Here is a 114235-nt window from a genome sequence, read left to right on the forward strand (position 1 = left end):
CGCACCACCTCGGGGAGTACGCGGGTCGGGTCCGCGTGCTGCTCGCCGACGACCCGGCGCAACTCCTCGACCAGCACGGCGATCCGCTCGTGCTCGACACGCAGCCGGTCCAGGACCGGGGTGAGGTCGGGGCGGCGGTCGGCGAGCGCGCGGAAGAGGCCGAGGTCCTCGCCGGCGTGATGCCGGTGCAAGCCCTGGCAGAGGGTGAGGCAGTTGACCCGGAGCTGGGCGCCGAGGGAACTGCCCGAGGAGGCGAACTCCTCGCGGATGATCGCGAGTTCGCGCCGGAAGCCGTCGTGGACGAGCCTCAGCGCCTCGCCCATCGAGCCCGCCTCGATGTGCGGCGGACCGTCCTGCGGGATCTCGTGGAGCGCGACGACAGGGATCACACGGTCCGTCTTCGCCTGGTACTCCGCCCATCCCTGATCGGCTTCCACCGCCCGCGCGAAGAGCCGGTCGCGCTCGACGCCCTCGAGGACGACGGCCTGCGCGTCGTACGTGAAGACGCCGCTCTCCACCCGCACGCGCGGGTGGGCGACGAGGTTGCGGTACCAGTCCGGGTGCTCGGGCGCGCCCCCGGCCGAGGCGATCACGATGACCCGGTCGCCGCCGTCGGGGTAGTAGCCGACGGGGGTGGTGTGCGGGGTTTTGGTACGGGCGCCGGTGGTGGTGAGGAGAAGGAGCCGGGCTCCCTCGAAATATCCGCCGACTTTCCCGTGGTGGGCACGGAACTCGTCGATGACTTGCTGGTTGAAGGGGTTGGGCATGCGTTGCTTTCTTTTGTTTTCGGGCAGGGTGAATTGCCGCGGCGCGTTTTGGGGCGCGGCGCGGTGAGGGGATGCTGGAGAGCGCGCGGAATTCCGGAAGAAGCGGACGCGCGGTGACGTGAAGACGCGCGGTGGGGTGAAGGCGCGTGGTGGGGTGAAGAAGGGGGTGGTCGGGGTGGGCGGGGCTCTACCCCGCCTCGGCCTCACTCGGAGGCCGGGCAACCAACTCGCTCACGGCGCAAGGCCGACCCGGCAGTCATGGGCGCAACGGTAATGCCGTACGTGTGTCGAGGCAATCCCGTATGAAGGGAAATACGGGATTGCCTCGACGGATTTCCTGGCCCTCAGTTGTCGAGAACGGCGATTTCGAGTCCGCCCAGTCGTTCCGGCTCCGCGATCACATCGATTTCGGTGACCAGACCGTCCGCGATCGTGAAAGCGAGCACCACGGAGAGGCGGCCGCGCGGGGCCATCGCCAGCCCGACCGTCCCGTCGATGAGCGCGACCCCGGTGAACGCGGCGCGTCCGGTCGCGGCCATCGCGCCCTTGGCCACGGTGTGGGCCCCGCGGACCACGACCGGTTCGGGGGTGGGGATGACGGCCTTGTCGGCGCGCAGGACCACGTCGGGGTGGAGGAGGGCGACGAGCGCGTCGAAGTTCCCGCCCCGGGCGGCGGCGAGGAACGCGTCGACGACCCGGTGGCGCCGGGCCAGATCGGCTTCGGGCAGCGGTGAGGCGCCCTTGACCCGGCGGCGGGCCCGGCTGGCGAGCTGGCGCACGGCGGCCGGGGACCGTTCGAGCATCGGGCCGATCTCGTCGAACGGCACGGCGAACATGTCGTGCAGCACGAAGGAGAGCCGCTCGGCGGGCGCCAGCGTGTCGAGTACGACGAGCAGGGCCACGCCCACGGAGTCGGCGAGCACCGCCTCCTCCTCGGGGTCCCGGCCGTCCGCAGGGCCGACGACGGCGTCGGCGACCCGTGCGTCCACGTGGACGTCGAGGGACTCCTCGCGCTGTCGCACGCGGGTGCGGAGCAGATTCAGACAGACCCGGGCCACGACCGTGGTCAGCCATCCGGCGAGGTTCTCGACCCCGCTCGTGTCGGCGCGGCTGACGCGCAGCCACGCTTCCTGGAGGGCGTCGTCGGCCTCGCTCAGCGAGCCGAGCATGCGGTAGGCCACCGCGCGCAGATGGGACCGGTGTTCCTCAAAACGTTCCGCCGCCAACACGCTTTCCCCCACCGTGTCACGTTCCTTTCTCGCCGGGTGTCAGAGCAGTAGACCATCGAGATTGGAGAGGCCATGACGACTTCTACGACACCCATCCTGGTCACCGGCGGCACGGGCACCCTCGGGGGTCATGTCGTCCCGCTGTTGCGGGCGGCCGGTCACGAGGTGCGGATCCTCAGCCGCCACAGCCGTGCGTCCGTGTCGGACCCCGGCATCGAGTACGTCGCCGTCGACCTGCTCACGGGCGCGGGGATCGAGCCCGCGCTGGCAGGCGTGGACACGGTCCTGCATCTCGCGGGCGCCAACAAGGGCGACGACAGGGCGACGCGGAATCTGGTGCGGGCCGCGAAGCGGGCCGGTGTACGGCACCTCGTGCACATCTCGGTCATCGGCGCGGACACGATGCCGCTCGGTTGGTTCAGGACCCAGCTGGCGGCCGAGCGGGAGGTCACGGAGTCCGGCATCGCGTGGACGATGCTGCGCGCGGCCCAGTTCCACGACCTCGTCCTGACAATGGTGGAGAAGATGGCGAAGCTGCCGGTCGTCCCGGTCCCGGGCGGTCTGCGGTTCCAGCCGGTGGACTCGCGCGAGGTGGCGGCCCGGCTGGTCGAGCTGGCGCTCGGCGACCCGGCCGGTCTCGTGCCCGACCTGGCCGGTCCGACGGTGTACGGCCTCGGCGACCTTGTTCGCGGCTACCTGAAGGCCGTCGGCAAGCGCCGCCCGCAGCTCCCGCTGCCGATGCCCGGAAAGACCGGCCGCGCCTACCGGGCCGGCGACAACCTCTCCCTCGACAGCGCCGACACCGGCAAGCGCACATGGGAGCAGTTCCTCGCGGAGCGGGTGGGCGGATCGGGGTCATGGGGGTAACGGCCTTGCTGGTCGCCCTTGTTGGTCGGCCTTGTCGGTCGTCCTTGTTGGTGGTCGGGCAGGAACGGACCCCGTCGTGGCACAGGTCGGCTGCAGCCGGTGCTGTTCACGGTCGCCCACGAGATGCTCGGGTCGGCGGCCGGCGCGGAGGACGTGCCGCAGGAGTCCTGGCCGCGGTGGGCCGACGTCGACCGCCCGCAGGCGCGTGACCCGCGGGCGTACCTCGTCCGGGTCGTCACCCGGCAAGCGCTCAACCGCCTGCGGACGCTGTCTTGTCGCGCAGCGCTGCGTGCAGGCGCTGACGCCCAACGGGTCCTTGCGCTCAAGTTCGCGGAGAGCCGGACAGGCGAGACAGGGCGCCGAAAGGGTGGGCCGCGAGCGTGGCGCAGCGCACTTTTGCAAGCAGGTGCTTGCAATTGTTAGCGGAGGTGGGGCAAGGTGGAGGCATGGCATCGCTCAACGTCGGCAATCTCGGTGAGTACCTGCGCGAGCAGCGGCGCAACGCGCAGCTGTCGCTGCGGCAGCTCGCCGACGCCGCCGGGGTGTCCAACCCGTATCTGAGCCAGATCGAACGCGGGCTGCGCAAGCCGAGCGCGGAGGTGTTGCAGCAGGTCGCGAAGGCGCTGCGGATCTCCGCCGAGACGCTGTACGTGCGAGCCGGCATCCTCGACGCCGAGCGGGACCGGGACGAGGTGGAGACACGTGCCGTCATCCTCGCCGATCCCACGCTGAACGAGCGGCAGAAGCAGGTGCTGCTCCAGATCTACGAGTCCTTCCGCAAGGAGAACGGGTTCGAGATCACGCCGGACCTGGCTCAGGGCATGGCCCAGGACATGGCACAGGACGAGGCGCAGGGCGTGGCAGAGAACATATCGGGCACCCAGCAAGCGCCGGACACCGCCGTCCGGGGCCCCCGCACGGCCGACGGCAGCGATGCCGATCCGCAGCAGAGCGCCAGTTGACGAGAACGACGGGCAACACCGCCGGGCCCCACGCGGGCCGGCCGGTCTCGCCGCGGAACACCAAAACCCTCAGCTGAAAGCGACCGGAGGACCATCACCATGGCCATCACCGACGACATCCGCAAGGCCGCCACGGACCCCACCCCGCTGTACTTCCTGGCCGGCACCGCCGACCTGGCCGTCCAGCAGGCCAAGAAGGTCCCCGGCCTCGTGGAGCAGATCCGCACCGAGGCCCCGGCGCGGATCGAGACCGTGAAGAACATCGACCCGAACGCCGTCCAGGAGAAGGCCACCATCCGCGCGAAGGAAGCGCAGGAGACCATCCAGACGAAGGTGACGGAGTTCATCAGCATCCTCGACACCGACCTGAAGAAGCTCGGTGAGTCCGCTCAGGACCTCGCCCTGCGCGGTGTCGGCGTGGCCGCCGAGTACGCCGTGAAGGCCAAGGAGACGTACGAGAAGGTCGCCGAGCACGGCGAGCAGACCGTGAAGACCTGGCGCGGCGAGGCCGCCGAGGAGATCGAGGAACTGGCCATCGCCGTCGAGCCGAAGGCCGAGCCGGTCGAGGTCAGGAGCGAGGAGAAGCCGACCGCTGCTGCCGCCGCCGAGTCGGCTTCGGCCAAGAAGCCCGTGGCCAAGAAGGTGCCGGCCCGCAAGGTCACCGCCAAGAAGGCGACGCCGCCCGCGAAGTAGGGAACAGCGAGACGCTTTCTCGCACGACTTCTCTCACGACGACGGGCCGGGCACTCTCAGAGTTCCCGGCCCGTTCTGCGGGTACGGTGGCCGTAGAGATGATTCGACTCGGGCGGTGGGCATAGTGCTGATGACGGCATTCGGCGGCTTCATGTCGCTGATCTTCCTTGCCATGCTGGTGCTCGCCGTGGTGGCACTGGTGATGGCCGCGGTGGCCCGCGAGGACGCGTACCGCGCGGCCGACAAGCAGAACAAGATGTTCTGGCTGATCATCCTGGGCATCACGGTGGCCGTGAATCTGCTGGTCCCGATCATCTTCCTGCAGATCGCGGGGCTGGTCGCCACGATCGTCTTCTTCGTGGACGTACGCCCCGCACTCCGTCAGGTCTCCGGCGGTGGCCGGGGCCGCCGCGGCGGAAGCAGCAGCGACGGCCCGTACGGCCCCTACAACGGCGGCCGCTGACCAGCGGACAGGTCCTACGGGCCCGAGACGGTGACGCGGGCCTGACTGTCACGCGCGTCCTGGCCGTCACGCGTGGCTGACGATTACGCGGGTCCAGCCGTCACGTGTGCCCGACCGTCACGCGGTCGTACGGCGGTTACGCGGCCGTACGGCGGTCACGGCGTCCGGTCCAGCAGGAGTACCGCCACGTCGTCCGTCAGCTCTCCGCCGTTGAGGTCCCTGACCTCGTTCACCGTCGCCCGCAGCAGCTCCTCGCCCGCCAGGCCCTGCGCGAGCCGACGGCGCACCAGGTCCACCATGCCGTCCTGGCCCAGCCGCTCCTTGCCCTCGCCGATGTGACCCTCGATCAGGCCGTCGGTGTAGAGCATCAGACTCCACTCGCCGCCCAGCTCCACCTGCTGGCGCGGCCAGCGGGCACCGGGCAGCAGGCCGAGCGCCGGGCCGCCGTTCTCATACGGCAGCAGTTCGACGGTGGGGGGCGCCCCTGTCCGAGCGGAGCCGGGACCCTGCGGGAGGCCGGGGCGGGAGAGCAGCGGGGAGGGGTGGCCGGCCAGGCAGAGCCCGGCGCGGCGGCCGTCCGGTGCGATGTCCACCGTGCACAGCGTCGCGAAGATCTCGTCGTTCTCGCGCTCGTGCTCCAGGACCAGCTGGAGGGTGGACAGGAGTTCGTCGCCGCACAGGCCCGCGAACGTCAGCGCCCGCCAGGCGATGCGCAGCTCCACACCGAGCGCGGCCTCGTCGGGGCCGTGCCCGCAGACGTCGCCGATCATGGCGTGCACGGTGCCGTCGGGCGTACGGACCGTGTCGTAGAAGTCGCCGCCGAGCAGGGCACGGGAGCGCCCCGGGCGGTAGCGCGCGGCGAAGCGGAGCGAGGAGCCCTCCAGGAGAGGGGTCGGCAGCAGGCCGCGCTCCAGGCGTGCGTTCTCCTGGGCGCGCAGCCTGGACTCGGTGAGTCGGCGCTCGGCCTTGTCGGAACGTTTCCGCTCCACCGCGTACCGGATCGCGCGGCTCAGCAGCCGACCGTCCAGCTCGTCGCGGAACAGGTAGTCCTGGGCGCCGACGCGCACCGCCTCCGCGCCGCGCTCGGCGTCACCGGAGGCGGTGAGGGCGAGGACGGCGTGCCGGGGCGCGAGTCGCAGTACGTGCTTGAGCGTGGTGAGCTCGCCGTCGCTCTCGGCGGCCGCCCGGCCGGGGGCGGGCAGCGCGAGGTCGAGCAGGATGCAGTGGACGTCGTCGGTGAGCAGCCGCTCGGCCTCGGTGAGGTTGCGGGCGGTGCGGATGCGGATGGGTTTTCCGGCCGCGTCGAGCATCTCGGGCACGCTGAGCGAACCCGCCGGGTCGTCCTCGATGACCAGCAGGGTCAGGTTGGTGGTGCTGTCGACCGGGGTCGTGGCGGCATGGGGCGCCGGTACTGCCCCGGCCGGGCCGCCGGTCGCGTCTCCGGATGGGCCGCCGGGTGAGAACGCGCCTTGAGCCTGACCGCTCTCCACGGCCGGGATCGCTCTCTGCCGCGGTATGGGTACGGGCATCGTCTGGGTTCCTTCCCTCCCCCCGAGGGCGTGGTGGGGCGAAGGTCCTCGACCCACCGACGGGGACCATAGCGGTAGCGGACGCCGCAACGGAATGGTGTGCGTCGCGGCATCCGGCAGGCGGCCACCGTCATATGCCGCATCCTGTACCGCACTTGGACAGGATGCGGTTCCGTCCGGAATGACGAACGTCACGTCGGCGGGGTTGAGAGGGATGTACAACCGTGGGTCGGGTCACATGGGGTGCGTCACGGCGGGGCGGGCGATTTATCGGGCTTGATGACGTTTTGGCCGCCGAGGCCGATCGGCCGACCCACACCACCAGGACCCGCCGCACGCCGTCACACGTCCGGCCGTTTGTACGCCGTCACGCGTCCGGCCGTGCGCACACTGTCACGCGTCCGGCCGGACGACCCCCAGTATCGGCATCGACCCCGCCCCCGCGATCGTCACCGTCCGGCCCGGCCGCGGGGCGTGCACGATCGCGCCGTCGCCGATGTACATCGCGACATGGCTGGCGTCGTCGAAGTAGATGATCAGGTCGCCGGGGCGCATGTCCTTGACGTCGACATGGGGGAGCTGCTTCCACTGTTCCTGCGAGGTGCGCGGAATGCCATGGCCGGCAAAGGCCCACGCCTGTGAGGTCAGCCCCGAGCAGTCGTACGACCCCGGGCCCTCGGCGCCCCACACGTACGGCTTGCCGATCTGGTCGGTGGCGAACTTCACCGCCTTCTTGCCCTGCTCGGACGCCTTGCCGCTGATCTCGGCGAGGACGCCGGAGCTCAGCCAGGCCGTCTGCGCCTTGTACGCGGCCTCTTCCTCGAGCTTCGCCAGCCGCTCCTTCTCCTTCTTCTTGAGCTGGGACTCCAGCTTCTCGGCGGCGGCGATCTGCTTCTTGATCTCCTTCTGCGCCGTGGCCTTGGCCTGGCGGTTGGCCTCCAGCTTCTGCCACTGCGCGGAGGCGTCCTTCGCGTACTGCCGCAAGTCCTGCTGCGTACGGGTCATCTCGGCGAGCAGCCCCTTGGTCGCGCGCTCGCCCTGGAGCACCCGGCCCGCGCCGTCCAGGTACTGCTGGGGGTTGTCGCTCAGCCACAGCCGCATCTCGGGCGGCAGCCCGCCGCCCCGGTACTGCGCCCGGGCCGCGGCGCCCGCGCGGTCCTTCAACTCCTCCAGCCTCTCCTGGCCCTTCACGATCTCGCGGGCCAGGTCGACGATCTCGGCCGACTGCTGCTTGGCCTTCTCCTCGGCGGCGTTGTACGCGTCCGTGGCGACCGCCGCGTCGTGGTACAGATCGTCCAGTTTCTTCCGGATCGCCTCAAGGTCCTTGCCGACCGGAGAGGTTGTCGGAGTCGGTGTCGGTGTGCGCGTGGGTGTCGGCGTCGGTGTCGGGCTCGCATACGCCACACCCGGCGCTGACAACACCGCGCAGGCGCAGGCCAGAACCATGGCCGCCGTGGTCAGGCTCCGCTTGCCGGATCCCATTGCTCCGCCCCCAAACTGATTTACCGTCAGTAACTTACGGACGCCTGGGGGATCGTGCCATGTCGGCGCGCAATGCGACAGAGGTGGGCAAGAACTCCCTTCCCCCCGGCGCGCCTCCGTAAGACGATCTCCCGGCCTGTGTGACGAACCAGTCACGAAGTTCGTTCCGTGCAGCTCACGGGCGTGCGATGGCCGCGCGCCGGACACCCATACGTCATCCAGGTGTCGCACGCCTGCCGGGCACCTCCGTGTCCGCCGGCATCCCCGCGCCTGTCCGGCGCCTCCGTGCCCGTGCGGCCCCCGCGCCTCGTGCCTACGCGTCCTTCTTGTGCGCGGCGCTCACGCGAACGGGCCGCGGGGTGCCAACGCCTCCCAGCGCACCGTGACTTCACCCTGGCGCCAGCGGGGTATGCCGTCCGTCACCGGCCAGTCGGCCCTCAGGTCGTGGACTGTGCGTATCCAGCGCTGCCGCGCGCCGTACGAGGCGTAGGGCGCGGCGGCCGCCCAGGCGCGGTCGAAGTCGCGGAGGAACGCGTGCACGGGCTCGCCCGGGATGTTGCGGTGGATCAGGGCTTTGGGCAGGCGCTCGGCGAGGTCGGACGGGCGGTCGAGGGAGCCCAGGCGGGTGGCGAAGGTGACCGTGCGCGGGCCCTCGGGGCCGAGGGCGACCCAGACGTGCCGACGGCCGATCTCGTCGCAGGTGCCCTCGACGAGCAGCCCGCCCCGGGAGCCGGGGCCCGCCGGTGCGAGGCGGGCGCACAGGCGCTGCCAGACGTCGGCGACCTGCTCCTCGTCGTACTGGCGCAGCACGTTCGCCGCGCGGATGAGTGAGGGGCTGCCCTGCACCGGGACCTCGAAGCCGCCGTGCCGGAAGGCGAGCCCCTCGCGCTCGTACGGCCGGGCCGCCGCGACCCTCGCCGGGTCGATCTCCACGCCCACCACGCGGGTGCGGGGAGCGGCCGTGCGCAGGCGGGTCAGCAGCTCTACCGGGGTCCAGGGAGCCGCCCCGTATCCGAGGTCGACCGCCACCGGGTTCGTGCTTCTGCGCAGCTCGGCGCCGTGAGTGGCCGCGATCCAGCGGTCCATGCGGCGCAGTCGGTTGGGGTTGGTGGTCCCGCGCGTCACCGTACCCACGGGGCGGGACGCGGCGCGGGTTGTCATGCGTACGAGAGTAGGCGGCCGGGAGGAAGCCCGTGCGGGCCTGTGGATAACCTGCGCCGTCCTCCGTCGCCCTGTGGAAAAGACGGGGGAGCGAGCTGTGCACGCAACTCGCCATCGAACGGTTGAGCGACAGCCGGTAATGATTCGGCAAAGGGGCGAGGAAGGGAACGCGGAAGGGAAATGGAGCGGCCTGCTCCGGCGTTGCCGCTCTTTGGAGGGTGCCGTGCGTCCTCCGCCCGGCATGCCCGCAGCAAGGAGGACCGCCACGTGAGCCAGTACGTCAGCAGGCTCGGGCGACGCTCCCCGGCGACGTCCTCACGGCTCAGGCTGCACCGCAGGCCCCGTCGCGTGGCGATGCTCTCCGTCCACACCTCGCCGCTCCACCAGCCCGGCACCGGCGACGCCGGCGGCATGAACGTCTACATCGTGGAGCTCGCCCAGCGCCTCGCCGCGATCAACATCGAGGTCGAGATCTTCACCCGGGCCACCACGGCCGCCCTCCCGCCGACCGTCGAACTCGCCCCGGGCGTTCTCGTCCGGCATGTCGACGCGGGTCCGTACGAGGGCCTCGCCAAGGAGGACCTGCCCGCCCAGCTGTGCGCCTTCACACACGGCGTCATGCAGGCCTGGGCCGGGCACCGCCCCGGTTACTACGACCTCGTGCACTCGCACTACTGGCTCTCCGGCCATGTCGGCTGGCTCGCCGCCGAGCGCTGGGGCGCGCCCCTGGTGCACGCGATGCACACCATGGCCAAGGTGAAGAACGCCGCGCTCGCCGAGGGCGACACCCCCGAGCCCGCCGCCCGCGTCATCGGCGAGACCCAGATCGTGCGCGCCGCCGACCGTCTCATCGCCAACACCTCCGAGGAGGCCGACGAGCTGGTCCGCCACTACGAGGCCGAACCCGGCAAGGTCGCCGTCGTCCACCCGGGCGTCAACCTCGACCGCTTCCGCCCGGCCGACGGCCGCGCCGCCGCCCGCGCCCGCCTCGGACTCCCGCAGGACGCGCTGATCCCGCTCTTCGCGGGCCGCATACAGCCCCTGAAGGCCCCCGACGTGCTGCTGCGCGCGGTCGCCGTCCTCCTGGACGAGCGCCCCGAGCTGCGCGGCAACATCGTCGTCCCCGTGGTGGGCGGTCCCAGCGGTACCGGTCTCGCCAAGCCCGAGGGGCTGCAGAAGCTCGCCGCCCGGCTCGGGATCGCCGATGTCGTGCGCTTCAGGCCGCCCGTCGGCCAGGAGCAGCTCGCGGACTGGTTCCGGGCCGCGTCGGTGCTGGTCATGCCCTCCTACAGCGAGTCCTTCGGGCTGGTCGCCATCGAGGCGCAGGCGGCCGGCACACCGGTGCTGGCGGCCGAGGTCGGCGGCCTGCCCGTCGCCGTGCGCCACCGGGAGACCGGATTCCTGATCCCGGGGCACGATCCCGTCGCCTACGCGCGCGTGCTGCGCGATTTCGCCGACGACCAGGCGCTGTCCGCCCGGATGGGCGAGGCCGCCGCCCGGCACGCACAGCGTTTCGGCTGGGACACCGCGGCCGCGACCACGGCGGACGTGTACACGGCGGCCGTCCAGGACCACCGCCGCAAGGTGCGCGCCCACCAGGGCTGACGCGTCCGCCAAGGCTGACGCGTCCGCCAAGGCTGACCCGCGCACCAGGGCCGGCGCGCCCGCCAGGCCGACGCGCACACCGCCCGCGGGCCGGTCCGCCGGACGTCTGACGTACGCTCCCTCCATGGCTGACGCAGCGTCGATCATCGAGCAGGTCCTCACCGAGGCCGAGCTGGAGTGGGAGAGCCCCAAGGCGGGCTCGTACGTCGTGAAACTGCCCGGCACCCGCAAGCTCTCGACGACCGTCTCGCTGATCGTCGGCAAGCATTCCCTGTCGCTGAACGCCTTCGTGATCCGCCACCCCGACGAGAACCAGGAAGGCGTCCACCGCTGGCTCCTGGAGCGCAACCTCAAGCTCTATGGCGTGAGTTACGCGGTCGACCCCCTGGGGGACGTGTATCTGGTCGGCAAACTGCCGCTCGTCGCGGTCACGCCGGACGAGGTCGACCGGCTGCTCGGCTCGGTCCTGGAGGCCGCCGACGGCGCTTTCAACACCCTCCTTGAGCTCGGTTTCGCCTCCGCGATCCGCAGGGAGTACGCCTGGCGGACGTCCCGCGGTGAATCGACCCGCAATCTGGACGCGTTCACTCATCTGACTCAGCGTCCCGCCGACTGAATTGCTGGTCCAGTCCAACTAAGTGGTGCACGACCCCTTCCCGGCCAGGGGTCTCAGTGGCATGCTCACCGCCGACGCAGATCTGAACGTCGTTCACATCCATGGAATTCAATGGACTGCGATGGAAGGCGGGCGGGTATGAGCAAGGAGCACGTGAGGATCAGCAGACGAGGTCTGCTCGGAAGTGCCATAGCCGTGGCGGCCGTCGCCGTGACCGGAGGACCGGCGACGGCCGCCGCGCCACTGCGGACAGGTGCCGCGCGACCGGACGGCGGGGGTCAAGTCTCGGCCGTCTGGCGGGAGTTCACCCGCGCTCCCTTCACCCACCCGCAGATCCCGTACGTCGGCAGGGCCGGCCACCGGGGCGGGGCGGCGCGCTTCCCCCGCCGCCCCGTCGTGGCCGACGTCCGCGCCTACGGAGCGGTCGCGGACGACGGCACCACGGACTGCGCCCCCGCGATCAACCGTGCCATCGCCGCTGCCGGGAGGGCCGGCGGTGGCACGGTGCTCATCCCGCCCGGCACCTTCCGCATCGACGACCTCATCCGCATCGGCCACTCGAACGTCGTGCTGCGCGGCGCCGGCAGCGACCGTACGAAGCTGTACGCGACCAAGAACCTCACCGAGCTGATCGGCGTCTACGGTTCCCGCTACGGCGGCGACAAGTCGTCCTGGTCCTGGGCGGGCGGCCTCATCTGGCTCGCCCCCACGGCCCGTTGGGACTCCCTGGTCGCCGCCGTCAAGGCCAAGGCCTGGCCCTTCGAGGGCTGGACCGGAAACAAGCGCGACGAGTGGGAGACCCTGACGACCGTCGCCCCCGCCACCCGCGGCTCCTGGTCGGTGACGGTCGCCGATCCCCGCCCGCTCAAGCCGGGCCGGCTCGTCCTCCTGCGACTCGCGGACGACGCCGGCCACACCCTCCTGGAGCACATGTCGGGCGGCGGTCCGGGCCCCGAGTCGTACTACTGGGACGACAAGACCAAGCTCACGAGTTACGTCCCCTACGAGTGGCCCGTACGCATCGCGCGCGTGCGGGGCAGAAAGGTCACCCTGGAGCGTCCGCTTCCCCTCGACCTACGCCCCGAGTGGGACCCGCGGCTGACCACCCACGTCGAGCCGCTGACCGGCTCCGGTGTCGAAGGCCTCACCCTGGAGGCCATCGAGACGCCCCAGTCCCCGCACCTCCTCGACAAGGGCTACAACGGGGTCGTCTTCCAGTGCGCGTACGACTGCTGGGTCGACGACGTGACGGTCCGCCACGTCGACAACGGCTTCGGCCTGGTCGCCGCCTCCGCCTGCACCCTGCGCCGCACCCGCGTGGCGGGCCGGGGCTCCCACCACCCCTACTTCTGCCGCGAGGGCTCGCACGACAACCTCGTCGAGGACTTCACCATCGAGCAGCGCACGGTCCCGGCCCCGCCGAACACCCAGCTCCACGGCATCAACGTGGAAGGCCTCTCCTCCTACAACGTCTGGTCGCGCGGCGACCTCCGGATGGGCACGTTCGACAGCCACCGCGGTCTGCCCTTCGCCAACGTCCGCACCGACATCACCGTCAACAACGACGGCCGCCACGGCGGCGACGCGAGCGCGGGTCCGCTCTTCGGCGCCCGCTTCACCCACTGGAACATACGGGTCACGAACGGCCGCGCGGGGCTGATGAAGATCGACGGTCTGGCGCCCTACTCCGCCACCGTCGGCCTCAACGAGGTGACCGAGTTCGACCAGATCGACGTCCCCGACTTCACCGGCGACCTGCACTCCCGTCTGGAGCTGTACGGGACCACGGACGTCGTACGCCCACGCAACCTCCACGAGGCCCAGCGGGACCTCTGACCCGCCCGGGCGATCCGGCCGGGACTCACCCGAGCCTGTCGTATCCGACGAAGGTGAACATCCGCTCCCCGGACGGCAGCGGCCGAGGCTCACCGGCGTACCGGTGGGCCCCGACGCCGAATCCGAGTGCGGGGTCGGAGACCCACAGCCGCTCGAAACCGCGCTCCTCCAGCCAGCCGCAGACACGCGGCACGAGGTCCGGTGCCTTGCGGTGCCGGGTCCACACGAGCGTGCCGCCCGGCCGGCACAGCGGCGCGCAGAAGTCGGCGGTGCGCTCGACGTCCTCGTCGGTGAGATTGCCGAGGACACCGCAGACGAGGACGAGGTCGGCCGGGGCGAGGTCCCGGTAGTGGTCGGTCGACGCGGCGTCCCCGACGACGACCTCGACCCCCGACAGCCCCGCGGCCCCGGCGGCGCGCGCCGCCACCTCGGCGTTGCGGCCGTCCAACTCGACGAGCCGCGCGCGGACATCGCCCCGGCGGGGGTGATCGGCGAGCACGCCGATCAGGTCGCGCCCCTGCCCGGCGCAGACGCTGACGGCCGTGAGCGGCCCGGGAGGCGCCTCGTCGAGGGCGAGCCGGACGCGGCTTTGGACGAGTGCGAGGCGGCGTCCGAGGTAGGAGTCGGGAGTGTCGTAGGCGTCGTGCCACTCATGCCAGTCCATGGGGGGAGCGTACGGCGCTCAATCCCGGCGCCCCGTTCGCGCGTACTGTCCCGGCGGCACCCCCACCAACCGCTTGAAATGGCGTGTCAGATGGGACTGGTCGTAGAAGCCGGTCGTCGTGGCCACCTCGGACGGTCTGCCGCCCTCCAGGAGCAGACGGCGGGCCCGGTCGACGCGGCGGGACATCAGGTACTGGTGCGGTGCGATCCCGAACGCACCGCCGAACGCCCGTACGAGATGGGCGGGATGGGCGTGCAGGAGCCGGGCCGCCTCGTCGAGCGAGATCCCGTCCACGAGCCGCGCGTCGAGGAGTTCGCGCAGCCGGTGCGCGAGTGTGCGGTCGGGACGCGTCTCCTCGACGAGCCGCGGGCGCAGCCGGCCGCGCAACCGCTCGGCCACCAGCGTCAGCCTGCTCTCGGCCTCGAACTCGTCGCCGGGTTCGGCGAGGGCGGTGTGGAGCTGCCCGACACGCAGCCGCAGCAGGGGATCACGCAGATCCGGGCCGTCCACCGCGGGCCCGATGAGGCTCTCGTCGAGGCGGCTCAGGTCGAGATAGAGGACACGCTTGCGGAAGCCGTGCTCGGTGACCGGCGAACCGTTGTGGGGGACGTACGGCGGCAGTAGCGACACCGTGTCGTGCGGGGTCCCGTGCTCGTGCCGGTCGAGGTCGTACCGTACGGCGCCGTCGTCGACGATCAGGAGCGTCCACGCCTCGTGTACGTGCATGGGGTACGCGTACTCGGTGTAGTGCGCGTGGAACACCTCCACGACACCCGGAACGCGCGGGCGCCATGCGGAGATCTCCCGCCGGGCCACCATGCAAACAACGTACAAGACGAGGCCGTACGGGGGTCGGCAGTCTCAGTGCATGAGCAGCGAGAACCTTCCGGCCGCCGGCCCCGTCCGTTTCGACACCAAGATCGCCGTCCTGCTGAGGGACGACCTGGAGCCCTGGCAACGACTCAATGTGACCGCGTTTCTGGTCAGCGGGCTCGGGACGGTGGTGCCCGAGGTCGTCGGGGAACCCTACGCCGACGCGGACGACGTCCCGTATCTGCCGATGTTCCGCCAGCCCGTACTGATCTTCGAGGGCGGCAAGGAGACGCTGACCGCGGCGCACGGGCGCGCGCTGTCCCGGGTGCTCCCGCGGGCGATCTTCACGTCCGACCTCTTCGCCACCGGCAACGACCGTGACAACCGCGCGGCCGTACGGGCCGTGCCGTCGGGGGAGCTGGACCTCGTGGGGCTCGCGGTGTACGGGCCGCGGAACGCGGTGGACAAGGTGGTGAAGGGCGCGCGGATGCATCCCTGAACCACGGCCGCCGGGCTCCGCTCGCCTCTCACGCGGCGCTGACCTCGGGCTTCGCCGCCGCCGGGCTCGCCTCCACCGCCGGTTCCTCCGTGGGCAGCCGCCGCATGAGCAGCCCGTACCCGAGCCCGGCCACCGTACCGACCAGCGCGCACAGCCCCCACAGCCACTCGGCCCCGAACCGGTCGATGACCACGCCGGACATCAGGGGGGCGATCAGCGCGGCCAGTGACCAGGAGAGGGTGTACATGCCCTGGTAGCGGCCCCGGCCGTGGGTCGGGGAGAGCAGGACGACCAGGCCCGTCTGGGTGGGCGCGTTGACGATCTCGGCCAGGGTCCACACGCACACGGTGAGCGCGAAGACGCCCACCGACCCGGCGAAGGCGGTGAGCCCGAAGCCGTACCCGGCGAGAACCGAGGAGATCACGAGCAGCCGCCGCGGATCCCGGTGCTGGATGAAACGGGTGACCGGGATCTGCAGCGCGACGATGAGGACGCCGTTGACGGCGATCGCCATGCCGTAGTCGGCGGGGGTGAAGCCCGCCCTGCCCATCGCGACGGGGAGTCCCACGGAGCCCTGCTGGAAGACCAGGGCGACGAGGAAGGACAGCCCGACGACGCTCATGAAGCGCCGGTCGCGCAGCACGGTCCCGAGGCCGACGTCCTCCGTGGCCTCCTTGGCCGACCGGACCGGCCGGGACTCCGGCAGCTTCGCGAAGACGACCAGCGCGCAGACGAGCGTCATGCCGGCCTCGATGAGGAAGCCCGCGAGGTAGCTGAACTCGGCGATGAAACCGGCGGCCATCGAGGAGACCGCGAAGCCGAGGTTGATCGCCCAGTAGTTGAGGGAGAACGCGCGGACGCGGTCCTCGGGCCGCACGATGTCGGCCATCATCGCCTGGACGGCGGGCCGGGAGGCGTTGCTGGCCATCCCGACCAGGAAGGCGACCGCGGCGATGGCCACCGGGTCGTGCATGAAGCCGAGCAGCGCGACGGAGGCGGCCGTCGAGGTCTGCGCGACCAGCAGCGTGGGCCGTCGCCCCAGCCGGTCGGCCATCACGCCCGCACCGAGCGAGGAGACGACACCGCCGAGGCCGTGCAGGGACGCGACGAGACCCGCGTACGAGGCGGAGTAGCCGCGGTCGAGCGTCAGGTACAGAGCCATGAAAGTGGCGACAAAAGCCCCGAGCCGGTTGACCAGGGTGCTGGTCCACAGCCACCAGAACTCGCGGGGGAGCCCCGAGACGGTCTCTCGGGCGGCGCGTCGCATGACGGCGAGTGGCATCGGTCGTCCCCCATGGATGTAAGCGGCTCAGGTGCTGATGGCAACTTACGAGTGGGAGGTCTCCGGAAGCCACTCAATTAACAGATGCCGTCAACTGTCCGGCTTCCGGGCAGGTGCGCGAGGGGACGAAGGCTTCCATTACGCTCGGACGCATGGCCGACGCACCGTACAAGCTGATCCTCCTCCGCCACGGCGAGAGCGAATGGAACGCGAAGAACCTGTTCACCGGATGGGTGGACGTCAATCTCAACGAGAAGGGCGAGAAGGAGGCAGTCCGCGGCGGTGAGCTGCTGAAGGACGCCGGCCTGCTGCCCGACGTCGTGCACACCTCGCTCCAGAAGCGCGCGATCCGCACTGCCCAGCTCGCGCTGGAGGCCGCCGACCGCCACTGGATCCCCGTCCACCGCTCCTGGCGTCTGAACGAGCGCCACTACGGCGCCCTCCAGGGCAAGGACAAGGCCCAGACCCTTGCCGAGTTCGGCGAGGAGCAGTTCATGCTGTGGCGCCGTTCCTACGACACCCCGCCGCCGCCCCTCGCCGACGACAGCGAGTTCTCCCAGGCGAACGACCCGCGCTACGCGTCGATCCCGCCGGAGCTCCGCCCCCGCACGGAGTGCCTGAAGGACGTCGTCATCCGCATGCTGCCGTACTGGTACGACGGCATCGTCCCCGATCTCCTCACCGGCCGCACGGTCCTGGTCGCCGCCCACGGCAACTCGCTGCGCGCCCTCGTCAAGCACCTCGACGGCATCTCCGACGCCGACATCGCGGGCCTGAACATCCCGACCGGCATCCCGCTCGCCTACGAGCTCGACGCCGACTTCAAGCCGCTCAACCCCGGCGGCACGTACCTCGACCCGGAGGCGGCCGCGGCCGCGATCGAGGCGGTCAAGAACCAGGGCAAGAAGAAGTAGGTTCCGTGATCACGCCCCCGACCTGCGCATACGGCGCGGATCGGGGGCGTTTTCACGGCCCGGGCCCTCTGCGGGACCTCAGCGCGGCGGCTCTCGCGGCGGTCGGAGTGCCTGATGGATGCCGCCGGTCCTTTGGTGCCGGAACAAGTACGGCCACCTGCAGTACGGTTCGTGGGGGCCGCGGGCCGGAGCGGGGGTGGGTGTGGTGCGTGAGAGGGAAGAGCGGTCGGCTTCCGGGCCGCGGGCGATGGCCGGGCCGTTCGCCCCTTCGAACCCGCGGGCATGGCTCGCCGGATGCGCTGTGGCGGCGTCAGTGGTCCTGCTCACCTCGTGCACGTCCGGTAGCGGTGACGGTGAGGCCTCCCCGCATCCCCCGTCGCCTGCCGCGAGTGGGCCGCAGGCGGCGACAGTGCCGTCCCAGAAGGAACTCACCGAGCAGGCTCAAGCGGCCCTGGCCGCCGTCCACAGCGGGAGGATGGTCGAGGCCGGCGCGGAGCGGGTGACCGACGGCATCCACACCGAGCCGAGTCTGAGCGAGGGCAGGACATACAGGCTCGACCTGGTCTGCGTCGGCAACGGCAGTGCGCGGTTGACCTTCACACCGGCGAACACCGGCACGGAGACCAAGGTGCCGTGCGATCAGTCAGTGGTCCAGCAGCGGATCACCGTGCACAAGCCGGTACGCATCGATGTCGACGGCACCAAGGGGGCAACCGGCGTGATCGCCTGGCGGATCGACGCCATCTGACCCGGGCAGGGGCGTCCCCAGCGCAACGGCCCCTGACCGATTTACCTGGTCAGGGGCCGTCGATCCGCGTCAGCAGGACGCGGGCGGGATGCTCTGCTCGTACTGGAAGACGTTGTGGGGGTCGTACTTCGCCTTGATCTTGCGCAGTCGGTCGAAGTTGGATCCCCAGTAGGCGGTCTCCCAGTCCTGCATTCCGATGTTCGGCACGTTGACGTAGGCGCCGTTCACATAGGGCCGCATTGCCTGGCTGAATTCGGCGATCCAGGCCTGGGCCTGCGGGGTGAGCGGGTCGCAGACGCCTGGTCGTCCTGTACGCGGCCCCCAGCCGGCGCCGGGCTCGGAATAGAACAGCGCGTCGCGGTGCGGGAACGACGTGCCGCCGCGGGGCTTCTTCCTCACCGCCCCGCCGAAGGCCTGGGTGAAGAAGTTGCTGTCGTCCGTGGGGGCGTCTCGCATGAATGAGGCGATCACACTGATCGCCTTCTTCGGGAACGGCTTTCTGGTGAACTGCGAGAAGAATTTCCAGTTCCCGGGCTCGGCCGCGGTCGGAATCTGGAATCCCGCGTATACGTCGCCCCAGTTACCGACCTGTACCGAGACACTGGGACTGCCGACCGAAAGGATCGGGGCCAGCAGCGCCTTCACCTCTTTCTCGGACCCTTCCGCGAGAACCCCGAACAGCAGGATCTGGCCTCTGTGGATCTCGAGCTGGGTTCCGAGGCGGTCGTCGGCGAACAGCGCCGTACGCTGCCATGCGTCGAAGACCCCATGGAGGTCTTCGACGCCTTCCCATGTCGCTTGCAGATAGGCGACGCTCTTCAGCGGAGACGCCTTGTAGGTGAGTGAGGTGACGATGCCGAAGTTGCCGTTTCCCGCTCCACGGAGCGCCCAGAGCAGATCCGAGTGGTTCCTCAGGTCCGTCCTGATCACCTTGGCGCAGTCGGCACCCGACGGGACGACGACCTCGGCCCCGATCAGGCTGTCGCAGGCCATGCCAAGATAGCGGGTGAGGAAGCCGAAGCCGCCGCCGAGCGTCGCACCGGACAGGCCTACGCTGCCCTCCGTTCCGGTCGTCACCGCGAGGTTCTTCTTCGCGAGCGTGGTCACCGCTTCCAGCTGGTTGAGCCCGGCGCCGACGGTCGCGGTACGAGAGGCGGTGTCGATGTGGGCCGACTTCAACTCGCTGACGTCGATCACGAGGCCGTTGTCCACGTTCGACCAGCCCTCAAGGCTGTGGCCGCCGCTCCGTACCCGCAGCGCGACGTCGTTCTGCCGCGCCCACGTGAGGGCGTTGACCACGTCCTGGGTGTTCTGGGCGTAGACGATGACCAGTGGATAGTGAGCGAAGAGCTCGTCCCAGCCGAGGCTCGCATCCGCGTACCCCGGGTCGTTGGGGCGGACGATGCGGCCGGTCAGCTTCGCCGGCTTGCATCTCGCGCTTTCGGCCCCTTCGGTCGTGGCACTCGCGCCCGGGGCTTCCGCGGCCGTAACGCCCGGGAGGACGACCGCGCCGGCGCCGGTGGCCGCCGTGGCCTTCAGTAGTCCACGACGAGAAAAATCCTGCATGGTCCGTATCCTCTCGACCGGGCCACGCCAGTATTCGGCTTGGGCAGATGTATTCCGCCGGCTGGCGCGCGTTCAATCCGTTGTGGATGAATTCTGAGGGCCGCAGAGTAACAGGGGTGAGCAGGGTGATTCGGTCCGACATGCTCATTGACGACGAGGCGGAATTGTTGAAAGAGGATGTATGTGAGTGGGCGTGAATTAGCCCAGCCGGGCTGGGCCTCAGATCGACAGCGGGACCGGGTGGATTTCGTCCGCCTTGTGGCCCGCGCGTTCGTGAACGCGCTGGACCGCTTCGGCCGAGGGGGCGTCGGAGAGGCAGTAGACGATGCCGGAACCCGGGTCCGCCCACGCCCGCTCGAAGTGCACGCCCTCCTCCTTCTCCACGGCGAGGTCCGCCTTGTGGGCCGCCATCAGCTGGTCGGCCGTGATGCCTGACATCCCGTGGTGGACGTCCATGTACTGAGCCATGGCCGCGCACCTCCTTCCGAGTGAGCTCGGCCGCTCCATGCTCTTCCTCCATGCTGCTCCGGTACGGCCATGGAGGCGACCGTGCGCAGAGGGGCCCCGTCGTGATGACGGGGCCCCTCTGGTCGGATCCGCGCGATCAGCCGCACTGGCACGGGTTGCCCGACTGGCACCCGCACCCGCAGCCGGAGCCGCAGCCGCAGGCGCCGAACAGCGGGAGGCTTTTGATGTCGGCGGGCTGCTCGGTGTCGCGGTCCAGGGTCGGGTCGGGCGTGGCGGGAGAATCGGCCATGGTGTCCTCCTCGGTGAGGCCTCAACGAGGCATTGAGGCCGGGTGCCTACGCCTATACGCCTGTACGCCTAGGCGAGGCGCGAGTGCCTACCCTCATTGGATGCCCGCTCCACTGGGCGCATCAACGGCGCACTGAGGCTCGTTCGCGCCCCCGGAGTGAGATGGCGACCCCCGGTACGCCCGGAACGGCAGCCTCCGGTACTCCGGCCTCAGACGCCTTCCGCCCCCGTGACCGGCTGAATGTCCGGCTGGAGCTCGTCCGCGTGCTCACCCGTGACCAGGTACACCACACGCTTGGCCACCGACACCGCGTGGTCGGCGAAGCGCTCGTAGTAACGGCCCAGCAGGGTGACATCGACGGCGGTCTCGATGCCGTGCTTCCAGCGGTCGTCCAGCAGGTGCTGGAAGAGCGTGCGGTGCAGCTGGTCCATCTCGTCGTCGTCCTGCTCCAGCTGGAGCGCCAGGTCGACGTCCTTCGTGATGATCACCTCGGCCGCCTTCGCCATCAGGCGCTGCGCGAGCTGGCCCATCTCCAGGATCGTGGCGTGCAGGTCGTGCGGGATCGCACGCTCGGGGAAGCGCAGCCGGGCGAGCTTCGCCACGTGCTGGGCCAGGTCGCCGGAGCGCTCCAGGTCGGCGGACATGCGGAGCGAGGTGACGACGATGCGCAGGTCCGTCGCCACCGGCTGCTGGCGGGCCAGCAGGGCTATCGCCCGGGCCTCGAGCTCGTGCTGGAGATCGTCGACCTTCTGGTCGGCCGCGATCACGCTCTCGGCCAGCTTCAGATCGGCGTCGAGGATGGCCGTCGTGGCGCGTCCGATCGCCGATCCGACGAGCCGGGCCATGTCGACCAGGCCGTCGCCGATCGAGTCAAGTTCCTCGTGGTACGCGTCACGCATGTGGTTTGTCCCTCTCTTACGTCACCTTGGGGCCCGGGGGCCGGGCTGCCCCGACCGCCGGACGGACCGCCGGACGGGCCCCGTGAACCCCACGCTCCCACGTTCCGGCCCGTACGCGTCCGTTTCCGGCACCCCAAATGAACCATCCCTGGCTCCCGGGTGAACTCTGGGCGACGAGTGTTAGAGGTCGCACTCCGATGGCTGTGGCCTGGCGTGACGGCATGCCTAACCTGGGTGCATGGACGTGAACGCGGCGGTCGCCGCAGCGGCAGCGATCGCCGGAGTGCTCACCGGTGTCATCGCCATGCTGGCGTTCCGCTGGAGCGAGCGCGACCAGAAACGCCCCACCCGTACATCTCTGCACACGGACCCGGTGCTTCCGCCGGGCGTCGACACGGTTCTCTCCGTGCTCCGGTCCTCGGCCGTCGTCCTCGACGAGGCCGACGCCGTCGTCAAGGCCAGCTCCGCCGCGTACGCCCTCGGGCTGGTGCGTGGCGGCAAGCTCGCCGTCGAACCGATGATGCTGATGGCCCGCGACACCCGTCGCGACGGGGAAATACGCCAGGTCGAGCTGGATCTGCCGAGGCGGGGGACCGGACGGGGGGAGGCCCTGGCCGTCTCCGCGCGGGTCGCCCCGCTGGGCTCCCGGCTCGTGCTGCTCCTCGTCGAGGACCTCACCGAGGCCCGGCGGATCGAAGCGGTACGGCGCGACTTCGTCGCGAATGTCAGCCACGAGCTCAAGACGCCCGTCGGCGCGCTCTCCCTCCTCTCCGAGGCCGTCATGGACGCCTCGGACGATCCGGAGGCCGTCGAGCGCTTCGCCGGGCGGATGCAGATAGAGGCCACCCGGCTCACCAACCTCGTCCAGGAGCTCATCGACCTGTCGAGGGTGCAGAACGACGATCCCCTCGAGGACGCGGAGCCCGTCCGGGTGGACGAGCTGGTCGCCGAGGCCATCGACCGGTGCCGCCACCAGGCCGGCACCAAGCAGATCACCATGGCCGCCGGAGGCACCGCCGACCTGAGTATCTGGGGGAACCGGGGCCAGCTGGCCGCCGCCCTCGGCAACCTCGTCGAGAACGCCGTCAACTACTCACCCGCCCGCACCCGGGTGGGCATAGCCGCGCGTCGGGTGACCGCGCCCGGCGGAGACCTCATCGAGATCGCCGTGACCGACCAGGGCATCGGCATCTCGGAGAAGGACCGGGAGCGCGTCTTCGAGCGCTTCTACCGCGTCGACCCGGCCCGCTCCCGCCAGACCGGCGGTACCGGTCTCGGTCTCGCGATCGTCAAACACGTGGCCGCCTCGCACGGCGGGGAGGTCACGGTGTGGAGCTCCGAGGGTCAGGGCTCCACGTTCACCCTGCGGCTGCCTGAGGCGGCCGCGGCCCGCGACCGCGGGATCGACCACGACATGCCCGGACTCGACGATGAGGACGAGAACGGGCAGCCCGACGGGACGACCACCGTCACATCCCCGTACGAACCGCTTCCCGCTCCGGAGGTCCTTCCGTGACCCGTGTGCTCGTCGTCGAGGACGAGGAGTCCTTCTCCGACGCCCTGTCCTACATGCTCCGCAAGGAGGGCTTCGAGGTCGCCATCGCGACCACCGGGCCCGACGGACTCGACGAGTTCGAGCGCAATGGCGCCGACCTCGTCCTCCTCGACCTGATGCTGCCGGGCCTGCCCGGTACGGAGGTCTGCCGCCAGCTGCGCGGCCGCTCCAACGTCCCGGTGATCATGGTCACCGCCAAGGACAGCGAGATCGACAAGGTCGTCGGGCTGGAAATAGGAGCCGACGACTACGTCACCAAGCCCTTCTCCTCTCGCGAGCTGGTCGCCCGTATCCGGGCCGTCCTGCGTCGCCGCGGGGAGCCGGAGGAGGTCACCCCGGCCGCTCTCGAGGCCGGTCCCGTCCGTATGGACGTCGACCGGCACGTGGTGACCGTCTCCGGCTCCAAGGTCGACCTCCCCCTGAAGGAGTTCGACCTCCTGGAGATGCTGCTCAGGAACGCGGGCCGGGTGCTGACCCGTATGCAGCTCATCGACCGGGTGTGGGGCGCCGACTACGTGGGCGACACCAAGACCCTGGACGTCCACGTCAAGCGGCTCCGGGCGAAGATCGAGCCCGACCCGGGCGCGCCGCGGTACCTGGTCACGGTGCGTGGCCTCGGTTATAAGTTCGAGCCGTAAACCGGCCCCTTCATACGGCGGCAGTGCAACGGCACGTACGACGCGACCTCACGTGCGACAAAGGGCGGCACCCCTCGGGGTACCGCCCTTTGTGCGTGGTGGATCAGTGGCCGGCCGTCGCGGTGGCCGTGTCCGTGGCCGTCGCGCTCGCCGAGGCCGCGTCGGTGGGCGTGCCGGTGGCCGTACCCGTGGCGGAGTCGGACGGCGAGGCCTTCGACGACTTCGAGGGGGTCGCGGAGCCGGTGGCCGTCGCGCCGGGCGCCGCGGGGATGTTGGTCGGGCCCCACTTGGAGAAGTAGCTCTCGGCCGGGACGACGAACGCGCGCAGCTTCACGTCACCGGTCTTGCTGAAGGTGAAGGTGATCGGCTGGGCGTTGCCGTCCTTGACGGCCGCGCCGGGGTTGGTCAGGGCCGCGGAGGCGTTGCCCTCGCCGCCCAGGATGACGTGGCCGCCGGCGGGGATGGTCAGCTTGCCGCCACCCTTGGCGGGCGTGATCTGGGCGACGCCGTCGCCGCCGATCTTGACCGAGTCGAGGGTCTGCGGGGTGGTGCCGTTGTTGAAGACGGTCGCGGAGACCACCGCGGGGCCCGTGGACGTCGTGTCGGGCTGGGTGATGACGAGGGCGTTCTGGATCTTGATGTCGCCGACGCTGGTCGCCGCGTTGTCCGGCTTGACCTCCAGCGTCTGTGCGTTGTTGCCGGCGCCGCACGCGGCGAGCGAGGCGAGCGAGAACGCGATGGCGGCGGCGGCGAGGGCGCCGCGTCGAAGGCTGCTGCTCACGGCGGCGGCAACTCCTTGAACGTGGGCGAAGCAGAGCGACTCCGGTGTAAAGCCGCCCTAAGGGTCTGTCAACGGCCTTAGGTTACCGAGCCGTTCCCCCGCCGCCGCACCCGACCCGCCCCTTGGCTCCCTCGAGCCCTGTCGCGCCGCCCGTGCGCCCCGGTCGTCGGGTGGTTCGGGTCCGCCTCAGCAGCTACTTTGGGCTTCCGTTCGTCCGCCATTCACATAAGCGGCTGTGAGAGTTGCCGTGAGAGTAGCGACGAGATCCGCTGGGGATTTTCCGGTAAGGAATCCATGGCGGTCCGGAAAATTGATCATCGGTAGATCGACGGGGCCCGTGATCAATTCCGGATTCGTCTCGTACCCGACTCCGCTCACCGAACGGAGTAGCGGAAGTCGCGCTCCTGGAGTGGGACAAACCGGGATGTTCAGACCCTGGTCAGGAACGTCCGGTGTGTGTAACGTACGCGTTTCTCTTGCCCTGGACAGCCGCTCCCACCTGCGAATACCCTCTTCCGCTCCCCCCTCGCAGCACGTTCCTGTTGCGGTTGTCAAGCCCCGAGATATGCCCTGACCTGCGAAAACGCCATTCAGAAGACGCCGTTTCCGTGTTACCCTGGATAGCCACGGAAGGGGTACCTGTCACATGACGTTCAAGGTTGGCGACACCGTGGTCTATCCCCATCACGGGGCCGCGCTGATCGAGGCCATCGAAACTCGCCAGATCAAAGGCGTGGACAAGACCTACTTGGTGCTGAAGGTCGCCCAGGGCGACCTGACGGTGCGTGTGCCAGCGGACAATGCGGAGTTCGTCGGCGTGCGTGATGTGGTCGGTCAGGATGGACTGGACCGGGTCTTCGAGGTGCTGCGCGCGCCGTACGCCGAGGAGCCCACGAACTGGTCTCGTCGTTACAAGGCAAATCTGGAGAAGCTCGCCTCCGGCGACGTCATCAAGGTCGCGGAAGTCGTGCGTGACCTGTGGCGTCGTGAGCGCGAGCGCGGACTCTCCGCCGGAGAGAAGCGCATGCTCGCCAAGGCCCGCCAGATCCTGGTGAGCGAGCTCGCCCTCGCGGAGAACACCAACGAGGACAAGGCCGAGGCCCTGCTCGACGAGGTCCTCGCGTCCTGACGCAGGCAGTTGTCGAGACGGTGGCCGCTCACCCGGCAATCGTCCTGACGTCCACACAAGCCCGCACAGCTGCGCAGTGAAATGCCGCGGTGCCCGATGACGTAATCGCTGTCGCTCGACGCGATGGCTGTCGCCGGGCGCTGCGGCATGTTCGTACCCGCGTCCTTTCGGAAACGTGTGCCTCGAATGCACCTGCGTCCAGTGCGCCTGTGTTCTCGATACCCGCGTCCCCGATACTTGGCGTGCCGGGCCCGGACAGCTTGCTCGACCGGATGTCACGGAAGGGGTCCGGTCAGGGCTCGCGCCCGGCACTGCCCCGAGCTCTCGGCTTCGCTCGAGCAAGGGGCACGCCCAGGCCATACCCAAGCACGCCGAGTACACAAACCTGACAGGAACCGATGTCTGACGATTCGCGCTCCTCGCTGGCCGGAGGCCGTACAGCGGCCGTGATTCCGGCCGCCGGACGGGGCGTGCGCCTCGGTCCGGGCGCCCCCAAGGCGCTACGCGCGCTGAACGGTACCCCCATGCTCGTCCACGCGGTGCGCGCCATGGCCGCCTCCCGCGCGGTCTCGCTGGTCATCGTCGTGGCCCCGCCCGACGGCGCCGCCGAGGTGAAGGCCCTGCTCGACACGCACGCGCTGCCCGAGCGGACCGACTTCCTCGTCGTCCCCGGCGGGGACAGCCGACAGGAGTCCGTGAAGTACGGGCTCGACGCGCTGCCCCCCGGCATCGACATCGTCCTCGTGCACGACGCGGCCCGCCCGCTCGTGCCCGTGGACACGGTCGACGCGGTCATCGAGGCCGTACGCGACGGCGCGCCCGCCGTCGTACCGGCGCTGCCGCTCGCGGACACCGTCAAGCAGGTCGAGCCGGCGAGCGAGCCGGGTGCGCCGGAGCCCGTCGTCGCCACGCCCGAGCGGGCGCGGCTGCGAGCCGTGCAGACACCGCAGGGATTCGACCGCGCCACGCTCGTGCGGGCCCACGAGACCGTCACCGACAACGTGACCGACGACGCGAGCATGGTCGAGCAGCTCGGGGAGCGGGTGGTGGTCGTGCCAGGGCATGAGGAGGCGTTCAAGGTGACGCGTCCTTTGGACCTCGTCCTCGCGGAGGCGGTCCTCGCGCGCAGGAGGGCCAACGATGGCTTCTGAGTCACCCGCACCGGCCCCCGTGGTGCTGCCGCGGGTCGGCATCGGTACCGACATCCACGCCTTCGAAGAGGGACGGGAGCTGTGGTGCGCCGGACTGCTGTGGGAGGGCGCGGGGCCGGGGCTCGCCGGGCACTCCGACGCGGACGTCGTCGCGCACGCCGCCTGCAACGCGCTGTTCTCGGCGGCGGGGCTCGGTGACCTCGGCGCCCACTTCGGGACCGGGCGGCCCGAGTGGTCCGGCGCGTCCGGGGTCACGCTGCTGACGGAGGCCGCGCGGATCGTCCGCGAGGCGGGCTTCACCATCGGCAATGTCGCCGTTCAGGTCGTGGGACCCCGCCCGAAGATCGGGAAGCGACGGGACGAGGCGCAGAAGATCCTCTCCGCGGCGGTCGGCGCACCGGTGTCGGTCTCCGGCGCCACGACGGACGGCCTCGGCTTCCCGGGCCGCGACGAGGGCCTGATGGCGATCGCCACGGCGCTGGTGGCGCACACGGGCTGACGCCGGCCGCCGCGGCAGGCGTGGTGGAGGCGGGCTGTCGCGGCACCGGCGGTGCGGGAGCGAGTATCGGAAGCCTCTGAGGGGCGGTCGCCGCTCACAGATGTCACGAATAAGTCCTCCTTGCGAGGGAAGGTCGCGGGGCACTCCCCGGGGCCCACTACCCTGGAGTCGTGACTATTCGCCTGTACGACACCAGCGCCCGGCAGATTCGTGACTTCTCCCCGCTCAAGCCGGGTTGTGTCTCGATCTACCTGTGTGGTGCCACCGTGCAGGCCGCACCGCACATCGGGCATATCCGCTCGGGCCTCGACTTCGACATCATGCGCCGCTGGTTCGAGTACCGCGGGTACGACGTCACGTTCATCCGCAACGTGACCGACATCGACGACAAGATCATCACCAAGTCGGCGGACCAGGGCCGCCCTTGGTGGTCGATCGGGTACGAGAACGAGCGCGCGTTCAACGACGGGTACGCCGCGCTCGGTTGCCTCCCGCCCACCTACGAGCCGCGGGCCACCGGGCACATCACCGAGATGGTCGAGATGATGCGCGGGCTCATCGAGCGCGGGCACGCGTACGAGGCGGACGGGAACGTCTACTTCGACGTGCGCTCCTTCGCCGGGTACCTCCAGCTGTCCAACCAGGAGCTGGACAACCTGCTGCAGCCCTCCGGCGAGGGCGAGACCGGCAAGCGGGACCCGCGCGACTTCGCCATGTGGAAGGCCGTGAAGCCGGGCGAGCCGAGCTGGGAGACGCCGTGGGGGCGGGGCCGGCCCGGCTGGCACCTGGAGTGCTCCGCCATGGCCCACAAGTACCTGGGCAGCGCGTTCGACATCCACGGCGGCGGGATCGACCTGATCTTCCCGCACCACGAGAACGAGATCGCGCAGGCCAAGGCCTTCGGCGACGAGTTCGCCATGTACTGGGTGCACAACGCCTGGGTCACCATGAGCGGCGAGAAGATGTCCAAGTCCCTGGGCAACTCCGTGCTCGTCTCCGAGATGGTCAAGCAGTGGCGTCCGATCGTGCTGCGCTACTACCTCGGCACCCCGCACTACCGTTCGATGATCGAGTACAGCGAAGAGGCCCTGCGCGAGGCCGAGTCGGCGTTCGCGCGCATCGAGGGCTTCGTGCAGCGGGTCGTCGAGAAGGCGGGGGGCGTCGTCGAGCCCGCCGCCGAGGTGCCGCCGGCCTTCGCCGAGGCGATGGACGACGACCTGGGCGTGCCGCAGGCGCTCGCCATCGTGCACACGACGGTGCGGCAGGGGAACTCCGCCCTGGCCGCCGACGACAAGGAAGCAGCGGTCGCCCGCCTCGCCGAGGTCCGGGCCATGCTCGGTGTCCTCGGGCTCGACCCGCTCGACGAGCAGTGGGCGGGTGGCGAGGGCGACCGCGGCGAGGATCTGCACGGCGCCGTCGACACCCTCGTCCGGATGGTCCTCGACCAGCGCGAGGCCGCCCGCGCCCGCAAGGACTGGGCCACCGCGGACGCCATCCGCGACCAGCTCAACCAGTCCGGCCTGGTCATCGAGGACAGCCCGCAGGGCCCGCGCTGGACGCTCGGCCCCCGCTGAGCGGGTCCCTCCGGGGCCTCCTCGGCCTTGATCGATTGTGCCGCCCGGGCCTCCGGGCGGCACACTGCATATACGACACTTCAAGTACGTGACTTCGAGTACGTACGCACGCTCGCTTCAACAGACAGGTAGGTCATGGCCGCTAACAACCGCCGCATGTCCGGCAAGAAGGGCGCGCAGGTCGGCAGTGGCGGCCAGCGACGCCGGGGCCTGGAAGGCAAGGGCCCCACTCCGCCCGCCGAGATGCGCAAGGGGCACAAGAAGAACCGCGTCGCCAATGCCAAGGCGAAGCAGAGCGTCCGCCGTCCCGCACCCCGGGGCCGCGGCGGCAAGGGCACGTCCGAGATGGTCGTCGGGCGCAACCCGGTCGTGGAGGCGCTGCGCGAGGGCGTGCCCGCGACGATGCTGTACGTGCAGCAGTTCATCGACAACGACGAGCGGGTGCGCGAGGCGCTCCAGCTCGCCGGTGAGCGCGGCGGCATCCACCTCATGGAGGCCCCGCGCCCCGAGCTCGACCGCATGACCAACGGGCTCAACCACCAGGGTCTCGTCCTCCAGGTCCCGCCGTACGAGTACGCGCACCCCGAGGACCTCGCGGCCGCCGCGTACGACGAGGGCCAGGACCCGCTGATCGTCGCCCTCGACGGCGTGACCGACCCCCGGAACCTGGGTGCCGTCGTCCGTTCCGTCTCCGCCTTCGGCGGCCACGGCGTCGTCGTGCCCGAGCGGCGCGCGGCCGGCATGACCGCCGGCGCCTGGAAGACGTCGGCGGGTGCCGCCGCCCGTACGCCCGTCGCGCGCGCCTCCAACCTGACGCGGGCCCTTGAGGGGTACAAGAAGGCCGGCCTGGTCGTGGTCGGACTCGCCGCGGACGGCGAGGTCGAGGTCGGCGATCTGGAGGCCCTCGGCGGTCCCGTCGTCATCGTCGTCGGCAGCGAGGGCAAGGGCCTGTCCCGACTGGTCGGGGAGACCTGCGACTTCCGGGTGCGGATTCCGATGCCGGGCGGTACCGAGTCGCTGAACGCCGGTGTCGCGGCGGGAGTCGTGCTGTACGAGGCCTCGCGCCGACGCGTCTGAACGGACGTTCTAGCGGATATCTGAACAGACGTTTGAGTGGACGTCTGAGTGAGTGACCCCCGTGGGGCGATCGGGATGTTCGGAATGACCTTGACGCGGTCCGGACAGATCGACGCAGTCAAAGCAGTGTCCTAAACACACGTCACTCGGTTAGATGAGTGTGGACACCAGAACACCCCGCACACCCACGGGGGACCGCTCGTCGGGATTCGACGACGCTCCCGCGCTGAGCATGGTGAAGGTGCCGAGCGATCCGGCGCAGGTCATCGTCAATCATGCGAGCTTCCGCGTGCAGCTAGGCGGCGCGACGCGGAATCAATTCTCGCGCGTCGCACGGCACTTGAGCGCCACCGACGCCGCGCGGATCCCCGGCGCCGGTACGGCGGGCAGAGCGGGCGGCCCGGCCGCGGGAGCCCGCCGCCGTGCGCCCGTCGTCTGGAGCGGAAGGTCCGATCCCGACGACACCGGCGCCCACCGCCTGTTGCAGGCCGTGCGGAGCACCAGCGTGCGCCACGGCGCCGCGGCCCCGGCGGGCGACGCCGGCGCCACCCAGGTCATCCCCCGCGTTGACGAACACCAGGGCTACGCGGACGACTTGACCGTGGAGACGGTCGAGACCCCCCTTGTCGGCAGCCAGCGCGGCCATGACCACGACTCCGTGGGGACCCGGCTGCTGCCCGACATGCGCAGCGTGGACAGCGCGTACGACGAACCGCGTTACACGGGAGGACAGTTCGCGGAGGAGGGCCCCGAGGACTACGGCGGCGGCACACCGAGCAGGCGGCACGCCTCGGACCCGGTCCGGCACGCCTACTACCCCGGGCGCCGGATGAACCTCGGCGTGGTGCTGCTCCCGCTCCGCGTCTTCCTCGGCTTCATCTCCATCTACGCCGGCATGGGCAAGCTCTGCGACCCCGTCTACTTCGACGGCGGCAAGCGCGGCTCCATGGTCAAGTGGCTGAACACGCTGCACCCTTGGGACGTCGCCGAGCCGCTGCGGCAGTTCGCGCTCCAGCACCCTGTCGGCTCCGGGCTCGTCATCGCCTTCCTCCAGGTCATCGTGGGCGTCCTCACGGTGCTCGGGCTGTGGCAGCGGGTCGCCGCCGTGGTCGGTGCGATGCTGTCGGCCGCGCTCATCGTCACCGTCAGCTGGAAGACGGTCCCCGCGTACGACGCGCCGGACATCATCTACCTCGCCGCCTGGTCCCCGCTGATCATCGCGGGCGCCCCCGTCTACTCCGTCGACGGACGCCTCGCGAGCGAGGCCTGGCGCACGCTCGGGCCGCGCGCCGACATCTGGGACCTGCGGCACCGGGTGCTGCGCCGGGGCGCGCTCGTCTCGGCCCTCGTCGTCGGCCTCACGCTGCTCGTCGGCTCGCTCCTCGGCGGTGCCGTCCGTGACGCCGACCGCGTGGTCGTGCCCGGACCGGGCGAGGCCCCGCGCAACGAGCTGCCCGGCTCCCCGCTTCCCGAGGAGCCCGGCACGCCCCGGCACAAGGCCACCACTCCGTCGGCCTCGGCCAAGGCGCCCACCCACGGCAGCTCCTCCTCGCCGTCGGGCGCGGCCACCACGCCGGGTGCCGCGGTCCGCGAGACGGGCGGCACGGTCACCAGCGGCCCCAGCCAGACCCAGGGCACCGGCCAGGCCCCGCCCCAGCAGTCCTCGCCGGTTCACCAGGCCCCGAGCACCAGCGCGGGCCCGACGTCCAGCGGAGGCAGCGGCAGCGGCAGTGGCAGTGGCCGCAGCAGCGGCGGCACCGGCTCGGCCGGCGGCACCTCCTCCGGCGGTTCGAGCGGCGGCGGTGGCGGTGGAGGCGGCACCTCCGGCGGCTCGGACAAGCTGGTCGGCGGTCTCCTCGGGTAACGCCTCTGGCAGTACGAGGACGGGCCCCGCACATCAGATGTGCGGGGCCCGTCCTCGTACTGCCTGGAGGCCCGTCCTCGTGCTCTCTGGAAGGGTCTGGAAGGGGTTCTCAGCGTCCCAGCGCCGCGAGCTCCTTCGCCGCCTCCGTGAGGTCCTTGGCGGTGTCGATGGCACGCCAGTAGGCGCCCTGCGGGAGCGAGAAGCCGGCCAGGCGGCGTTCGCGGGCCAGGTGCGGGAACGTGGTGCGCTCGTGGTCGCCGCGCTCGGGGAGCAGGTCGGCGAACTCGGCGGAGAAGACGTAGACGCCCGCGTTGATCTCGTACGTGGTCGGCGGGGACTCGATGAAGTCCGTGACGCGTCCGAAGCCGTCGGTCTCGACGGCGCCCCACGGGATGCGCGGGCGGGCCAGGGCGAGGGTCGCGACGGCGTCACGCTCGGTGTGGAAGTCCGCCATGTCGCGCAGCGAGAAACGGGTCCAGATGTCGCCGTTCGTCGCGTACCAGGGCCTGTCCGGGTGGGGGAGGTGCGCGGCGGCGTACTTCAGGCCACCGCCCCGGCCGAGGGGCTCCGTCTCGACGACCGTCGTGATGTTGACCGGCAGGTCGGCCGAGTCCAGCCACTTCTGGAGGACCTCGGCGAGGTGGCCGCAGGAGACGACGACGTCGGTGACGCCCTCCTCGGCGAGCCAGGCCAGCTGGTGACCGATGATCGGGGTCCCGGTGCCGGGGATCTCGACCATCGGCTTGGGCCGGTCGTCGGTGTAGGGACGCAGCCGGGAGCCCTGACCACCGGCCAGGACGACGGCTTGAACGGGGCGAGACGCGGCGTTCGGATGGGTCATGCCCGAACTGTACGTCGCGCCCCGCTCGCGGCTTCCGCCGGCAACCGTTCCCTTAAGCAGCTGTTACCTGACAGGGCAGGTGTGGCCGGTGGGGCTCAGATATGCGTGGCCGCGACCCCCGATGCGAAGGACGTGTCGCAGACGGGGCGCGCGAACGCCTGGGCGCGCGTCGGACCGTACGCGCGGACCGCGGCACGGCCGAGGGCGCGGGCGATGGAGACGCAGTGCTTGGCGAGCGACGGACGGCCGTTCACGGCCTCCTGGAGGTGGGTGAGGGCTACGCCGGGGTTCTTCTCCTGGAGCTCCAGCAGGAGCCGGTCGCGCAGCACGTCCTGCGGGGCACGGGAGACGGCACGCGAGGAGACGTCCGAGGAGGAGGCGGTGAGCACCGAGTCCGAGGAGTTCCCCGACCAGTTGACTCGGGTGACCGCGAGGGTCCCGGAGAGCACCAGGACGACAGGCAGAACGAGGGCGAGGGTGCGACCGATCCGGCGCGCGGGGCCACGGCCACGCCGGGTCCGTTGGTTAGTGGTGGAGTGCTTCACGCGAGTGAGGGTAGCGCGGGGTGATGATTTGGCGACATTTAGTAATCAGTTCGGGGGATAGGGGAACGGCTTTCACTGGGCGGCGAGTTGACGTACACGGATCGAAATGACCGGCTTGCCGGGGTATTTGTCGACAACGAAGAGGGCCCCACGGCGTACCGTGGGGCCCTCTTCGTCAGCTTGGGTGAATTCGACCGCGTCGCGGTCTTCGTCCCCCCGACTTGCTTTTCGCGGGGATCAGTCGGAGAGGCGCTCGCCCGTGGAGGTCGAGAACACGTGGGTCTCGCCCGGCCGCGGCACGACGTGCAGCGTGGAGCCCTTGTCCGGGACCGCGCGGCCGCTGACGCGGACGACCAGGTCCTTGACCTCGTCGCCGACCTTGACGCTGCCGTAGACGTAGGCGTCGGCGCCGAGCTCCTCGACGACGTTCACCGTGACGGCGTGGCCGGCCGGGGCGTCCTCGGAGTCCTTCGAGAGCGACTTGGCGGCCTCGCCGTTGTGCTCGACGATGTCGAAGTGCTCCGGGCGGACACCGACCGTGACGGTGCGGTCGCCCTTGTCCGCGGCGGCCTTCAGGGCCTCGCGGTTCACCGGCACCACGGAGTTGCCGAACTTCACGCCGCCGTCCGTGATCGGGACCTCGACGAGGTTCATGGCGGGGGAGCCGATGAACCCGGCGACGAAGAGGTTCGCGGGACGCTCGTACATGTTGCGCGGCGAGTCGATCTGCTGGAGCAGACCGTCCTTGAGCACGGCCACACGGTCGCCCATGGTCATGGCCTCGACCTGGTCGTGGGTGACGTACACGGTGGTGATGCCGAGGCGGCGCTGCAGAGAGGCGATCTGCGTACGGGTCGAGACGCGGAGCTTGGCGTCGAGGTTCGACAGCGGCTCGTCCATGAGGAAGACCTGGGGCTCACGCACGATGGCGCGGCCCATCGCGACACGCTGGCGCTGACCGCCGGAGAGGGCCTTCGGCTTGCGGCCGAGGTACTCGGTGAGGTCGAGGATCTTCGCCGCGTCCTCGACCTTCTGGCGGATCTCGGCCTTCGGGACGCCGGCGATCTTGAGCGCGAAGCCCATGTTGTCGGCGACCGTCATGTGCGGGTAGAGCGCGTAGTTCTGGAACACCATCGCGATGTCCCGGTCCTTGGGCGGCAGGTGCGTGACGTCGCGGTCACCGATGCGGATGGCGCCGGCGTTCACGTCCTCGAGCCCCGCGAGCATGCGGAGCGAGGTGGACTTGCCGCAGCCGGAGGGACCGACGAGGACGAGGAACTCGCCGTCCTCGATGTCGATCTCCAGGGCATCGACGGCGGGCTTCTCGGAACCCGGGTAGATCCGGGTCGCCTTGTCGAACGAGACAGTGGCCATGGTGAGGGGCCCCCTTCACCGGCAGGAACGTGCCGGACGATCCGTTGTAAAGGTGGTGTCCACCGTGAAGCTTTCACGGTGGTGTAGTCCACAAGAGTGAACTGGATCAGGACGGTACCTCGCGTTCACCTGGTCTGTCAGTAGCTGGAGGGCTGTGAACTTCGCGGAAATTTTCGAGAAGGCACGGCTGGGACGTGGGTACACTGCACGGGCACACGCGTGCAGGCCTCCTTAGCTCAGCTGGTCAGAGCGCCGCTCTTGTAAAGCGAAGGTCGTCGGTTCGAATCCGACAGGGGGCTCCATGAACCACCTGGGACAACGCCCTCGCGATCATGGACCGCGAGGGCGTTGACGGCAGTTCTTGACGGCAGTCCCGCTTAGCGGTGCCGTTTGAGCAGGCGATCCCTGTGGCAGACCGGCGGACGCCGCGATCCGCAGGAACGACCGGTACAGATTCCGCGGCTCGATCGGCCGACCACTGCGTGTCGTGAAGACGTGATCACTGTCGTGCCAGTCCGCGCCGATCGCGTCCCGGCGGGCGCCTTGACGCAGCCGCTGCCACCGGAGCGGCGCCACGCACATCAGCGGGATGGGATCACCCTCGCTCGCCGGTTCTTGGTCGTGTCGAGGTACAGCTTCTTGCCGCCATGCCTCGGTGCGCCGGACGCGAGGCCGTTCCAGGCGCAGCGGCAGGAGCCGTTCGGCGAGGCCGGGCCGGATGACTCCCGCGTCGATACCGGTCAGCAGGAGGAGGCGGCGGTAGCGGGCGCGGAACACGTCCCCGTCGGTGAACAGGGCGCGCTTGACGCTCTCGGCTCCGGTGACGATGCAGCACATCGCGTCGGACAGGTCCGGCGTCATGCGGGAGAGGTTGTCCAGGGCCGTGACCCATCCGGTCGCCGCCGCTGCGATCAGGTTCTCCTCATCCTTCGGTGCCCGGCGCAGGTCCCCGCTCAGACCCTCGATGATCCGCACGAGCATGTGCCCACCGGTGGACTTGCCCGCGCCCTGCGGCCCGGTGAGGAACGGCGCGGGAACGGGAACGGACGGCCCGAGGCAGCCGATCAGCCAAGCGATGGCCTGGCATTGCGGCCGGCTTTCACGAAGCCCATATGGTGATGGCGACGTCCGTCAGGATCCACAGCGTGGCGACGGCAAGAATCGAACGTTTGACCAACCGGGATCGTCGCCGCGCCTCGGCGGCGACCTCCTCGGCGCTCCTGCCTTCAGGACGTGGGTGGTACCGCCATCGGCCTGTCGCTCCCCAGATGACCACGAGTGCCATGGCGACCCAGCCGTCCAACCGTCCTAATTGATATCCCAATTGATATGACGTCATCTACGGGCTCCCCCCTCGTCAGTGAAGCAGGGAGTCTAATGCGGTGACGGAACAACACATCGCTCAGGGCGCTCTCTGGCCATCCTCTGGCCAACAGCTCATCCCCATCTCGGCTGTGGGCGAGAAACGTGCCGGTCAGGGTGGGATTGGGCTCGCAAAGCGCAGCGCTCTTGAAAACCGTCGCTCTTAACAGTTCAGAACTACCTCATCAAGACCCATGGCACGGGTGCGCGAAGGAAGTGGGAGACGCCCTCTATGGGTGAGGCGGTCGGGTTGACGGTGGGGTCGCGGCTTCGCAGGTTCGAATCCTGCCGGGGTCACCAGCCGAAAGGCGTCGGACCGATCATGGTCCGGGGTCGTTACCGCTCTTGGGGCCCTGTCGCGCTTGCGATCGGGTAATCAGGACCCGCATACAGGACCCGCATACAGGAGCCGCCGCTATCTGTCGAGCCCCGAGATGAAGGGGCATGACCCGTCTCGTGCGGCAGGGCTTACTTGAGACGTGGGTTCACGCAGAACAGGAACTCACCCACCTCACCGAAGTAACGGGACCGTCCGACACCCCGTTCGCCCTTTCTCAGAAGGAGATTCCCCATGACTCGCACCTCCCGCAAGCAGCGTCTCGCGATGCTTGGCCTCTCAACCGTCCTGGGCGTAGGCGGCGCGCTGCTGCCCGTCAGTGCGTTTGCCGCCCCGGCGGCACCCCACGCCGGCGCCGTAAGCGCAACGACAGCTATTCACGGCGACCGCGACGGCAAGAACGACCGCGACGGAAAGAACGACCGAGACGGAAAGAACGACCGTGGCGGCAAGGGCGAGCGCGACGGCAAGAATAAAAAGAACAAGAAGGGCAACAGGGCTCGGGACATAGAGAACATGCCCGGCTGCAAGTACGTCAGCCACAAGGTGTATTGCGAGTTCAAGCCCGCCGACCCGAAGCCCGCCGACCCGAAGCCTGGGGATCCCAAGCCTGGTGACCCGAAGCCTGGTGACCCGAAGCCCGGCGACCCCAAGCCTGGTGACCCGAAGCCCGGCGACCCCAAGCCCGGCGGGGGCAAGTGAATCCTTACAAGGACCCCGAGACCGGCGCAGACACCCGCGGCAACGCGCCCTCCGACGGCTGACTGTCGTGGACAGCTACGAAGTTCCTTCGGCAGATTCGGGAGCCGAATGAGTGGCTGAGGGGCGGGCATCCGAGCGGATGCCCGCCCCTCGTAATCGGTTGTCCTGCCAGCAAGGGACACCACCTGCCTCAGTGCACAGCTCTTCGCCCACCATGACCGACCACTACCGTCCCTGGCCCCGCGGGGGACTACGGGAGCTTGAGCGAGAACTCGGAGAACGCGCAGGCCGGCGTTCCGCCAGGCCGGACGGCATCGCCCCTGGTCGTTGGGCTGTTGGGGGGAACTTGTAAAGCGAAGGTCGTCGGTTCGAATCCGACAGGGGGCTCCAACAGCGCGAACGACACGGACATCCCGCGGTGATGCCCGTGCTTTTCCCTGCCGTGCCCCGCTTTACGGCCTTACCCTGTTGGGCACCATCAGGGTGCCGCGCCAGCTGTGTGGAGGTAACGGGGTGAGAGGGCGCAGTCCGGATCGGGTCCGCAACGAGCTCATTGTCTCCATCGTGGACGCGTTGCAGGGTTCGGCCACGGTGAGCCAGACGAGCAGCCGCGAGATCTGGCGGGATCTGCTGGCCGGTGAACTGGCCGCGCCCGTGGAACCCTTCGGCGGGGATCGGCTACGGCCCTGGCTGTTACAGGTGGTGAAGGAGTGCACCACCGTCGGTGACGGCCTGGCCTGCCTGGTGCGGTCGCTGGAGTACGTGGAACAGCAGTCGGCGACGGTCGCCGGGCTGTGGCCGCTCGTGGACGAGTGGGAGGCCGTCGACTTCTTCAACAACACCGATCTCGGTCACCTGCGGCCCGTCCTGCTGGCGATGGGCTCCACGGACCTGGCCGTCATGGCGCGCCGCGCGAGCCGGTCCCGCGTCCAGGAGCTTCCCGGGTGGTGCCAGACGGGGTGGCAGGTCTTCCTGCGGCTGGCGGGCGAGAACTCCCCGGCGGGTGAACTCCCGCCCAGCATGGCCTTCCTGGCACTGTCGGCCGACCGGCTGATGGAGGACGGCCAGGCGGACGCCGCCGAGGTGCTGCGCCGCTTCAACCGCACCCAGGCCCTCGCCCTGGGCATGGAGGACCTGCTCTCGGACTGGCAGCACTCGGACTTTCCGCAGCCCGAGCCCTCCCTCGTCCCCGCGTATCTGATGATCCAGTTCGAGCCGGACCGGATCGAGACGGACCGGTACTACCTCTCGCACTGGCGCCAGTCCGACTCCGAGGGCTGGCACCCCGTGCGCGGCGAGACGGTCCACCTGGGCCGGGAGGAGCTCCCGGGCGCGGTGGAGCGGCTGATCGAGGAGGCCGAGGAGAAGTGGGCTGACCTGCGGCAGCCGGTGATCCTGGAGTTCATCCTGCCCTGGGAGCTGCTCAACGAGCCGGTGGAGTGGTGGTCGAAGGAGTCCGGCTCCGAGGCCCCGACGCCGCTGGTCATGGACTATCCGGTGGTGGTGCGCAGCATCGAGCGGCTGCAGCGGGCCGCCTGGCACCGGCCCTGGCACCACAAGTGGCGGCAGTTGCGGGAGCGCCCGGCGGACAGCCACCCGCACTGGAGCAGCCCGGCGAAGGACGAGACGTACTTCTTCCACCTGGAGCGTGAGCTGAAGGAGGACCGGCACGCGGTGTGCCTGGTGCTCAGTCAGCCCCCCGGTGACGACTCGGGCACCGGCCGCCGCGAGATCCTCGCCGGCCTGCGGGCCGGGGTGCCCGCGATGATCTGGCACCGCAGCGACTGCGCGGACCCGAAATTCAGGGACGCCATCGGCGAGATACTGCAGGACCGGGGGCTGGGTAGTTTGGCGGAACGGGTCGGGGAGTGGCGCAAGGACGCGCTGGCCCTCGGCCCCGGTGCCTGGGACGGGCACGTGGGTCGCCATCTGGCCATTCTGCTCGACGACCCCGAGCGCAAGCCGAGTCCGCCCGGACCGGTGTAGGCCGTCATGCCCCGACGGCCCGGGACGGGCCTCCGACCGGCGAGCGGAGGCGGACACCCCATGGTCTTGCACACGCCATCGCCGACTGTCAGGCTATTGACGAGACAGAGCCACCGGCTGTCCACAGGGGGCAAGTACCATCCGGCGATTGACTTTCGGACCCTTCTGCCGTCTCCTGTGGCCTGCCATGTTGCACCGCAAGCAGACCACTGCCAGGCTTGGCACGTGGATGTCACGCATGCCCGCGGACTGCGGGACTCCTCCTCGGTGCTCCCTCCGTCGTCGGGCATGACCGGACGTTCTGAGGGCGCCGCTTATGCAGTGTGACGACGATCCACGACCACCATCGGCACCGGTGTCTGACGATGCGACACCAGGCGTGGTGTCGCTTGCTCTGCGTGGCCTCGGGCAGGGTTCTTCGGCACATCCACCCGAGGTACTGCTCGTGGTCGACGACTACGTGACCATGCGGGTCTGGGACGAGACGGTCACCCGACTGGCGGACGAACTCGCCCGCGAGGAGTCACTGGGTCCCATCACCCGCTTACGGCTGCTGAGTTCGGACGACACCGAGCCGGGCCGGATCCGGCTGGAGCACCTTCCCTCGCCCGTGGGCGAACGCCGGGTGGTGCTGGTGCTGACCGACGGGCTGGCCGCGGGCTGGCGTTCGGACGCGGTGCTGCCGCTGCTGCGCGAACTGGGCCGTTCCGAGCCGCTCGCGGTCCTGCATCTGCTGCCCGGACGGCTGTGGTTCCGTACCGGCTTGGACGTCTACCGCATGCGCCTGGGCTCCGCGCGTCCCTGGGCGCCCAACGAGTCCCTGCGCTGGGAACTGCGCACCTCGCCCCTCGAACCCGTGGACGACGACACGGCGGCACGGGCCGGTGTGGTGCCCGTCCCGGTCCTGGAGCGGACCGGTCACTCCCTCACCGGCTGGGTCGACCTGGTGACGGGCCGGGCCTCGGAAGGCGTCGAGATGTCGGGCGTGCGGGCCCGCGACTGGAAGCGGCGACCGGACGCCGCGCGCGCCGTGCCCTGGGTCGACGACGTGCCCGACCCCGCCAGCGCCGTCCCCCCGTGGGAGCGTGTCTCGGAGTTCCGGGCCGCCGCCTCGCCCACCGCGTTCGCGCTGGCCACCCGCCTCGCGGCGGCTCCTTTGACGCTGCCCGTCATGAGCGCCCTGACGGCCTCGGTGCCGGGTGCCGGACCCGCCCACCTCACCGAGCTGCTGATGAGCGGTCTGGTGCGGCCCGCGGGTGCGGAGGCCGAGCGCGCGGCCGACGTGGTCTTCACCTTCGGCCCGAACATCCGCCAGGAGTTACTGGCGCTGGCCCGCCGCCGGGACACCATCCGCGTACTGCACGACGTATGGGTGCTGACGGCGGACCCGGAGGCCTCCGACCCGTTGCTGCCCGCCCCGGACGAACTCCTCGAGATGCCCGGGGTGCCGCCCGTGACCCCCCGGAACGTCGCGTTCCTGCGCATCGAACTGGCCGCGCTGCGCGCCCTGTCCGGACGCTTCCTGCCCCAGGCCGAGCGTCTCGCGCGGGCGCTGCGCGCGTACGACCTGCAGAACACGGTCAACCTGGGCAAGGTCGCAAGTACCCACAGGCAGCACCCGACCGGCGCCACCCGGTCCGACCGGGATGCCGCACACGCCCCGAGGGGGCACGAGACAACTTCAGAAGGAGCCACGGACATGGCGACCACGCAGCAGCCGACGGTGGAGAGCGCGCGTGCGACGCAGCCGCGCATCTGGGGGAACATTCCCCCGCGCAATCCGAACTTCACCGGCCGCGTGGACCTTCTGGAACGACTGCGGGAGCGCCTTCAGGAAGGCACGACCACTGTGCTTCCCGAGGCCATCCACGGCATGGGCGGTGTCGGCAAGACCCAGATGGCGATCGAGTACGCCTACCGACACCAGTCCGAGTACGACGTCGTCTGGTGGGTCCCCGCCGAGCGCCCCGGCCAGATCGGCCAGTCCCTGGTGGAGCTCGCCCAGCGGCTCGGCCTCGGCACCAGCCCCGAGGCCAACATCGCCGGTCCCGCGGTGCGCGAGGCGCTGCGCGAGGGGCGGCCGTACTCCCGCTGGCTGCTGATCTTCGACAACGCGGACAGTCCCGAACGCGTCCGTGACTACTTCCCCACCGGTGGCAGCGGCACCATCCTCGTCACCTCCCGCAACCGGCGCTGGAGCGTCGTCGGCCCCTCCCTGGAGGTCGACGTCTTCACCCGGGAGGAGAGCAAGGAGCTGTTGCGCCGCTCGGGTTCGCCGGGAAACCTCGACGATGCCGAGGCGGACCGCCTCGCCGAGGCCCTCGGTGACCTCCCGCTCGCCCTGGAACAGGCCGCAGCCTGGCGGGCGGAGACCGGGATGCCGGTGTCGGAGTACCTGCGCCTGTTCGAGGACAAGCGCAGTGAACTCCTTGAGGTCTCCCCACCCCCGGACTACCAGCTTCCGGTCGCGGCCGCGTGGAACGTCTCCCTGGACCACCTGGAGACCCGCAGCCTTACCGCTCTGCGTCTGCTCCAGCTGTGCTCCTACTTCGCACCCGACCCCATCTCGCGCTCGATCTTCTCCGGTCTCGGCGGTTCCAGGATCGACCCCGATCTCGACCGGGCCCTCAACGACCCGATGCGACTCGCCCGCGCCATTCGGGAGATCAACCGCTACTCCCTCGCCCGCATCGACCACCGGACCAACTCGATCGAGATGCACCGCCTGGTCCAGGCCGTGCTGATCAACCGCATGTCCCCCGAGGAACAGAACCGCATGCGCAGCGGGGCCCACACCCTTCTGGCGGCCTCCGACCCCAAGGGACCCAACCAGTCGGTCAACTGGCCGCGCTACGCCGAGCTCTACGGCCATGTCATCGCCTCGGGCGCGGTCGAGTCCGACCAGCCGTGGGTGCGCGATCTCGTGATGAACGTCGCCAAGTACCTGTGGTACTGGGGGGACCACAAGGTCGCGCGCGAGTTCATGGAGCAGGCCTGGCAGACCTGGCGGGAGCTGTTCGGCGAGGAGGACCAGCAGACGCGGCTGATGGCGTGGTGGCTGAGCTTCGTCTATCTCAAGGTGGGCCGTTACGACGATGCCTCACAGCTCGTGGCCCAGCTCAAGGACGTCTATGCCCGCACCGCGCCCGCGGACCGGGAGGACACCCGAGAGGACGCGCTGGAGACCCTGAACCTGGAAGCCGCCGTGCGACGCGTCCAGGGGGACTTCGCCGCCGGGGCCGAACTGGACGAGGCGGCCTACGACCGGGCCCGCCGTGCCTTCGGCGAGGACGATCCCACCACGCTGGACATCGCCCACAACCTCGGGGTGAGCCTGCGGCTGGTCGGTGAGTTCCAGCGCGCGCTGGAACTGGACCAGCACACGCACGCCCTGAAGGCCCGGCTGTTCGGGCGTGACCACCCGCAGTCGCTGATCACCGAGGCGAGCATCGCCGTCGACGTGCGTGAGACCGGCGACTACGTCGGCGCGCGGTCTCTGCAGCAGGCGGTCGTCGACGGTTTCCGCGCGGTCTTCGGGGCCGGCAACCCCTCGACGCTGGGTACCGTGCGTCAGCTCAGCGAGGCGTCCCGCAAGGAGGGCGACCCGGTCACCGCGCTGGCCCTGGCGCGCGAGGCGTTCGACCAGTTCACCCGTCGGTACGGCGACACGCACCCCGAAACCGTGACCGCGTCCCTCGCCCTGTCGGTGGCGCTGCGGCACAACGGTGAGCTGGAGGAGGCCCGCGACCGCGGGGAGAAGGCGCGCGAGCGCTACCGCAGGCTGTTCCAGCCCGACCACCCGCACGTCCTGGCGGCCGACATCGACCTCGCCGTGACGCTGCGACTGTTGGGCCGGGTGCAGGAGGCCAAGCGGCTGGACGAGACGGCGCTGGAGTCGCTGACCGAGCGCCTAGGGGCGGGCCATCCGATCGCGCTGGCCTGTGCCATCAACCTGTCGAGCGACCTGAGCGAGCAGGGACAGTCGGCCGAGGCCCGCCGACTCGGCGAGAAGACGCTGGAGCTGTGCCGGGAGCGACTGGGCGAGGACCACCCCACCACACTGGTGTGCGCGGCCAACGTCTCCCTCGACCTCATCGCCGTCGGCCAGGAATCCGAGGGCGCGGCCCTGCACGCGGCCACGCTGGAACGGATGGAGCGGGTCCTCGACGCGCCCCGGCTGCGCTCCGCCGAGCCCGCCCCGCACCCGGCGACGCTGCAGACCCGTGCGATGAAGCGGGCCAACTGTGACATCGACCCGATGCCGCTGTGAGGTGAGGACCGAGGCCGCGCGACCGCCGCCGGCTACCGCGAACCGCCGGCTACCGCGAACCCGTGGGCGAGGCGAGCCAGGCGGCCAGGCGGACGGGGTCCGGCGCGGCGCCGGTAGCGCGTAACAGGGCTTGGTGGACCGCCCGTGCCCGCTCGGGCCAGTGGCAGAGCAGGTGGGCCGCCGCGGGTTCCGTGCCCGCCGCCTTCAGGGCGTGCCCGAGGCCCGCCCAGGCGCCGGCCCGCTCGGGTTCGACGGCCAGGTGGGCCCGGTAGGCGTGCTGGGCCGCCGTGGCGTCTCCCGCCGCCAGCAGCGCGTCGCCGGGCAGGGCCCCGGTGACGTGGGCCGCGGCCTTCTCGGGGTCTTCGGACGGTGGACGTTCGTCGGGAGTGGTGCTGAGGTGGTGGCGGGAGAGCATGGCCATGCTGTCCAGCCAGCGTGCGGACAGGTCGGGGACGAGGTCGGGCTCGGCCGCCAGGGCGACGGGCGGTCCGCTCGCCCCGGCCAGCCAGGCGCGTACGGCCTCCTCCACCGCGGGCGCGGGGGGCCGCAGGTGGTGGACCCGCCAGCGGGCGACGTGGTCGGCGGCGCACAGCCGCGCCAGCGCCAGTTGCTCCTCGGGAACCGGCTCCTCGAGCCACTGCGCGCAGTGGCCGCGCAGGGTGTCCAGCAGAGCGGCACCGAGCGGTGTGCGACGCGGATGGCGGTGGACCTGTTCCAGCGCCGTGGCCACATGGGTCCGCCACAGTGCGAACTCGAAGTGCGCGATGGCCTTCTGGGCGTCGGTCTTCTCCCGGTGGGCGCGCCAGAAGCGGGCTATTCCCACGAACGCGTAGATGCCCTGGAGCAGCCCGTCGAGAGGCCGGGGGTCGTCGCGCCAGGGCGCGTACCACAGCTCCGTACTCATGTCGGCGCCGTCGGTCAGCAGAGGGGTCAGGTGCAGGAGGCCGCCCAGTTTGGTGTGCTGGAACTCGTGCACGAGGGTGACCGCGAGCTGAACGGCGTCGTCGGGTTCCGAGGCCTCGATGCCGCCGAAGGCGTCCCCCGACGTCACGCTGCGCGGCCGAAATCTTTCCCTCGCCGGGGTAGGAGTCAGCGAGAACACCCCCCGCCGCATGGCCTCGGCCGTCCCGGGCAGTTCCCGCAGCAGCACCCGCCAGGCCCGCTCCAGCTCCTTTCGCCACTGCGCCACCGCCTCCTCGGACAGCGGGCGCGGCTCGGTCGGCTGCGGATACGTGCGATACGGGTCCAGGTCGTCCAGCGCCACGTCGAGCTGTCGCCCGGTGGGGCCGACCGCGAGCCTGCGCACTTCGTGCCACCCCGGTCCGGCCGACCCGGGCCCAGGCGGTACGGCGATCGTGGCGCCGGCCGTCTCCACCACCGTGCGTCCGCCCTCGGCGCGCACGGTGGCCGTCGTCCAGGGCTCGGTCGTCGGCACTACCGCACAGCCGAGGGTCGGCAGCGGCACCCGGCCGTGTCGAACCGGGACCTCGATGCTGAAGTCGAGCTCCGCGCGTAGCGCCGCCACGGCGGCGAGCGCCGAGAAATGGCCGAGCACCACCCACAGCGGCTCGTCCTGCGGAATCGACCCGCGCAGCCGACGTACCGCGGTGGCCAGCCACATTCCCGTCTGTGGATACATCAGCAGCTCGTCGACGACGGAGGGCGAACGTCGCTGCGCCTCGCTGAGAAGATCCCAGGCGGGACCCGGTCCCATGGCGTCGTCGAGCATCCGCAACAGCAGCAGACGGCGGCTGCGTTCGGCTTCGAGCAGGAGGTCCAAGGTGGCCGGACCGCCTTCGCCACGGGCCAACTCGGCCAGCGCGGCGGAGGGCAGGTGATGGTGGGGCGGGGACGGCTCAGCACTCATGGGCGGCCCTGGCGTCGTCAGTCGAAACGCTCCGCGGGGTTGAAGTCGCTGACACTGGCCTGCGGCAGGTCGATGCGTTGCTGCAGCTCCTCCAGCGACGCGGCGAGAACCCGGCGGTCAATGGAGCGCAGCGTTTCAAGAGATACCCCCGCGAGATCGACCAGGCTGGACTCGACGGCGGCCACAGACGGCTCCATGACGGCCAAACCCCTTCCCCCCGGCTGCGTTGTGGATGCGGGCTGCTCACATCCCCCTGATAATGGCCCGCTGTACGGAGGATGAAACCCCGCCCCCGCGGGGCGGCGCGATATCAGGTCAGCGGCTCTCATCGGCTCGGCGGTGGCGCCGGGACAACTCCACCGCCTCTTCGTCCATGCGGGCCACCCCGGCGGAGTCGCCCTCCACCAACCGTATCGCCTCCAGGAGTTGGTCCAAGGTGCCCGGATAGCGCAGGCAGGTCCGCAGGATCCCGAACACGTCCGGTCTCAGCGCCGGCGTCCTTGGACTCATGGCCGCGACGGCCGGGTCGATGCCGGCCAGGACCAGGGCCAGGGTGGTGCGGTCGCTCACCGTGGGCAGTGCCGTCAACGCGCTCACCAGGCCGTCGAGTTCGCGCAGCGGCAGATCGTCGCGGAGCTCCGCCAGACTGACCGGGCCCGCGGCGGCGGTCCGTACGGGCGGGAAGCGGGGCAGCTCGGGAGCCGACGCGGGAAGGCCGGCGCACTCGTGCAGCAGGGTCAGTTCGGACCTGGTCAGCAGCTCGTACCAGCGCTCCACGCGGACGGCGGCGAGGCGGCCGAGGCCGTCCGTGCGGTGGTGCGCGCTGACCAGGCCGACGATCGCGTCGTCGTGCCAGACCGCCGCGCCCGACATGCCCTCCCAGGGCGACCGGTTCGGCTCGGCGTCCGACTCGGGCGCCGTGACGGCGAGTTCGAGCGTGCCCTCGCGGCGGTTGGACAGCACCGAGGTCATGCCCGTCGCGTGGCAGGAGTCGCGGTACTGGGACGGCGAGCCGTCGTCGAGCCGACGCATCCGGTCCTCGCGCAGTTTGAACCGGGGGAAGCCCATGGCGCTGCACGGCAGCACGAGGTCCGCGTCGGCCAGGGCCCCGTACGAGGGGGCTTCGGTCGCCCTCGCGTGGACGCCGCGCGGCGCGGATCCGTCGAGCTCCAGGAGCGCCACGTCGGCGCTGTCGGAGGCCAGTACCACCCGGGCGGCCACGGTCCACTCGTCGGAGAGGTCGGCCTCGAACCGTACTTCGGTGGTTCCCGGTCCCGCGTCACGGACGACATGAGCGGCGGTGAGTACCCACCAGGGACCCACCCGATAGCCGGAACCGCGCCGCCCGGGGCCCCGCCCCGCGGGCGCTCGCACCATCACCTCCGCCACCCGGACCGGATCCAGTCCGCGGCGCGGATCCCGTTCCGCCACGACTCAGCGCTCTCGTTCGGCCTCGGCCCCGCCCACCCAGGGGGCCCGTCCGCCGCCGCTGTGGGTGCGCGGGTCGAGCGTCAGCTTCACCCGGTGCGTGACGCTGTCCGCCACTCGTCCGTCCGCGCCCGCCTCGACCACCCAGAAGCGGATCTTGCCGCCCGCCGTCGCCGACCGCTCCACGACCACGGCCGCCTCCAGCTCCACCGGACCCACCTCGAAGTACAGATCCTCCCCCTGTGCGGCCGTCCGGGCCGCGGTCAGTTCCCTGCGCAACTCCTCGATCAGTTCAGCGAGTTCAATCACACCCGCTCTCTACCCGCACCGCCCGTGCTCCCACCGCCCTTCCGTCACTCGATCCGGGTCGATTCCGTGCTGTGGCCCTGTGTGACGGGGGCGATGCGCTAAAGTCCGTAAGTGGCCTGAAGTAGCCGAAAAGGCAATATTCGTTGAATATGCCATATTCGGGATATCCAGGGCCTGAACGCATCACCTTCACTCTCACAGGGGCGCTGCCATGGAAAAGTCCGGAGTCGAGTCCGAGCTGATCGACCTCAGCGACGTTCCGCTGGACGCGTGGCCCTGTCTGGACCTGCCTTCCGCGCAGACCTCCATGCTTCGACTGCTCAGCCGTATCGACGATCCCGCGAGCAGCCTCGGCGGTTACCAGCCGCAGCGTGACGCGTAGCGGCACGACGAGCACCGCACCGCCGCACCCTCCCCAGCAGCAACGAACAGGCCTCTCCATGCACCAGACGGCCCGACCCCACGCCCTGTCACATGTCCTGCCGTCGCAGTCGTTCGAGGAGCTGCTGGGCGGTGGGGGCGGCCCCGCGACGGTGGACAGCCTGCGCGTGAGCGAGTGGAGCTGGCGGCTGCTCGTCGTCCGGGCGTTGCTGGACTCGGCCGCGACGGCACCGGCCGGTCCCCTGCCCCCCTTGGCGGACGGCTGGACGTTGCTGTCGCGCGCCTGGGCCGTGTCCAAGGAAGCGGTGGAAGACCTGCTGGCGTATCCGGCCGTGGGCGTGTGGGCGGCGCACACACTGCGCCGGCTGCGTGGGACCGCCCAGGACGACGCACCCCTCTGGACGGACACCGGGCACCTCCACGCGATCGCCGCGGCCGCGGCCGTCCGCGTCGGCCTGGAGTTCCGCACCGACGTCCCGGTCCGTCACGGCTGGGTGGTCCTGCCCGCGCTCGGGGCGATGCGGGTGCCCGGCCGGGCGGACTGGGACGTGGCCGAGGTCTCCGCCTGCGCGGGATCGGTGCGCATCGCCGGGCACCGGCTCGGGGGGCCGCACTGGCACGCGCTGACCGAGCTGCGCGCCGACGGCTGCACTCTGCTCCTGGACGACACCGACCCCTACCGCGACCTGCGCAAACCGGCCACGGTGGAACCGGTCGACGCCGCCGCCGAGTGGCAGGAACTGTTCGCCCCCGCCTGGGACATCCTGCGGCGCACCGACACCGAGGTGGCCGGGGCGCTGGCGGGCGGGATGGTGTCGGTGGTGCCCCGGCCGCGCACCGAGAGGTTCCGGCCGCACAGCGCGTCCTCGGGCGACGCCTTCGGTACCGCCCTGGCATCGGCCCCGGACGACGCCGAGCAGTTCGCGTCGACGTTGGTGCACGAGTTCCAGCACAACAAGCTCAGTGCGTTCATGCACCTGTTCACCCTGTACGACGACCAGGGCACCCGCCTGCACTACGCCCCTTGGCGCGACGACCCCCGGCCCCTGGGCGGCCTGCTCCAGGGCGTGTACGCCTTCTTCGGCGTCACCGCGTTCTGGCGGCGGCGCGGCCATGCCCTCGGGCAGTTCGAGTTCGCGCTGTGGCGGAGCCAGACCGCGTACGCGCTGCGCGCCGTCGGCTCGGCGGACGGGCTCAACGACCTGGGGCGGCGGCTGGTGGCCGAGCTCACGCGGCGCATCGAGCCCTGGCTGGACGAACCGGTCGACGCACGGGTCCGGGCCGCCGCCGCTCTGGCGGTCGCCGACCACCGTGCCACCTGGCGCGCCTACCATCTGCGGCCCGCGCAGGGGACCGTCCACGCCCACGCGGCGGCCTGGGCCGACGGAAACCCCCTGCCCAGGGCGACGGACGAGGCCGAGCCCGAGCCCGTGCCCGTCCCGGGCAGTCCGGCGCGCGGCATCGACACCCGGGCGGTGCTGCTGCGATGGCTGCTGGCGGACCCGGAGGGCTTCGCGGCGCTGCGGGACGACCCCGGCGCGGTGGTCGCCGGCGCGCGTCCTGAGGACATCGCCCTGGTGGAGGGCCGCACCGGCGAGGCCCTGGGCGCGTTCCGCGCACGTATCGACCGCGGCGAGGGCGACCCCGAGACCTGGGTGGGGCTCGGCCTTGCGGCACGGGCCGCCGAAGACCCGGCCGGAGACGGCCTGCTGGCCCGCCCGGAACTGGCGATGGCCCTGCACACCGAACTGGACGGACAGGCCGGTCCGCTGGAAGTGGGACGCGCCCTCGCGGACCGCACCTGATCCGAGGGACGGCCCTTGGGCCCAGCGCGGCGCCCCGCGGGGCAAGGCCTTCAGGCCCCGCGCGAAGTACCCCGCAGTCGGCGCGCGATCTCCAGCTGGACCGCCTCCAGCGGGCGGCCGTCCTCGATTTCCCACAGAGTGTTCTGTAGGACACGACCGAGGGTCCAGGCACGGGCCCGCTCGCGATCCAGGCCCATGACGTCGGTCATCGCGTCGAAGCGCCAGCGGATCTCGGCGGGCTCGAAGCGGTTGCCGAGCGCCGGGCAGAGGTCGAAACCGGGGTCGCCCGCGAGCGGCTTGGGGTCGATGGCGACCCAGGGCCCGCGGTCGGCGGAGCGGGCGTCCCCGTCCTGGAGGCCATGGAGGCCATGGAGGTTCGGGAAGCCACGGAGGTTCTGGAGGTCATCGAGGTCCTGTAGGCCCCGCAGGTCCTGGAGGACGTTGTCGTAATGGAGGTCCCAGTGGAGGAGACGGTCACCCGGCTCGGTCGCCACCTCGCGCACCGCCGCCGCGCAGTCCTCGACGAGACGACGCTCGGCCGGGTCCGCGATCCGCTTCAGAGCCCCCGGCACCCGCTCCAGCATGGCCTCCGCGATGTCCCCGAGTCGCCGCATCCCCTCCGGCGCCGGCACGGCCGTCAGCCGGGCCAGCAGCCGCGCGACGACCAGGGCGGCCTCACGCGTGTCGGGGAGGTGCGTCAACATGCGGGTGTGGTCGAGCCGTTCGAGCAGCAGGGTGCAGGTGGCCTCGTCGTGGTCGAGGAGGCGTACGGCCGCGCCGCCGCCCCAGACGCGCAGAGCGGCCGGTTCACCCGCGCTCTCCTTGTCCAGGAGCTGCAGTTTGAGCACGGCCGGGGTGCCGTCGGCCCGCAGCACTGGCAGGACCAGCGCCGTGACCCCGTGCATGGAGGGGCCGTCGAGGCGCAGCTCCCAGCGCTCCAGGAAGTGCGCGGCCCGCTCCGGCAGCCCCGCGACGAAGGCGCGCCCCGCCGCTCCGTTGTACTTGGCTTGCGAGGCGGCCAGTCCCACCGGAACGTCGATCACAGGGCCGAGCCTATGCGCGACGGCGAAGCGCCTCATGCGTGTTAGCCAGGTCCTGAACCGAGCCGGGAGCTACATACGCAGTGCCCCCGGCACCTACGTATGGCTGGCGATCCTCTTCGTCACGACCGTGGCTCTGCACCACATGTCCCCGGATTTCGAAGAGGACTTCCTGCGTCAGCGGTCCACCAACATCCATGAGCTGTCGGACAACCCCGTGCGGGTGCTGATCACCAGTGCGATGTGGATCGACGGCGGTTTCTGGCTGCCCTACGCCGCCCTCTTCACCGTTTTCCACGCCCAGGCGGAGCGCTGGCTGGGCACCCTGCGCTGGCTCGCGGTCGCGGTGGCCGCCCACGTCATGGCGACGCTGATCAGCGAGGGGGCGCTGCTCGGCGCGATCCGGCGCGGGGCGGCACCCCACTCGGCGGTCGACACCCTGGACATCGGGGTGAGCTATGCGCTGGCGGGCGTCATGGGGGTCCTCACGTACCGTGTCGCGGCGCCGTGGCGGTACCTCTATCTGGCGGTGATCCTCGTCGTCTACGGCCTGCCGCTGCTCACCAGCCGCGCCTTCACCGATGTCGGACATTTCATATCGATCCTGGTGGGTCTTGGCTGCTATCCGCTGGTCAGGGGCCGCGGAAAAGCATGGAATCCGAAGGAGACACTGGCCGCCCTCAGGGGTTAACGTCCCGCCCATGAGCAGTGGCACAGGAAGCGGCACGGTCAACGGCGGCATCTCCTTCTGGTACGCGGACGACGGTCTGCCCGAGCCCCGCGAGCCCCTGCCGGGCGACGCGACCGCCGACGTCGTGATCGTCGGCGGCGGCTACACGGGCCTGTGGACCGCGTACTACCTCAAGAAGGCTGCCCCCTTCCTGCGCGTCACCGTCCTGGAGCAGAAGTTCTGCGGATACGGCGCCTCGGGGCGCAACGGCGGCTGGCTCTACAACGGCATCGCGGGCCGCGACCGGTACGCCAAGCTGCACGGCCACGAGGCGGCGGTCCGTCTCCAGAAGGCGATGAACGAGACGGTCGACGAGGTCGTCCGGGTCGCCGCCGAGGAGGGCATCGAGGCGGACGTCCACCAGGGCGGTGTCCTCGAGGTGGCGTACACGCCCGCCCAGCTGGCCCGCCTGAAGGCCTTCCACGAGCACGAGCTGTCGTACGGCGAGAAGGACCGCGAGCTCTACGGCGCGCGGGAGACCGTCGAGCGCGTCCGGGTCGCGGACGCGGTCGGCTCGGCCTGGACCCCGCACGGGGCGCGCCTGCACCCGGTGAAGCTCGTCAAGGGGCTGGCGGCGGCCGCCGAGGCGCTCGGCGTCACCATCCACGAGAAAACGCCGGTCACGGAGATCCGCCCCAAGCACGCGGTCACGCCGTACGGCACCGTCCGCGCCCCCTACGTGCTGCGCTGCACGGAGGGCTTCACGGCCTCCCTGAAGGGCCAGAAGCGCACCTGGCTGCCCATGAACTCCTCCATGATCGCGACCGAGCGGCTGACCCCCGAGCAGTGGGCGACGATCGGCTGGGAGGGCCGCGAGACGCTCGGCGACATGGCGCACGCCTACATGTACGCCCAGCGCACCGCCGACGACCGCATCGCGCTAGGCGGCCGGGGCGTCCCGTACCGCTTCGGCTCGCGCACCGACAACGACGGCCGCACCCAGCAGGCGACCATCGAGGCCCTGCACGAGATCCTGGTGCGCTTCTTCCCCTCGCTGGCCGGTGTACGGGTGGCGCACGCCTGGTCGGGCGTCCTCGGCGTCCCCCGCGACTGGTGCGCCACCGTCACCCTGGACCGCTCCACGGGCCTCGGCTGGGCGGGCGGCTACGTCGGTTCCGGCGTCGCGACGACGAATCTCGCGGCGCGCACCCTGCGGGACCTGATCCAGCAGGACTCGGGCCAGGCGGGTCCGACCGACCTGACGGCTCTCCCGTGGGTCGACCACAAGGTCCGCAAGTGGGAGCCGGAGCCGTTTCGCTGGCTGGGCGTGCAGGGCATGTACGCCACCTACCGCACGGCCGACCGCCGTGAACTCACCACGCACAGTGCGCGGTCCTCGAGGCTCGCACAGATGGCGGACCGGGTGGCGGGCCGCCACTGATCACCGAGCGGCCGGTGAGGAGCGGTCCTTGAGCGGTCTTTCACTCATTCCCCTCCCGGTCCCGGTCCCCCGTCCACCCGCACCCCCAGCGCCGCGGCGAACACGGGCGCCAGATCGAGCAGCTGGCTCGGACTGATCACCGCCCCCGCCAGCCGGTCCACGCCCCGCGCGATGTCCACCTCCGCCGCGTGGCGCAGGTCCACGTCGGTCAGGGTGGCCGCGGTGAGGTCCGCCCCTCTCAGGACGCAGTCCACGAACTCCACGCGCTCCAGCCGGGCGCCCCCGAAATCCGGCTCGACCAGCACGCACCCCTCGAAGACGACGTCCTTGAGCCGGGCCTTGCGCAGGTTCAGGTAGTCGATCTTGCCGCCGCGGATCAGGACCCGCTCCAGTACCGAACCGTGCAACTGCACCCCGCCCAGGCGGGCGTCCACCAACTCGACGTCACGCAGGGTCGACTCGGCGAGATCGGTGCCCACGCCCCGTATGCCCGTCAGAACCGAGTCCAGCACCCGCGCGTGGCGCAGTCGCGTCTCGTCCAGCGCGCACCCCGTCAGGGCGCAGTCCATGAAGGTCGCTCCTGCGCCGTCCTGCCCGACGAAGTCGGCCTCCCGGAACTCCAGCCCGTCGTAGTCCCCGTCCGGCACCAGCCCGGATCCGTCATGGGGCTCCAACGGCGGCAGCCGCACCTCCGGCCGCCGCGCCCCTTGGCCCCGCCCACTCGCCCCGCCCGCCGCTTTCCGCACCATGCCCCCATCCTGCACTCCCCCACTGACAACGCCCCCGACCCGTGCCGCCGACGACGCCCCACACCCGCGCCTTGACCTCAAGCGCGCTTGAGGCTGAACGCTGGCGCCCACCACCGCCGAACACCAAGCGCACCCCGGCACATCCCGATACGCCCCGTCACACCCCGGCACACAGCGAGGGAGCCCGTCATGCACGCCGTCCGCCTGCACACCTTCGGCCCGGCCGAGAACCTCACCTACGAGAAGACCGAGGATCCCCTTCCGGGCCCTGGCCAGGTCCGTATCGCCGTCGCCGCGGCCGGTGTGCACCTCTTGGACGCCGCCCTGCGCGCGGGCGCACAGGGCCCCGCACCCGCGCCCACCCCGCTGCCCACGATCCCCGGCCGTGAGGTCGCCGGCACGGTCGAGGCCCTCGGCGACGGCGTCGCAGGGCACTGGCTGGGCAGGCGCGTCGTCGTCCACCTCGGCTTCGTCCCCGGAGGCTACGCCGAACTGGCCGTCACCGGCGTCGACCGCCTGCACGAGATACCGGAGAACCTGGACTTCGCCCAGGCCGTAGCCATGATCGGAACGGGCCGTACGACGATGGGGATCCTCCAGTTCGCCGGGCTGGGCCCCGACTCCGTGGCCCTGATCCCCGCCGCCGCGGGCGGTATCGGCACCCTCCTCGTGCAGTACGCCCGGCACACGGGTGCCACCGTGATCGGTCTCGCGGGCGGCCCGGAGAAGGCCGCCCACGTCCGCGAGAACGGCGCCGACCTGTCCGTCGACTACAAGGACGGCGACTGGCCGAACCGGGTCCGCGCCCATCTGGACGGGAAGCCGGTCACCGTCGTCTTCGACGGCGTCGGCGGCGACGTCGCCCGCGCCGCCGTCGACCTCCTCGGCCCCGGCGGCAAACACCTCGTCTTCGGCTGGTCCGGCGAAGGCATTCAGAGCGGTGGGCCACTGCTCGTGGAGGGCGTGTCCGAGCAGGTCCTCGGCCCCGTGATGCTGCGCGCGGCGGGCGGTCCCGACCCCGTCCGCACGCTGGAACTGAGGGCCCTCGCCGAGGCCGCCGCGGGCCGCCTCACCCCGGCCGTGACCCGTTTCCCGCTGGCCGACGCGGCCGGGGCCCACCGGGCCCTGGAGACCCGCGCCACCCTGGGAAAAGTGGTCCTGGAGCCTTGACCAGGGGAAGCGTCCGGAAAGATGCGACCTATACCAATTCATGGTCTTCTGGGCAAGTGAGCGCCCCCCATTCAGGTGAGACCGGAGCCCCTGGAAGCCCCGAACGCGCAACCACCCGGCGCTGGTGGGGCCTGGTGATCATCGCCCTCGCACAGCTGATGGTCGTCCTCGACGCGACCATCGTGAACATCGCGCTCCCCTCCGCACAGCGCGCTCTCGGCATGTCCGACGGCAACCGTCAGTGGGTCATCACCGCGTACACGCTGGCCTTCGGCGGCCTTCTCCTGCTCGGCGGCCGGATCGCCGACCTGGTCGGCCGCAAACGCACGTTCGTCTTCGGGCTCATCGGCTTCGCGGTCGCCTCCGCGTTCGGCGGCGCGGCCACCACCCCCGGCATGCTCTTCGGCGCCCGCGCCCTCCAAGGGGCCTTCGCCGCCGTCCTCGCCCCCTCCGCGCTCAGCCTCCTGACCACCACCTTCACCGAGCCGAAGGAGCGCGGAAAGGCCTTCGGCGTCTACAGCGCCCTCGCGGGCAGCGGCTCCGCGATCGGACTCATCGCGGGCGGGCTGCTGACCGAGTACCTGAACTGGCGCTGGTGCCTGTACGTCAACATCCCCATAGCCGCCGTCGGGGTCATCGGCGCGTTCGCGCTGCTGCCCGACCCCCCGGGCAACGCCGGCGCCCGGCTCGACATCCCCGGTGTGCTGCTGGGCTGCGGCGGACTGGTCGCGATCGTCTACGGGGTCAGCGAGGCGGAGCCGCGCGGCTGGACGGACCCGCTGGTGCCGGCCCTCCTCGCGGGCGGAACCGTCCTGCTGACCGCGTTCGCGTTCTGGCAGGCGAAGGCCCCGAGTCCGCTGCTCCCCCTCCACATCATCGGGGACCGCACGCGTGCGGGCTGCTTCCTGACGATGGCCCTCGCCGTCATCGGCATGTTCGGCATGTTCCTGTTCACGACCTACTACCTTCAGGTCATCCTCGGGTACTCGCCCGTGACGACAGGCCTGGCCTTCCTGCCCATGACGGCCGCGATCGTCATCTGCACCACGCAGATCTCGGCGCGGCTGCTGCGCCACGTGGTGCCGCGTGTGCTGATGGTCCCCGGCACGCTTCTCGCGACCTCTGGGCTGCTGTTCTTCACCCACCTCAAGGTCGACACCGACTACGCGGGCCACCTGCTGCCCGGCCTGATCCTGTTGGGCCTCGGCATGGGCCTGATCTTCATGCCGATCTTCGCCACCGCCACCGCCGGGGTCGCTCCGCAGGACTCCGGCGTCACGTCCGCGACCGTCAACACCTCACAGCAGGTGGGCGGCTCGATCGGTACGGCCCTGCTGAACACCATCGCCACCACCAGCGGTGCGGCGTACATCGCCGCGCATCTCACCGGCCCCGCCCAGAAGGCCCTCACCGTCCGCGAGGGCATCGTGCACGGCTACACGGTCGCCATCTGGTGGGCCGGCGGCATCATGCTCCTGGCCGGTCTGGTCGCGGGCCTGATGGTCACCTCGAAAACCCCCATACACGCGACCGCACCGGCCCGCGTGCCCGAGTCAGTCCCCTGAGCCCAGCTCCCGCAGCGCCCCGTCCGTCAGCCGATACACCGTCCACTCGTCCTGCGGACGCGCGCCCAACGCCTCGTAGAAGTCGATGGACGGCCGGTTCCAGTTCAGCGCCCGGGAGGAATCGCATCCCCGTGGCTGCGGTGCGGAGCGCCGCAGTATCACTGTGTCTGCTCGGACGCAGAGCGGCCGGGAGCCTTCTCCGGCGGAGCCGGGGTGGTGCGAACGCAGGGCCGGGTGGGTCGCCCGATGTGGTGAACGGCCCCGAACGTGTGGTGGTGTCTCGTACGGGTGCCTACGATCGGTGATTGTGAAGCTGGTCGTGCAGGTCAAGCTGGAGCCGACACCGAAACAGGCGGCGGCACTCGAGGCGACCCTGCACGCCTGTAACGAGGCCGCAACGTGGGTGAGTGACATCGCCTTCGAGCGTGGGGAGTTCAAGAACTTCGCCTTGCGTAAGCACACCTACGATGCGGTCAAATCCCGCTGGAACCTCGGCGCGCAGGCCGCGCAGCACTCGATCAAGAAAGTATGCGACGCCTACATCACGCTGAAGGCGAACCTGAGGGCCGGGAACCTCGGCAGGCCCGGCTCACGCCGCTACCGCAAAGCCTCCGAGAAGCCGATCGCCTTCCGCCCTCAAGGCGCGCAGCCCTACGACGACCGCATGCTGTCCTGGCAGATCCCGGACCGGACGGTGTCCATCTGGACCACCAGCGGCCGGGTCAAGAACGTGGCCTTCACCGCCTCGGTGGAGCAGCTGGCCACGCTGGCCCTGTACCGCAAGGGCGAGTCGGACCTGCTGGAGCGGGACGGCATGTGGTTTCTCAACGCCACCTGCGAGGTCCTCGATGCGCCGCTCAACACCGATCCGGTGGACTCCTCGGCATCGACCTGGGCATCGTGAACATCGCCACCACCAGTGACGGCGAGATCATGGCCGGACGCGAGCTGAACCGCACCCGCCTGCGCGAACGCGGCCTGCGCACCAAACTGCAGAAGAAGAACACCCCGTCCGCCAAGCGCCGCGCCAAGAAGCGGCGGCGCAAGGAGGCGCGGCGGGCACGGGACATCAACCACAAGATCGCGAAACATGTGGTGGCCGAGGCAGAACGCACCGGTCGCGGAATCGCCCTGGAAGACCTGACAGGGATCCGCGAGCGGGTACGGCTTCGCAAGCCCCAACGGGCCACCCACTCCAGCTGGTCGTTCGCCCAGCTGGGAGCCTTCATCGCATACAAGGCCCGCAAGGCCGGGGTGCCTGTGGTGCACGTCGATCCGGCGTACACCTCCCGCACCTGCGCCGCGTGCGGGCACATCGACAAGGCGAACCGGGTCTCGCAGGCCTGGTTCGCATGCCGGAACTGCGGATTCGTTGATCACGCGGACCGGAACGGCTCCCGCAACATCCGTGCCAGAGCACGGCAGTTGTGGCGACGCGGGGCCCAGTCAACGGCCCCTTTCCCACCCCGAACACCTCGGAGTGGGACTGGACGCAAACGACACATCACCGCCAGTGATGCCCGTTGTGCAAGCCCGTCGCTTTAAGCGACGGGTAGTTGACGAACCACAGCGCGAAGCCGACGGGCTTCCCCGCCGCCTCCGCGATGTGCGCGAACGCGGCCGGCTGCTCCCCGAACAGTGCCTCGAGCAGCTGCTGCCGGGAGGCCTTCGCCTCGTCCGGCACCTTCTCGCACTCGGCCAGTTCACGGACCATCGCGTGGATGACGGGTATGTCGCCGGGGGTCGCGGTGCGAATCATGGGCGCAGTTTCACATGAGTGATCGGGATAGTTACCGAGGGCGGGCGGGGTCCGGGCCCGGAGCCGATCGCGGCCGGGTGGGGGTACGGGGGCTCAGCCCACTCGGGGGAAGCGGGCCTGGAGGGTCCAGATCGCCGGGTTCTCGGCGAGGTCGTCGTGCAGGTCGGTGAGGTCGGCGATCAGGTCGTGCAGGAAGTCGCGGGCCTCGCGGCGGAGTGCCGAGTGGGAGAAGGTCAGCGGCTCCTCGTCGCCCGGCATCCAGTCGGCCTCGATGTCCACCCAGCCGAAGCGCCGCTCGAAGAGCATACGGTCGGTCGACTCGGTGAAGTCGAGCTCCGCGTGCTGGGGGCGCGAGGCCCTGCTGCCACGCGGGTCCCGGTCGAGCTGCTCCACGATGTCGCACAGCGCCCACGCGAAGTCGAGCACCGGTACCCATCCCCAGGCTGTGGACAGCTCCCGGTCCGCCTTGGTGTCGGCGAGGTAGACGTCACCGCAGAACAGGTCGTGCCGCAGCGCGTGGACGTCCGCGCGGCGGTAGTCGGTCTGCGGGGGGTCGGGGAAGCGGTTGGAGAGGGCGTAGCCGATGTCGAGCACGTAGGTGATGGTGTCATGGGCCTGTGGGTGAGGGGCCTCGTAGGATCGCAGGTGTGCCCCGATCTTCCGTCACCGTCCGCTTTGCTCTGGCCCCGGCCCTCGCTCTCGCCCTCAGCGCGTGCGGCGGAGGCGGTGTGCACGGTAAGCCCGGTGCCGCCGGGGTCCGGGATCCGTACTTCCCGAAGTCGGGCAACGGTGGCTACGACGTCACGCACTACGCCCTGACCCTCTCCTACGACCCCAAGGCACGCCATCTCGACGGAACCGCCGAGATCACCGCCCGGGCCACCCAGAACCTCAGCGCCTTCGACCTGGACCTCAAGGGCCTGGACGTCTCCGCCGTCACCGTCGAGGGCAAGGAGGCCCGCTGGAACCGGGCGGGCCAGGAGCTGACCGTGCGCCCGCACACCGACCTCGACGAGGGCGAGACGTTCCGCGCGACGGTCCGCTACTCGGGCACGCCGGAGACGCTCACCGACGCGGACGGCTCGCAGGAGGGCTGGCTGCGCACGGCCGACGGCGCCCTCGCCCTCGGTGAACCCACCGGCTCGATGGCCTGGTTCCCCAGCGACAACCACCCCTCCGACAAGGCGACGTACGACATCGCCGTCACCGTCCCGAAGAACCTGAACGCGGTCTCCAACGGCGAGTTGAAGAGCGAGACGACGACCACCGACGGTCGCAAGACCTTCACCTGGCACACCGCCGAACCGATGGCGAGCTACGTCGCCACGCTCGCGATCGGCCGGTACGACATCACGCGCTCGACGACGAAGAGCGGTCTGCCGGTGTACGTGGCGGTGGACCCGACGCAGACCGCGGCCGCGAAGAAGGTGCTGTCCGAGATCCCCGAGATCATGGACTGGGAGGAGTACAACTTCGGCCCGTACCCCTTCTCCTCGACGGGCGCGATCGTGGACCGCGGCGGCGACTCGGGCTACGCCCTGGAGACCCAGAACCGCCCCGTCTTCCCCGGCGCCCCGGACACCGAGACCCTCGTCCACGAACTGGCCCACCAGTGGTACGGCGACTCGGTCACCCCCAAGTCCTGGCAGGACATGTGGCTCAACGAGGGCTTCGCCACGTACGCGGAGTGGCTGTGGCAGGAGGACCACGGCGGCGACACCGCGGACGAGATCTTCAACTCCCTCTACAGGGGCGACCACTACGACACCGCCGCGAAGAACAAGGCGGTCTGGGCCTTCCCGCCCGCCAGACCCTCCAGCGCGGCCCACATCTCCGACGCGCCCGTCTACGAACGTGGCGCGATGGTCCTGCACAAGATCCGCCGGACCGTCGGCGACGACACGTTCTACGACATCATCCAGGGCTGGGCCGCCGCCCACCGCCACGCCAACGCGTCCACGGCCGACTTCACGGCCTACGTCGAGAAGAAGGCCCCGGACAAGGACTTCAGCGGTATCTGGAAGGACTGGCTGTACGGAGAGGGCAAGCCGCCCCGGGCATGACCGGGCGGACCGGCCCTCCGACATGAGCAGCCGGACAGACCTTGTCCGGACAGGACCTGGCCGGACGGGCCCTAAGAGCTCCGAACCCGGTCCCCGGACCGGCTCCCCGACATGAAGTCGACGATGTCGGGAACCGCCTCCCGCAGGGTGCGGAAGTGACGGTGGACGCCTTCCACGGCGACGGGAGCGTTGACCCCCCACACCGTCATGCCGGCCCGCAGCCCGGACCGGACTCCGGAGGCGGCGTCCTCGATGACCAGACAGTCCCGCGGCCGGGCGCCGAGCCGCTCGGCGGCGAGCAGATAGGGAACCGGTGACGGCTTGCCCTCGTCGACGCAGGCGGCGTCCACGACGACGTCCGGGACGGGCAGGCCGGTCCGCGCGAAGCGCCCGCGCACCCGGTGCTCGTAGTTCGAGGTCACCAGCGCCCACGCCGTCCGGGGCAGCGCGGCCAGCAGCTCAGCCGCGCCGTCGAACGCCGTGTACGTCCCCGACCTGACGTCGTCGTCCTCCAGTTCGTGCAGGGCGGCCAGGCACTCCTGGGGATCCCGGTCGGGGGCGACCTGCGCGAAGGTCTCCATCGGCCTGGTCCGCAGCGCCACTCGGTAGACCTCATCGGGGTCCAGCGCGTAGCGGCCCGCCCACGTTCCCCAGACCCGCCGCTGGTTGGCCACCGCGTCGATCAATGTGCCGTCGACATCGAACAGAACGAACTTCCCGGCTTCGGGCGTCCCGTTCAGCTCCTTGCGCAACACCGCGCACGGGCGGCCCAGTTGGAGATCCTTCCGATGACCGATGGTCTCGTAGCCGAGGGCGGTCCAGAAGGCGAGACCCTGGGGGTTGTTGTCGAGGACGGCGAGGCGGGCGGCGTCTCGGCCGGCGCGGCGGAACCTCGCCTCGACGAGGGCCACGAGCTTACGCCCGTACCCCCGCCGCCGCTCCCGCGCGTCCACGATCAGCAGTCCGATCCACGGATCCGGATCGGTGGGGTCGGGGTGGTGCGCGAGGGTGATCGCGACCCCGACCAGTCGCCCCGCCCTCCGCGCGAGCAGCACCTCCACCCCCGGATGCGCCAACTCCCCGGTGAGCGCCGCCGCGACCTGCTCCGGCCGGATGTCGTAGGCGTCGGGGAAATCCCCGCTCAGGGAGAAGAACTCGTGGTGGGAGGCGTAGAGGGAGGTGAGTTCGCTGAGGACGGCGACGGGGATGTCCTGGTCGGGCGCGAGGGCTTCGAGAATCACTCGGTGCAGGCTAGTCAATGGGACCCGCCTGCCGGGCCCGTGCCCGGTGGTGGCTGGGCACGGGCGGGGAGGGGGGAGGGGGAGGGTCAGGTCCTGTCAGGGGTGGACGGGGGGCGGGGGCCGCCGAAGCCGTGTTCGGAGAGGTCGAACCAGTTGCCCTCCGGGTCCATGGCCCGGTACTCGGCGAAGGGGCGGTCGGTGAAGCGTTCGGCGGGCTTGTCCGCGCCCGCTTCCACCAGGGCCGCCGAGGTGGTCTCCGTATCGGAGATGTGGAAGCCGAAGTGGTTCATGCCGAGCGGGGTGTCGCCGTCGAGTCGGTGCTTGATGAGGGCCAGGGAGAGATACCCGTCGGAGAGGAAGCAACTGCCGTCGGGGTCCCGGTGGAAGAGTTCCATCGAGAAGATCGAGGTGTAGAAGGCGGCCAGTTTCTCCGGGTCCCGGGCGACTATCGCCAGGTGGCGGAGTTTCGGACGGGCCGCGGACTCGCGGGACGTGGCTGTCGTCGCCGTCACGGGGGGCTTCTCGGGCTCGGGGCCTTTCACCGGGCGTGCCTCCTTGGGGGCGGTGGCCGGGATCATGTTGTGGAACGCCGTGATCTGCCAGGCCCCGGTGGCGGTCTGTTCGACCACGGCCAGGGCGTGTGTCGTGGCCAGGGTCGTGCCGTCGGCGGTGCGGATGACGGTGGACTCGGCCTCGACCATGGCCAGGTCGGGGCGCAGCCGGCGGACGGCGATGATCCGGGCGTCCAGGCGTGTGGCCGCGTACAGGGTGCGGAACAGGCCGTCGTGGGCCGCCTCGACGCCCGCGCGGCCCGGCGGCTTGTCCCCGCGTACGGAGGTGAAGTCGCAGTCCGGGGAGAAGTTCGAGGCGAAGAGCGCGGCGTCGGCCGATGCCCAGGCGCGGGCCATCGTTTCCCACAGGGTGTGGATCGAGTGCGTTTCGTCGGTCGTCATGACGTCAGACACCTACCGCGGTGCTCGTACGGACGCGCAAGGGGAGTTCGGTGCAGCCGCTGTCGAGATGCTCGGCCGGTGGCGGGGCCCAGGCCGCGAGCGCGTGGTAGAACGCGTCGGCCCGGCGCTCCAGGTAGCAGATGATGTTGATCGGCCAGGCCGTTCGGCCGAAGACGTGGCGGTCCATGGGGGTGGGGCGCTCACTGAGGACGGCGGCGCGTTCCTGCGGCGGGCCTATGCGGTGCCAGTCGGGGTGCATGTGGATGGAGCCCAGCAGTTCCAGGCCCAGGGCGTCGGCTTCCTTGGAGGCCTTGAGGAGGTCCCGGGAGTCGATCCACCAGGCGCGGTGCTCGTTCTCGTACGCCGGTCCGAAGCGGGGCACGATCGTCTCGCTGAACTCGAGGCGGGCTGCCGGGTCCGTGGTGCGTGCGTTGCGGCCGAAGGCGACGCGCTCGATGTGGAGGGTGCCCCGGCCGGTGTTGCCCAGGAGCAGGGCGAAGCAGGGGAGGGGGGTTCGGGGGGTGATGAGCTGGTACTCGGTGACCGCGGCGGTGAGGAAGTCGTCGAGTGCCTGGTTGTCCATCAGGACGGTGGGGGGAGCGTTGTCGCTCGTACAGTGCTCGTCCGATAAGTCGGACATGGAGTGGGACATGAGGTGGGGGGCTCCGTTTCCCGTGGGGGGTGATGGGGACGCTGGGAGCCTAGAGCTAAGTGCTTGAAGTCTACAGTAACTCGCCCGGAACGTGGGGATATCCCTATGGGGCACAGGTCTGGGGCACAGGTCTGCGGCACGGGGTGAGGGCGGGCGGAACGCGAGGAGCCCCCGGCCCGATGTCCCGGGCCGGGGGCTCCTTCAACCGCCTTGTACGGATCAGACGTTGACGCCGAAGTCCTGGGCGATGCCCACCAGGCCCGAGGCGTAGCCCTGGCCGACCGCGCGGAACTTCCACTCCGCGCCGTTGCGGTAGAGCTCGCCGAAGACCATGGCGGTCTCGGTGGCGGCGTCCTCGCTCAGGTCGTAGCGCGCGATCTCGGTGCCGCCGGCCTGGTTGATGATGCGGATGTAGGCGTTGCGGACCTGGCCGAAGTTCTGCGAGCGGTTCTCCGCGTCGTAGATGGAGACCGGGAAGACGATCTTGTCGACGTCGGCGGGGAGGCCCGCCAGGTTGACGTTGATCGCCTCGTCGTCGCCCGCGCCCTCACCCGTGCGGTTGTCGCCGGTGTGGACGATGGTCTGGTCCGGGGTCTGCTTGTTGTTGAAGAAGACGAAGTGGGCGTCCGAGTAGACCTTGCCCTGGGGGTTGACCGCGATGGCCGAGGCGTCGAGGTCGAAGTCGGTGCCCGTGGTGGTGCGGACGTCCCAGCCGAGGCCCACGGTGACGGCGGTCAGGCCCGGAGCCTCCTTGGTGAGCGAGACGTTGCCACCCTTGGACAGGCTTACAGCCATTGTTGGGAGTCCCTTCCCTCGTTGCGTACGTGCGCTGTGCCCGTACGTATGGGCTTCGTACGGGCACGAAGCTACAGCTACCCCTAAGAACGCCGAGAGGGGCACCGAAGGTTCCTGCCCTCTTTACTTTCTTTACCCTGTTGGCGGACACCGGGCGGCGAAAACGGGGTGACGTGGACCGGACATCCACGCGACCATGGACCCATGCCTGGTCCTTACGTCATCCGCGGCTCCGTCTCCCTTCCCGAGGCCGAGCTCCTGTGGCGTTTCTCCCGCTCCAGCGGACCCGGCGGACAGCACGTCAACACCAGTGACTCGCAGGTCGAGCTGCGGTTCGACCTCGCGAAGACCGAGGCGCTGCCCCCGGTCTGGAAGGAGCGCGCCCTCGCGAAGCTCGCCGGGCGGCTCGTCGACGGTGTCATCAGCGTCCGCGCGTCCGAGCACCGGTCGCAGTGGCGCAACCGGGAGACCGCGGCCGTACGGCTCGCCTCCCTGCTCGCCGAGGCCACCGCGCCACCGCCCAAGCCCCGCCGGGCCACTCGTATCCCCCGGGGGATCAACGAACGGCGGCTGCGCGAGAAGAAGCAGCGCTCCGACACCAAGCGGGGCCGCTCCGGACATGACTGGGGTTAAAAGTCTGTCTGGGTCTTGGGCGGGCGTGTCGGCCGCTGTCGTGGGTATGAGGTGACAGGCCTTTGTGGCGAGTTGTCGCTAATCTCATGGAATGGACGGATACGAGGACAGGGCGCACCTGGAGTGGTGGGCCAATCGATCGACCTGCCTGGCGCGGATCCCCGTCCGGCTGCGGCAGGCCGCCGTGCCCGACGACCGTGTGTGGGACGCCGTCGTCTCCGCGCCGCTGGACAGTGGCGCACGCGAGGACATGCAGTTCCTGATCGAGGCCAGTCCGTACTTCACCCTGCGCTTCGCGGACGATTCCGTGAACGAGGTCGAAGTGGAGCGCTCCGGGGACGGCGGCGGGCTGCGACTGAGCGCCGTGCCGGAGACGTGACGTCACATCAGGGGCCCGCGGTCCGTCAATGCCATGACGGGCGAGTTCGTGCCGGACCGCGGCGGCCACCAGGAGATGTGACATATGAGCGACAGCGAATTTCCCGGAGAGAACGGGAATGACGACAAGAACGTGAAGAGCGTGAACGCGAAGGAGGCCGAAAACGCGAAGGAGAGCGCGAACGCGAACGAATTTCTTGCCGCGCGATTCGAATCCCATCGTGATCACCTCCGCGCCGTCGCCTATCGCATGCTCGGTTCGCTCTCGGAGGCCGATGACGCCGTCCAGGAGGCCTGGCTCAAGCTCAGCCGCGTCGACGCGGACCGCGTCGACAACCTCGGCGGCTGGCTGACGACCGTCGTCGGCCGGGTCTGTCTGGACATGCTGCGCTCCCGCCGGACGCGCGGCGAGGAGCCGCTCGGCCCCCTGGCGGAGGGGCCCGGCGTCCGGATGCCGGAGCCGGTGCTCAGTCCCGTCTCCGGCGTCGACCCCGAACAGGAGGCACTGCTCGCCGACTCGGTGGGCCTCGCCCTGTTGGTCGTACTGGAGACACTGACGCCCGCCGAACGGCTCGCCTTCGTGCTGCACGACCTGTTCGCGGTGCCCTTCGAGCAGATCGCGCCCATCGTGGGCCGTACGCCGACGGCGTCCCGTCAGCTCGCCAGCCGGGCGCGGCGCAGGGTCCAGGGCGGGGCGCCCGCGCCCGATCCCGACCTGGCGCGGCAGCGGGAGGTCGTGGACGCGTTCCTCGCGGCGGCGCGGGAGGGCGACTTCGACGCGCTCGTCGCCGTGCTCGACCCGGACGTGGTGTCGCGGAGCGAGGCCGGAGTGACGGTCGGCGCGATCGCCGTGGCCTCGGGGGCGAGCCGGTTCGCGCACCTGGCCCGGATCGCGCGGCCGGCCCTCGTCAACGGCGCCGCGGGTGTGGTCGTGGTCGCGGAGGGGCGCCCCGTCGGCGTCCTCGCCTTCACGGTCGTACACGGCAGGATCGCCGTCATCGACATCCTCAACGACCCGGAGCGGCTGGCCGGTCTGGACGTCACCGTCCTCGACCGGTAGGGCGTGTCCGGCGGACCCCTGGAGAAAGGGCGTCAGCCCAGCTGCCGGTAGCGCCCCTTGAAGTGCAGCAGCGGTCCGCCGTCCCCGCTCGGCACCGACGCGGTCAGCACCCGCCCGATGGCGAGGGTGTGGTCACCGGCGGCGACCCGCTGCTCGGTGCGGCACTCCAGGGTCGCCAGGGCGCCGCCCACCAGGAGCGCCCCGGACGCCTCGCCGCGGACGTACGGGATGTCCTCGAAGAGCAGACGGTCGCTGATGCGGCCCTTCATGGCGAAGCGGCCCGCGATGTGGCGCTGGCTCTCGGAGAGCACGGAGACGGCCCACACGGGCTGTTCGTCGAGCAGGTCGTCCATGCGGGAGCCCTCGCGCAGGCTGACCAGGACGAGTGGCGGGTCCAGGGAGACGGACAGGAAGGCCGTCGCCGTCATGCCGACGTCCTCGCCGCCGGGGCCTTCCGGGTCTAGCGCGGGCTCGTGCGCGGTCACCAGGACCACACCCGCGGCCAGCCGCGACATGGCGGCGCGGAACTCGTCGTTGCTCACCCCCTCAGCATGCACGGAGGAGGTGAGCGGAGAAGCGGAGGAAGTGTTCAGCACGCCGAAACGCTAGTCTCCGACCCCGGGGAGCCACATCGGGCCTCGGCCCGAGCCTGGTCCTAAGTCCGGTCCTAAGACCGCCCCGGGACCGGCCCTAAGACCGGTCCCGAGACGGACACAACTGCTCACAGTGTCTACACAGCGTCCAAATAAGCGGTCAGTAAACACACGGGGGAAATGCAGAAACCCCACTCAATTGCTCATCTTCCGCTGTGACTTGAGTCACAGGGGCCATATTTTGTTGACCCTGTGTACCGAGTGGGCAGCGCGCTGTGATTCAGTGGCGTGGAAGCTATGCAGGAAGCTACCAAGTAGTACGCGAGAGAACCGTAAGAGAACCAGGTACGCCGAAGACAACCCTGGAGTTGCTGCGAGGTCTCGAGGGGAGGGCGAATGGAGACCGAGTCGGAGCCCTATGTCCGTCTTGCGACCCTGCGGCAGCTGCATCAGGTGATGGCGGACATGAACACCGCGCGGAGCCTGGCGGACACGCTGCAGACCGTCGCCGACGGCGTGGTCACGGGCCTCGGCTACGAGCTGGCGTGTGTCAATCTCGTACGCCCCGACGGCGACCTCGTGGTCGCCGCGCTCGCCGGCAACTCCGCCGCCGAAGCGTTGATCACCGGCCGTGTCGGCTCCCGCGCCTCCTGGGACCGCCGGTTGAACATGGGCGAGGCCTGGGGCGATCTGCGCTTCATACCGCACACCGAGGGCTGGGTCCTCGACGACGACGACGTACCGCAGTGGTACACCGACGGACCCGCGCCCCGCTTCGAGGACGAGTGGCACCCCTCCGACCGCCTCTTCGCGCCCATGTACACCCCGGGAATCTCCGGCGGCAGCACCGGTGAGCTCATCGGCGTCCTGTCCGTGGACCGGCCGCGCAACGGACGGCGCCCCGGCGCGTGGGGGCGCGAAGCGCTCCAGATGTACGCCTTCCAGGCCGCCATCGCCATCAGCAACGCGCGTCTACGAGCCAATATGCAGCGCGCCCTGGTCCGCCTCGAGCGCGAGCAGCAGGCCCTGCGCGCCAGCGAGGAGAGCTTCCGGCAGGCCTTCGAGTACGCCCCCTCCGGCATGGCCATCGCCGAGATGGGCGGCGACCAGCACGGCCGCATCCTGCGCACGAACGACGCTCTGTGCCGTCTGCTCGGCCGTCCCGCCTCCGCGATGCGCCGCTACTCCTTCTCCGACCTCGTGCACCCCGAGGACATCGGCACCCTGCTCCGGACGTCCGCCGAGGGCGGGCGCGCCGAACTCAGACTCGGCCGCCGCGACGGCACGTACGTGTGGGTCTCGCTGCGCAACTCCGTGGTCGCGGACGCCGCCGACGGCCCCCGCTTCCTGCTCACGCACGTCGAGGACATAGAGGAACGCAAGCGCCGCGAGCTCCAGCTCGCCCATCGCGCCTCGCACGACTCGCTCACCGGCCTGCCGAACTCGGCCGAGCTGCGCTCCCGCCTCGGCTCCCGGCTCTGCCGGCGCCCCGAGGCCCTTCAGCCGGGCGCGGTCGAGTCGCTGGACGCCGCGTACGGGCACGGGCCGTACGCGGACCAGGCGGCCGAGCACAACACCTACGACGGGCAGCCCGGCGGCAACGGGAGCGGGCACGGGTTCGACCTCGGGCCGGGTTTCGACGCGTACGACGCCTTCGACCACCATGTGCACACCATCGCGCCCGAGGGTGAGACGGACGACGGCGCCAAGGGGCTCGCGGTGCTCTTCTGCGACCTCGACGGCTTCAAGTCGATCAACGACCGCTTCGGGCACAACGCGGGCGACGCGGTGCTCATCGAGGTCGCCAGACGCCTGACCAACGGTGTCCGGGACGGCGATACAGTGGCCAGACTCGGCGGCGACGAGTTCGTGGTGCTGGCCGACGGGCTCGGCCGGGCGGACGCGGCCGACCTCGCCGTACGACTGCGGAACGCGATCATCCCGCCGATCCGTGTGGACGGCCGGGCCGTCCGGGTGGGCGCCAGCTTCGGCATCGGGTGGGCACACTGTGGCATGACGGCGGACGAGGTCTTGAAGTCCGCTGACGAACGGATGTACGTCGAGAAACGGTCTCGTCCCAAACAGCATCGGCGTGCCGGATAAGTCAGAGGTCAGTGGGTTGATGCGAGGAAGCCCACCCGTTTGGCCCCCTCGGAGCGGGTAGGCTCGCCATTCATCCATGTACCGCATCTGAACCGCACCTGTTGAGGAGACCAAGGGATGACGCCCGGCAACAACGGCGCGAGCACGCCCGAGGATGACGACCCGTTCGGCTATCTGTACGCCGACGGTCAGGCCAACGGCGCCACTCCGCCCAGCGGAGGCGGCGGCTACGGCTACCCCGGCTCGGTCAACCGGGTGCGGGCGGTCGGCGAACGCCAGTACGGACAGCAGCAGGCCGGTTACGGTCAGCAGCCTCCCACCGCGCAGTACGGCCAGCAGGCCGCCCCGACCGCACCGTACGGCCAGGTGCCACAGCAGGGCACCTACGGCCAGCCGAACGCGCACTACGCGGCACCCGAGACGGTCCCCGGCGGGGCCCCGACCGGCCGGCAGTCGTCGGGGGGCGGCGGGCGCGGCCGTGGACCGAACACCAAGGGCCTGCTGATCGGCGCCATCGCCGTGGTCGCCGCCGTCGTCATCGGCATCGGCATCGCCATGATGAACGGCAACTCGAACGACGACAGCAAGGACACGGCGGGCGGCGGCTCGACCCCGACGGCCTCCGAGAGCGCGTCCCCGAGCGCGTCGACCTCGCCGTCGGCGGTCGCCGGTGAGCTCCCGAAGATCGACGCGAAGGCGCTGAGCCTGGGCACGGGTGTCACGACGGCGTCGGACGTCAAGGGCGCGAAGGCGGACGGCGGCGTCTACATCACGGGCTTCAATCAGGTCGGTGCGGCCGTCACCTGGAACGTCAGCGGCATCGCCAAGGCCGGCAAATACACGCTGAACGTCAACTACGGGGTGCCCGGCAAGGATGCCAACGCCACGCTCACGATCAATGGCACGGTCCAGAGCCGCCCGCTCAACCTGAAGAACTTCGCCAAAGCCGCAGAGGGCGACTACGAAAAGGGCTGGACCAACACCTGGGGGGACATCACCCTCAACAAGGGGACCAACACCATCAAGATCTCCTGCGAGCAGGGCAACCAGTGCGACGCGAACTTCGACCAACTCTGGTTGGAAGCAGGGTGGAAGTAGTCCGAGAGGTAAGTGAAGCGTCCCTGCCCGCCTGATGAGGCGGGCAGGGACGCTTCCACGTTTCCCAAGCCGTGGCGTCACGCCGCCGTCGCGTCCCCCGTCACCGCGATCTGGTCGAGCAGGGTCTCGTACGCCAGGTGGTCGAACTCGCCCGCCACCGGTGCCAGTACGGTCGCCGCGGACAGGGCGACGGCCCGGGCCAGGCGCTCCGGCCATGGCAGGTGCTCCACCAGTCCCGACAGCAGGCCCGCGACCGCGGAGTCGCCCGCGCCGGTCGGGTTGCCGTGGACGCGGCGCGGTGGGGTGGCGCGCCAGAGGCCGTCCGGAGTGTGGGCCAGCAGGCCCTGGGCGCCCAGTGAGGCCACGACGGCGTGCGCGCCGCGTCTGCGGGTGTCCCGGGTCGCCTGCAACGGCTCGTGGGAGCCGGTGAGTTCGGCCAGTTCGTCGGCGTTCGGCTTGACGATGTCGGGGCGGGCGGCGACTCCCCGGCGCAGGGGTTCGCCGCTGGTGTCCAGGAGGACCGGGACGGCCGCCGCGCGGGCCGCGCGGATCAGTCCCGCGTACGCGCCCACCGGCACGCCCGGTGGCAGGCTGCCGCACAGGGCCACCGCCGAGGCGGAGCGCAGCAGTACCTCGTACGCCTCCTGGAAGGCCGCCCACTCGGCGGAGGTGATCTGCGGGCCGGGCTCGTTGAGTTGAGTCGTGTCACCCGTCGTCGTGTCGACCACGGCTATGGTGCGGCGGGTCGAGCCCGTCACGGGGATCAGCGCGTCCAGCACCCCGGGGGTGTCCGCGAGTTGGTCCCGCAGGGCGCGGCCCGTCGCGCCGCCCGTGAAACCCGTGACCGTCACGTCGTGGCCGAGGGCGGCCAGCACCCGGGCCACGTTCAGGCCCTTGCCGCCGGGGCGTTCGGTCACCTCGGTCACCCGGTGCGCGGTGTGCGGGCGCAGGGACCGTACGCGGTAGGTGATGTCGAGAGCGGTGTTCAGTGTGACGGTGAGGATCACCTGGGCCGACCTCCCTCGATGCGCTTGGCGACAGTTCCACGGTTCCGGGGGCTCGATCATGCCAAAGACAACGGCGGTCGGCCCAGTCCCCCGGGTCAACCGCCGTTACGCAACAATGGGGTGAATCAGCCCAGTTGGGGATCCAACACCCAGGTTCCCTTGCGCATCACGCCCTTGAGGGTGAAGTCCGCGTCCAGAACCACCAGGTCGGCGTCCTTGCCCGGTTCCAGCGAGCCCACCGTGTCGTACAGGCCGAGCAGGCGGGCCGGGTTGGCGGACAGGGCCGCGACGATGTCCTCGACCGGCAGCCGGTCGACGGTCACCGCCCGCTGGAAGGCGCGGTCGAGGGTGAGCGTGGAGCCCGCGATCGAGCCGCCCTCCACCAGCCGGGCGACACCCTCGCTGACCTCGACCTCCAGCGGACCGAGCAGATAGCGGCCGTCGCCGAAGCCTGCCGCGTCCATGGCGTCCGTGATGAACGCCACCCGGTCCGCGCCCGCGTGATGGAACGCCAGCTGGAGCGCGGCGGGGTGGAGGTGGGTGCCGTCGTTGATCAGCTCGACGGTGATCCGCTCGTCCTCCAGGAGGGCGGCGATCGGGCCGGGCGTGCGGTGTCCGAGCGTGGGCATGGCGTTGAACAGGTGCGTGGCGACGGTCGCGCCCGCGTCGATGGCCTCCACCGTCTGCTCGTACGTCGCGTCCGTGTGTCCGATCGCCGCGATCACCCCGTGCTCGGCCAGCAGGCGTACGGAGTCGATGCCGCCCGGCAGCTCGGTGGCGAGGGTGACCATGCTGGCCCGGCCGCGCGCCGCGTCGATCAGCTTGCGGACGTCGGCCGGGTCCGGGTCGCGCAGCAGCTCCTCGGAGTGCGCGCCCTTGCGGCACGGCGAGATGAACGGGCCCTCGAAGTGGATGCCGGCGATGTCGCCCTGCTCGGCCAGCTCGGAGAGCAGCCCGGCGCGCTGGGCCAGGCCGTCCATGTCGCCGGTCACGGTCGAGGCGACGAGGGTGGTGGTGCCGTGCAGTCGGTGGGTGTGGACGCCCTGGAGGACCTCCTCGACGGTTCCGGAGGTGAAGGAGGCGCCGCCGCCGCCGTGGTTGTGGAGGTCCACGAAGCCGGGGACGAGCCAGTGGCCCGAGAGGTCCAGTGTCGGCGCCGACGAGGGCGCGCTGCCGGCGATGCGCGCGCCGTCGACGATCACGCGGCCGTCGTCCACGACTCCGGTGGGCAGTACCACCCTGGCACCGGCGAGAACCGTTCTAGGGGCCATCAGGTGGTTACCTCCGAAGTCGGTTGGGAAATGGTCGGCTGATTCAGCAGGTCCCAGGCCAGCAGGCCCGCGCCCAGGCAGCCGGCCGTGTCCCCGAGAGCCGCGGGGACGAGGGGCGGCAGTTTCTGGAAGGTGACGCGCCGTTCGACGGCGGCCCGTAGCGGTGTGAACAGGGTTTCCCCGGCCTCGGCGAGGCCGCCGCCGATGATCAGGGTGCGCGGGTCCAGCAGGGTGAGCGCGGTGACGAGTCCGTCGGCGAGCGCGTCGACGGCGTCCTGCCAGACCTTCCGCGCCCGGGGATCCCCGGACTCGACGGCCTTCGCGCAGTCGGCGGCGTCCGCCTCCGGGTCTCCGGAGGCCTCGGCCCAGGCCTGGCTGACGGCGGCGGCGGACGCGTACCGCTCCAGACAGCCGTGCTGCCCGCACGGACACGGGGTCCCGCCGGGGCGTACGACGACATGGCCGATCTCGCCCGCGAAACCGTGCGCGCCCGCCTCGACGCCGCCGTCGATGCCGATCGCGCCCGCGATGCCGGTGCCGAGGGGGACGAACAGGAAGCGGTCGGCCCCCTGCCCCGCGCCGATCCGGCCCTCCGCGAGCCCGCCGGTGCGTACGTCGTGCCCGAGCGCCACCGGCACCCCGCCCAGCCGGTCACCGAGCAGCCGGCGCATCGGGACGTCGCGCCAGCCCAGGTTGGCCGAGTACACCGCCACGCCCTCCTCGGCGTCGACGATGCCGGGGACGGCGACTCCGGCGGCCGCCGCGGACTCGCCGAGGTGGTGCTCGCCGTACGCGCGCAGCTCGACCGCGAAGTCGAGGATCGCGTCGACCACGGCGTCCGGACCGCGCTCGCGGCCGGTGGCGCGGCGGGCCTGGTGGAGGAGCTCGCCCTCCGCTCCGACCAGGGCGGCCTTCATCCCGGTGCCGCCCACATCGAGGGCGATGACATGTCTCACGGGGGACAGTGTCTCCCCTTACCCCAGGAGAGGTCTAGTCCACTCGCGTGGTGTAGACCTTGTATCCGCATTCCGAGACGGATGCAACGGACGCAGAAGCAAAGACGGGCAGCCTCTGGACAGGGGCGGCCAGGGGTTGGGAGAAGCGCGGTGCAGCGGCGTAGGGCAGGGCGTAGGACGGTACTGATCGCGGCGGGGTCCGCCCTGGGCATGACGGCGACCCTCGCGGGCTGCGGCAGCTCGGGCGGTTCCGGGGACGTGACCCTCAGACTCGTGGCCGCCGACTACGGGGACTCCAAGGCCAACAGTTCCCAGAAGTACTGGGACAAGCTCGTCAAGGGGTACGAGGCCGACCACCCCGGGACCAAGGTCGAGGTCAGCGTCTACCCGTGGACCGAGGTCGACCGCAAGGTCAAGGAGATGGTCGAGCAGGGCGACGCCCCCGACATGGCGCAGATCGGCGCGTACGCCGACTACGCCTCCAAGGGCCAGCTGTACAAGGCCGAAGAGGTGCTCTCCATACCCGTCCAGGCCGACTTCGTCGCGCAGCTCACCGACGCGGGGAAGATGAACCGGGTGCAGTACGGCATGCCGTTCGCCGCCTCCACCCGGCTGCTCTTCTACAACAAGAAGCTGTTCTCCGCCGCGGGTCTCAGCGCGCCGACGACGTGGAGCGAGCTGGCCGCCGACGCGCGGGCGCTGAAGGCCCGGGGAGTGAAGATCCCCTACGCGCTGCCCCTCGGTCCCGAGGAGGCCCAGGCCGAGACCATGCAGTGGCTGCTGAGCGGTGGCGACGGCTACACCGACGACGTCGGCACCTACAGCCTGGACTCCGCGCAGAACGTCGCCACCCTCACCTGGCTCAAGGACGATCTGGTCGGCAAGGGCCTCACCGGACCGGTCGCGCCCGCGAAGCTCAATCGTGCCGACGCCTTCGCGGCGTTCGCGCGCGGCGAGGTCGGGATGCTCAACGGACACCCCACGCTGATGAAGATGGCCGCCGACAAGGGTGTGAAGTTCGGGATGGTGCCGATGCCCGGGGCGAGCGGGCGGTCCCGGGCCACGATGGGTGTCGCCGACTGGATGATGGCCTTCAAGAAGAACGGCCACCGCGATCAGATCGGTACGTTCCTCGACTACGTCTACAGCGAGAAGAACGTGCTCGCCTTCTCCCGTGAGTACGACCTGCTGCCGGTCACGGCGTCCGCGTCCGAGACGATGGCGCAGGACAAGAACGACGCGGACCTCGCCCCGTTCCTGGACGAGCTCCCCTCCTCCCAGCTCTATCCGGTCGGCAAGACGTCCTGGGCCGCTGTCAGCGCCGACATCAAGAAGCAGATCGGCAAGGCGGTCTCCCCGGACGGCAACCCGTCCGGCACCCTCGGCTCGCTCCAGCAGACGGCGACCATGACCGACACCGCCGCGGGTGAGTGACGTCGGTCCGACCCGATGTGTGTCGGCAACCGTGAACACTTAAGCGCTTAAGTGTTCACGGTTGCCGAGGAGCGTGTCCCTGCCGGCGGATTCGCCGACAGCATTGTCAGCGGCGGGAGCTACGGTGCGGTCATGGACGAACTGAGCGGGCGGGAGCGGGGGATCCTCGCCATGGAGCGGCGTGGGTTCACCGGGCCGGGCGCGAAGGAACGGGCGATACGCGAGCAACTCGGCCTCGCCCCCGTCCGCTACTACCAACTCCTCAACGCCCTCCTCGACGACCCCCGTGCCCTCGCCCACGACCCGATCACGGTGAACCGCCTCCGCCGCATCCGGGACACCCGCCGCGCGGAACGCTGACACCGGCTTCCTGGGGGCGGGTTCTTCGGCCGCGGTGGGGCGGGCGGGGTGGTGTGACTCGGTGAGCCGTGGGTGCGCCCGGGGCCGCGCGGATAGGGTCGGAGCATGGGCAGCCACTCGGAAACCCCGGAATCCCCGGACGTCACGGAAGCTTTGCCGACACCCGTGACCCCCGCCGGACGCGACGGCCTCGACGCCGTCCTCACCCGGCCCGACCGGGCCGTCATCGCGCTCGACTTCGACGGAACACTCGCCCCCATCGTCGCCGACCCGGAACAGGCCCGCGCCCACCCCGACGCGGTGCCCGCCCTGGCGGCCCTCGCCCCGAAGGTCGCCTCCGTCGCCGTGATCACCGGCCGCCCGGCCGGAGTGGCGGTCCGCCACGGCGGCTTCGCGGGCGTCCCGGGCCTCGACCACCTCGTCGTCCTCGGCCACTACGGCGCCGAACGCTGGGACGCCCGCACCGGCACCGTCAACGCCCCCGCCCCGCACCCCGGCGTCGCCGCCGTCCGTGCCGAGCTGCCCGGGGTCCTCGACAGGGTCGGCGCCTGGCACGGCACCTGGATCGAGGAGAAGGGCCGCGCGGTCGCCGTCCACACCCGCCGCGCGCAGGACCCCCAGGCTGCGTTCGAGGCACTGCGCGAACCTCTCGCCGACCTCGCCACCCGCCACGGCCTGATCGTCGAACCCGGTCGGATGGTCCTCGAACTCCGTCCCCCGGGCATGGACAAGGGCGTCGCCCTGCTGGAGTACGCCCGCGAGGTCCACGCCGAGGCCGTCGTGTACGCCGGCGACGACCTGGGCGACCTCCCCGCCTTCGCCGCCGTCGACAAACTCCGCTCGGACGGCGTCCCGGGCCTCCTGGTGTGCAGCGGCAGCGCGGAAGTCACCGAACTGGCCGAACGCGCGGATCTCGTCGTCGACGGCCCGGCGGGAGTCGTACGCCTGCTGACGGCATTGGCGACTCGCCTGGACGGTTGATCCCCGGGCGGGAGACTCCCGACTCAGCCCTCCAACTCCCGCAACTGCTCCAAAAACCACTGCGCCGGAGGCAACGCCGTCGCGGCGGCGGCCAACCGTTTCGTACGCTCCGCCCGCTCTCCCACCGGCATGGCCAGCGCCGCGTCCAGCGCCCGCGCGGTGCCGACCACGTCGTACGGGTTCACCACCACCGCGTCCTCGCCCAGCTCCTCGTACGCCCCCGCCTCCCGCGAGAGCACCAGCACGCACCCCTCGTCGGAGACGACGGGCACCTCCTTGGCGACAAGGTTCATGCCGTCGCGGATGGGGTTGACGAGGGCGACGTCGGCGAGCCGGTACGCGGCCAGGGAGCGGGCGAAGTCGTCCTTGACGTGGAGGACGACCGGGGTCCAGCCCGGCGTGCCGTACCGGGAGTTGATCTCGGTCGCCACGCGCTGGACCTCGGCCGTGTAGTCGCGGTAGACGGCCAGATCCTGACGGGAGGGGTAGGCGAAGGCCACGTGGACGACGCGCTCGCGCCACTCCGGGTGGTCCTCCAACAGCTGCCGGTACGCCAGCAGGCCCCGCACGATGTTCTTCGACAGCTCGGTCCGGTCGACCCGCACGATGGTCCTGCGGCCCTCGCCGATCTGCTCCCGCAGCGCGGCCATGCGGTCCGCGACGTCCGCCTCGTGCGCGCGCCTGCGCAGGAAGTCCGCGTCCGCGCCGAGCCCGTGCACGCCGATCCGGGTGTCGCCGAGCCCGCCGACGAGCGCGTCGCAGCAGGCGGTGAACGCGTCCGCCCAGCGGTGGGTGAGGAAGCCGAGCCGGTCCGCGCCGAGCATGCCGCGCAGCACCTGTTCGGCGATGTCGTCGGGCAGCATCCGGAAGTAGTCGACCGGGGCCCAGGGGGTGTGCGAGAAGTGGCCGATCCGCAGGTCGGGGCGGAGCGCGCGCAGCATCCCGGGGACGAGGGTCAGGTGGTAGTCCTGGACGATCACCACCGCGCCCTGCGCCGCCTCCGCGGCCAGCGCCTCGGCGAAGGCACGGTTGTACACCTCGTACGACGCCCACCGGCGCCGGAACTCCGCGTCGAAGACCGGCTCCAGCGGGGTCTGGTACAGCATGTGGTGGACGAACCACAGCACGGAGTTCGCGATGCCGTTGTACGCGTCCGCGTGCACGTCGGCGTCGATGTCCAGCATCCGTACGCCGTCCTCGGCGACCCCGCGCCGGACCGCCTCGCGGTCGCCGTCGCCGAGCGCCGAGCACACCCACAGGGCCCCCGCGTCCGGCCCGATCGCGGAGAGACCCGAGACCAGCCCGCCGCCACCGCGCTTGGCGCGCAGCGAGCCGTCCTCGTGGACCTCGTAGGTGACCGGGCCGCGGTTGGACGCGACGAGGATGTGGTGGGCGCCTTGCGTTGAAGCGGGGGAAGCCATGCATCGAAACCTAGCCCGGCGTCGAAACGCTCAAACGTTCCCTTCAGCCGTATGCCGTCACACCTTGCAGGGGCGCTGCTACGCCGCCCTTCGTTTCTGGTACTCGGAGATTTCGACCATCGGCGGACGTTCCTCCGTGTCCACCGAGTATGTGCGCGGCTCGAAACCGTCCCCGCCGCGTTCGAACTGGGTGAGTGCCGGACGGATCAGGTGGCCGCGGGCCAGCCGGAGCTGGGCCGTGCGGTAGATCGCGGCGGACATCCGGCCCAGCGCCTGCCCGTCCTGGTGGCGGTGCTTGCGCACCCCCACGTCGACCTGGGCGAGCGCGTCCAGGCCCACCAGGTGCAGGGCGTCGACGAGCATGCCCAGCTCGATCCCGTACCCGACGGGGAAGGGGAGCTGTTCGAGCAGCGAGCGGCGGGCCGCGTACTCCCCGCCGAGCGGCTGCACGAAGCCGGCCAGCTGCGGCCAGTGCATGTTGAGGAGGGGGCGGGCCATGAGTTCGGTGACCCGGCCGCCCTGACCCGCCGCACCACCGAGCGGACGGTCGTACATCGCCTTGACGAGGTCCACACCGGGCTCGGTGAGCAGCGGCCCCACGATCCCCGAGACGAAGTCCGAGGAGAACTCCTTCAGGTCCGCGTCGATGAAACAGACGATGTCCCCGCTCGTCACGAGGAGGGAACGCCACAGCACCTCGCCCTTGCCGGGCACGGCCGGGATGCGCGGCAGGATCTCGTCCCGGTGCACCACGCGCGCGCCCGCCGCGGCGGCCACCTGCGAGGTGCGGTCGGTCGAGCCCGAGTCGATGACGACGATCTCGTCGACGAGGGGCACCTGCTGCATCAGGTCGTGGCGGATGATGGCGACGATCTCGCCGACCGTCTCCTCCTCGTTCAGCGCGGGCAGCACGACGCTCACCGAGGAGCCGGTGGCCCGTTTGGCGGACATGATCTGGTGGAGCGGGCGATCGGTCACGGACCAGGAGCGATTGCTCAGCCAGCGCTCAACTTCCTTCAGCACAGTCTGCGGCTCCTCACTGTCTGATCACCCGGTGTCTCACGGTGTGATCCATCTCGCGGTTCGGACGACTCTCTCAACTGTCCTGGCCTTCGGTTACAGTCTTGAACAACGCGGATGACCATCGCATGTCGTAGATCATTTGCGGACCACCGCACCACCCGCACGACACAACCGAATACCGCTCATCCAGAGGGGCAGAGGGATACGGCCCGATGAAGCCCCGGCAACCCTCCAGCTGGTTCTTGTCACATTGATGTGGCGAGGCTCCCGGCTTGGGAAGGTGCCAAATCCGTCTCACGGCGAAGTGCGTCGTGAGGAAGATGAGGAGAAAGGGCCTCGCCTCCATGGCTGCGCAGACTGTTGCAAGTTCGACTGTTGCAAGCACCACGAACCCTGTCGCGGGCGACACCACCACCGTAGCCGGTGTGGATCTCGGACCCGCCGCCGCGCTTTCCTGCCGTGAGTGCGGGCACCGCGTGCCGCTCGGCCCGGTTTTCGCCTGCGAGGAGTGTTTCGGCCCGCTGGAGATCGCGTACGACTTCTCGGCGTACGAAACCGAAGAGCTCCGGGCGCGCATCGAAGCGGGCCCCGCGAACATCTGGCGCTACGCGCCGCTGCTCCCCGTCCCGGCCGACGTCGCCGACAAGCCGAACATCAACCCCGGCTGGACCAAGCTCGTCAAGGCCGACAACCTCGCCCGCGAGCTGGGCGTCGAGGCCGGCAAGCTCTTCGTCAAGGACGACTCCGGCAACCCGACGCACTCCTTCAAGGACCGCGTCGTCGCCCAGGCCATCGAGGCCGCCCGCGCGTTCGACTTCACGACCCTCTCCTGCTCCTCCACCGGCAACCTCGCCGGCGCCGTGGGTGCCGCCGCCGCCCGCGCCGGCTTCCGTTCCTGCGTGTTCATCCCGCACGACCTGGAGCAGGGCAAGATCGTCATGGCCGCGATCTACGGCGGCGAGCTCGTCGGCATCGAGGGCAACTACGACGACGTGAACCGCTTCTGCTCCGAGCTGATCGGCGACCCGGCCGGTGAGGGCTGGGGCTTCGTCAACGTCAACCTGCGGCCGTACTACGCGGAGGGGTCCAAGACCCTCGCGTACGAGATCTGCGAGCAGCTGGGCTGGCAGCTCCCCGACCAGCTGGTGATCCCCATCGCCTCCGGCTCCCAGCTCACGAAGATCGACAAGGGGCTGCAGGAGCTGATCAAGCTCGGACTGGTCGAGGACAAGCCGTACAAGATCTTCGGCGCCCAGGCCGAGGGCTGCTCGCCGGTGTCCGTCGCCTACAAGGCCGGCCACGACGTCGTACGACCCCAGAAGCCGAACACCATCGCCAAGTCGCTCGCCATCGGCAACCCGGCCGACGGGCCGTACGTGCTGGACATCGCGCGGCGCACGGGCGGTGCGGTGGAGGACGTCAACGACGAGCAGGTCGTCGACGCGATCAAGCTGCTCGCCCGGACCGAGGGCATCTTCGCGGAGACCGCCGGCGGGGTGACCGTGGGTGTCACCAAGAAGCTGATCGAGAACGGGCTCCTCGACCCGAGCCTGACCACCGTGGTCCTGAACACCGGTGATGGTCTGAAGACGCTGGATGCGGTGGCGGGTACCGGGCTCACCGCGACGATTCGCCCCAGCCTTGAGTCCTTCAGGGAAGCTGGGCTCGCGTAAGCGTCGTTGTTCGTCTGCGGGCCGGTGGGGGCTGGTCGCGCCCACGCGGCGGAGCCGCATATTTAGCAACGCCCCGCGCCCCTGAAAGCCCTTACCTGACCGGAGGTCACAAGAATGAGCGTTTCCGTCCGCATCCCCACCATCCTGCGCACCTACACCGCTGGTCAGGCCGAGGTGACGGCCGAGGGTGGGACCCTCGGCGAGGTCATCGCGGACCTGGAGAAGAACCACACGGGTATCGCCGCGCGCGTCCTGGACGACCAGGGCAAGCTGCGCCGTTTCGTCAACGTGTACGTGAACGACGACGACGTCCGCTTCGAGCAGGGTCTGGAGACGGCGACGCCGGACGGCGCGGGAGTATCGATCATCCCCGCCGTCGCCGGTGGCTGACCATCGGGCGGGGCATTACACAGGGTGAGATCATTACCCTCGGTAATGCCAATCACCGAGAGTTCATCGAATTGCCCCCTCCGTGAGAGAAGCGGAGGGGGCAATTCTGTATGGTTGAGCGCGGTACAGTTGGGGAAGTCGCTCCATTTTGCACGCCGGGTGCATATGAGTTCGCGCCCGAAGTCCGGCAAGAAGTAGCCAAAATGCCCCGCGTTTTTGAGCCTTATATGGCATTTATGGGGCCCGACTTGCCCTGAATCTTCGCGAATTCTCCCTATATTCCCGATCGGGCGCGCCCGGAATTCTCGTCCGATTGACCTGTTGCAGACGGCAGTTGGACAGATACATTCAGCCGCGGTCGACGCGTTCCGGCGCACACCCCCAACCGTTGGGGGGTGGAGGTCTGACCCGGGTCCGCGAAGTGCGGTCCTGTGCAAGGGCCAGTAATAGGGGAGTTAGGCATGGCTCAGGGCACCGTCAAGTGGTTCAACGCGGAGAAGGGGTACGGCTTCATCGCGGTCGACGGTGGTGCGGATGTATTCGTCCACTACAGCGCGATTCAGATGGACGGCTACCGCACCCTGGAAGAGGGTCAGCGGGTCGATTTCGAGATCTCGCAGGGCCAGAAGGGGCCGCAGGCGGACATGGTCCGACTGGCGACCGGCTGAAGCACGCGCCGACTGACTGTTCGACGTGACGAAGGGCTCGTATCCCCCGGGGTACGAGCCCTTCGGTCTGTCCCGCCCGCGGGTGTGGGTCCGCTTGCGCACCGGCGCGACGCGCGGGTCGCGCGCCCCTTCTCACCTGCGGATCAAGGTGAGGCGCTTGCACTCGGCAGGGGCGAGTGCTAATCATTGGCGTTAGCACTCTGAAGGTGAGAGTGATAACGAAGGACCGGGTGGGTGAGGCCCGCAGGCCAGGTGGTGCAAGGAACCACAGGGCAGGCAGGCCGTCCGTCGCGGGCGCCAGCGCGGTCCGGAGCAATCCACCCCAGTCCGGGAGGACCACTTCACATGGCCAAGATCATCGCGTTCGACGAGGAGGCACGGCGCGGTCTCGAGCGCGGGATGAACCAGCTCGCCGACGCCGTCAAGGTCACCCTTGGCCCCAAGGGCCGCAACGTCGTCCTCGAGAAGAAGTGGGGCGCCCCCACGATCACCAACGATGGTGTTTCCATCGCCAAGGAGATCGAGCTCGAGGACCCGTACGAGAAGATCGGCGCCGAGCTGGTCAAGGAAGTCGCCAAGAAGACGGACGACGTCGCCGGTGACGGTACGACCACCGCGACCGTCCTCGCCCAGGCGCTCGTCCGCGAGGGCCTGCGCAACGTAGCCGCCGGCGCCAACCCGATGGCTCTCAAGCGCGGTATCGAGAAGGCCGTCGAGGCCGTCTCCGGTGCCCTCCTTGAGCAGGCCAAGGATGTCGAGACCAAGGAGCAGATCGCTTCCACGGCCTCCATCTCCGCCGCCGACACCCAGATCGGCGAGCTCATCGCCGAGGCGATGGACAAGGTCGGCAAGGAAGGCGTCATCACCGTCGAGGAGTCCCAGACCTTCGGTCTGGAGCTGGAGCTCACCGAGGGTATGCGCTTCGACAAGGGCTACATCTCGGCGTACTTCGCCACCGACATGGAGCGTATGGAGGCCGTCCTCGACGACCCGTACATCCTGATCGCCAACTCCAAGATCTCCAACGTCAAGGACCTGCTCCCGCTCCTGGAGAAGGTCATGCAGTCGGGCAAGCCGCTGCTGATCATCGCCGAGGACGTCGAGGGCGAGGCCCTGTCGACCCTGGTCGTCAACAAGATCCGTGGCACCTTCAAGTCCGTCGCCGTCAAGGCCCCGGGCTTCGGTGACCGCCGCAAGGCCATGCTCGGCGACATCGCCATCCTCACGGGCGGCGAGGTCATCTCCGAGGAGGTCGGCCTCAAGCTGGAGAACGCGGGTCTGGACCTGCTGGGCCGCGCCCGCAAGGTCGTCATCACCAAGGACGAGACCACGATCGTCGACGGCTCCGGCTCCGCCGACCAGGTCGCCGGCCGGGTCAACCAGATCCGCGCCGAGATCGAGAACTCGGACTCGGACTACGACCGCGAGAAGCTCCAGGAGCGCCTGGCGAAGCTGGCCGGCGGCGTGGCCGTCATCAAGGCCGGTGCCGCCACCGAGGTCGAGCTCAAGGAGCGCAAGCACCGCATCGAGGACGCCGTTCGCAACGCGAAGGCGGCCGTCGAGGAGGGCATCGTCGCCGGTGGTGGCGTGGCCCTCATCCAGGCCTCCTCGGTCTTCGAGAAGCTGGAGCTGACGGGTGACGAGGCGACCGGCGCCAACGCCGTGAAGCTCGCCCTGGAGGCCCCGCTCAAGCAGATCGCCGTCAACGGTGGTCTCGAGGGTGGCGTCATCGTCGAGAAGGTGCGCAACCTGCCCGTCGGCCACGGTCTGAACGCCGCGACCGGTGAGTACGTCGACATGATCGCCGAAGGCATCATCGACCCGGCGAAGGTGACCCGCTCTGCCCTGCAGAACGCCGCCTCCATCGCCGCGCTGTTCCTGACCACCGAGGCCGTCATCGCCGACAAGCCGGAGAAGGCCTCCGCGGCCGCTCCGGGCGGCATGCCGGGCGGTGACATGGACTTCTGATCGGCCTCTGGTTGATCACTGTCCTACGTTCCGAGGGCGGTACCCCCACTCCCAGGGGGTGCCGCCCTCGGGCGTGCCCGGGGTCACACGCGGGAGGCCAAGGGCCGTGGAATGCGGCGGCGGAGAGGGCGGTTGAGGCCCAGAGTGCGGTGAATACGCATGCGCACGCACATACATGCCCACTCCCCGCCGGCCGACCTGTCCGACCATCCGCATCGATCATCCGCATCGTTGTCCTTCGACCCCGTTGTCCTTCGCCCTCGATGCCTCCGACTTCGATGTCCTTCGACCCCTCCGAGGAGCCCCCCACGTGACGCTCGACGCCCCCGACTCCCGCGCGGCCGAGATCCTTTCCCGCCCCGTCTCGCTGAACGGCCTGACCGTCCCGAACCGGATCGTGATGGCACCGATGACCCGGCAGTTCTCCCCGGGCGGCGTCCCCGGTGAGGACGTGGCCCGGTACTACGCCCGCCGTGCCGCCGCGGGCGTGGGCCTCATCGTCACCGAGGGCACGTACGTCGGCCACGACTCGGCCGGGGAGAGCGACCGCGTCCCGCGCTTCCACGGCTCGGAGCAGCTCGCGGGCTGGACGGAGGTCGCCGACGCGGTGCACGCGGCCGGCGGCGCGATCGTTCCGCAGCTGTGGCACATCGGAATGGTGCGCAGGGAAGGGCAGCCGCCGTACGCCGACGCCCCCGCGGTCGGCCCCTCGGGCATCCGTCTCAACGGCACCGAGGGCACCGGCAAGGCCATGACCCAGGCCGACCTGGACGAGGTCATCGTCGCGTTCGCCGAGGCCGCCGCCACCGCCGAGCGCATAGGCTTCGACGGCGTCGAACTGCACGGCGCGCACGGATATCTGATCGACCAGTTCCTGTGGGCGGGCACCAACCGGCGTACGGACGCGTACGGCGGCGACCCCGTCGCCCGTACGAAGTTCGCGGCGGAGATCGTCGCCGCGGTCCGTGACTCGGTCTCGGCGGACTTCCCCGTCCTTTTCCGCTACTCGCAGTGGAAGTCGAACAACTACGACGCCCGGCTCGCCGAGACCCCTCAGGAGCTGGAGGCCATCCTGACCCCGCTCGCCGCCGCCGGCATCGACGCCTTCCACGCGTCCACCCGCCGCTACTGGCTCCCCGAGTTCGACGGCTCCGACCTGAACCTCGCGGGCTGGACCAAGAAGATCACCGGCAAGCCCACCATCACCGTCGGCTCGGTCGGCCTCCAGAGCGACTTCATCAAGGCCTTCGCGGGCGAGGGCTCCGCGGTGGCGTCCCTCGACAACCTCCTCGAGCGACTGGAGCGCGACGAGTTCGACCTCGTCGCCGTGGGCCGCGCTCTCCTCCAGGACCCGGAGTGGGCGGCGAAGGTACTGGACGGACGGTTCGAGGAGCTCGGGTCGTACGACGCGAAGGCGATGAGCACCCTCAGCTGAGCCGCGGGCCGACCTGTCCGAAATCACACCCGGGCGATCACCCTCCGCATCCCCGGGGGGTGATCGCCCGGCTGTTTCGTAGCACGCTGTTCCCGCGAGGACCCGTTCCGTTCCACCGCGTACCCAGGGAGCCGTCGTGACGTCAGCAGGAGCGAGCGTGGTGCGCACCCGGGCCGGTGCGGTGCGCGGTCGCCGGGAGGACGGGCTGGTGGTCTTCCGGGGCATTCCGTTCGCGGAACCGCCGGTGGGGGACGCGCGGTTCGCCGCCCCGCGTCCGGCGGCCGCCTGGGACGGCACCCGGGACGCGTTCGCCTTCGGCCCGCCGCCCCCGCAGGAGTCGGGCTTCCAGGGCCGTACCGGGGTGATCGACGGCCCCATGGGCGACGACTGGCTGACCGTCAACGTCTGGACGCCCGACCCGGACCCGGCCGCCCGCCGACCGGTGATGGTCTGGATCTACGGCGGCGCCTACAAGCTCGGCCACTCCGGCAGCCCCGGATACGACGCCCGCCGCATCGCCCGCGACGGCGACCTGATCGTCGTCACCCTCAACTACCGCCTCGGAGTGGAGGGTTTCGCCCGGATCGACGGGGCCCCCGCCAACCGGGGGCTGCTCGACCAGATCGCGGCCCTGGAATGGGTACGGGAGAACATCGCGGCCTTCGGCGGCGACCCCGGCCGGGTCACCGTCTTCGGCGAGTCCGCGGGCGCCGGGTCCATCGCCGCGCTGCTGGCCATGCCGAGCGCGGCCGGGCTGTTCGGGCGGGCGATCGCGCAGAGCGTGCCCGGCCCCTTCTTCTCCGACGAACTCGCCCGGGACATCGCCGCCGCCATCGCCGCCGAGGCGGGGCTGCGCCCGACGGCCGCCGACCTCTCGACGGTGGATCCCCGGCAACTGACCGCCGCGGGCGAGACTTTGGGCGCCAAGATGCGGACGTTCGAGGACAGGTGGGGCACGGTCGCCCACACGCTGACCGCCTTCTCGCCCGTCGTCGACGGGGAACTGCTGCCGTCCGACCCCTGGCAGGCACTGGCGGCCGGCGCGGCACGGGACGTGGAACTGATCGTCGGGCACACCCGGGACGAGTACCGGCTGTTCGCCGCGCTGGGGGGTCGACTCGGGACGATCACCGACGAGCAGGCGACGGCAGCACTGCGCACCTTCGGACCGGCAGCGGTACTCCAATCGCGGTCGGGGTCGGGGTCGCGGTCGGATCCGGGGTCGGAGCCGGAGCCGGGGCTGGGCTCCGGGGCTGACGGCGAGCGGGCCTACCGCACCGCCTTCCCCGACGCCTCGCCCGAGGAGCTCCACGAGTGGGTGCACTCCGACGCGCTGTTCCGTATGCCCTCGCTGCGCCTGGCCGAGGCGCAGACAGCGGGCGGTGGCCGTGCGCACGTCTACGAGCTGGCCTGGGCCGCCCCCGCCTACGGCGGCGCGCTGGGTGCCTGTCACGGCCTGGACGTACCGCTGCTGTTCGGAACGTACGGGGCCGACCTCGGCCTGATGCTGTTCGCCGGGGTCGAGCCCTCCCCGGAGGCCGAGGCCCTGTCGTCCCGCTTCCGCACGGCCTGGACGGCGTTCGCCACGACGGGAGACCCGGGCTGGCCCGCGTACGACATCGAGCGGCGGCCGACCCAGGTCTTCGACACGGACTCCGTGGTCACCCCCTACCCGCACGAGACCTCACGCCGCCTCTGGGAGCACCACGCCTTCGGGGCGCTGCCGTTGACGCGCTGAGGGCTCGGGCACGTCGACTCGCCCCCTTCGGGCGACGCGTTCCGGCCGGACGAGATCGCGCCAAAATTGCTGACAATTTTGTGGGCGATTGGTTCGGTTTGCAGACCGGTAAGACAGGGTGACCGTGGTTTTGGCTGGTCAGGGCGGTGGCCGGTTCCGGTGCTGCCACGGGAGACACAAAGGAGGCGCTTAGGAACGGCTGTTGTCCTGGGGCGCGTTGTTCGAACGAGCCGCTAAGACAGGAGACGGCAGTGAAGCGTAGGACAGTGGTCATGGGGCTCGCCGTGGGTGCCGCGGTGCCGGCGGTCGGGTTCGCCTCCAGTGCGCAGGCGGCGAGCCGAACGTCCGCCGCGTCGTCCGCGGCGTCCACGGACTCCTCCCTGGTCTTCGACCCGGACGCCTACACGGAGTTGACCACCACCATCACGGACACCACCGGCACCGCCCACGAAGTCGTCTACCACTTCTACAAAGTGGCCTCGTACGTGGCCAACCCGGTGGACGCCACCTACCAGTCCCTCAACGTCAGCGTGCCGGTGACGATCGACGGTACGGCCGTGGACGCGACCCGTGCGCCCATCCTCCTCGCCAACCAGATCGGCGGGTACATGCCCTCGTCCGTCGCGAGCGCCACGGGGATCGGCGCGGGCGGCGGGATGGGCCCCGGCGGCCCCGGCGGCCCGGGCGGTCCCGCTCCCGCTGCCGACTCCGCCTCGAGCCGCCAGCAGTTGGCGCTCGCGGCCGGATACGTCGTGGTCGAGCCCGGTGCCCGCGGCCGCACCCTCGTCGACTCCAGCGGCACGTACTACGGCACCGCCCCCGCCGTCATCGTCGACCTCAAGGCCGCGGTCCGGTACGTGAAGTTCAACAAGGGGCGCATCCCGGGCGACGTGAACCGGATCGTCTCCGCGGGAGTCAGCGCCGGCGGCGCGCTGTCCTCGCTGCTCGGCGCGTCCGGCGACAGCCCGCTCTACGACTCCTACCTGAAGGAGCTGGGCGCGGCCGACGCGAGCGACGCCATCTTCGCCACCGGCGCCTGGTGCCCGATCACCGACCTCGAACACGCCGACATGGCGTACGAGTGGAACTGGGGCGCCAACGCCCTGAGCAGCGGCTCGACCGTCGACCAGACCATCTCCAAGGCGCTGACCAGCGCGTACGGCGACTATCTCGCCTCCCTCAGGCTGACGGCGAAGGGCTTCGGCACCCTCACGGCGCGCAACCTCGACGAGTACCTGGTCAAGACCCACCTGGAGCCGTCGGCCACCAAGTACCTCGCGGCACTGTCGGACGCGGACCGAGCGACCTACCTGGCCGCGAACCCGTTCATCACGTGGTCCGCGGGCAGGGCGTCCTTCACCTGGGCCGACTTCCTCACCCACGTGGGGCCCCGCAAGAAGAACACCCCGGCGTTCGACGCCTTCGACCTGTCCGCCCCTGAGAACAACGAGTTCGGTGCGGGGACCACCGCCAACCGGCACTTCACCCTCTACAGCCTGCGCCACGAAGAGGGCGACAGCGCGCGCCTCGACAGCGACATCCCCGCGAAGCTCCATCTGATGAACCCGATGTTCCACCTCGTGGACCAGGCCAACGGGAACCGGTCGAAGCACTGGTGGATCCGTCTCGGCACCAAGGACAGCGACACCGCCCTCACCGTCGCGGGCAACCTCGCCGCCCGTCTGAAGAACCTCGGCGACGACGTCGACACCTCGTACTACTGGGACGCCGGTCACGGCGCGGACGAGGACCCGGGCGACTTCATCGAATGGATCGCCACGGTGACGGGTTACAAGGGCCACAACGGCCACAAGGGCTAGAGCGCCGAGCGCCCACGGGAGCACAACGGCAAGGGGTCCCGGGCGGGCCCCTTGCCGTTGTGGAGCGATTCCCACCGGACCGGCCTAGCCTGGAGAAATGGGCGGTGACCTCGTCACGCTGTTCCTGGCCGGCGATGTGATGCTCGGCCGCGGAGTCGACCAGATCCTTCCGCACCCCGGCGATCCGAGGCTGCGCGAGTCGTACATCAAGGACGCCCGCGCCTATGTGGAGCTGGCCGAGGCGGCGAACGGCACGATTCCCCGGCCGGTCGACTTCTCCTGGCCCTGGGGCGACGCGCTGGACGTGCTCGCCGCGACGGCACCCGACGCCCGGATCCTCAACCTGGAGACGGCCGTCACGCGCAACGACGAGGCCGCGCCCGGCAAAGAGGTCCACTACCGGATGCACCCGGCCAACCTGCCCGGCCTGGCCGCCGCCCGTCCGCACGTCTGCGCCCTGGCCAACAACCATGTGCTGGACTACGGGCGCCGCGGGCTGGCGGAGACCCTCGACGCCCTGGCCGACGCGGGCCTTCGCTCGACAGGAGCGGGGCGGGACGCCGACGCGGCCAGGCGTCCCGCGATCGTCCCCGTCGCGGGCGGCCGGCGTGTCCTGGTCTTCTCCATGGGGACGGCCTCCAGCGGCATCCCCCGCGGTTGGGCCGCCACCGCACAGCGCAGCGGGGTCGACTTCGTCGCCGAGCCGTCACAGGCCGCGGCGGCCGGGTTCGCGGCCCGGCTGCGTCCGGCCGAGCGGCCGGGCGACATCGTGGTCGTCTCGGTCCACTGGGGCTCCAACTGGGGCTATCTCGTCCCGCGCGACCAGGTCCGCTTTCGGCCATGCGCTCATCGACGCCGGCGCGGACGTCGTACACGGGCACTCCTCGCACCATCCGCGGCCGCTGGAGTCGTACCGGGGAAAGCTCATCACCCACGGCTGCGGTGACCTGATCAACGACTACGAGGGCATCGGCGGCTACGAGGAGTACCGGGACGATCTCCGCTTGCTGTACTTCGTCACCGTGGACCCGGACAACGGCAGGTTCCACGACGTGCGCATCGTCCCGATGCGGTCCCGGCGGATGCGGCTGGAGCGCGCGACGGCCAAGGAATCGCGGTGGGTGGGGGACGTTCTGGGCCGGATCAGCCGGGCCTACGGCTCACACGTCGAACGGAACCCGGACGGCACCCTCATCGTCCGCCCGGCGCTGGGAGCCGCGAGTGGCGGCGCTCCATAATGGACTTGTCCGCCCGGCAGCGCGGACCGGACTTCACTCGGGCCCCGAGGACCTCACCTCACCCCGGGAGGCGACCATGTACTTCGCTGATCGAACCGACGCGGGCCGACGGCTCGCCGCTCGGCTGCACCACCTCAAGGGCCAGGACCTCGTGGTCGTGGGACTTCCCCGCGGCGGCGTCCCGGTCGCCGCGCAGGTCGCCGAGGCCCTCGGCGCTCCGCTCGACGTCTGCCTCGTACGCAAGCTGGGGGTGCCCTTCCAGCCGGAGCTGGCCATGGGCGCCATCGGTGAGGAGGGCGTCCGCGTCATCAACGAAGAGGTGGTGCGTGCGACGGGGGTGACGGACCGCGATCTGGCGGCGGTGGAGGAACACGAGCGAGGCGTCCTGGAGCAGCGGGCCCGCCGCTACCGGGGCGAGCAACGGCCGGCCCGGTACGAAGGACGGACGGTCCTGGTGGTGGACGACGGTCTGGCGACCGGCTCCACGGCGCTGGCGGCCTGCCGGATCGCGCGGGCCCGCGGCGCGTCGCGGATCGTGCTGGCGGTTCCCGTGGCGCCGCACGACTGGTCGGCCCGCGTGGGAGGCGCGGCGGACGAAGGCGTCTGTGTGCACACCCCCCGGCTGTTCTACGCGATCGGTCAGTTCTACACGGACTTCGAGCAGACGAGCGACGAGGAGGTCATCGCCTGCCTGGAGCACAACCGCGCGGCGCACGCCACGTCCGACGCGCCGCCGGCTGCGGGCGGCGCCTCCCCCGGGCGCGCTTCTCCGCCTTACGACAGGGCGGTCCGGATACCGGCCACGGGCGCCGCGCTCGACGGGCGGCTGACGCTGCCCCGCGGCGCGCCCGGGGTCGTCCTCTTCGCCCACGGCAGCGGCAGCAGCAGGAAGAGCCCACGCAACCGCTTCGTCGCCGCCGGGCTGAACCGCGCAGGTCTCGGCACCCTTCTGTTCGATCTGCTCACCGAGGCCGAGGCGGCGAACCGGGACAACGTGTTCGACACGGCGCTGCTCGCCCGCCGGCTGACCCAGGCGACCGAATGGCTGCGTGAGCAGCCCGGCACGCAGGGTATGGAGTTCGGCTACTTCGGTGCCAGCACAGGCGCCGCCGCCGCGCTGTGGGCGGCGGCGGCGCCCACGGCGGACATCGCGGCAGTCGTCTCCCGCGGGGGCAGGCCGGACCTGGCCGGCCCCAGGCTGCCGGAGGTGAAGGCTCCGACGCTGCTCATCGTGGGGGGCCGTGACCACGTGGTCCTGGACCTCAACCGGCAGGCCGCGGCGCGCCTGAGCTGTGAGCATCAGCTGGCCGTCGTCCCCGGTGCCACCCATCTCTTCGAGGAACCCGGCACCCTGGAATCGGCGACCGAGCTGGCCACGGACTGGTTCAGCAGGCATCTCGCCTCCGCCGTCCCGAGCGCGGGAGCCCGCAGGTGACCTGGGCGCTTGTGGTCAACGCGATGATCAACGCAATGGTCAACGGACCTGGATCGGCTACAGATTGCCCATCGGCTCGATGTCCACCTTCACCGGTGTGCCCCAGATGCGCAGCACCTCGTAGTCCGTGAACTCGTGGACCAGGCGGTAGGCCATGCCGGGGCGGGGGGTGCGGCGCTCCGCGGCGAGATACCGCTCCGCCTCGACGCGGTCGCGGCGCGGGGTGCCGCACAACTGCCACGCCTGGCCGGTCCACACCTCGGGCAGCCAGCGCTGCTGGGGCTGGGGGCGGTCGGCCCGCACGCCGTACCGGGACATCGTGCGCTCGGGGGCCTCGTCCGCGCCGCTGGGGCGGCCCTGCGGGAAGGCGTCGTTCACCTCGGTGCGGCGGGCGGTGCGCCGACGCGTCTCGCAGAGCAGACAGAGGTCGACGGCGCCTTCGTCCACCGGGCCGCTCGGATGCTCGGCGCAGCGGGTCGTGGGCACCGCCGTCGTCACCGTCTCCTCCAGCAGGTCCAGCGCCCGCTTCAGATCGGCCTTCACCTCGTGCAGCTTCGCGTCGGGCGTGTCGGCGTTCAGCGCGTCGCCGTGCTCGCCGAGCACACGCAGGGCGCGGCCGAGGGCGGTCAGCTGTGCGTGGTTCACGGTGGTGGATTCCCTCCCGGGTCGGTGTCCTTCCCCTCCTTCGAAGAATCGCACACGTCACTGACAGTCCCCCCGCCGCCGAGGGCCCCCGCACCCGCGACCGTCCTCCCGAGGCCGAAGAAGTACGTCGCCGCGAACCCCACCACATACCCCGTGAGCAGTCCGCCCGCGTAGACCGCCGCCGTCAGGGCCAGGCCGCCTGTGCCTTTGAGCAGGGGGAACAGCGCCCAGCCCGAGGGCCCGATCGCCGTGGAGCCGATCTTGTCGCCGAGCATCGAGAAGAAGCCGACGAAGGCGCCGCCCGCCGCCCCGCCCGCGCAGGCGGTGACGAAGGGGCGGCCGAGGGGGAGCGAGACGCCGTAGATGAGGGGTTCGCCGACGCCCAGGAGGCCCGCCGGGAGCGCCGACCTGATCGTCGTACGGAGGGACAGGTCGTGGTGGAGGCGGACGTAGACCGCGAGCGCCGCGCCGACCTGGCCCGCGCCCGCCATCGCCAGGACGGGGAGCAGGACCGTGTAGCCCTGCTGCTGGATGAGGGTGGTGTGGAGGGGGATCAGGGCCTGGTGCAGCCCCAGCATCACCAGGGGGAGGAACAGGCCGCCCAGGACGAGGCCCGCGAAGACGCCCGTGTGGTCGAGGAGCCAGTTCGCCCCCGCCCCGACGGCCGTCGACAGCTCGCCCGCCGCGTACATGAGGGCGTAGAGCGTCACCAGGCCGGTGACGAGGACGGTGACGGTGGGGGTGACGAGGACGTCGAGGGCTTCGGGGACCCGGCGGCGGCACCACTTCTCCACGTACGTCCCCAGGAGCGCGGCGGCCAGTGCGCCGAGCACACCGCCCTGGCCCGGTGCCAGCGTCATGCCGAAGGCCGTCACCTTCGCGACCCCCGCGTACACGATGATCGCCGCCACCGCGCCGCCCAGGATCGGGGTGCCGCCGAACTCCTTCGCGGTGTGGTGGCCGACGAAGACCGCGATCAGGGCCATGAAGCCGGAGGCGATCGCGGCGAGGGCGGGGGTGAGGGAGGGGAGCCACCCCAGATTGGTCAGCAGGCCGTCCAGGCCCGCGATGACTCCGCAGCCGATCAGGGCGGGGATCAGGGGGACGAAGATGTTCGCGATCCGGCGCAGGAGGAGCTTGAGCGGGGTCGCGTTGCGTTGCCGACGTGCGGCTCTCCACTCGGCGCCACGGGCGGCCAGCGCGCCGGCCGTGCTGGTGGCTGGCGCCCCGGCTGTACCGGTGGCCGGAGCACCGGCCGTGTCGGCCGTGCCGGTGACGAGGGCCTCGAACTCGGGGGTCACTCGTGCGACCGTGCCCGGCCCCAGCACGATCTGGTAGCTGTCGTCGTCCGCGACCACGCCGAGTACGGCGGGCAGGGACCTGAGAGCGTCCTCGTGTACGAGCGTCCGGTCCCGTAGGCCCAGGCGCAGGCGGGTCATGCAGTGGGCGACGGAGGTGACGTTCGCGGCGCCGCCGACCAGGGGGAGGATCGCGGCGGCCGTGGAGTCGTTCGTTGTGCGCACTCCATGAGGGTGCTGGTCAGCCCGTCGATGCGGCGAGCGCCGCGCGCAGATGGCCGTCGCTCTCCTCCAGAAGGCGGGCCGCCGTGGGGCCGTCCACGCCGCCGAGGATGGTGAGGATGGCGTTCTTCACCTCGCCGTCGGTGGCCGCGAGGGCCTGTTCGATCTCCTCGTCCGAGGCGCCGGTCGCGAGGGCGACGATACGGCGGGAGCGGGCCCGCAGCTTCTCGTTCGAGGCGCGGACGTCGACCATCAGGTTCCCGTACGTCTTGCCGAGACGGATCATGGTGATCGTCGAGAGCATGTTCAGGACGAGTTTCTGCGCCGTGCCCGCCTTGAGGCGGGTGGAGCCGGTCAGCAGTTCGGGCCCGACGACGATCTCGATGCCGTGCTCGGCCGCGGCGGCCAGCGCGCTGTGCGCGTTGCAGGACAGGCCGATCGTCAACGCGCCGCGCGTGCGCGCGTGTTCGACCGCGCCGACGGCGTACGGGGTGCGGCCGGAGGCGGAGACACCGACCACCGTGTCGTCGGGGGTCAGGGAGAGCTCCTTCAGATCGGCCGCGGCCAGCTCCCTGGAGTCCTCGGCGCCCTCGACCGAGGTGACCATGGCGCTCGGGCCGCCCGCGATCAGGCCCACGACCTCGGTCGGGTCGGTGTTGAAGGTGGGCGGGCACTCGGAGGCGTCCAGCACGCCGAGGCGGCCCGCGGTGCCCGCGCCCGCGTAGACCAGCCGGCCGCCGCGGGACATGCGCTCGGCGACGGCGTCGATCGCGGCGGCGATACGGGGCAGCTGGGTCGCGACGGCCGTCGGCACGGTCGCGTCCTCGGCGTTCATGATCTTCGCGATCTCCAGCGTCGACAGCCGGTCGATCTCGGACAGCTCGGGACGGAACGCCTCAGTGGTCAACGTCTCCAACTCGGCCCGCAGGGAGTGGTGGTTGGAGGAGGCGTCGGCGGTGGAAAAGGTCATGACGAACGGCTCTTTTCAACACGGGGTGGTAAAGCGCCCCTTGAGGGGCGCGGGGCTGCGAACATATGCGGCTCCGCCGCGTGGGCGCGCCCAGCCACAACAGGCCCGCAGCGTTACGACTACATCCAGTCTCGGCCACTGCATCCATCCACGGCTTCCCGCGGAGCGCTACCGCATACGGCCCCGAGGACTGTGGCGGTGCGCCAGCGCCTCGTACGACGCGGAGAGCGCCGGCGCCGCCGTCTCGTACGTCCGCTGGGCGACCCCCACGAACAGGCAGTCCACCACCAGCAGCTGGCTGGTGCGCGACGACATCGCCGCGGGACGCAACTCGCTCTCGCGGGCCGTGGACGTGGTGAGGATGTGGTCGGCGTACTGCGTGACCGGTCCGTCCGGGCGGCCGGTTATCGCCACCGTCGTCGCCCCGCGTTCGAACGCGACCCGCAGCGGCTCGATGATGTCGCCCGTCGAGCCGGAGTGGGTGATCGCGATCGCCACGTCCTTGGCCCGCAGCTGTACCGCGTTGGTGACGGCGAGGTGCGGATCGCTGTGCGGGTGGGCTATGAGCCCGATGCGCAGCAGCTTCTGGGCCAGGTCCTGGGCGACGAGCCCGGAGGCGCCGACGCCGTAGATGTCGATCCGTCGGGCGGCGGCGAGCGCGGTGACGGCCGCGCCGAGCTGGACCGTGTCGAGCCCCGCCGCGGTGTCGGCGAGGGTCTGCTGTTCGTCGTAGGCGAGTTTCGCGACGACGTCCGCGATGGGGTCGTCGACCGCGATGTCCGCGGTGACGGCGGGGGCGCGGCCCGACTGCTGCTGGGCGGCGAGGCCCGCGAGCGCGAGGCGCAGGTCGCGGTAGCCGGGGTAGCCCAGCAGGCGGGCGGTGCGCACGACCGTGGCCTCGCTGGTGCCGGTGAGTTCGGCGAGGCCGGTGACCGTGAGGGCCGCGCAGCCGGCCGGGTCGCCGGCGACGGCCTCGGCGACCCGTTGCATGGAGCGGGTCATCGACGGGGCGAGCGTCCGCACCTTGGCCGCGAGGGCCGCCGGGGCGGGCGGAGCCTCACCGGCGAAAATTTCCTTCACGTTTTGGGTCACTTCTGAAAGATATTTTCTGCTGGGGTATGCGGTCAAGGGTGCGCACAATGGGTGCATGGATCCCACCAGCCATCCCGTCAGCCCCTTGGAGCAGGCGTTGCACGCGGCTCGCGCCCTTGTTCTCGCCGATCTCGTCGCGGGTGAGGTCGCCGAGGCGGATGTCGTCTCACTCGTGGAGGACTCGGTGGTGCAGCGCCGGTGGTGGGTCGAGCAGTGGCCGGAGGGCGTCGGCTATGTGGCCGGGCTCGTCGCCCAGGACGTACAGGACGCGTTGCTGGAGCGGTACGGGCGGTGGCCGCTGTGCCCGGTCTGCGGCTCGGGCGACCCGCACGCCCTCGATGTCGAGCCCGAGCTGGGGCCCGATCCGCACTGGGTCTGCCACAAGGCGGGCGTGAAGGTCGCCTCCGTGGGATGCCTGGGGTCGGCGACCGGCGAGACGCCGTCCTCGTGACCGTCTACATCGATCCGCCCACCTGGCCGGGGCACGGGCGGCTCTGGTCCCACCTGGTCAGCGATGTCTCGTACGACGAACTGCACGTGTTCGCCGCGGACTTGGGCGTACCCCCGCGTGCCTTCGAGCGCGACCACTACGACATCCCCTCCCACCGGTACGCCGACGCCGTGCGTGCCGGGGCGGTGGAGGTGAGCAGCCGCGAGGTGGTGCGGCTGCTGTACGGGGCGGGGTTGCGGCGGCGCAAGTACGCCGGCCGGTGACCGCGTCGGCCGATGAACCCGGCCGATGAACCCGGACGGGAGCCGGGGCGTCAGCCGGTGCGTGCGTACAGACGCAGGGCCGGATCCAGCTCGCGCAGCTCGTACGCGTACTGCTCCTCGTCCTCGCTCACCCGAGTGAACCCCGCCCGCGCGACCACCCGTTGGGAGGGGGCGTTGGTCCGCTCTATGGCCGCGAAGAGGATGTCGAGCTCGTCGCGGGCGAGGGCCCAGGTGGCGAGGGCGCGCAGGGCCTCGGTCGCGTAGCCGTGGCCGCGGGCGTTCTCGGCGAGGTCGTAGCCGACTTCCGCGCGGCGGTCCTCGTCGGGGGCGCCGTGGAAGCCCATGGCGCCGACCGCCCGCCCGTCCTCGGTCCGTACGAGCACGAACATGCCCCACTCCGGGCGGTGCACCCCGCTCTCGTACGCCTTCACGACCATTCCGGCGGCGTCCCGCGTGCCGTCGAAGGGGCCGCCCTCGATCCATTCGAAGCCGCCGGTGCCGCCCGCGCGCAGATCGACGGCGGCCGCCGGGCTGACTCCTTGGAGCGTGAGCCGTTCGGCCCCGATCACCAGGTTGTTGCTCCAGCGCCACTCGGTGAGCGGGGCGCGGCCGGGCAACTCGCCGCGGCCGGTCGCCCACAGGAGGGTGGGCCACGGGTCGGACCCCGGCCTGACGTGCGGAAAAATCCGGGAGAGTACGTCCGCGCAGAGCTCGGCCGGCGGCTCGTAGGCGATCCCGAGACCCTGCGCGATGTCATGCGTGTGCAGCAGCACCTCGGTGACGCCCATCGCGGCGAAGCCCTCGCGGTTGGCGCTGCGGAACGGGTACGGATGGAAGGCACGCACCTCGCGCGGCGTCGTGCGCACGGCGGCGGAGAGCAGCGCGCCGGTCGTCTCGATCACGTCGACGACCCCCGCGTTGTCGGTGCCGTCGTCCAGGGAGATCCCGAAGGGCACGTACGCCGTCGTGGCCCGCCCCGTCAACTGCCCCGCGTACGCGAGGAGATCGTCCGCGATGTGCTCGGCGGTCCTGCGGCAACTCCACTCGAGACGGCCCGCCCCGACCCCGTCCCAGTCCCGCCCGGCCACCGCCCGCAACAGCGCGGCGGCTCCCGCGACGGCTTCCTCCACCTGGTCCCCACCCATGGATCGCATGCGGCTGAGGATAGGCGCGGTCAGACGTCGTTACGCACTGGATTGTTGGTCCTGTCGGCGTTTTCGGCCTTCTTGTTCATGGACGCCACCACGCGGGAGGCCCGGGTACGGCGCTGCAGCCGCAGCGAGACGGCGGCCACCCCCATGCCCGTCACCGTCATGGCGGCGCCCGCCCAGGCCGTCGCCGTGTACCCGAGGCCCGCGTCGATGACCGCGCCGCCGACCCACGGGCCGCCGGTGTTGCCGAGGTTGAAGGCGGCCGTGGTGGTGGCCCCGGCCAGGGTGGGGGCGCTGCCCGCGACGTTGAACAGCCGGGCGTTGAGTGCCGGGGCGGTGAAGAAGCAGGTGACGCCGAGGAGGAAGGAAAGAGCCACGGCCGCGATCGCGTACTGGCCCAGGAGAGCGAGCGCCACGAGGACGGTGGTCGAGGCCGCGGTGCCCGAGAGGAGCACCGTGAAGAGGTGCGCGTCGGCGACCCGGCCGCCGATCGTCGTACCGATCAGCGCCCCGACCCCGAAGAGCGCGAGCACGCTCGGTACCCAGCCGTCGTCGAGCCCGGCGACATCGGTGAGCAGCGGCGAGAGATAGCTGAACGTGCAGAAGACCCCGCCCGCGGCGAGCATCACGAGCGCGACGGTGAGCCAGACCTGCGGGTCACGGTAGATGGTGACCTCCCGCCTGAGCTGCGGCTTCTCGGCGGGGAGCGGGATACGAGGAATGAGGGTGACGACCCCGACCAGGGCGATCGCGGAGGCCGCGCCGACGGCCCAGAACGCGGACCGCCAGCCGAGATGCCCGCCGAGGAAGGCACCGGCCGGGACCCCGAGCACGTTCGCGATCGACAGTCCGCCGATCATCACCGCGAGCGCACGGGCCCGGGCGGTCACCGGGACCATCGCGATCGCCACCGCCGCGCCCACCGCCCAGAAGCCCGCGCAGGCGAGGGCGCTGACGATCCGGGAGGCGAAGAGCACGGCGTACGTCGGTGCCAGCGCGCCGGCGATCTGGCCGAGCCCGAAGAGGGCGATGAGCGAGACGAGGGTGGTACGGCGGGGGAGACGGAGGGTGGCCACGGCGAGCAGCGGCGCCCCGACGACCATGCCTATGGCGAACGCCGATATGAGCAGACCCGCCCGCGGAATCGTGACACCCATGTCGTCGGCGATGGGCGGCAGGAGCCCCGAGAGCATGAACTCGCTGGTCCCGAGGGCGAAGACGGAGAGGGCGAGGATGTAGACGGCGAGAGGCATGCGGGGGCCGGTCGGTGGACCGGAGCGGGTCACTTGGCGTCCTTCCGTGGCGGGTTCGCCGATTCCGGGGCGGGTGCGGTGAGGTGGGCGAGCTCGCGCCGGATGTTCTCCCGGGCCCGCTCCTCCCACTCCCGTGTTCCGTACGGCGTTCTGAACAGCCGGGGCAGTTCGAGGAGTTGGCTCAGTACGGCCGCCCGGCCCGCCCGGAACGCCTCGTCCGGGACGAAGGCGTACTCCTCGCGGACCGCGGCGGTGTAGGCGGCGTACGTGTCCGGGGGCGAGGCGAGGATCGCCAGGTCGGCGTCGCACAGGACCTGGCCGTTGCGGTCGTCGTCGGTCGGGGCGTGGGTGACGGTGAGGCGGACGAGACGGCCGACCTCCGCGGTCCTGTCCTCCCGTACCCCGGCCTCGGGGAGGGCGCGTTCGGCGAGGCAGGCGGAGCGTTCCTCGTTCTCGGAGCGGTCGGGAAGGTAGACGGCGTCGTGGAACCAGGCGGCGAGGCGGACGAGGGCGGGGTCGTCCGCGTACTCCTCCAGTACGTCGATGTGGTCGAGGACCGCGGTGAGGTGCGCGACCGTGTGGTAGCGGCGCCGCGGCTCCTGCCAGCGGGTGAGGAGGTTGTCCGCGTACGGGGCCGGGTCGGGGCCGCCGGGGGAGCGGGCGCCGTCGAGGGCATGGGTCCAGCGGGTGCGCAGCGCGTCGAGGTCGGGCATGCGTCGATTCTCCCGCCTGGGCCCCGCTGTCCCTAGGGCCTGTCCGGCGGATCAAGTCGGAGGGCAGCGGCGGTGCCTCATCGCCGCAGATGGGCGTGCCAAGCCCCGCGTCTGCGGCATGATCCGCCGGACAGGCCCCAGGGCCTGTGGGGATTCGGGGCGGAGCCCCGGCGGTCCGTCCTCGCCGGAGGGGGAGGCCTTCTCGCGGTGGGCGGCGACCGCGGCGTACGCTGGGATTGGACTAGACCTGTAGTCGCCCCAGAGGAAGAGGTCCCATGAGCGAGCGCAAGCGTGCAGTCCTGGAGGTGATCGCCCTCGGCGTGGAGGACGCGGTCGCCGCCCAGGCCGGAGGCGCCGACCGGCTGGAGTTGGTCACCGACATGGCCGCCGACGGGCTCACCCCGCCGGTGGAGACCTTCGCCGGGATCCGCGCCGCCGTCGACATCTCGCTGCGCGTGATGCTGAGGCGCTCGGACGGCTTCGCGGCGGGCGGCGCCGAGGACGTCGACGCGCTGGTACGGGTCGCGGGGGAGATGAGGGCCGCGGGAGCGGACGAGTTCGTGCTCGGGTTCCTCGACGAGCACGGCGGCCCCGACCTGCCCGTCGTGGAACGGATCCTCGCCGAACTGGACGGCTGCCCCTGGACGTTCCACCGCGCGATCGACCGCGCCGCCGACCGCGACTCCCTGCGCAAGCAGCTCGCGGACCTGCCGGGCCTGGACGCGTACCTCACGGCGGGCTCCCCGGACGGCGTGGACGACGGTTTCCCGACCCTCCTCGCCGAGGCCACCCGCCGCACCGAACCCGGTTACGAGCCCCGGATCATGGTGGGCGGCGGACTGCGTCTCGATCACGTTCCTCGGCTGAAGGCCGCGGGGATCGACGCCTTCCACATCGGTGGGGCAGCCCGGCCCGGTGGGTGGCACGGCCCGGTGGCGGTGGAGGTCGTACGGGAGTGGCGGGAGGCCCTGGACGCGTGACGGCCGACGCGGCCGGCCGGGTCCGCCGGCTGTTCACGCCACGGGGTCGGCGCGCTTGAGCCGCGGTGGGCCTTCGTGTTCACCGTCGGTTCCCCGGCCTCCTGGACGCGCTGCTGAAGTCCCTGCCCGACCAGGGACAGGGACTGGCCGTGGACTAGCCCAGCTGCGCCGGCAGTGGGGCCGCGTGGGTGACGAGCAGGCCCGAGACCGCTCGGGTCAGCGCCACGTACAGGCGCCGCAGGCCGGTGCGTTCGTCCGGTTCGCCGTCCACCACGGCTTGCGGCTCGTCCAGGACCACGTAGTCGTACTCCAGGCCCTTGGCGAGCGAGGCCGGGACCAGGGTGAGGCGGGTTTGCGCCGTCGTCTCCTCGCCGGGGCCCAGGTAGGTCAGGCCCGCCGTCGTCAGCGCCTCGGTGAGCGCCGGGATCCGGGCGTCGGCGGCGATGAGACCGATCGAGCCCTCGTTGCGCAGCAACTCCTCGCAGGCGCCGACGACCTGCTCGTCGGCGGTCGTCGGGCGTACCTCGAAGAAGCCGGGGTTCTCGCGGACCGACGCCACCGGGGTGAGGCCCGGAGCGATGTGCGGCAGCAGCCGGGAGGCGTAGGTGATGACGTCGGTGGGGACGCGGAAACCGGCGGTCAGCTCCTCGATCACCGCTTCGCCCTTGCCGAGGTGGGCGAGCGCCTCGTCCCAACTCCGCGTCGCCCAGGGGGTCGTGCCCTGCGCGAGATCACCGAGCACGGTCGCCGAACCCGTCGTGCAGCGCCGCCCCACCGCCCGGTACTGCATCGGCGACAGATCCTGCGCCTCGTCGAGCACGACATGGCCGAGGGAGTGCGTGCGCCGGACGAGATCGGTGGCCTCGTCGATCAGCACGGCGTCGGCGGCGGACCACTTGGCCGACTTCACCGACCGCACCGCCTTCGCCCAGAGGATCTCCTTCTGCTCGTCCTCGTCGAGGAGCCCCTTCGCGTGGACGGCGAGGAAGTCGGCGTCGGTGAGCAGCCGCAGGACCAGCTTGGCGGGGTCGACCGGCGGCCAGATCGCCTTGACGGCCGCCTTCACCGCGGTGTTGCGGGCGACGGCGTCCTGCACCCGGTCGTCCGGGGCCTCGCCCGAGCGCTCCATCTGGACCAGCACGGCGTGCGCGATCCGCTGCGGAAGGGCTTCGTGGGCGGCGCCGTACCGGATGTCGCGGTCCAGCAGTTCCTGGACGATCGTCTCCAGTTCGTACGCCGGGACGCGCCAGCGCCGCGAGCCGCGCACGACCACGACGCCCTCGGTCGGGAGCGTCACGTGCGAGCGGACGGCCCGGCGCAGCACCTCGGCCATCCGGGCGTCGCCCTTGACGACGGCGGCGGTCGCGTCGTCCGTCCCGCGTACCTCCACATGCGCGACCAGGTCGTCGACCGTCGCCTGCTTGACCTCCAGCTCGCCCAGCGCGGGCAGCACCTGCTCGATGTAGTGCAGGAAGGACTTGTTCGGCCCGATGACCAGGGTGCCGGTGCGGGCGAGGCGCTCCCGGTGGGCGTAGAGGAGGTAGGCGACGCGGTGCAGGCCGACGGCCGTCTTCCCGGTGCCGGGGCCGCCCTGCACGCACACGGAGCCCGCGAGACCCGACCGTACGATCTCGTCCTGCTCCGGCTGGATGGTCGCCACGATGTCCCGCATCGGGCCGACGCGCGGGCGCTCGATCTCCTGCTGGAGCAGCTTGCTGGTGGCCGCGGCCTCGGAGGGGTCGGACAGGTGCTCGTCCTCGTAGGCCGTGAGGTCGCCGCCGGTGTATCCGAAGCGGCGGCGCAGTCCGACGTCCATCGGGTCCTTCTTCGAGGCCCGGTAGAACGGCTGTGACACCGGCGCGCGCCAGTCGATGACCATCGGGTCGCCCTCGGCATCGTGCACATGCCGGCGCCCGATGTAGAAACGCTCGCCCTCCGCGCCCTCCGCCTTGTCGGCGCCGGGCGCGTGCAGGTAGTCGAGGCGGCCGAAGAACAGCGGGGTGTGGCTGAGGTCGGCGAGGGACTTGATCCGCTCGTCGATCTGGCGGGCGAGGATCTGGGCGTTCACCCAGTTCGCGGCGACGTCGCTGATGTCGAGGTTCTCCACGTCCTCGCGCATCGCGCGCAGTGCCGCACGGGACTCGCCGAGGTGGGCGCGCTCGCGGGAGAGGGGGTCGTGGGCGGGTGGGGTGGACAACGTGGAGCCTCCGGAAGACCTGCTGCGTGTGAGTGGGTACGGCGGTCGAGCCGTTGGATGCTGTCCGGTTTCCGGCCGGGCGGCGGCACTCCGTCGAGGGAGGCGGGCAAGAGCGGAGATTCTAGGTCAGGGGAGGAGGTCCGGGCCAACTCTTTTCCGCGGCATCGTTCGCGGCATCGTTCGCGGTGTCATGCGCGGCATCAGGGATGCGAGCCCCGGATCCCTAGGGGTCGCCGTCCGTCGTGAGGCGTACACGCAGAGGCCTGGAGGTGTACGAGGGGGCCACCGAGGTTCGGTCCATAGGCCGACGCCATTTGGGGTCACGGATTCCATGATGGATACATGAGCGCAGCAACCTTCACCCCAGGCCCTTCCCAACGCGGTCCCGCCGCTCGTGGCGCGACCGCCTTCTCCCCCGTTCACCACCACCACCGTGTCGGCGACGCCCTGCACGCCGTCAAGGTCTTCGTGGGCGCGGCGTTCGGCGTGGTGCTCCTCGGTGAGTACGAGGAGGAGGCGGGCGTACGACGACGGTGAGCCGTTCGCCGGGGTGAACCGTCCCGGCACTAGGGTCACTCCGTGTTTCACCGGAACGTGACCGATCGCTCACCCAACGAAGTCCCCCCGTACTCCGTCCCCCGTTTCTCCGCCTCCCCCCGTTCCCCCGCCTCCCTTTTTCCCGTCCTTCTGCTGGCGACGTCCCTCGCCGCGTTCGTCGCTCTGTGTCTCCTCCGGCGCACCCCGATGGCCGACGCGCTCGTCTACCGGGCCGAGGGTGCGGCCGTCGTCCACGGCACGGATCTCTACCGGTTCACCGTCACCGAGTGGCAGCTGCCCGCCACGTACCCGCCCTTCGCGGCACTCGTCTTCGTCCCGCTGGCCTGGCTCCCGCTGTCCGTCCTCAAGGCGGTCTGCGTCGCCGGGAACGTGGTTTTGCTGGCCGTACTGGTCCGGCTCTCCTGCCGTCTCGCGGGCCTGCCGACACGCCTGCCCGTGCTCTGCGCCGCCACCGCGCTCGCCCTGTGGCTCGAACCCGTCTTCCAGACCGTGCTCTTCGGCCAGATCAACCTCGCCGTCGCCTGCCTGATCCTCTGGGACCTGACCCGGCCGCCCGGCGCCCCGGGCAAGGGCATCGCCCTCGGCATCGCGGCCGGGGTGAAACTGACCCCGGCCGTCTTCGTCGCGTATCTGCTGCTCAAGGGCCGGCGACGGGAGGCGGCGACCGCGTCCGCCGCCTTCGCCGGGACCGTACTGCTGGGCGCGCTCGTCCTTCCCGCCGCGAGCGTCGACTTCTGGACCCGGCGGCTCTACGAGACCGGCCGCGTCGGCAAGGTGTGGATCGTCGACAACCAGTCGCTCCAGGGGCTGATCGCCCGCGCGCTGGGGGACCCGGCGCCGGGTCCGCTGTGGGCCGCGCCCGCGCTGGCCGTCGCGGCGGCGGGACTGTGGCTGGCCCGCCGCGCGCGCACCGACCGCGAGGGCGTCCTCGTCACCGCCCTCACGGCCCTGCTGATCTCACCCATCAGCTGGTCCCACCACTGGGTGTGGTGCGTCCCGCTGATCGCCGTGCTGTACGCCGGACACGGCGCGTGCCTAGCCGCCGCCACCGCCCTCGTCTTCGCGGCCCGCACCCTCTGGCTGGTCCCGCACCAGGGTGATCTGGACCTGGCTCTCCCCTGGTGGCAGCAGCCGTTCGCCTCGCCGTACCCCCTGCTGGGGCTGGCGCTGCTGGTTCAGTTGTCGGTCAGGAGCTCGTCGGCGTCGACGATCCGGTAGGCGTACCCCTGCTCCGCCAGGAACCGCTGCCGATGCGCGGCGAAGTCCTGGTCGATGGTGTCGCGGGCGACGACGGAGTAGAAGTGCGCCTGGTGGCCGTCGGCCTTCGGGCGCAGCACACGGCCAAGCCGCTGGGCCTCCTCCTGGCGCGAGCCGAAGGTGCCCGACACCTGGATGGCGACGGTCGCCTCCGGCAGGTCGATGGAGAAGTTGGCGACCTTCGACACGACGAGCACGCTGATCTCGCCCTCCCGGAAGGCGTCGAACAGCTTCTCCCGCTGGGCGTTGCTGGTCTCGCCCTTGATGACGGGCGCGTTCAAGTGCTCGCCCAGCTCGTCGAGTTGGTCGATGTACTGGCCGATCACGAGGATCTGCTGCCCCGCGAACTTCCGTACCAGCGCCTCGGTGACCTTCCGCTTGGTGGCGGTCGTCGCGCAGAAGCGGTACTTCTCCTCGGCTTCGGCGGTCGCGTACGCGAGCCGCTCGGAGTCGGTGAGGTTGACGCGGACCTCGACACAGTCGGCGGGAGCGATGTACCCCTGCGCCTCGATCTCCTTCCAGGGCGCGTCGAACCGCTTCGGCCCGATGAGCGAGAAGACGTCCGACTCGCGCCCGTCCTCGCGGACCAGGGTCGCGGTCAGGCCGAGGCGCCGGCGCGCCTGGAGATCGGCCGTGAACTTGAAGACGGGCGCGGGCAGCAGGTGCACCTCGTCGTAGACGATGAGTCCCCAGTCCCGGGAGTCGAAGAGTTCCAGGTGGGGGTAGACGCCCTTCCGCCTGGTCGTCAGCACCTGGTAGGTGGCGATGGTGACCGGGCGGATCTCCTTCTTCGTCCCGCTGTACTCGCCGATCTCGTCCTCGGTCAGCGAGGTCCGCTTCACCAGCTCGTGCTTCCACTGCCGGGCGGAGACGGTGTTGGTGACGAGGATGAGGGTGGTGGCCTTGGCCTGCGCCATGGACCCGGCGCCGACGAGCGTCTTCCCCGCTCCACAGGGCAGGACGACGACGCCCGACCCGCCGTGCCAGAAGTTCTCCACGGCCTGCTTCTGGTAGGGCCGCAGCGCCCAGCCGTCCTCCGCCAGCTCGATCGGGTGCGCCTCCCCGTCGACGTATCCGGCGAGGTCCTCGGCCGGCCAGCCCAGCCTCAGCAGGGTCTGCTTGATCTGCCCGCGCTCGGAGGGGTGCACGGCCACGGTGTCCGGGTCGATCCGGTTGCCGACGAGCGGGATGATCCGCTTCGACCGCAGGATCTCCTCCAGGACGGGCCGGTCGGTGGTGGTCAGGACCAGGCCGTGGGCCGGGTGCTTGCTGAGGGTGAGGCGCCCGTAACGGTCCATCGTCTCGGCGATGTCGACGAGTAGCGCGTGCGGCACGGGGTAGCGGCTGAACTCGACGAGCGCGTCGACGACCTGCTCGGCGTCGTGGCCCGCGGCGCGCGCGTTCCACAGGCCGAGCGGCGTCAGCCGGTAGGTGTGGATGTGCTCGGGCGCCCGCTCCAGCTCGGCGAACGGCGCGATGGCCCGGCGGCAGGCGTCGGCCTGCTCGTGGTCGACTTCCAGGAGCAGGGTCTTGTCGCTCTGGACGATGAGGGGTCCGTTCACACCCGTCCCTTTCTGCGTGCCGTCACCCCGCGCGGATGACCGGCCAAACGTCCAGTGTGCCTCACGGAGCGGTGATCACGGCTGGTCGTCGGCGAGCTCGGCGACCCCGGTCACACGGTGCAACGGATACGTGCGGACTTCGTCCGCGGTGTGGTCGTACGCCGTGACGAAGCCGCCCTCCACCCGGATCGGGGCGATCACGCGCTGGCTGGCGGCGCCCTCGGCGTTCACGTACCCGATCCACACCGCCTCGCCGGTCATGACGGCGGCCTGCATGGTGGCGAGGGTCTCGGCGGAACTGGTGCGCGGCAGCTCGCCGTTGCCCGGCGTCTGTGCCTGCGCGTCCTTGCGCGGGGTCGTGGAGGCCAGGTCACCGGCGCGGATGGCGCGGATCGCGGCGCCGAGGAGCGTGGCGTCGGGCACCGGCGGGCCGTCCGGCACGGGCACGGGGGCGGAGCGCGCCGGGGTGCGGTGGGCGTGGGCGCGGGTGATCAGCACATCGCCCTCGGCGGACTCCGCGGCGGGCGCGAAGCCCATGGAGCGCAGGCCCTCCAGCAGGGCCGCCGGGTCGGCCTGGGCGGCGAGCACGGTGGGCGCGAGGCGGCGCAGCCGCAGCCCCTGCGAGCGCTTGTCGGCGAGGATCTCGCTCAGCAGCGCGTCATCGTCGCAGCGGACGTACGCCGAGGCCGCCCCGATCCGCAGATGGCCGTGCTTACGGGCCACGTCGTCGATCAGATAGGCGAGGGGCTGCGGCACGGGCGTGCGGGAGTGCGCCGTGAGGAACGCGTGCAGGTCCGAGGCCGAACGGCCCGCGTCCAGGGCCCGCCGTACCGACCCCGGGGTGAAGCGGTAGACCGTCGCCCCGCCCTTCGACTCGACGTCCGCGAGCACGCCGAGCGTGTCGGCGAGGGGGCGCTCCAGCGGGCCGGGGGCGACGGCGGTCAGATCGGCCTGGAGGAGGACGTGGTCCAGGGGCTCGGGCAGCAGCGGGGCGAGGAGCCGTGCGGCGTGCGTGGCGGCAGCGGCCTGCTCGGCCGGGGAGGGCGGGGTCTCGGAGAGGGGGGCCTCGCCCGCGGGGCGGTGGTGCTTGTGCGCGGGGAGTTTGTCGCCGGGACCGGACGGGGCGGGCGTCCCGCTCTCCCGGGCGCTCGCCGCCGGCAGCCCCAGCAGCGCCCGCCCCTGCGCCGAGAGCGCGCCCCGGCCGGTGATCCCCAGCTGCTCCGACTCCGACAGGGTCCACCGGGCGAGCCGGGCCCGCAGATCCTCGGCCGTGCTCCGGTCCCCGCGCAGCGGACGCTCCCACTGGAGGCGGGCGAGGACCGAGTCCGGGGTGGCGGCGGCGCCCTCGGGCAGGGTGGCGAGGAGGGCCAGGACGCGGTGGCGGACCTCGGGGGCCGCCGAGCGGTCAAGGCCGGGGCCCAGCGCCGACAACGTGCGCTCCTTCGTGTCCCGCCCGCCGATCAGACCCGCCGTACGGGTCGCGGCCAGCCACGCCGAGGCGAGGGTGGCCCACCGCTCGGCCGCGGGTCTCTCCAGCCACTCGTCGTAGGCGGGGGTGGCCGCGTACCGTTCATCGGCCTCTCCGTCCGAGGCCAGCAGCCCCGCCGCGTAGGCGAGCTCGACCCAGAACGCGGCCACCGGCTCCGCGACGTCGAGCGCCACCGCCGTCCGCTTCAGATCCCGCACGCTGAGCCCGCCGGCGCGCAGTACGGCGGGCCCGCCCTCGTGCCAGTCCTTGAGCAGCTCCTCGACGGTGGCGAGCGCCGTGTACGCCTGGCCCGCCGCCGCACTGTCCACAACCTGTGGACGGTGTGTCCGCGCGACCTCGACCGCCGGGGCCACCGGCTCCGTCGCCCGGTGCGCGCGGCCCGCCCGCAGATGCAGGGCGACCTCCCGGGGCAGTACGACCGTGCCGGGCGCCGTCGGCAACAGCAGCCCGCGGTCGATCAGCCAGCGCAGGTGGCGTGCCGGGTCGGCGGTCACCTGGCCGTACGGCGGCCCCCACACCAGCCGGGACAGCACGTTCAGCGCCTCGGCCGGGGCGGTGTCGAGGAGCGCCGACATCGCCGCCCGGTCGGTGAACAGCGCGGTGAGCGAGGCGACGGCGGAGACGGAGTCGTGCGTGGTCGCCAGTCCGGCCTCGGCCACGATCTCCTGGATGCGACCCGGCGACATCCCGGCCGTGGCCTCGGCGACGGTCGGCCCCAGGCCGGTGGGCGACGGGTGCTGGGGGGACGGTGCGAGCAGCTCGCGCGCCGTCCGTACGAGGCGCAGACGGTCGTCGGGGCCCCATACGAGGGCCTGTTCGCGGAGCGTCCCCAGAGCGCGCGGGAACGCCGCCGTGACCGCCGGGTCGTTGTCGTCGCCCGCCAGCAGTGCGAGCAGTTCGTCGCAGGCCGCCGGGTCCGACGCGACGGCGAGGGCCTCCGCGGTCTGGAGCGCGAACCGGTCCAGGCGCTCCAGGGCGCGGACCACCGAGGCGCGGGTGCCGGCGCGGGTGGCGAGCTGGGTGAGGTCCGTGGGGACGGGGGTGATGAGGTCGGGGCGGGTGCGCAGGAGGGCCGACAGGGAGGCGTCGTCGCGGGCGCGGAGGGCTTCCGCGAGGGAGCGCGGAGCGGTGCCCTGCCCTGCGGGGTCCGGGGATCGGTCCGGCGTGGGGTGCTCCTCTGTGCTCATCCGCTCAACGGTAGTGGTTTCTCGCCCCCGCCGCCCCTACCCGTCCCACCCCCGGGGCTACGCCCCGGACCCCGGGTGTGTTGTCCGGCCGGGGGCGGAGCCCCAGAACTCGGGGTGTACGCGGTACCGTCGTGGCCGCGGGGTTTACAACGTGCGCGCCCCGGAGGGGACTTCGTGGGGATTGAGAGCGACCAGCTCGTATTCGACTATCTGAGCCGCGTCGGAGACCTGGCCCAGCAGCGTCAGCTGCCCTCGGCCACCCGCATGCGACTCGTGTCGGAGCTGCGCAACGAGATCGACCGGCGCAGGGCGAAGGCCCCCGTCGACAGCCCGGCCGCAGTCCGCCGCATCCTCACCCGCCTCGGCACCCCGGACGACATCGTCGCCGCCGCCCGCGAGGGCGCCTCCGAGGCCGGTACCGACGCCTGGGCCGCCGTCCCCACCCAGCGCGCGGGCGAGGGCGACGACCGCCCCAAGGGGCTGCGCCGAGTCGTCCCGAGGCCGCGCCCGGCGGAACCGAAACCCACGCCCCGCCCCACCGGGGCCGACGGCGCCCCCTCCCCGCCCCACCTCGCGAGCATGGACGAACTGGGCGACAGCTCCGCGGATCCGGACTGGTGGCGCAAGGACAGCAGCCCGTTCGGGCTGGGGGACAGCGTGCCGGGATTCGTCGGCGGCGTGGAGATCCCCGAACTGCTCAAGCCGCCACCGAAGCACGCGGACGCGGACGAGGGCGTCGACGACGACGGCCCCGAGAAGGCGCCCAAGGCCGAGAAGGCCGCCCCCGTCGAAGAGGCTGACGTCGCCGTCGCGCCCCGTCGCCGGCTTCCCCGCCCGGGCGACTGGAGCAACCCCCTCCTCCTGCTCGCCGCCGTCCTCCTCGTCGTCGGCGCCGCCCTCGGCAACTGGTTCGCCCTCGGTCTCGGCTGGCTCATCGCCTGGGCCTCCCGCCGACTGAGCCCCGTCGAGTCGAAGTGGGCCGTGCTCGGCATGCCGGGGTTGGCCGTGACGGCGGGCGTCGTCTGGCTGTGGGGCCGTACGGACGGCCGCTGGGGCGATCCGATCGTCAAGGGGCACATGAACGAGGCGGTCGCGCAGACCTGGCCGTGGGTGGTGCGGGGCGCGGCCGTGGCCTCGGCGCTGTACCTGGTGTGGCGCTCACAGCGACGCCGCTGACCCACGCGGCCGGCCGGCACCGCTGACGGGTGCCGCCGACCGGCCTCGGACCGCCACCGGGCACATGGGCACAATGGTCCATATGCCTATCGCATCGACGACGCCCCGGACTTCCCGCCCCCTGACCGTCGGCTTCGACCTCGACATGACGCTGATCGACTCCCGCCCAGGCATCCACGCCTGCTACCGGGCGCTCTCGGAGCGCACGGGGACGTACATCGACTGCGACCTGGCCATCACGCGGCTCGGACCGCCGCTGGCGGAGGAGCTGATCAACTGGTTCCCGGCGGACGAGGTGCCCGCGATGGCCGACCTCTACCGCGCGATGTACCCCGTGCACGCCATCACCGGCACGCTCGCGATGCCCGGCGCCCGCGAGGCCGTCGCGGCGGTGCGGACCGCGGGCGGCCTCGCGGTCGTCGTCACCGCGAAGTGGGAGCCCAACGCCAAGCTGCATCTGGATCACCTGGGCATCGACGCCGACGCGGTCGTCGGCGACCTGTGGGCCGAGCAGAAGGCGCAGGCGCTGCGGGAACACGGCGCGAGCGTGTACGTCGGCGACCACACCGGCGACGTCCGTGGCGCGCGCACCGCGGACGCGTACTCCGTCGCGGTCGCCACCGGCCCCTGCGACGCGGCGGAGCTGCGCGCGGCGGGCGCGGACGTCGTGCTGGCCGACCTGACGGAGTTCCCGGCGTGGCTGAGCGACTACCGCGGGGACTACCGCGAGGCCGTACGGGCCTGAATCGCGCGGGCCTGACGGCGTCCCGCGGCGACGGACCGCAGCACCCCCGCCGCGGCGACCAGGAAGCCGACGCCCATGAGCATGCTCAAGCCGAACATGTACGTCGGAAAAGCCTTCGTATGCAGGAGTAGTGGGGCCACGGTGACGAGTGTGGCCACGGCTCCGATGAAGAACACGATGGCACCGGCACGGATCAGCCGGTCACCTGGTTCGGCGGAATTCGGTTGGGTTTTGTCACGCACCGGACCAGGGTAGTTCCCAGCGCGAAGGAACAATCCGGCGACGTCTTGTCACCGGCCCCGGGACCATTAGCCTTGGTACCGGCGGGTCCGACGACCCGCTGTAGTGCTATCCGGGGCAGTTTCCGGCCGTTGCCCGTGCAACGGTCCCGATTGCGCGCCCGAGCAGTTTCCAGAGCAGTTTCCGACGAGTACGAGGACGAGGACAGACGTGCCTACCGGCAAGGTCAAGTGGTTCAACAGCGAGAAGGGCTTCGGCTTTCTCTCCCGCGACGACGGCGGCGACGTCTTCGTTCATTCCTCGGTCCTGCCCGCCGGAGTAGATGTGCTCAAGCCCGGCCAGCGCGTGGAGTTCGGTGTCGTCGCCGGCCAGCGCGGTGACCAGGCTCTTTCGGTGAGCATCCTGGACCCGACGCCCTCCGTCGCGGCCGCCCAGCGCCGTAAGCCGGACGAACTGGCCTCCATCGTGCAGGATCTGACGACCCTTCTCGAGAACATCACGCCGATGCTGGAGAAGGGCCGCTACCCCGAGAAGGCCTCCGGCAAGAAGATCGCGGGCCTCCTGCGAGCGGTCGCCGACCAACTCGACGTATAGCCCCATGCAGGAGCCGAACCGAGGACACTTGGGCCCTTAGTGTCCTCGGTTTCCGAGCAGGGTGTCCCCGCGGCGGATTCGTCAACGGCATGCGCCCGTCGGCCGGGGTCAGGGGAATGACAGGGCGTCGGGTCCGAGCGCGGGGACCAGTCCTTCGGCGGCGGCGCGGGTGAGCAGGCCCCGGATCGCCGCGTAGCCGTCGTCTCCGAGGTCGGCGGTGAACTCGTTGACGTACAGGCCGATGTGCTGGTCGGCGACGGCCGGGTCCATCTCCTGGGCGTGTTCGAGGACGTAGGGGCGGGAGGCCTCCGGGTCGTCCCAGGCGGCGCGGACCGAGGCGCGGGCGGCGTCGGCGAGAGTCTTCAGACGCTCCTCGCCCAGCGAGCGCTTGGCGATGATCGCGCCGAGCGGAATGGGCAGTCCGGTCGTGCGCTCCCAGTGCTCGCCCATGTCGGCGAGCTTGTGCAGCCCGTAGTTCTGATACGTGAAACGGGCCTCGTGGATGACGAGTCCGGCGTCGACCTTCCCGTCCCGCACCGCCGGCATGATCTCGTGGAAGGGCATGACGACGATCTCGCCGACCCCGCCGGGAACCGTGTCCGCGGCCCACAGACGGAAGAGCAGGTAGGCGGTCGACCGCTCGCTCGGAACGGCGACCGTGCGCCCGGTCAGGTCCGCGTCCGGTTCACGGGTGAGGACCAGGGGCCCGCAGCCCCGGCCCAGCGCGCCCCCGCACGGCAGCAGCGCGTACTCGTCCAGGACGTACGGCAGCACGGCGTACGACACCTTCAGCACGTCGAACTCGCCGCGCTCGGCCATGCCGTTGGTGATGTCGATGTCCGCGAAGGTCACGTCGAGCGCGGGTGCGCCCGGGACACGGCCGTGGGCCCAGGCGTCGAAGACGAAGGTGTCGTTCGGGCAGGGCGAGTACGCGATCTGCAGCGTCTTCTCAGGGCTGGTGGTCTGGGTCATGTGGGTTCCAACTCTCCAGGACGGGCGCGAGCTTCCCGAACGCCTCGGTGAGGGCCGCGAGAGCCTCGCCGATGCGCCAGGCGGCGCGGTCGCGCGGGCCGACGGGGTTGGAGACCGCGCGCATCTCCAGTACGGGCACACCGTGCGCGGCGGCCGCCTCGGCCACGCCGAAGCCCTCCATGGCCTCGGCGAGGGCGCGGGGGTGGCGGGCGCGCAGCTCGGCGGCGCGCTCGGCGCTGCCGGTCACGGTGGACACGGTCAGTACGGTTCCGGCACGTCCACCCGTGGCCGACACGACCTCTCGTACGAGTGATCGCGGCGGACGGTGGCTGACGGTCCCGAAGCCGAGCTCGGTGACCGGCAGGAACCCGTCCGCGGTCTCGGCACCCAGATCCGCCACGGTGATCTCGTCGGCGACGACGAGGGATCCCACCGGGGCCTGAGGCTGAAAACCGCCCCCGATCCCGGTGGAGACGACGAGGTCGTAGGGGGCGCCGTCCAGGGCGGCCGCGGTGAGCGCGCCCGCGGTGGACGAGGCTGCCGGAGCGGGCCCCACCCCGGCGGCCAGCAGATCGAGGGTCACGCGGGCGGCGGTGCCGCCGCTGAGGGCCGGGGACAGCCGCTCCAGGGCCGCGCCGGGCAGCCGCAGCGAACGGCCGGTGGCAGCGAACGCCCCGGCCACCGCGTCCCTCTCGACAGGAACCGCGGTGGCCACCAGCACCTTCAGCCCAGCGGCAGCGATCAGACGTCCTTCTTGAGCTTGAAGGACCACAGCCCGGTCACCGTCTTGTCGCCCTCCTTGATGGAGACGAGCGTGGAGTTGCCGCTCGCGCCGTACTGCGCGTTGAAGAACACGCTGCCCGGGATCGTGCGGTACGTCTTCTTGCTGGAGTCGGTGAGCGGCTGACCGTTCATCAGGATCGTCCAGCCGTTGTCGGCGATCTTCGGGTCCACGCCGAACCGGACGGTCTCGTCGGGGTCGACCTTGATGGACTTGATGTCCGTGCCCTTGAGGCACTTGGCCAGGTCCGCGGTCTTCACCTCCTTGCCGTCGTTGTAGCAGTCGGTCTCGGAGCTCACGGAGTTCTTGCCGACCGTGATGGTGGCCAGCGGCGTCGGCTTGTCACAGGCGGACAGGACGAGAAGTCCGGCGGAAACGGCGCCGAGAGCGGCAACGGCGCGACGGCGATGTCCATTGGCGGCTCTGCCGCGGGGCAGGGAGGTCATGGCCGAAGGCTATCGGGCACGTCCACCGCTCTCCCCACGTGGGGTACGGCGTGCCGCCGTCAGGCCACGCGTGGCCGCGTCGGCCCCCCGTGCCGCGCCGCGCCGAGCAGACCCCGCACGGTCGTCAGCCATCCGACGGCGACGATCGCGGCGGCCACGGACAGGCCGAGCGTGCCGTTGAGAGGCAGCACGATGCCGATCGCGCCGCCGAACACCCAGGCCACCTGCAACAGCGTCTCCGAGCGCGCGAACGCCGACGTACGGACGAGTTCCGGCACGTCCCGCTGGATCAGCGCGTCCAGGGAGAGCTTGGCGAGCGCCTGCGAGAACCCCGCGACCGCCGTCAGACAGGCCACCAGGACGGCGCCGAAGAAGAGGGCGGCGGTGATCGCGGCCCCCAGCACACACGCGACGACCGTCACGATGATGATCTCCGGGGCACGCGATTTCAGCCAGGCCCCGACCGCCGTGCCGAGCGCGTTGCCCGCGCCCGCCGAGACGCCCACGATCCCCAGCGAGACGGCCGCGCTCTCGCCGGTGAGCGGGTGCTCGCGGAGCAGGAAGGCGAGGAAGAAGATCAGGAAGCCGGAGAGACAGCGCAGGGCGGCGTTGGCGCCGAGAGCGTGGGTGACGGCCGTACCGACGGTACGCAGCCCCGGCCGCTGCAGCTTGTCCTTGATGAGGTGCGGTCCGTGCAGGTGCTCCTCGTCGGCGGCCAGCAGCGCCCGGTCCTCGCCCTTGGCCGAGTCGACCTTGGGCGGCAGCGTGAACGACAGGAATGTTCCCGCGATGAAGATGACGAAGGCGCCGTAGAGCGGATAGCGCGGGCCGAGGGCCTGCAACCCCGCCCCGATCGGCGCGGCGACACCGGTGGCCAGGAGTCCGCCCAGGGTGACCCGGGAGTTCGCCTTCACCAGGGAGAACCGGGGTGGCAGCAGCCGTGGCACCACGGCACTTCGCACGACCCCGTACGACCTGGACGCGACCAGCACCCCCAGCGCGGCGGGATACAGCTCCAGGCTGCCGGTCACGACCGCGCCCGACAGCAGCAGCGCGAGCATGGCCCGGGCGAACATCGCGCCCGCCATCGCGGCCCGGCGGCCGTGCGGGAGACGGTCCAGCAGCGGGCCGATCACCGGGGCGAGGACGGTGAAGGGCGCCATGGTGATGGCGAGGTAGAGAGCGACACGTCCGCGTGCCTCGTCGGTGGGTACCGAGAAGAAGACCGTCGAGGCGAGCGCGACGGTGATCATGACATCGCCGGCGCCGTTCACCGCGTGCAGTTCGATCAGTTTCCCGAGCCCGGATTCGCCCGCCCCGTGGGCGTGCGTCACCTTGCGGATCCCGCGCGCCGTTCCGGTCACCGGGAAGTGCAGGGCGCGGCCCATCGCGCGGACGGAACCGGTCATCCGGCCCGATCCGCTGTTTCTGGTGCCCCCCTTGGCAGCGCCGATCCCGGCGGTTCCCTGGGGCGACCTCGCGGCTGCCACTCCGCAATAGTGCCCCGAGAAGTGCGTACGTAGTGCGGTTACCACGCGTATAGCGGCCGAGTGGGCTGGTGACGGGCCCGACGCGGGTCGCGTGTCGGGGTCGAGAACCGGACCGGGTCGGGGGCGGGGAGCGATTTCCGGCCGACCGCGACGGTTGTGCGAGGTTCTTTTCGATCCGTACGAGAGGGGGCGTGGGGTGGGAAAACACCGCATCGTGGCGGCCCGGAAACCCGGCGCGGAGTGCGGAAGCGCCCCGCCGGTGTGGGCCCAGGGCTCAGGAGAAGGTAGCGTGCGTAGCGCGCCTGCGGCGGTTGTTCTCGGCCGCGCGCCTCTCGGTCATCCCGCAGAATGGATGACGTAGGTGCGCCCGAGTGCGATCGGGCGCGGACGTCGACGCGGCCCACCGGTCCGCTCCGTCCGCACTCCCGCCGAGGAATGGCGCACCCGTGAGACGGCGTAGGAGAGAAGCGATACCTGTGAGCGCAGCGACAACGCGAAGCCGCACCCCCGACCGCCTGTGCGCCGAGGCCGTCGACCTCGCGCGCGCCGCCGCCGAGGAGGCCGCCGCCCCCGGCGTCGTCGGCGAGCATGTGGGACTGGTCTCCGAGGGGGACCGCGTTGTCACGCACTACTTCGAGTGCAAAGAGTTCGGGTACCGCGGCTGGCGCTGGGCCGTGACCGTCGCCCGTGCCTCCCGCGCGAAGCTCGTCACCCTCGACGAGACGGTGCTGCTGCCCGGGTCCGAGGCCCTGCTCGCGCCCGAGTGGGTGCCGTGGAGCGAGCGGCTGCGGCCCGGGGACATGGGGCCGGGTGACCTGCTGCCCACCGACGCCGAGGACCTCCGTCTGGAGCCGGGTTTCTCCGGCGAGGACGAGCCGGCGCCGAACTCCGCGGT

General features: G+C 70.9%; 101 protein-coding genes, 1 tRNA gene, 7 pseudogenes and 1 riboswitch (2 of these 110 only partly in view). Of the genes and pseudogenes, 57 read left to right on the top strand and 52 right to left on the bottom strand.

What is annotated here, in order from left to right; genetic code table 11:
* Together OG568_RS28050 and OG568_RS28055 are read right to left on the bottom strand one after the other, a co-directional pair.
* Nucleotides 1-767: the 5' portion of a nitroreductase/quinone reductase family protein gene (locus OG568_RS28050; protein ID WP_329533544.1), read on the bottom strand. Its footprint begins 82 nt before the window's first position; 767 of the gene's 849 nt are visible here — the first part of the coding sequence; the start codon lies at nt 765-767; the stop codon falls past the left edge of the window.
* 344 nt (nt 768-1111) lie between these two features.
* A complete protein-coding gene (locus OG568_RS28055) occupies nt 1112-2008 on the bottom strand; it encodes a sigma-70 family RNA polymerase sigma factor (RefSeq protein ID WP_329533545.1) in 897 nt (298 codons plus the stop codon).
* 60 nt (nt 2009-2068) lie between these two features.
* Between OG568_RS28055 and OG568_RS28060 the strand changes: the two genes are divergently transcribed.
* From OG568_RS28060 to OG568_RS28080, 5 genes and pseudogenes are all read left to right on the top strand, one after another.
* Nucleotides 2069-2863: an SDR family oxidoreductase gene (locus OG568_RS28060; protein ID WP_329533546.1), complete on the top strand. Its 795-nt coding sequence runs from the start codon at nt 2069-2071 to the stop codon at nt 2861-2863.
* Between the two features lie 90 nt (nt 2864-2953).
* Nucleotides 2954-3136, top strand: a pseudogene (locus OG568_RS28065) (sigma factor); the annotation flags it as partial.
* Between the two features lie 173 nt (nt 3137-3309).
* Nucleotides 3310-3825 (top strand): helix-turn-helix domain-containing protein, encoded by a 516-nt coding sequence (locus tag OG568_RS28070; RefSeq protein WP_329533547.1) that lies wholly within the window; start codon nt 3310-3312, stop codon nt 3823-3825.
* Between the two features lie 99 nt (nt 3826-3924).
* Entirely contained in the window at nt 3925-4518 is a 594-nt protein-coding gene (locus tag OG568_RS28075) for a hypothetical protein (protein ID WP_329533548.1), read from the top strand.
* Between the two features lie 130 nt (nt 4519-4648).
* Nucleotides 4649-4981 (top strand): DUF2516 family protein, encoded by a 333-nt coding sequence (locus tag OG568_RS28080; RefSeq protein ID WP_434481799.1) that lies wholly within the window; start codon nt 4649-4651, stop codon nt 4979-4981.
* A gap of 155 nt (nt 4982-5136) precedes the next feature.
* Here the strand turns inward: OG568_RS28080 and OG568_RS28085 are convergent, their stop codons facing one another.
* The 3 genes from OG568_RS28085 to OG568_RS28095 all read right to left on the bottom strand — a co-directional run bounded on the left by OG568_RS28085 (nt 5137) and on the right by OG568_RS28095 (nt 9153).
* Nucleotides 5137-6510, bottom strand: coding sequence for a PP2C family protein-serine/threonine phosphatase (locus OG568_RS28085; protein ID WP_266433204.1), 1374 nt, complete (start codon nt 6508-6510; stop codon nt 5137-5139).
* Nucleotides 6511-6903: 393 nt separating this feature from the next.
* On the bottom strand, nt 6904-7992 hold the full coding sequence (locus tag OG568_RS28090; RefSeq protein ID WP_329533549.1) for a C40 family peptidase: 1089 nt from the start codon (nt 7990-7992) through the stop codon (nt 6904-6906).
* 339 nt (nt 7993-8331) lie between these two features.
* Entirely contained in the window at nt 8332-9153 is an 822-nt protein-coding gene (locus OG568_RS28095; protein WP_329533550.1) for a class I SAM-dependent methyltransferase, read from the bottom strand.
* Nucleotides 9154-9420: 267 nt separating this feature from the next.
* Between OG568_RS28095 and mshA the strand changes: the two genes are divergently transcribed.
* The 3 genes from mshA to OG568_RS28110 all read left to right on the top strand — a co-directional run bounded on the left by mshA (nt 9421) and on the right by OG568_RS28110 (nt 13210).
* On the top strand, nt 9421-10758 hold the full coding sequence (gene mshA, locus OG568_RS28100; protein ID WP_329533551.1) for a D-inositol-3-phosphate glycosyltransferase: 1338 nt from the start codon (nt 9421-9423) through the stop codon (nt 10756-10758).
* Between the two features lie 124 nt (nt 10759-10882).
* Nucleotides 10883-11374, top strand: a complete 492-nt coding sequence (locus OG568_RS28105; protein ID WP_266625917.1) for a YbjN domain-containing protein — start codon at nt 10883-10885, stop codon at nt 11372-11374.
* A gap of 138 nt (nt 11375-11512) precedes the next feature.
* Nucleotides 11513-13210, top strand: a complete 1698-nt coding sequence (locus OG568_RS28110) for a glycosyl hydrolase family 28-related protein (protein ID WP_329533552.1) — start codon at nt 11513-11515, stop codon at nt 13208-13210.
* A 25-nt stretch (nt 13211-13235) separates the two neighbouring features.
* Here OG568_RS28110 and OG568_RS28115 read toward each other — a convergent pair whose 3' ends face one another.
* Both OG568_RS28115 and OG568_RS28120 read right to left on the bottom strand, forming a co-directional pair.
* Nucleotides 13236-13874: a methyltransferase domain-containing protein gene (locus OG568_RS28115; protein WP_329533553.1), complete on the bottom strand. Its 639-nt coding sequence runs from the start codon at nt 13872-13874 to the stop codon at nt 13236-13238.
* An 18-nt stretch (nt 13875-13892) separates the two neighbouring features.
* Entirely contained in the window at nt 13893-14693 is an 801-nt protein-coding gene (locus tag OG568_RS28120; protein ID WP_329533554.1) for a helix-turn-helix domain-containing protein, read from the bottom strand.
* Between OG568_RS28120 and OG568_RS28125 the strand changes: the two genes are divergently transcribed.
* Nucleotides 14692-15186 carry a DUF2000 family protein gene (locus OG568_RS28125; RefSeq protein WP_385079147.1) on the top strand — a complete coding sequence of 165 codons (495 nt, stop codon included), beginning with the start codon at nt 14692-14694 and terminating at the stop codon, nt 15184-15186. The genes OG568_RS28120 and OG568_RS28125 overlap by 2 nt on opposite strands.
* Nucleotides 15187-15214: 28 nt before the next feature.
* Here the strand turns inward: OG568_RS28125 and OG568_RS28130 are convergent, their stop codons facing one another.
* Entirely contained in the window at nt 15215-16468 is a 1254-nt protein-coding gene (locus tag OG568_RS28130) for an MDR family MFS transporter (protein ID WP_266433223.1), read from the bottom strand.
* Nucleotides 16469-16620: 152 nt separating this feature from the next.
* Between OG568_RS28130 and OG568_RS28135 the strand changes: the two genes are divergently transcribed.
* A complete protein-coding gene (locus OG568_RS28135) occupies nt 16621-17382 on the top strand; it encodes a phosphoglyceromutase (protein ID WP_266433225.1) in 762 nt (253 codons plus the stop codon).
* A 409-nt stretch (nt 17383-17791) separates the two neighbouring features.
* Nucleotides 17792-18130: a hypothetical protein gene (locus OG568_RS28140; RefSeq protein ID WP_329533555.1), complete on the top strand. Its 339-nt coding sequence runs from the start codon at nt 17792-17794 to the stop codon at nt 18128-18130.
* A gap of 69 nt (nt 18131-18199) precedes the next feature.
* Here OG568_RS28140 and OG568_RS28145 read toward each other — a convergent pair whose 3' ends face one another.
* From OG568_RS28145 to phoU, 4 genes are all read right to left on the bottom strand, one after another.
* Entirely contained in the window at nt 18200-19696 is a 1497-nt protein-coding gene (locus tag OG568_RS28145; protein WP_329533556.1) for an FAD-binding oxidoreductase, read from the bottom strand.
* A gap of 219 nt (nt 19697-19915) precedes the next feature.
* Entirely contained in the window at nt 19916-20164 is a 249-nt protein-coding gene (locus OG568_RS28150) for an SCO4226 family nickel-binding protein (RefSeq protein WP_266433231.1), read from the bottom strand.
* 136 nt (nt 20165-20300) lie between these two features.
* On the bottom strand, nt 20301-20453 hold the full coding sequence (locus OG568_RS28155) for a hypothetical protein (protein WP_266433233.1): 153 nt from the start codon (nt 20451-20453) through the stop codon (nt 20301-20303).
* Nucleotides 20454-20662: 209 nt separating this feature from the next.
* On the bottom strand, nt 20663-21352 hold the full coding sequence (gene phoU / locus OG568_RS28160; protein WP_266433235.1) for a phosphate signaling complex protein PhoU: 690 nt from the start codon (nt 21350-21352) through the stop codon (nt 20663-20665).
* 238 nt (nt 21353-21590) lie between these two features.
* On the opposite strand from phoU, the gene OG568_RS28165 reads away from it, so the two are divergent.
* Entirely contained in the window at nt 21591-22868 is a 1278-nt protein-coding gene (locus OG568_RS28165) for a sensor histidine kinase (protein WP_266433237.1), read from the top strand.
* Nucleotides 22865-23545 (top strand): response regulator transcription factor, encoded by a 681-nt coding sequence (locus tag OG568_RS28170; protein WP_009340348.1) that lies wholly within the window; start codon nt 22865-22867, stop codon nt 23543-23545. Before OG568_RS28165 ends, OG568_RS28170 begins: the two co-directional genes overlap by 4 nt.
* A gap of 103 nt (nt 23546-23648) precedes the next feature.
* Here the strand turns inward: OG568_RS28170 and OG568_RS28175 are convergent, their stop codons facing one another.
* Entirely contained in the window at nt 23649-24326 is a 678-nt protein-coding gene (locus tag OG568_RS28175; RefSeq protein WP_329533557.1) for a DUF461 domain-containing protein, read from the bottom strand.
* Between the two features lie 646 nt (nt 24327-24972).
* Here OG568_RS28175 and OG568_RS28180 point away from each other — a divergent pair.
* From OG568_RS28180 to OG568_RS28205, 6 genes are all read left to right on the top strand, one after another.
* Nucleotides 24973-25455 carry a CarD family transcriptional regulator gene (locus OG568_RS28180; RefSeq protein ID WP_003953493.1) on the top strand — a complete coding sequence of 161 codons (483 nt, stop codon included), beginning with the start codon at nt 24973-24975 and terminating at the stop codon, nt 25453-25455.
* A 398-nt stretch (nt 25456-25853) separates the two neighbouring features.
* Nucleotides 25854-26606: a 2-C-methyl-D-erythritol 4-phosphate cytidylyltransferase gene (gene ispD, locus OG568_RS28185; protein WP_266583461.1), complete on the top strand. Its 753-nt coding sequence runs from the start codon at nt 25854-25856 to the stop codon at nt 26604-26606.
* Nucleotides 26596-27105, top strand: a complete 510-nt coding sequence (ispF, locus tag OG568_RS28190; RefSeq protein WP_329533558.1) for a 2-C-methyl-D-erythritol 2,4-cyclodiphosphate synthase — start codon at nt 26596-26598, stop codon at nt 27103-27105. The genes ispD and ispF overlap by 11 nt, the downstream gene beginning before the upstream one ends.
* Nucleotides 27106-27275: 170 nt before the next feature.
* Nucleotides 27276-28679: a cysteine--tRNA ligase gene (gene cysS / locus OG568_RS28195; protein ID WP_329533559.1), complete on the top strand. Its 1404-nt coding sequence runs from the start codon at nt 27276-27278 to the stop codon at nt 28677-28679.
* Between the two features lie 135 nt (nt 28680-28814).
* Nucleotides 28815-29756 carry a 23S rRNA (guanosine(2251)-2'-O)-methyltransferase RlmB gene (rlmB, locus tag OG568_RS28200; RefSeq protein WP_329533560.1) on the top strand — a complete coding sequence of 314 codons (942 nt, stop codon included), beginning with the start codon at nt 28815-28817 and terminating at the stop codon, nt 29754-29756.
* Between the two features lie 154 nt (nt 29757-29910).
* Nucleotides 29911-31620: a DoxX family protein gene (locus OG568_RS28205; protein WP_329533561.1), complete on the top strand. Its 1710-nt coding sequence runs from the start codon at nt 29911-29913 to the stop codon at nt 31618-31620.
* A gap of 109 nt (nt 31621-31729) precedes the next feature.
* On the opposite strand, the gene OG568_RS28210 is transcribed toward OG568_RS28205, so the two are convergent.
* The 3 genes from OG568_RS28210 to OG568_RS28220 form a co-directional block, all read right to left on the bottom strand.
* Entirely contained in the window at nt 31730-32461 is a 732-nt protein-coding gene (locus OG568_RS28210) for a nucleotidyltransferase family protein (protein WP_266433253.1), read from the bottom strand.
* A 95-nt stretch (nt 32462-32556) separates the two neighbouring features.
* Nucleotides 32557-33006, bottom strand: a complete 450-nt coding sequence (locus OG568_RS28215; RefSeq protein WP_266433255.1) for a hypothetical protein — start codon at nt 33004-33006, stop codon at nt 32557-32559.
* A 237-nt stretch (nt 33007-33243) separates the two neighbouring features.
* Nucleotides 33244-34380: an ABC transporter ATP-binding protein gene (locus OG568_RS28220; protein ID WP_329533562.1), complete on the bottom strand. Its 1137-nt coding sequence runs from the start codon at nt 34378-34380 to the stop codon at nt 33244-33246.
* A 225-nt stretch (nt 34381-34605) separates the two neighbouring features.
* Between OG568_RS28220 and OG568_RS28225 the strand changes: the two genes are divergently transcribed.
* Nucleotides 34606-34682, top strand: a tRNA-Thr gene (locus OG568_RS28225).
* 331 nt (nt 34683-35013) lie between these two features.
* Here OG568_RS28225 and OG568_RS28230 read toward each other — a convergent pair.
* Nucleotides 35014-35469, bottom strand: a pseudogene (locus OG568_RS28230) (ATP-binding protein); the annotation flags it as partial.
* Between the two features lie 844 nt (nt 35470-36313).
* Here OG568_RS28230 and OG568_RS28235 point away from each other — a divergent pair.
* From OG568_RS28235 to fxsT, 3 genes are all read left to right on the top strand, one after another.
* Nucleotides 36314-36781 (top strand): hypothetical protein, encoded by a 468-nt coding sequence (locus tag OG568_RS28235; RefSeq protein ID WP_329533563.1) that lies wholly within the window; start codon nt 36314-36316, stop codon nt 36779-36781.
* Nucleotides 36782-37345: 564 nt separating this feature from the next.
* Nucleotides 37346-38767, top strand: coding sequence for a VMAP-C domain-containing protein (locus tag OG568_RS28240; RefSeq protein WP_266433299.1), 1422 nt, complete (start codon nt 37346-37348; stop codon nt 38765-38767).
* Between the two features lie 355 nt (nt 38768-39122).
* Complete coding sequence (gene fxsT, locus OG568_RS28245) at nt 39123-43037, top strand: FxSxx-COOH system tetratricopeptide repeat protein (protein WP_329533564.1); 3915 nt, start codon at nt 39123-39125, stop codon at nt 43035-43037.
* A gap of 49 nt (nt 43038-43086) precedes the next feature.
* Here fxsT and OG568_RS28250 read toward each other — a convergent pair whose 3' ends face one another.
* From OG568_RS28250 to OG568_RS28265, 4 genes are all read right to left on the bottom strand, one after another.
* Nucleotides 43087-44904, bottom strand: coding sequence for an HEXXH motif domain-containing protein (locus OG568_RS28250; protein ID WP_329533565.1), 1818 nt, complete (start codon nt 44902-44904; stop codon nt 43087-43089).
* Nucleotides 44905-44921: 17 nt separating this feature from the next.
* On the bottom strand, nt 44922-45089 hold the full coding sequence (locus OG568_RS28255; protein ID WP_159055260.1) for a hypothetical protein: 168 nt from the start codon (nt 45087-45089) through the stop codon (nt 44922-44924).
* A gap of 130 nt (nt 45090-45219) precedes the next feature.
* Complete coding sequence (locus tag OG568_RS28260; protein ID WP_329533567.1) at nt 45220-46335, bottom strand: effector-associated domain 2-containing protein; 1116 nt, start codon at nt 46333-46335, stop codon at nt 45220-45222.
* Nucleotides 46336-46338: 3 nt separating this feature from the next.
* Nucleotides 46339-46641 (bottom strand): trypco2 family protein, encoded by a 303-nt coding sequence (locus OG568_RS28265; RefSeq protein ID WP_266433308.1) that lies wholly within the window; start codon nt 46639-46641, stop codon nt 46339-46341.
* A 211-nt stretch (nt 46642-46852) separates the two neighbouring features.
* Here OG568_RS28265 and OG568_RS28270 point away from each other — a divergent pair, with 211 nt between their 5' ends.
* The gene (locus tag OG568_RS28270; protein WP_266433310.1) at nt 46853-47023 is read left to right on the top strand and encodes a hypothetical protein; all 171 of its coding nucleotides are present in this window, start codon (nt 46853-46855) and stop codon (nt 47021-47023) included.
* Nucleotides 47013-48827, top strand: a complete 1815-nt coding sequence (locus OG568_RS28275) for an HEXXH motif domain-containing protein (protein WP_329533568.1) — start codon at nt 47013-47015, stop codon at nt 48825-48827. Before OG568_RS28270 ends, OG568_RS28275 begins: the two co-directional genes overlap by 11 nt.
* A 50-nt stretch (nt 48828-48877) precedes the next feature.
* Here OG568_RS28275 and OG568_RS28280 read toward each other — a convergent pair whose 3' ends face one another.
* On the bottom strand, nt 48878-49906 hold the full coding sequence (locus OG568_RS28280; protein WP_443077777.1) for an aminoglycoside phosphotransferase family protein: 1029 nt from the start codon (nt 49904-49906) through the stop codon (nt 48878-48880).
* Here OG568_RS28280 and OG568_RS28285 point away from each other — a divergent pair.
* Both OG568_RS28285 and OG568_RS28290 read left to right on the top strand, forming a co-directional pair.
* Nucleotides 49905-50558, top strand: a complete 654-nt coding sequence (locus OG568_RS28285) for a rhomboid-like protein (RefSeq protein WP_329533570.1) — start codon at nt 49905-49907, stop codon at nt 50556-50558. The genes OG568_RS28280 and OG568_RS28285 overlap by 2 nt on opposite strands.
* A gap of 10 nt (nt 50559-50568) precedes the next feature.
* A complete protein-coding gene (locus OG568_RS28290) occupies nt 50569-51978 on the top strand; it encodes an NAD(P)/FAD-dependent oxidoreductase (RefSeq protein ID WP_266433318.1) in 1410 nt (469 codons plus the stop codon).
* Between the two features lie 44 nt (nt 51979-52022).
* Here the strand turns inward: OG568_RS28290 and OG568_RS28295 are convergent, their stop codons facing one another.
* Complete coding sequence (locus tag OG568_RS28295; RefSeq protein ID WP_266583434.1) at nt 52023-52727, bottom strand: pentapeptide repeat-containing protein; 705 nt, start codon at nt 52725-52727, stop codon at nt 52023-52025.
* Between the two features lie 189 nt (nt 52728-52916).
* Between OG568_RS28295 and OG568_RS28300 the strand changes: the two genes are divergently transcribed.
* Nucleotides 52917-53897: a zinc-binding dehydrogenase gene (locus OG568_RS28300; protein ID WP_329533571.1), complete on the top strand. Its 981-nt coding sequence runs from the start codon at nt 52917-52919 to the stop codon at nt 53895-53897.
* 134 nt (nt 53898-54031) lie between these two features.
* Nucleotides 54032-55462: an MFS transporter gene (locus tag OG568_RS28305; RefSeq protein ID WP_443077778.1), complete on the top strand. Its 1431-nt coding sequence runs from the start codon at nt 54032-54034 to the stop codon at nt 55460-55462.
* On the opposite strand, the pseudogene OG568_RS28310 reads toward OG568_RS28305, so the two are convergent.
* Nucleotides 55451-55570, bottom strand: a pseudogene (locus OG568_RS28310) (GNAT family N-acetyltransferase); the annotation flags it as partial. The gene OG568_RS28305 and the pseudogene OG568_RS28310 overlap by 12 nt on opposite strands.
* A gap of 199 nt (nt 55571-55769) precedes the next feature.
* Between OG568_RS28310 and OG568_RS28315 the strand changes: the two are divergent.
* Nucleotides 55770-57007, top strand: a pseudogene (locus OG568_RS28315) (RNA-guided endonuclease InsQ/TnpB family protein).
* Here OG568_RS28315 and OG568_RS28320 read toward each other — a convergent pair.
* Together OG568_RS28320 and OG568_RS28325 are read right to left on the bottom strand one after the other, a co-directional pair.
* A pseudogene (locus tag OG568_RS28320) lies at nt 56988-57221 on the bottom strand (GNAT family N-acetyltransferase); the annotation flags it as partial. The pseudogenes OG568_RS28315 and OG568_RS28320 overlap by 20 nt on opposite strands.
* 93 nt (nt 57222-57314) lie before the next feature.
* Complete coding sequence (locus OG568_RS28325) at nt 57315-57815, bottom strand: hypothetical protein (protein ID WP_075027404.1); 501 nt, start codon at nt 57813-57815, stop codon at nt 57315-57317.
* A gap of 53 nt (nt 57816-57868) precedes the next feature.
* Here OG568_RS28325 and OG568_RS28330 point away from each other — a divergent pair, with 53 nt between their 5' ends.
* The gene (locus OG568_RS28330) at nt 57869-59284 is read left to right on the top strand and encodes a M1 family metallopeptidase (RefSeq protein ID WP_329533573.1); all 1416 of its coding nucleotides are present in this window, start codon (nt 57869-57871) and stop codon (nt 59282-59284) included.
* A gap of 71 nt (nt 59285-59355) precedes the next feature.
* On the opposite strand, the gene OG568_RS28335 is transcribed toward OG568_RS28330, so the two are convergent.
* The 5 genes and pseudogenes from OG568_RS28335 to OG568_RS28355 all read right to left on the bottom strand — a co-directional run bounded on the left by OG568_RS28335 (nt 59356) and on the right by OG568_RS28355 (nt 62925).
* The gene (locus OG568_RS28335; protein ID WP_329536474.1) at nt 59356-60024 is read right to left on the bottom strand and encodes an HAD family hydrolase; all 669 of its coding nucleotides are present in this window, start codon (nt 60022-60024) and stop codon (nt 59356-59358) included.
* Nucleotides 60025-60129: 105 nt separating this feature from the next.
* Nucleotides 60130-60525 (bottom strand): annotated as a pseudogene (locus tag OG568_RS28340) (GNAT family N-acetyltransferase); the annotation flags it as partial.
* A gap of 86 nt (nt 60526-60611) precedes the next feature.
* Complete coding sequence (locus tag OG568_RS28345; RefSeq protein WP_329533574.1) at nt 60612-61478, bottom strand: SgcJ/EcaC family oxidoreductase; 867 nt, start codon at nt 61476-61478, stop codon at nt 60612-60614.
* A gap of 4 nt (nt 61479-61482) precedes the next feature.
* Nucleotides 61483-62118 carry a hypothetical protein gene (locus OG568_RS28350; protein ID WP_329533575.1) on the bottom strand — a complete coding sequence of 212 codons (636 nt, stop codon included), beginning with the start codon at nt 62116-62118 and terminating at the stop codon, nt 61483-61485.
* Between the two features lie 231 nt (nt 62119-62349).
* Nucleotides 62350-62925, bottom strand: coding sequence for a TerD family protein (locus tag OG568_RS28355; RefSeq protein ID WP_329533576.1), 576 nt, complete (start codon nt 62923-62925; stop codon nt 62350-62352).
* A gap of 204 nt (nt 62926-63129) precedes the next feature.
* Between OG568_RS28355 and arfB the strand changes: the two genes are divergently transcribed.
* From arfB to OG568_RS28370, 3 genes are all read left to right on the top strand, one after another.
* The gene (gene arfB, locus OG568_RS28360) at nt 63130-63558 is read left to right on the top strand and encodes an alternative ribosome rescue aminoacyl-tRNA hydrolase ArfB (RefSeq protein WP_329533577.1); all 429 of its coding nucleotides are present in this window, start codon (nt 63130-63132) and stop codon (nt 63556-63558) included.
* Between the two features lie 91 nt (nt 63559-63649).
* Entirely contained in the window at nt 63650-63937 is a 288-nt protein-coding gene (locus OG568_RS28365) for a hypothetical protein (protein WP_329533578.1), read from the top strand.
* An 84-nt stretch (nt 63938-64021) separates the two neighbouring features.
* Complete coding sequence (locus OG568_RS28370; protein WP_266433337.1) at nt 64022-64996, top strand: sigma-70 family RNA polymerase sigma factor; 975 nt, start codon at nt 64022-64024, stop codon at nt 64994-64996.
* A 32-nt stretch (nt 64997-65028) separates the two neighbouring features.
* Here OG568_RS28370 and OG568_RS28375 read toward each other — a convergent pair whose 3' ends face one another.
* Nucleotides 65029-65511 carry a flavin reductase family protein gene (locus OG568_RS28375; RefSeq protein ID WP_443077886.1) on the bottom strand — a complete coding sequence of 161 codons (483 nt, stop codon included), beginning with the start codon at nt 65509-65511 and terminating at the stop codon, nt 65029-65031.
* A gap of 474 nt (nt 65512-65985) precedes the next feature.
* On the opposite strand from OG568_RS28375, the gene cdgB reads away from it, so the two are divergent.
* Nucleotides 65986-67692 (top strand): diguanylate cyclase CdgB, encoded by a 1707-nt coding sequence (cdgB, locus tag OG568_RS28380; protein WP_329533580.1) that lies wholly within the window; start codon nt 65986-65988, stop codon nt 67690-67692.
* Between the two features lie 117 nt (nt 67693-67809).
* Nucleotides 67810-68790, top strand: coding sequence for a CBM35 domain-containing protein (locus OG568_RS28385; protein WP_329533581.1), 981 nt, complete (start codon nt 67810-67812; stop codon nt 68788-68790).
* Nucleotides 68791-68867: 77 nt separating this feature from the next.
* Here OG568_RS28385 and OG568_RS28390 read toward each other — a convergent pair whose 3' ends face one another.
* The 3 genes from OG568_RS28390 to OG568_RS28400 form a co-directional block, all read right to left on the bottom strand.
* Nucleotides 68868-69797, bottom strand: coding sequence for a 1-phosphofructokinase family hexose kinase (locus OG568_RS28390; protein WP_329533582.1), 930 nt, complete (start codon nt 69795-69797; stop codon nt 68868-68870).
* A 125-nt stretch (nt 69798-69922) separates the two neighbouring features.
* Nucleotides 69923-71068, bottom strand: coding sequence for an N-acetylglucosamine-6-phosphate deacetylase (nagA, locus tag OG568_RS28395; RefSeq protein ID WP_329533583.1), 1146 nt, complete (start codon nt 71066-71068; stop codon nt 69923-69925).
* A complete protein-coding gene (locus tag OG568_RS28400) occupies nt 71068-72024 on the bottom strand; it encodes an ROK family protein (protein WP_329366967.1) in 957 nt (318 codons plus the stop codon). The genes nagA and OG568_RS28400 overlap by 1 nt, the downstream gene beginning before the upstream one ends.
* Nucleotides 72025-72234: 210 nt before the next feature.
* Between OG568_RS28400 and OG568_RS28405 the strand changes: the two genes are divergently transcribed.
* The 3 genes from OG568_RS28405 to otsB all read left to right on the top strand — a co-directional run bounded on the left by OG568_RS28405 (nt 72235) and on the right by otsB (nt 74799).
* Nucleotides 72235-73458, top strand: a complete 1224-nt coding sequence (locus OG568_RS28405) for an extracellular solute-binding protein (protein WP_329533584.1) — start codon at nt 72235-72237, stop codon at nt 73456-73458.
* Nucleotides 73459-73590: 132 nt separating this feature from the next.
* Complete coding sequence (locus OG568_RS28410) at nt 73591-73818, top strand: DUF3263 domain-containing protein (RefSeq protein WP_266433351.1); 228 nt, start codon at nt 73591-73593, stop codon at nt 73816-73818.
* A gap of 105 nt (nt 73819-73923) precedes the next feature.
* Nucleotides 73924-74799, top strand: coding sequence for a trehalose-phosphatase (gene otsB, locus OG568_RS28415; RefSeq protein WP_266583404.1), 876 nt, complete (start codon nt 73924-73926; stop codon nt 74797-74799).
* Between the two features lie 23 nt (nt 74800-74822).
* Here otsB and OG568_RS28420 read toward each other — a convergent pair whose 3' ends face one another.
* Nucleotides 74823-76220, bottom strand: a complete 1398-nt coding sequence (locus tag OG568_RS28420) for an alpha,alpha-trehalose-phosphate synthase (UDP-forming) (RefSeq protein WP_329533585.1) — start codon at nt 76218-76220, stop codon at nt 74823-74825.
* A 78-nt stretch (nt 76221-76298) separates the two neighbouring features.
* Nucleotides 76299-77243 (bottom strand): glucosyl-3-phosphoglycerate synthase, encoded by a 945-nt coding sequence (locus OG568_RS28425; protein ID WP_329533586.1) that lies wholly within the window; start codon nt 77241-77243, stop codon nt 76299-76301.
* 179 nt (nt 77244-77422) lie between these two features.
* A riboswitch (SAM riboswitch) is annotated at nt 77423-77570 on the top strand.
* 17 nt (nt 77571-77587) lie between these two features.
* Between OG568_RS28425 and thrC the strand changes: the two genes are divergently transcribed.
* The 9 genes and pseudogenes from thrC to OG568_RS28470 all read left to right on the top strand — a co-directional run bounded on the left by thrC (nt 77588) and on the right by OG568_RS28470 (nt 89608).
* Complete coding sequence (gene thrC / locus OG568_RS28430; RefSeq protein WP_329533587.1) at nt 77588-78916, top strand: threonine synthase; 1329 nt, start codon at nt 77588-77590, stop codon at nt 78914-78916.
* Between the two features lie 114 nt (nt 78917-79030).
* Complete coding sequence (locus OG568_RS28435; RefSeq protein ID WP_329533588.1) at nt 79031-79306, top strand: MoaD/ThiS family protein; 276 nt, start codon at nt 79031-79033, stop codon at nt 79304-79306.
* Between the two features lie 461 nt (nt 79307-79767).
* Nucleotides 79768-79974, top strand: coding sequence for a cold-shock protein (locus tag OG568_RS28440; protein ID WP_007493268.1), 207 nt, complete (start codon nt 79768-79770; stop codon nt 79972-79974).
* A 345-nt stretch (nt 79975-80319) separates the two neighbouring features.
* Nucleotides 80320-81942, top strand: coding sequence for a chaperonin GroEL (gene groL, locus OG568_RS28445; protein WP_266583397.1), 1623 nt, complete (start codon nt 80320-80322; stop codon nt 81940-81942).
* Nucleotides 81943-82252: 310 nt separating this feature from the next.
* A complete protein-coding gene (locus OG568_RS28450; protein ID WP_329533590.1) occupies nt 82253-83377 on the top strand; it encodes an NADH:flavin oxidoreductase in 1125 nt (374 codons plus the stop codon).
* A gap of 136 nt (nt 83378-83513) precedes the next feature.
* Complete coding sequence (locus tag OG568_RS28455; RefSeq protein WP_329533591.1) at nt 83514-85115, top strand: carboxylesterase/lipase family protein; 1602 nt, start codon at nt 83514-83516, stop codon at nt 85113-85115.
* Nucleotides 85116-85366: 251 nt separating this feature from the next.
* On the top strand, nt 85367-86935 hold the full coding sequence (locus OG568_RS28460) for a subtype B tannase (RefSeq protein WP_329533592.1): 1569 nt from the start codon (nt 85367-85369) through the stop codon (nt 86933-86935).
* Nucleotides 86936-87032: 97 nt separating this feature from the next.
* A pseudogene (locus tag OG568_RS28465) lies at nt 87033-88173 on the top strand (CapA family protein).
* Between the two features lie 76 nt (nt 88174-88249).
* The gene (locus OG568_RS28470; RefSeq protein WP_329533593.1) at nt 88250-89608 is read left to right on the top strand and encodes a phosphoribosyltransferase family protein; all 1359 of its coding nucleotides are present in this window, start codon (nt 88250-88252) and stop codon (nt 89606-89608) included.
* A gap of 57 nt (nt 89609-89665) precedes the next feature.
* On the opposite strand, the gene OG568_RS28475 is transcribed toward OG568_RS28470, so the two are convergent.
* From OG568_RS28475 to OG568_RS28490, 4 genes are all read right to left on the bottom strand, one after another.
* Complete coding sequence (locus tag OG568_RS28475) at nt 89666-90253, bottom strand: hypothetical protein (protein WP_266433374.1); 588 nt, start codon at nt 90251-90253, stop codon at nt 89666-89668.
* On the bottom strand, nt 90250-91776 hold the full coding sequence (locus OG568_RS28480; protein ID WP_329533594.1) for a PTS transporter subunit EIIC: 1527 nt from the start codon (nt 91774-91776) through the stop codon (nt 90250-90252). The genes OG568_RS28475 and OG568_RS28480 overlap by 4 nt, the downstream gene beginning before the upstream one ends.
* Nucleotides 91777-91792: 16 nt before the next feature.
* Nucleotides 91793-92743: an N-acetylmuramic acid 6-phosphate etherase gene (murQ, locus tag OG568_RS28485; RefSeq protein WP_329533595.1), complete on the bottom strand. Its 951-nt coding sequence runs from the start codon at nt 92741-92743 to the stop codon at nt 91793-91795.
* A gap of 168 nt (nt 92744-92911) precedes the next feature.
* Nucleotides 92912-93835 carry a MurR/RpiR family transcriptional regulator gene (locus OG568_RS28490; protein ID WP_266433380.1) on the bottom strand — a complete coding sequence of 308 codons (924 nt, stop codon included), beginning with the start codon at nt 93833-93835 and terminating at the stop codon, nt 92912-92914.
* 55 nt (nt 93836-93890) lie between these two features.
* Between OG568_RS28490 and OG568_RS28495 the strand changes: the two genes are divergently transcribed.
* Complete coding sequence (locus OG568_RS28495) at nt 93891-94286, top strand: hypothetical protein (protein ID WP_099921988.1); 396 nt, start codon at nt 93891-93893, stop codon at nt 94284-94286.
* A complete protein-coding gene (locus OG568_RS28500) occupies nt 94283-94549 on the top strand; it encodes a DUF4031 domain-containing protein (RefSeq protein WP_329367006.1) in 267 nt (88 codons plus the stop codon). Before OG568_RS28495 ends, OG568_RS28500 begins: the two co-directional genes overlap by 4 nt.
* A gap of 50 nt (nt 94550-94599) precedes the next feature.
* Here OG568_RS28500 and OG568_RS28505 read toward each other — a convergent pair whose 3' ends face one another.
* Genes OG568_RS28505 through OG568_RS28515 form a run of 3 tightly spaced genes read right to left on the bottom strand, consistent with a single transcriptional unit; the run spans nt 94600 to nt 97666 of the window.
* Entirely contained in the window at nt 94600-95703 is a 1104-nt protein-coding gene (locus tag OG568_RS28505; RefSeq protein ID WP_329533596.1) for a GNAT family N-acetyltransferase, read from the bottom strand.
* A 20-nt stretch (nt 95704-95723) separates the two neighbouring features.
* On the bottom strand, nt 95724-96953 hold the full coding sequence (locus tag OG568_RS28510) for a Cmx/CmrA family chloramphenicol efflux MFS transporter (RefSeq protein WP_329536475.1): 1230 nt from the start codon (nt 96951-96953) through the stop codon (nt 95724-95726).
* A 29-nt stretch (nt 96954-96982) separates the two neighbouring features.
* Nucleotides 96983-97666, bottom strand: coding sequence for an HD domain-containing protein (locus OG568_RS28515; RefSeq protein ID WP_329533597.1), 684 nt, complete (start codon nt 97664-97666; stop codon nt 96983-96985).
* Between the two features lie 275 nt (nt 97667-97941).
* On the opposite strand from OG568_RS28515, the gene OG568_RS28520 reads away from it, so the two are divergent.
* Entirely contained in the window at nt 97942-98646 is a 705-nt protein-coding gene (locus OG568_RS28520) for a copper homeostasis protein CutC (protein ID WP_329533598.1), read from the top strand.
* Between the two features lie 154 nt (nt 98647-98800).
* On the opposite strand, the gene OG568_RS28525 is transcribed toward OG568_RS28520, so the two are convergent.
* Nucleotides 98801-100765: a HelD family protein gene (locus tag OG568_RS28525; protein WP_443077887.1), complete on the bottom strand. Its 1965-nt coding sequence runs from the start codon at nt 100763-100765 to the stop codon at nt 98801-98803.
* A gap of 420 nt (nt 100766-101185) precedes the next feature.
* Between OG568_RS28525 and OG568_RS28530 the strand changes: the two genes are divergently transcribed.
* Together OG568_RS28530 and OG568_RS28535 are read left to right on the top strand one after the other, a co-directional pair.
* Nucleotides 101186-101380, top strand: coding sequence for a hypothetical protein (locus OG568_RS28530; RefSeq protein ID WP_329533600.1), 195 nt, complete (start codon nt 101186-101188; stop codon nt 101378-101380).
* 150 nt (nt 101381-101530) lie between these two features.
* Nucleotides 101531-102619, top strand: a complete 1089-nt coding sequence (locus tag OG568_RS28535; protein ID WP_329536476.1) for a glycosyltransferase 87 family protein — start codon at nt 101531-101533, stop codon at nt 102617-102619.
* On the opposite strand, the gene OG568_RS28540 is transcribed toward OG568_RS28535, so the two are convergent.
* Nucleotides 102577-104220, bottom strand: a complete 1644-nt coding sequence (locus tag OG568_RS28540; RefSeq protein WP_266433395.1) for a DNA repair helicase XPB — start codon at nt 104218-104220, stop codon at nt 102577-102579. The two genes, OG568_RS28535 and OG568_RS28540, sit on opposite strands and share 43 nt — an antisense overlap.
* Before the next feature lie 75 nt (nt 104221-104295).
* Entirely contained in the window at nt 104296-106896 is a 2601-nt protein-coding gene (locus tag OG568_RS28545; RefSeq protein ID WP_329533601.1) for a helicase C-terminal domain-containing protein, read from the bottom strand.
* A gap of 174 nt (nt 106897-107070) precedes the next feature.
* On the opposite strand from OG568_RS28545, the gene OG568_RS28550 reads away from it, so the two are divergent.
* Both OG568_RS28550 and OG568_RS28555 read left to right on the top strand, forming a co-directional pair.
* A complete protein-coding gene (locus OG568_RS28550) occupies nt 107071-108072 on the top strand; it encodes a hypothetical protein (RefSeq protein ID WP_329533602.1) in 1002 nt (333 codons plus the stop codon).
* A gap of 82 nt (nt 108073-108154) precedes the next feature.
* Complete coding sequence (locus OG568_RS28555; RefSeq protein WP_329533603.1) at nt 108155-108817, top strand: HAD family hydrolase; 663 nt, start codon at nt 108155-108157, stop codon at nt 108815-108817.
* Here the strand turns inward: OG568_RS28555 and OG568_RS28560 are convergent.
* Nucleotides 108793-109059 carry a hypothetical protein gene (locus tag OG568_RS28560; protein ID WP_266433404.1) on the bottom strand — a complete coding sequence of 89 codons (267 nt, stop codon included), beginning with the start codon at nt 109057-109059 and terminating at the stop codon, nt 108793-108795. The genes OG568_RS28555 and OG568_RS28560 overlap by 25 nt on opposite strands.
* A 208-nt stretch (nt 109060-109267) precedes the next feature.
* Here OG568_RS28560 and OG568_RS28565 point away from each other — a divergent pair, with 208 nt between their 5' ends.
* On the top strand, nt 109268-109651 hold the full coding sequence (locus OG568_RS28565; protein WP_329533604.1) for a cold-shock protein: 384 nt from the start codon (nt 109268-109270) through the stop codon (nt 109649-109651).
* Between the two features lie 108 nt (nt 109652-109759).
* On the opposite strand, the gene OG568_RS28570 is transcribed toward OG568_RS28565, so the two are convergent.
* Genes OG568_RS28570 through OG568_RS28585 form a run of 4 tightly spaced genes read right to left on the bottom strand, consistent with a single transcriptional unit; the run spans nt 109760 to nt 113340 of the window.
* A complete protein-coding gene (locus tag OG568_RS28570) occupies nt 109760-110623 on the bottom strand; it encodes a 1,4-dihydroxy-6-naphthoate synthase (RefSeq protein ID WP_329533605.1) in 864 nt (287 codons plus the stop codon).
* Nucleotides 110601-111338, bottom strand: coding sequence for a futalosine hydrolase (locus OG568_RS28575; protein ID WP_329533606.1), 738 nt, complete (start codon nt 111336-111338; stop codon nt 110601-110603). The genes OG568_RS28570 and OG568_RS28575 overlap by 23 nt, the downstream gene beginning before the upstream one ends.
* 26 nt (nt 111339-111364) lie before the next feature.
* Nucleotides 111365-111850 (bottom strand): DUF2771 domain-containing protein, encoded by a 486-nt coding sequence (locus OG568_RS28580; protein ID WP_075027046.1) that lies wholly within the window; start codon nt 111848-111850, stop codon nt 111365-111367.
* Nucleotides 111851-111909: 59 nt separating this feature from the next.
* Nucleotides 111910-113340, bottom strand: a complete 1431-nt coding sequence (locus tag OG568_RS28585) for an MFS transporter (RefSeq protein WP_266583360.1) — start codon at nt 113338-113340, stop codon at nt 111910-111912.
* A gap of 476 nt (nt 113341-113816) precedes the next feature.
* Between OG568_RS28585 and OG568_RS28590 the strand changes: the two genes are divergently transcribed.
* Nucleotides 113817-114235: the 5' end (the start) of a DUF3027 domain-containing protein gene (locus OG568_RS28590; RefSeq protein WP_329533607.1), read on the top strand. It continues 508 nt past the right edge of the window; only the first 419 of its 927 coding nucleotides appear in the window; it begins with the start codon at nt 113817-113819; its stop codon lies off the right edge, out of view.

Origin of the sequence: Streptomyces sp. NBC_01450, from assembly GCF_036227505.1 — a bacterium.
Classification (GTDB): domain Bacteria; phylum Actinomycetota; class Actinomycetes; order Streptomycetales; family Streptomycetaceae; genus Streptomyces.

Bases quoted from the DNA above. Each gene is read 5' to 3' on its own strand.
- OG568_RS28060 (WP_329533546.1), top strand. From the start codon at position 2,069: ATGACGACTTCTACGACACCCATCCTGGTCACCGGCGGCACGGGCACC.
- OG568_RS28070 (WP_329533547.1), top strand. From the start codon at position 3,310: ATGGCATCGCTCAACGTCGGCAATCTCGGTGAGTACCTGCGCGAGCAG.
- OG568_RS28075 (WP_329533548.1), top strand. From the start codon at position 3,925: ATGGCCATCACCGACGACATCCGCAAGGCCGCCACGGACCCCACCCCG.
- OG568_RS28080 (WP_434481799.1), top strand. From the start codon at position 4,649: ATGACGGCATTCGGCGGCTTCATGTCGCTGATCTTCCTTGCCATGCTG.
- OG568_RS28085 (WP_266433204.1), bottom strand. From the start codon at position 6,510: ATGCCCGTACCCATACCGCGGCAGAGAGCGATCCCGGCCGTGGAGAGC.
- OG568_RS28090 (WP_329533549.1), bottom strand. From the start codon at position 7,992: ATGGGATCCGGCAAGCGGAGCCTGACCACGGCGGCCATGGTTCTGGCC.
- OG568_RS28095 (WP_329533550.1), bottom strand. From the start codon at position 9,153: ATGACAACCCGCGCCGCGTCCCGCCCCGTGGGTACGGTGACGCGCGGG.
- OG568_RS28105 (WP_266625917.1), top strand. From the start codon at position 10,883: ATGGCTGACGCAGCGTCGATCATCGAGCAGGTCCTCACCGAGGCCGAG.
- OG568_RS28110 (WP_329533552.1), top strand. From the start codon at position 11,513: ATGAGCAAGGAGCACGTGAGGATCAGCAGACGAGGTCTGCTCGGAAGT.
- OG568_RS28115 (WP_329533553.1), bottom strand. From the start codon at position 13,874: ATGGACTGGCATGAGTGGCACGACGCCTACGACACTCCCGACTCCTAC.
- OG568_RS28125 (WP_385079147.1), top strand. From the start codon at position 14,692: ATGCAAACAACGTACAAGACGAGGCCGTACGGGGGTCGGCAGTCTCAG.
- OG568_RS28120 (WP_329533554.1), bottom strand. From the start codon at position 14,693: ATGGTGGCCCGGCGGGAGATCTCCGCATGGCGCCCGCGCGTTCCGGGT.
- OG568_RS28130 (WP_266433223.1), bottom strand. From the start codon at position 16,468: ATGCCACTCGCCGTCATGCGACGCGCCGCCCGAGAGACCGTCTCGGGG.
- OG568_RS28135 (WP_266433225.1), top strand. From the start codon at position 16,621: ATGGCCGACGCACCGTACAAGCTGATCCTCCTCCGCCACGGCGAGAGC.
- OG568_RS28145 (WP_329533556.1), bottom strand. From the start codon at position 19,696: ATGCAGGATTTTTCTCGTCGTGGACTACTGAAGGCCACGGCGGCCACC.
- OG568_RS28150 (WP_266433231.1), bottom strand. From the start codon at position 20,164: ATGGCTCAGTACATGGACGTCCACCACGGGATGTCAGGCATCACGGCC.
- OG568_RS28155 (WP_266433233.1), bottom strand. From the start codon at position 20,453: ATGGCCGATTCTCCCGCCACGCCCGACCCGACCCTGGACCGCGACACC.
- phoU (WP_266433235.1), bottom strand. From the start codon at position 21,352: ATGCGTGACGCGTACCACGAGGAACTTGACTCGATCGGCGACGGCCTG.
- OG568_RS28165 (WP_266433237.1), top strand. From the start codon at position 21,591: ATGGACGTGAACGCGGCGGTCGCCGCAGCGGCAGCGATCGCCGGAGTG.
- OG568_RS28180 (WP_003953493.1), top strand. From the start codon at position 24,973: ATGACGTTCAAGGTTGGCGACACCGTGGTCTATCCCCATCACGGGGCC.
- ispD (WP_266583461.1), top strand. From the start codon at position 25,854: ATGTCTGACGATTCGCGCTCCTCGCTGGCCGGAGGCCGTACAGCGGCC.
- ispF (WP_329533558.1), top strand. From the start codon at position 26,596: ATGGCTTCTGAGTCACCCGCACCGGCCCCCGTGGTGCTGCCGCGGGTC.
- rlmB (WP_329533560.1), top strand. From the start codon at position 28,815: ATGGCCGCTAACAACCGCCGCATGTCCGGCAAGAAGGGCGCGCAGGTC.
- OG568_RS28205 (WP_329533561.1), top strand. From the start codon at position 29,911: ATGAGTGTGGACACCAGAACACCCCGCACACCCACGGGGGACCGCTCG.
- OG568_RS28210 (WP_266433253.1), bottom strand. From the start codon at position 32,461: ATGACCCATCCGAACGCCGCGTCTCGCCCCGTTCAAGCCGTCGTCCTG.
- OG568_RS28220 (WP_329533562.1), bottom strand. From the start codon at position 34,380: ATGGCCACTGTCTCGTTCGACAAGGCGACCCGGATCTACCCGGGTTCC.
- OG568_RS28235 (WP_329533563.1), top strand. From the start codon at position 36,314: ATGACTCGCACCTCCCGCAAGCAGCGTCTCGCGATGCTTGGCCTCTCA.
- OG568_RS28250 (WP_329533565.1), bottom strand. From the start codon at position 44,904: ATGAGTGCTGAGCCGTCCCCGCCCCACCATCACCTGCCCTCCGCCGCG.
- OG568_RS28270 (WP_266433310.1), top strand. From the start codon at position 46,853: ATGGAAAAGTCCGGAGTCGAGTCCGAGCTGATCGACCTCAGCGACGTT.
- OG568_RS28285 (WP_329533570.1), top strand. From the start codon at position 49,905: ATGCGTGTTAGCCAGGTCCTGAACCGAGCCGGGAGCTACATACGCAGT.
- OG568_RS28280 (WP_443077777.1), bottom strand. From the start codon at position 49,906: ATGAGGCGCTTCGCCGTCGCGCATAGGCTCGGCCCTGTGATCGACGTT.
- OG568_RS28290 (WP_266433318.1), top strand. From the start codon at position 50,569: ATGAGCAGTGGCACAGGAAGCGGCACGGTCAACGGCGGCATCTCCTTC.
- OG568_RS28295 (WP_266583434.1), bottom strand. From the start codon at position 52,727: ATGGTGCGGAAAGCGGCGGGCGGGGCGAGTGGGCGGGGCCAAGGGGCG.
- OG568_RS28300 (WP_329533571.1), top strand. From the start codon at position 52,917: ATGCACGCCGTCCGCCTGCACACCTTCGGCCCGGCCGAGAACCTCACC.
- OG568_RS28345 (WP_329533574.1), bottom strand. From the start codon at position 61,478: ATGACGACCGACGAAACGCACTCGATCCACACCCTGTGGGAAACGATG.
- OG568_RS28350 (WP_329533575.1), bottom strand. From the start codon at position 62,118: ATGTCCGACTTATCGGACGAGCACTGTACGAGCGACAACGCTCCCCCC.
- OG568_RS28355 (WP_329533576.1), bottom strand. From the start codon at position 62,925: ATGGCTGTAAGCCTGTCCAAGGGTGGCAACGTCTCGCTCACCAAGGAG.
- arfB (WP_329533577.1), top strand. From the start codon at position 63,130: ATGCCTGGTCCTTACGTCATCCGCGGCTCCGTCTCCCTTCCCGAGGCC.
- OG568_RS28365 (WP_329533578.1), top strand. From the start codon at position 63,650: ATGGACGGATACGAGGACAGGGCGCACCTGGAGTGGTGGGCCAATCGA.
- OG568_RS28370 (WP_266433337.1), top strand. From the start codon at position 64,022: ATGAGCGACAGCGAATTTCCCGGAGAGAACGGGAATGACGACAAGAAC.
- OG568_RS28375 (WP_443077886.1), bottom strand. From the start codon at position 65,511: ATGTCGCGGCTGGCCGCGGGTGTGGTCCTGGTGACCGCGCACGAGCCC.
- cdgB (WP_329533580.1), top strand. From the start codon at position 65,986: ATGGAGACCGAGTCGGAGCCCTATGTCCGTCTTGCGACCCTGCGGCAG.
- OG568_RS28385 (WP_329533581.1), top strand. From the start codon at position 67,810: ATGACGCCCGGCAACAACGGCGCGAGCACGCCCGAGGATGACGACCCG.
- nagA (WP_329533583.1), bottom strand. From the start codon at position 71,068: ATGGCCCCTAGAACGGTTCTCGCCGGTGCCAGGGTGGTACTGCCCACC.
- OG568_RS28405 (WP_329533584.1), top strand. From the start codon at position 72,235: ATGACGGCGACCCTCGCGGGCTGCGGCAGCTCGGGCGGTTCCGGGGAC.
- OG568_RS28410 (WP_266433351.1), top strand. From the start codon at position 73,591: ATGGACGAACTGAGCGGGCGGGAGCGGGGGATCCTCGCCATGGAGCGG.
- otsB (WP_266583404.1), top strand. From the start codon at position 73,924: ATGGGCAGCCACTCGGAAACCCCGGAATCCCCGGACGTCACGGAAGCT.
- OG568_RS28420 (WP_329533585.1), bottom strand. From the start codon at position 76,220: ATGGCTTCCCCCGCTTCAACGCAAGGCGCCCACCACATCCTCGTCGCG.
- thrC (WP_329533587.1), top strand. From the start codon at position 77,588: ATGGCTGCGCAGACTGTTGCAAGTTCGACTGTTGCAAGCACCACGAAC.
- OG568_RS28435 (WP_329533588.1), top strand. From the start codon at position 79,031: ATGAGCGTTTCCGTCCGCATCCCCACCATCCTGCGCACCTACACCGCT.
- OG568_RS28440 (WP_007493268.1), top strand. From the start codon at position 79,768: ATGGCTCAGGGCACCGTCAAGTGGTTCAACGCGGAGAAGGGGTACGGC.
- groL (WP_266583397.1), top strand. From the start codon at position 80,320: ATGGCCAAGATCATCGCGTTCGACGAGGAGGCACGGCGCGGTCTCGAG.
- OG568_RS28470 (WP_329533593.1), top strand. From the start codon at position 88,250: ATGTACTTCGCTGATCGAACCGACGCGGGCCGACGGCTCGCCGCTCGG.
- murQ (WP_329533595.1), bottom strand. From the start codon at position 92,743: ATGACCTTTTCCACCGCCGACGCCTCCTCCAACCACCACTCCCTGCGG.
- OG568_RS28495 (WP_099921988.1), top strand. From the start codon at position 93,891: ATGGATCCCACCAGCCATCCCGTCAGCCCCTTGGAGCAGGCGTTGCAC.
- OG568_RS28505 (WP_329533596.1), bottom strand. From the start codon at position 95,703: ATGCGATCCATGGGTGGGGACCAGGTGGAGGAAGCCGTCGCGGGAGCC.
- OG568_RS28510 (WP_329536475.1), bottom strand. From the start codon at position 96,953: ATGCCTCTCGCCGTCTACATCCTCGCCCTCTCCGTCTTCGCCCTCGGG.
- OG568_RS28515 (WP_329533597.1), bottom strand. From the start codon at position 97,666: ATGCCCGACCTCGACGCGCTGCGCACCCGCTGGACCCATGCCCTCGAC.
- OG568_RS28520 (WP_329533598.1), top strand. From the start codon at position 97,942: ATGAGCGAGCGCAAGCGTGCAGTCCTGGAGGTGATCGCCCTCGGCGTG.
- OG568_RS28525 (WP_443077887.1), bottom strand. From the start codon at position 100,765: ATGCGCGAGGACGTGGAGAACCTCGACATCAGCGACGTCGCCGCGAAC.
- OG568_RS28530 (WP_329533600.1), top strand. From the start codon at position 101,186: ATGAGCGCAGCAACCTTCACCCCAGGCCCTTCCCAACGCGGTCCCGCC.
- OG568_RS28545 (WP_329533601.1), bottom strand. From the start codon at position 106,896: ATGAGCACAGAGGAGCACCCCACGCCGGACCGATCCCCGGACCCCGCA.
- OG568_RS28555 (WP_329533603.1), top strand. From the start codon at position 108,155: ATGCCTATCGCATCGACGACGCCCCGGACTTCCCGCCCCCTGACCGTC.
- OG568_RS28570 (WP_329533605.1), bottom strand. From the start codon at position 110,623: ATGACCCAGACCACCAGCCCTGAGAAGACGCTGCAGATCGCGTACTCG.
- OG568_RS28580 (WP_075027046.1), bottom strand. From the start codon at position 111,850: ATGACCTCCCTGCCCCGCGGCAGAGCCGCCAATGGACATCGCCGTCGC.